Annotated in this window: 79 protein-coding genes; 31 read left to right on the forward strand and 48 right to left on the reverse strand. The window is 71.2% G+C overall.

The annotated features are described in order from the left end of the window. Positions 1-95: 95 nt before the first annotated feature. The gene (locus tag ABZU52_RS10770) at positions 96-629 is read right to left on the reverse strand and encodes a TetR/AcrR family transcriptional regulator (protein WP_354970833.1); all 534 of its coding nucleotides are present in this window, start codon (positions 627-629) and stop codon (positions 96-98) included. Positions 630-702: 73 nt separating this feature from the next. Between ABZU52_RS10770 and ABZU52_RS10775 the strand changes: the two genes are divergently transcribed. Next, positions 703-1,752 (forward strand): aldo/keto reductase, encoded by a 1,050-nt coding sequence (locus ABZU52_RS10775; RefSeq protein WP_354970834.1) that lies wholly within the window; start codon positions 703-705, stop codon positions 1,750-1,752. Between the two features lie 235 nt (positions 1,753-1,987). On the opposite strand, the gene ABZU52_RS10780 is transcribed toward ABZU52_RS10775, so the two are convergent. Continuing rightward, positions 1,988-2,902 carry an SDR family NAD(P)-dependent oxidoreductase gene (locus ABZU52_RS10780; RefSeq protein ID WP_354970835.1) on the reverse strand — a complete coding sequence of 305 codons (915 nt, stop codon included), beginning with the start codon at positions 2,900-2,902 and terminating at the stop codon, positions 1,988-1,990. A 102-nt stretch (positions 2,903-3,004) separates the two neighbouring features. On the opposite strand from ABZU52_RS10780, the gene ABZU52_RS10785 reads away from it, so the two are divergent. Together ABZU52_RS10785 and ABZU52_RS10790 are read left to right on the forward strand one after the other, a co-directional pair. Further along, positions 3,005-3,670, forward strand: coding sequence for a TetR family transcriptional regulator (locus tag ABZU52_RS10785; protein ID WP_354970836.1), 666 nt, complete (start codon positions 3,005-3,007; stop codon positions 3,668-3,670). Between the two features lie 63 nt (positions 3,671-3,733). Further along, positions 3,734-4,618 (forward strand): S41 family peptidase, encoded by an 885-nt coding sequence (locus tag ABZU52_RS10790; RefSeq protein ID WP_354970837.1) that lies wholly within the window; start codon positions 3,734-3,736, stop codon positions 4,616-4,618. Between the two features lie 80 nt (positions 4,619-4,698). On the opposite strand, the gene ABZU52_RS10795 is transcribed toward ABZU52_RS10790, so the two are convergent. Beyond that, positions 4,699-5,700: a hypothetical protein gene (locus ABZU52_RS10795; RefSeq protein ID WP_354970838.1), complete on the reverse strand. Its 1,002-nt coding sequence runs from the start codon at positions 5,698-5,700 to the stop codon at positions 4,699-4,701. Between the two features lie 679 nt (positions 5,701-6,379). On the opposite strand from ABZU52_RS10795, the gene ABZU52_RS10800 reads away from it, so the two are divergent. Beyond that, positions 6,380-7,354, forward strand: a complete 975-nt coding sequence (locus tag ABZU52_RS10800; RefSeq protein ID WP_354970908.1) for an acyl-CoA desaturase — start codon at positions 6,380-6,382, stop codon at positions 7,352-7,354. Between the two features lie 120 nt (positions 7,355-7,474). Here the strand turns inward: ABZU52_RS10800 and ABZU52_RS10805 are convergent, their stop codons facing one another. Further along, positions 7,475-7,612, reverse strand: a complete 138-nt coding sequence (locus ABZU52_RS10805; protein ID WP_354970839.1) for a hypothetical protein — start codon at positions 7,610-7,612, stop codon at positions 7,475-7,477. 175 nt (positions 7,613-7,787) lie between these two features. Here ABZU52_RS10805 and ABZU52_RS10810 point away from each other — a divergent pair, with 175 nt between their 5' ends. The 3 genes from ABZU52_RS10810 to ABZU52_RS10820 are packed head-to-tail and all read left to right on the forward strand — an operon-like array spanning position 7,788 to position 10,682. After that, the gene (locus ABZU52_RS10810) at positions 7,788-8,009 is read left to right on the forward strand and encodes a hypothetical protein (RefSeq protein WP_354970840.1); all 222 of its coding nucleotides are present in this window, start codon (positions 7,788-7,790) and stop codon (positions 8,007-8,009) included. A gap of 7 nt (positions 8,010-8,016) precedes the next feature. Continuing rightward, positions 8,017-8,574 carry a DUF6879 family protein gene (locus tag ABZU52_RS10815; protein ID WP_354970841.1) on the forward strand — a complete coding sequence of 186 codons (558 nt, stop codon included), beginning with the start codon at positions 8,017-8,019 and terminating at the stop codon, positions 8,572-8,574. Then, complete coding sequence (locus tag ABZU52_RS10820) at positions 8,571-10,682, forward strand: tetratricopeptide repeat protein (RefSeq protein WP_354970842.1); 2,112 nt, start codon at positions 8,571-8,573, stop codon at positions 10,680-10,682. Before ABZU52_RS10815 ends, ABZU52_RS10820 begins: the two co-directional genes overlap by 4 nt. Positions 10,683-10,685: 3 nt before the next feature. On the opposite strand, the gene ABZU52_RS10825 is transcribed toward ABZU52_RS10820, so the two are convergent. The 7 genes from ABZU52_RS10825 to glgX form a co-directional block, all read right to left on the reverse strand. Continuing rightward, complete coding sequence (locus tag ABZU52_RS10825; protein ID WP_354970843.1) at positions 10,686-11,930, reverse strand: helix-turn-helix domain-containing protein; 1,245 nt, start codon at positions 11,928-11,930, stop codon at positions 10,686-10,688. Further along, positions 11,917-12,078 (reverse strand): hypothetical protein, encoded by a 162-nt coding sequence (locus ABZU52_RS10830; protein ID WP_354970844.1) that lies wholly within the window; start codon positions 12,076-12,078, stop codon positions 11,917-11,919. Before ABZU52_RS10830 ends, ABZU52_RS10825 begins: the two co-directional genes overlap by 14 nt. Positions 12,079-12,202: 124 nt before the next feature. After that, complete coding sequence (locus tag ABZU52_RS10835) at positions 12,203-13,393, reverse strand: helix-turn-helix transcriptional regulator (RefSeq protein WP_354970845.1); 1,191 nt, start codon at positions 13,391-13,393, stop codon at positions 12,203-12,205. A 453-nt stretch (positions 13,394-13,846) separates the two neighbouring features. Further along, the gene (locus tag ABZU52_RS10840; protein WP_354970846.1) at positions 13,847-16,270 is read right to left on the reverse strand and encodes a hypothetical protein; all 2,424 of its coding nucleotides are present in this window, start codon (positions 16,268-16,270) and stop codon (positions 13,847-13,849) included. A 370-nt stretch (positions 16,271-16,640) separates the two neighbouring features. Continuing rightward, positions 16,641-18,365 (reverse strand): malto-oligosyltrehalose trehalohydrolase, encoded by a 1,725-nt coding sequence (treZ, locus tag ABZU52_RS10845; protein WP_354970847.1) that lies wholly within the window; start codon positions 18,363-18,365, stop codon positions 16,641-16,643. Continuing rightward, positions 18,362-20,668, reverse strand: a complete 2,307-nt coding sequence (gene treY / locus ABZU52_RS10850; protein ID WP_354970848.1) for a malto-oligosyltrehalose synthase — start codon at positions 20,666-20,668, stop codon at positions 18,362-18,364. Before treY ends, treZ begins: the two co-directional genes overlap by 4 nt. 1 nt (position 20,669) lies before the next feature. Then, positions 20,670-22,787: a glycogen debranching protein GlgX gene (glgX, locus tag ABZU52_RS10855; protein ID WP_354970849.1), complete on the reverse strand. Its 2,118-nt coding sequence runs from the start codon at positions 22,785-22,787 to the stop codon at positions 20,670-20,672. A gap of 290 nt (positions 22,788-23,077) precedes the next feature. Between glgX and ABZU52_RS10860 the strand changes: the two genes are divergently transcribed. After that, complete coding sequence (locus ABZU52_RS10860; protein WP_354970850.1) at positions 23,078-24,523, forward strand: glycosyltransferase family 4 protein; 1,446 nt, start codon at positions 23,078-23,080, stop codon at positions 24,521-24,523. A 208-nt stretch (positions 24,524-24,731) separates the two neighbouring features. Next, a complete protein-coding gene (locus ABZU52_RS10865; protein WP_354970851.1) occupies positions 24,732-25,376 on the forward strand; it encodes a maleylpyruvate isomerase N-terminal domain-containing protein in 645 nt (214 codons plus the stop codon). A 225-nt stretch (positions 25,377-25,601) separates the two neighbouring features. Here the strand turns inward: ABZU52_RS10865 and ABZU52_RS10870 are convergent, their stop codons facing one another. The 9 genes from ABZU52_RS10870 to ABZU52_RS10910 form a co-directional block, all read right to left on the reverse strand. Continuing rightward, positions 25,602-26,885: a citrate synthase gene (locus ABZU52_RS10870; RefSeq protein ID WP_354970852.1), complete on the reverse strand. Its 1,284-nt coding sequence runs from the start codon at positions 26,883-26,885 to the stop codon at positions 25,602-25,604. A gap of 211 nt (positions 26,886-27,096) precedes the next feature. After that, on the reverse strand, positions 27,097-29,109 hold the full coding sequence (locus tag ABZU52_RS10875; protein ID WP_354970909.1) for a sulfatase-like hydrolase/transferase: 2,013 nt from the start codon (positions 29,107-29,109) through the stop codon (positions 27,097-27,099). A 31-nt stretch (positions 29,110-29,140) separates the two neighbouring features. Then, positions 29,141-30,571 (reverse strand): methyltransferase domain-containing protein, encoded by a 1,431-nt coding sequence (locus ABZU52_RS10880; RefSeq protein WP_354970853.1) that lies wholly within the window; start codon positions 30,569-30,571, stop codon positions 29,141-29,143. A 17-nt stretch (positions 30,572-30,588) separates the two neighbouring features. Continuing rightward, positions 30,589-30,738, reverse strand: coding sequence for a hypothetical protein (locus ABZU52_RS10885; protein ID WP_354970854.1), 150 nt, complete (start codon positions 30,736-30,738; stop codon positions 30,589-30,591). Between the two features lie 248 nt (positions 30,739-30,986). After that, positions 30,987-32,258, reverse strand: coding sequence for a glycosyltransferase (locus tag ABZU52_RS10890; RefSeq protein WP_354970855.1), 1,272 nt, complete (start codon positions 32,256-32,258; stop codon positions 30,987-30,989). Then, positions 32,255-34,621, reverse strand: a complete 2,367-nt coding sequence (locus tag ABZU52_RS10895; RefSeq protein ID WP_354970856.1) for a glycosyltransferase family 39 protein — start codon at positions 34,619-34,621, stop codon at positions 32,255-32,257. The genes ABZU52_RS10890 and ABZU52_RS10895 overlap by 4 nt, the downstream gene beginning before the upstream one ends. Positions 34,622-34,665: 44 nt before the next feature. Beyond that, complete coding sequence (locus ABZU52_RS10900; RefSeq protein WP_354970857.1) at positions 34,666-36,171, reverse strand: HAMP domain-containing sensor histidine kinase; 1,506 nt, start codon at positions 36,169-36,171, stop codon at positions 34,666-34,668. Then, positions 36,149-36,895, reverse strand: a complete 747-nt coding sequence (locus tag ABZU52_RS10905) for a response regulator transcription factor (protein ID WP_354970858.1) — start codon at positions 36,893-36,895, stop codon at positions 36,149-36,151. The genes ABZU52_RS10900 and ABZU52_RS10905 overlap by 23 nt, the downstream gene beginning before the upstream one ends. Positions 36,896-37,007: 112 nt before the next feature. After that, entirely contained in the window at positions 37,008-37,238 is a 231-nt protein-coding gene (locus ABZU52_RS10910) for a hypothetical protein (RefSeq protein WP_091408172.1), read from the reverse strand. 190 nt (positions 37,239-37,428) lie between these two features. Between ABZU52_RS10910 and ABZU52_RS10915 the strand changes: the two genes are divergently transcribed. The 3 genes from ABZU52_RS10915 to ABZU52_RS10925 all read left to right on the forward strand — a co-directional run bounded on the left by ABZU52_RS10915 (position 37,429) and on the right by ABZU52_RS10925 (position 40,426). Then, positions 37,429-38,376 (forward strand): serine/threonine-protein kinase, encoded by a 948-nt coding sequence (locus ABZU52_RS10915; protein ID WP_354970859.1) that lies wholly within the window; start codon positions 37,429-37,431, stop codon positions 38,374-38,376. A 231-nt stretch (positions 38,377-38,607) separates the two neighbouring features. Beyond that, positions 38,608-39,033 carry an OsmC family protein gene (locus ABZU52_RS10920; protein WP_354970860.1) on the forward strand — a complete coding sequence of 142 codons (426 nt, stop codon included), beginning with the start codon at positions 38,608-38,610 and terminating at the stop codon, positions 39,031-39,033. A 544-nt stretch (positions 39,034-39,577) separates the two neighbouring features. Continuing rightward, complete coding sequence (locus ABZU52_RS10925) at positions 39,578-40,426, forward strand: hypothetical protein (protein WP_354970861.1); 849 nt, start codon at positions 39,578-39,580, stop codon at positions 40,424-40,426. 24 nt (positions 40,427-40,450) lie between these two features. Here the strand turns inward: ABZU52_RS10925 and ABZU52_RS10930 are convergent, their stop codons facing one another. From ABZU52_RS10930 to ABZU52_RS10950, 5 genes are all read right to left on the reverse strand, one after another. Continuing rightward, positions 40,451-40,972: an ATPase gene (locus ABZU52_RS10930; protein ID WP_354970862.1), complete on the reverse strand. Its 522-nt coding sequence runs from the start codon at positions 40,970-40,972 to the stop codon at positions 40,451-40,453. Positions 40,973-41,085: 113 nt separating this feature from the next. Continuing rightward, positions 41,086-41,532 carry a response regulator gene (locus tag ABZU52_RS10935; RefSeq protein ID WP_354970863.1) on the reverse strand — a complete coding sequence of 149 codons (447 nt, stop codon included), beginning with the start codon at positions 41,530-41,532 and terminating at the stop codon, positions 41,086-41,088. Between the two features lie 85 nt (positions 41,533-41,617). Next, entirely contained in the window at positions 41,618-41,965 is a 348-nt protein-coding gene (locus tag ABZU52_RS10940) for an STAS domain-containing protein (RefSeq protein ID WP_354970864.1), read from the reverse strand. A gap of 117 nt (positions 41,966-42,082) precedes the next feature. Next, positions 42,083-43,120 (reverse strand): cobalamin-dependent protein, encoded by a 1,038-nt coding sequence (locus ABZU52_RS10945; protein WP_354970865.1) that lies wholly within the window; start codon positions 43,118-43,120, stop codon positions 42,083-42,085. Continuing rightward, positions 43,117-44,874, reverse strand: a complete 1,758-nt coding sequence (locus ABZU52_RS10950) for a PP2C family protein-serine/threonine phosphatase (protein ID WP_354970866.1) — start codon at positions 44,872-44,874, stop codon at positions 43,117-43,119. The genes ABZU52_RS10945 and ABZU52_RS10950 overlap by 4 nt, the downstream gene beginning before the upstream one ends. A gap of 237 nt (positions 44,875-45,111) precedes the next feature. On the opposite strand from ABZU52_RS10950, the gene ABZU52_RS10955 reads away from it, so the two are divergent. Then, a complete protein-coding gene (locus ABZU52_RS10955) occupies positions 45,112-45,447 on the forward strand; it encodes an STAS domain-containing protein (RefSeq protein ID WP_354970867.1) in 336 nt (111 codons plus the stop codon). A 71-nt stretch (positions 45,448-45,518) separates the two neighbouring features. On the opposite strand, the gene ABZU52_RS10960 is transcribed toward ABZU52_RS10955, so the two are convergent. Continuing rightward, positions 45,519-45,833, reverse strand: a complete 315-nt coding sequence (locus ABZU52_RS10960; protein ID WP_354970868.1) for a hypothetical protein — start codon at positions 45,831-45,833, stop codon at positions 45,519-45,521. Between the two features lie 200 nt (positions 45,834-46,033). Between ABZU52_RS10960 and ABZU52_RS10965 the strand changes: the two genes are divergently transcribed. The 3 genes from ABZU52_RS10965 to ABZU52_RS10975 all read left to right on the forward strand — a co-directional run bounded on the left by ABZU52_RS10965 (position 46,034) and on the right by ABZU52_RS10975 (position 49,093). Then, positions 46,034-47,011 carry a DUF2267 domain-containing protein gene (locus ABZU52_RS10965; protein ID WP_354970869.1) on the forward strand — a complete coding sequence of 326 codons (978 nt, stop codon included), beginning with the start codon at positions 46,034-46,036 and terminating at the stop codon, positions 47,009-47,011. A gap of 143 nt (positions 47,012-47,154) precedes the next feature. After that, positions 47,155-47,949: a fused MFS/spermidine synthase gene (locus tag ABZU52_RS10970; RefSeq protein WP_354970870.1), complete on the forward strand. Its 795-nt coding sequence runs from the start codon at positions 47,155-47,157 to the stop codon at positions 47,947-47,949. 58 nt (positions 47,950-48,007) lie between these two features. Continuing rightward, positions 48,008-49,093 carry an AI-2E family transporter gene (locus ABZU52_RS10975; RefSeq protein ID WP_354970871.1) on the forward strand — a complete coding sequence of 362 codons (1,086 nt, stop codon included), beginning with the start codon at positions 48,008-48,010 and terminating at the stop codon, positions 49,091-49,093. 17 nt (positions 49,094-49,110) lie between these two features. On the opposite strand, the gene ABZU52_RS10980 is transcribed toward ABZU52_RS10975, so the two are convergent. The 3 genes from ABZU52_RS10980 to ABZU52_RS10990 all read right to left on the reverse strand — a co-directional run bounded on the left by ABZU52_RS10980 (position 49,111) and on the right by ABZU52_RS10990 (position 53,271). Then, a complete protein-coding gene (locus tag ABZU52_RS10980; protein ID WP_354970872.1) occupies positions 49,111-50,412 on the reverse strand; it encodes an NAD(P)/FAD-dependent oxidoreductase in 1,302 nt (433 codons plus the stop codon). Next, positions 50,409-52,619 carry a glycogen debranching N-terminal domain-containing protein gene (locus ABZU52_RS10985; protein ID WP_354970873.1) on the reverse strand — a complete coding sequence of 737 codons (2,211 nt, stop codon included), beginning with the start codon at positions 52,617-52,619 and terminating at the stop codon, positions 50,409-50,411. The genes ABZU52_RS10980 and ABZU52_RS10985 overlap by 4 nt, the downstream gene beginning before the upstream one ends. Before the next feature lie 124 nt (positions 52,620-52,743). Continuing rightward, positions 52,744-53,271 (reverse strand): GNAT family protein, encoded by a 528-nt coding sequence (locus ABZU52_RS10990; RefSeq protein ID WP_354970874.1) that lies wholly within the window; start codon positions 53,269-53,271, stop codon positions 52,744-52,746. A 137-nt stretch (positions 53,272-53,408) separates the two neighbouring features. On the opposite strand from ABZU52_RS10990, the gene ABZU52_RS10995 reads away from it, so the two are divergent. After that, on the forward strand, positions 53,409-53,816 hold the full coding sequence (locus tag ABZU52_RS10995) for a pyridoxamine 5'-phosphate oxidase family protein (RefSeq protein ID WP_354970875.1): 408 nt from the start codon (positions 53,409-53,411) through the stop codon (positions 53,814-53,816). 116 nt (positions 53,817-53,932) lie between these two features. Here the strand turns inward: ABZU52_RS10995 and ABZU52_RS11000 are convergent, their stop codons facing one another. The 6 genes from ABZU52_RS11000 to ABZU52_RS11025 form a co-directional block, all read right to left on the reverse strand. Beyond that, complete coding sequence (locus ABZU52_RS11000; protein WP_354970876.1) at positions 53,933-54,379, reverse strand: hypothetical protein; 447 nt, start codon at positions 54,377-54,379, stop codon at positions 53,933-53,935. 34 nt (positions 54,380-54,413) lie between these two features. Continuing rightward, positions 54,414-54,707 (reverse strand): DUF6510 family protein, encoded by a 294-nt coding sequence (locus ABZU52_RS11005; RefSeq protein ID WP_354970877.1) that lies wholly within the window; start codon positions 54,705-54,707, stop codon positions 54,414-54,416. 25 nt (positions 54,708-54,732) lie between these two features. Then, positions 54,733-55,497 (reverse strand): ferredoxin reductase, encoded by a 765-nt coding sequence (locus tag ABZU52_RS11010; protein WP_354970910.1) that lies wholly within the window; start codon positions 55,495-55,497, stop codon positions 54,733-54,735. Between the two features lie 7 nt (positions 55,498-55,504). Beyond that, on the reverse strand, positions 55,505-56,104 hold the full coding sequence (locus ABZU52_RS11015) for a sulfite oxidase-like oxidoreductase (RefSeq protein ID WP_354970878.1): 600 nt from the start codon (positions 56,102-56,104) through the stop codon (positions 55,505-55,507). Positions 56,105-56,179: 75 nt separating this feature from the next. Further along, positions 56,180-57,202: a TerC/Alx family metal homeostasis membrane protein gene (locus tag ABZU52_RS11020; RefSeq protein ID WP_354970879.1), complete on the reverse strand. Its 1,023-nt coding sequence runs from the start codon at positions 57,200-57,202 to the stop codon at positions 56,180-56,182. 217 nt (positions 57,203-57,419) lie between these two features. Beyond that, on the reverse strand, positions 57,420-57,830 hold the full coding sequence (locus ABZU52_RS11025) for a DUF2267 domain-containing protein (protein WP_354970880.1): 411 nt from the start codon (positions 57,828-57,830) through the stop codon (positions 57,420-57,422). 155 nt (positions 57,831-57,985) lie between these two features. On the opposite strand from ABZU52_RS11025, the gene ABZU52_RS11030 reads away from it, so the two are divergent. Both ABZU52_RS11030 and ABZU52_RS11035 read left to right on the forward strand, forming a co-directional pair. Then, positions 57,986-58,258, forward strand: coding sequence for a DUF2795 domain-containing protein (locus tag ABZU52_RS11030; protein ID WP_354970881.1), 273 nt, complete (start codon positions 57,986-57,988; stop codon positions 58,256-58,258). A gap of 42 nt (positions 58,259-58,300) precedes the next feature. After that, on the forward strand, positions 58,301-58,969 hold the full coding sequence (locus ABZU52_RS11035) for a DUF1345 domain-containing protein (RefSeq protein WP_354970882.1): 669 nt from the start codon (positions 58,301-58,303) through the stop codon (positions 58,967-58,969). Positions 58,970-59,235: 266 nt separating this feature from the next. On the opposite strand, the gene ABZU52_RS11040 is transcribed toward ABZU52_RS11035, so the two are convergent. From ABZU52_RS11040 to ABZU52_RS11060, 5 genes are all read right to left on the reverse strand, one after another. Next, positions 59,236-59,904, reverse strand: coding sequence for a hypothetical protein (locus tag ABZU52_RS11040; protein ID WP_354970883.1), 669 nt, complete (start codon positions 59,902-59,904; stop codon positions 59,236-59,238). 42 nt (positions 59,905-59,946) lie between these two features. After that, positions 59,947-60,921, reverse strand: coding sequence for a pirin family protein (locus ABZU52_RS11045; protein WP_354970884.1), 975 nt, complete (start codon positions 60,919-60,921; stop codon positions 59,947-59,949). A 75-nt stretch (positions 60,922-60,996) separates the two neighbouring features. After that, the gene (locus ABZU52_RS11050) at positions 60,997-62,067 is read right to left on the reverse strand and encodes a hypothetical protein (RefSeq protein ID WP_354970885.1); all 1,071 of its coding nucleotides are present in this window, start codon (positions 62,065-62,067) and stop codon (positions 60,997-60,999) included. Positions 62,068-62,702: 635 nt separating this feature from the next. Continuing rightward, positions 62,703-63,287, reverse strand: a complete 585-nt coding sequence (locus ABZU52_RS11055; protein ID WP_354970886.1) for a hypothetical protein — start codon at positions 63,285-63,287, stop codon at positions 62,703-62,705. Positions 63,288-64,068: 781 nt separating this feature from the next. Next, a complete protein-coding gene (locus ABZU52_RS11060; protein ID WP_354970887.1) occupies positions 64,069-64,392 on the reverse strand; it encodes a MazG-like family protein in 324 nt (107 codons plus the stop codon). 329 nt (positions 64,393-64,721) lie between these two features. Here ABZU52_RS11060 and ABZU52_RS11065 point away from each other — a divergent pair, with 329 nt between their 5' ends. Next, positions 64,722-66,089, forward strand: a complete 1,368-nt coding sequence (locus ABZU52_RS11065; protein ID WP_354970888.1) for a hypothetical protein — start codon at positions 64,722-64,724, stop codon at positions 66,087-66,089. A 67-nt stretch (positions 66,090-66,156) separates the two neighbouring features. On the opposite strand, the gene ABZU52_RS11070 is transcribed toward ABZU52_RS11065, so the two are convergent. The 4 genes from ABZU52_RS11070 to ABZU52_RS11085 form a co-directional block, all read right to left on the reverse strand. Further along, entirely contained in the window at positions 66,157-66,873 is a 717-nt protein-coding gene (locus tag ABZU52_RS11070) for a hypothetical protein (RefSeq protein ID WP_354970889.1), read from the reverse strand. Positions 66,874-67,301: 428 nt separating this feature from the next. Continuing rightward, positions 67,302-67,877 (reverse strand): DUF3626 domain-containing protein, encoded by a 576-nt coding sequence (locus tag ABZU52_RS11075; RefSeq protein ID WP_354970890.1) that lies wholly within the window; start codon positions 67,875-67,877, stop codon positions 67,302-67,304. Beyond that, positions 67,859-68,164, reverse strand: coding sequence for a DUF3626 domain-containing protein (locus tag ABZU52_RS11080; RefSeq protein WP_354970891.1), 306 nt, complete (start codon positions 68,162-68,164; stop codon positions 67,859-67,861). Before ABZU52_RS11080 ends, ABZU52_RS11075 begins: the two co-directional genes overlap by 19 nt. 66 nt (positions 68,165-68,230) lie before the next feature. Next, a complete protein-coding gene (locus ABZU52_RS11085) occupies positions 68,231-68,701 on the reverse strand; it encodes a VOC family protein (RefSeq protein ID WP_354970892.1) in 471 nt (156 codons plus the stop codon). Positions 68,702-68,757: 56 nt separating this feature from the next. Between ABZU52_RS11085 and tsaA the strand changes: the two genes are divergently transcribed. Next, on the forward strand, positions 68,758-69,180 hold the full coding sequence (gene tsaA / locus ABZU52_RS11090) for a tRNA (N6-threonylcarbamoyladenosine(37)-N6)-methyltransferase TrmO (protein WP_354970893.1): 423 nt from the start codon (positions 68,758-68,760) through the stop codon (positions 69,178-69,180). Between the two features lie 62 nt (positions 69,181-69,242). Here the strand turns inward: tsaA and ABZU52_RS11095 are convergent, their stop codons facing one another. Then, positions 69,243-69,872 (reverse strand): MBL fold metallo-hydrolase, encoded by a 630-nt coding sequence (locus ABZU52_RS11095; RefSeq protein WP_354970894.1) that lies wholly within the window; start codon positions 69,870-69,872, stop codon positions 69,243-69,245. Then, the gene (locus ABZU52_RS11100; protein ID WP_354970895.1) at positions 69,869-70,957 is read right to left on the reverse strand and encodes an S-(hydroxymethyl)mycothiol dehydrogenase; all 1,089 of its coding nucleotides are present in this window, start codon (positions 70,955-70,957) and stop codon (positions 69,869-69,871) included. The genes ABZU52_RS11095 and ABZU52_RS11100 overlap by 4 nt, the downstream gene beginning before the upstream one ends. A 183-nt stretch (positions 70,958-71,140) precedes the next feature. On the opposite strand from ABZU52_RS11100, the gene ABZU52_RS11105 reads away from it, so the two are divergent. The 3 genes from ABZU52_RS11105 (at position 71,141) to ABZU52_RS11115 (ending at position 74,309) form a co-directional block, all read left to right on the forward strand. Then, entirely contained in the window at positions 71,141-71,560 is a 420-nt protein-coding gene (locus tag ABZU52_RS11105; protein WP_354970896.1) for a hypothetical protein, read from the forward strand. A gap of 44 nt (positions 71,561-71,604) precedes the next feature. Then, complete coding sequence (locus ABZU52_RS11110) at positions 71,605-72,768, forward strand: low temperature requirement protein A (RefSeq protein ID WP_354970897.1); 1,164 nt, start codon at positions 71,605-71,607, stop codon at positions 72,766-72,768. 83 nt (positions 72,769-72,851) lie between these two features. Beyond that, entirely contained in the window at positions 72,852-74,309 is a 1,458-nt protein-coding gene (locus ABZU52_RS11115; RefSeq protein ID WP_354970898.1) for a cryptochrome/photolyase family protein, read from the forward strand. Positions 74,310-74,340: 31 nt separating this feature from the next. On the opposite strand, the gene ABZU52_RS11120 is transcribed toward ABZU52_RS11115, so the two are convergent. Together ABZU52_RS11120 and ABZU52_RS11125 are read right to left on the reverse strand one after the other, a co-directional pair. Beyond that, positions 74,341-74,802: a hypothetical protein gene (locus tag ABZU52_RS11120; protein WP_354970899.1), complete on the reverse strand. Its 462-nt coding sequence runs from the start codon at positions 74,800-74,802 to the stop codon at positions 74,341-74,343. Continuing rightward, positions 74,802-75,281, reverse strand: a complete 480-nt coding sequence (locus tag ABZU52_RS11125; protein WP_354970900.1) for a hypothetical protein — start codon at positions 75,279-75,281, stop codon at positions 74,802-74,804. The genes ABZU52_RS11120 and ABZU52_RS11125 overlap by 1 nt, the downstream gene beginning before the upstream one ends. Before the next feature lie 44 nt (positions 75,282-75,325). Between ABZU52_RS11125 and ABZU52_RS11130 the strand changes: the two genes are divergently transcribed. The 7 genes from ABZU52_RS11130 to ABZU52_RS11160 all read left to right on the forward strand — a co-directional run. After that, positions 75,326-76,303, forward strand: a complete 978-nt coding sequence (locus tag ABZU52_RS11130; protein WP_354970901.1) for a WYL domain-containing protein — start codon at positions 75,326-75,328, stop codon at positions 76,301-76,303. 91 nt (positions 76,304-76,394) lie between these two features. Then, positions 76,395-77,027, forward strand: coding sequence for an ATP-binding cassette domain-containing protein (locus tag ABZU52_RS11135; protein ID WP_354970902.1), 633 nt, complete (start codon positions 76,395-76,397; stop codon positions 77,025-77,027). Continuing rightward, a complete protein-coding gene (locus tag ABZU52_RS11140; protein WP_354970903.1) occupies positions 77,024-78,301 on the forward strand; it encodes an extracellular solute-binding protein in 1,278 nt (425 codons plus the stop codon). Before ABZU52_RS11135 ends, ABZU52_RS11140 begins: the two co-directional genes overlap by 4 nt. Then, a complete protein-coding gene (locus tag ABZU52_RS11145) occupies positions 78,298-80,064 on the forward strand; it encodes a hypothetical protein (RefSeq protein ID WP_354970904.1) in 1,767 nt (588 codons plus the stop codon). Before ABZU52_RS11140 ends, ABZU52_RS11145 begins: the two co-directional genes overlap by 4 nt. Next, positions 80,061-82,445, forward strand: a complete 2,385-nt coding sequence (locus ABZU52_RS11150) for a tetratricopeptide repeat protein (RefSeq protein WP_354970905.1) — start codon at positions 80,061-80,063, stop codon at positions 82,443-82,445. Before ABZU52_RS11145 ends, ABZU52_RS11150 begins: the two co-directional genes overlap by 4 nt. Positions 82,446-82,491: 46 nt before the next feature. After that, the gene (locus tag ABZU52_RS11155; protein WP_354970906.1) at positions 82,492-83,109 is read left to right on the forward strand and encodes an ABC transporter ATP-binding protein; all 618 of its coding nucleotides are present in this window, start codon (positions 82,492-82,494) and stop codon (positions 83,107-83,109) included. Then, on the forward strand, positions 83,106-83,521 hold a 416-nt coding region (locus ABZU52_RS11160), incomplete at its 3' end, for a DUF6297 family protein (RefSeq protein WP_354970907.1). The genes ABZU52_RS11155 and ABZU52_RS11160, both read left to right, overlap by 4 nt.

Consider the following 83,521-nt stretch of genomic DNA (forward strand, 5'->3'; position numbering starts at 1 on the left):
GTTGTGGTGGGCCGCAAAAGCCGCGGTCCACCGCCAAACCGGCACCACAACTCCATGATCGACAACGGTATCCCCCGACGGCCCAGCTCCAGAGATCAGCGGCGCGGGTGCGCGCTGAGGCCGTCGAGGATCAGCCCGAGCATGCGTTCTTCCGCTCCCGTCGTGGCCCCCCACAGCGCACCGGTGAGCTGAAGAAAGTCGGCGGGTTCGGCGTCCGCACGGATGGTGCCGTCCCGCTTGCCGGCGTCGAACAGTTGCGCGATGGCGACGATGACCGGGCCGTAACTCTGCTCGGCGACCGACTGGTGCGCGCCAGGGCTGAGGGCGGCACCGAGACCGTGCTTCTTGCGCATGGCACTCACCAACGCGGTGGTCCAGCTCCGCAGCGCCTCCAACGGTGGCAGCGTGGCCAGCAGGCCCGGCACCGACTCGACCAGTTCCTCGACCGCGTCCTGGTAGACGGCGAGGACCAGCGCCTCGCGGGACGGGTAGTTGCGGTAGAGGGTGCCGGGACCGACGCCGGCGAGCTGGGCGATCTGGTTCATGGACGTGTCACCGTCCTCGGCGAGGGCCCGGCGGGCGGCCGCCAGAATGCGGGCTCGATTCTCCCGAGCGTCTGCGCGAACCATGCCACCTCCTTGCTATCCGGAGAACTCTCCACTACGTTAAATGGAGACCTCTCCACAACGATAGAGGAGCATCGTGCGTTACATCAAACTCGGCTCCACCGGTCTCGACGTGTCCCCCATCGCCATCGGCGCGATGACCTACGGCGACCCTGGCCGCGGTCACCCGATCTGGTCGCTCGACGAAGAAGACAGCCGCCCGCTCATCCAGCACGCCCTCCAGGCCGGCATCAACTTCTTCGACACCGCCAACATGTATTCCTACGGCTCCAGCGAGGAGATCCTGGGCCGCGCGCTCAAGGACTTCGCGGACCGCGACGATGTCGTCATCGCCACCAAGCTGCGCCACCCGATGCGACCAGGCCCCAACGGCCGAGGGCTCTCCCGCAAGGCGATCATGACCGAGGTCGACCACAGCCTGCGCCGACTGGGCACCGACTACATCGACCTCTACCAGATCCACCGCAACGACCACTCCACCCCGCTGGAGGAGACCCTCGAAGCACTTCACGACCTCGTCAAGGCCGGCAAGGTGCGCTACCTCGGCGCCTCCTCCATGCCGGCGTGGGAGTTCGCCAAGGCCCTGCACCTGCAGAAAACCCACGGGTGGGCGCGGTTCGTGTCGATGCAGGACCACTACAACCTGCTGGCCCGCGAGGAGGAACGGGAAATGGTCCCGCTCTGCCTCGACGAAGGAGTCGGCACGATCGTCTGGAGCCCACTCGCCCGCGGTCGACTGGCCCGCGCCTGGGACGACGCCAAGTCGACCGCACGCGCCGAGACCGACGGCGCCTTCGCCGACCTGCTCTACGCGCCCACGCAGGAGACCTCCAACCACGCGATCATCGACGCCGTCGGCAAGACCGCCGCCGAGCTGGGTGTCAGCCGAGCGCAGGTCGCCCTGGCCTGGCTGCGCAGCAAGCCCGTCGTCACGGCACCACTTGTCGGCGCGAACACCACCGCCCAGATCGACGAGGCAATCGCCTCGCTGGACATCGACCTCACCGACGCACACCTGGCCACCCTCGAACGGCCGTACACGCCGCGATACGACTTCCAGGGCATCTCCGACGAGGCCGAGCTGCAGAAAATCAGGGACCGAATTCCGGGGTACGCCACCGCCTGAGGCGCGGCGCTGGCCAGCTCCTCCTGTTTCAGCGCTCGGTCAGCCCGACCTACCCGTCGGCGACGCCGTTTGAGCAGCTCGCGGATGACGACTCGTACCCTGATGGCTCATCGGCGCGGAAGGTCCGGGCGAAGTGCAACCAGTCGGCCCACCGTCGAACAGTCCCCCGGTGGAGAACGTCACCCCCGGCGTGGGCTGATTCCCGCTACCGCCAGCCTGCCTGTCCTTGGCAGGGTCAGGCCACGGCGGCTGCCCGACCCAGCGGGAACCGCACGCCGGTGAGGTCTTCCGAGACGGCCCAGAGGCGTTGCTGCACGGTCAGGTTGTAGGACTCGGGGCTGGAGGTGACCAGCTTCGGGTAGCCGCGCACCTCACCCAGGCCGTCGGGGCCGTAGTACTGCCCACCGAGGACGGACGGGTCGGTGGCGGCCCGCAGGGTGGGCAGCGCGCCGGCCGTCGCGGGCTGGGTGATCACCGGGGCGAGCCAGGTGATCGGTCGGCGGACGGCCGCCGGGGAGTTGCGGAGCAGTTCGGTGTTGGAGACGCCGGGGTGTGCGGCCACCGCGGCGGTGGTGCCGTGCGCGGCGAGCCGGCGCTGCAACTCGTAGGTGAACATCAGGTTGGCGAGCTTGGACTGGCCGTAGGCGGCGACCCGGCCGTACGACCGTTCCCAGTGCAGGTCGTCGAAGTGGATGGCGGCGCGGATGCGGTGGCCGACGCTGCTGACCGTGACCACCCGGGAGCCGGGCACGGGCAGCAGCAGGTCGAGCAGCAGGCCGGTGAGCGCGAAGTGGCCCAGGTGGTTGGTGCCGAACTGCATCTCGAAGCCGTCGCGGGTGGTCTGCTTCGGCGTGTACATCACGCCGGCGTTGTTGATCAGCAGGTCGATCCGCGGGTGGGTGGCGCGCAGGCCGGCGGCGGCGGCGCGCACCGACTCCAGCGAGGTCAGATCCAGTTCCTGTACGGAGACGTCGCCGTTGATCCGGGCGGCGGCCAGTTTGCCCTTCGCCGTGTCGCGTACGGCCAGCACGACCGATGCCCCGCGCTCGGCGAGCAGCCGGGCGGTCTCGAAGCCCAGCCCGGTGTTGGCCCCGGTGACCACGGCCACCCGGCCGTCCTGGCGCGGAATCTGCTGCTCGGTCCACTTCATCTCAGACTCCCCAATGTACCGCTGGTAACTTATGCCTGAAACGGTAAGGGACCGCCGGTACCCTGTCAAGGGACCGCCGGTACCTAAGCTAGGGTTGGCGGCATGACGTTCCAGCGAGCGCGCAGCGAGGAGCAGCGTGCGGTCCGGCGTCGGGCGATCCTGGAGACGACCTCGGCCATGCTCGACGAGATGCCGGTGGCCGCAGTGACCCTGAACGAGTTGAGCCGGCGGGTCGGCCTGGCCAAGACGGCGGTGCTGCGCTATTTCGAGTCCCGCGAGGCGATCCTGCTCGACCTGCTGGACGACCGGACGACGACCTGGCTGGCCGAGCTGGAGCAGGAGCTGGGCCAGGGCGTCGACCCGAGCCGGTCCGCGCTGGAACGGGCCGAGCAGACGGCCGACGTGCTCAGCCGGTCGCTCGCCGCCCAGACGGTGCTCTGTGATCTCTTCGGCGCGCAGGGCGGGGTGCTCGAGCACAACGTCTCGGTCGAGGTGGTCCGCCGGCACAAGCGCGCCTCACTGGCCAACCTCGCCGTGATGGCCGGTCTCATCCGGCGGCACCTGCCCGAGGTCGGCGACCGGGCCGAGCTGTTCTGCCTCAGCGCCCTGATCATGGCTGGCGCGCTGTCCGCCTACACCTCGCCGCCGCCGAGCCTGCTCGCCGTGTACGAATCCGAGCCGGCGCTCGCGGTCCACCACGTCGACCTGCGGTCGGCCCTGCGGGTCGCGATCATCACGTCGCTCGTGGGCATACTGCCGCGCCCCTAGGGTCTGGGTCAGCGCGCGAAATTCGATGGCCATGAGGCCGTTCGCGGTCTACCGTGGCCCGCCGTGCTCCCAAACGAACAGATAATCGGACAGGCCCTGGATCGGATCGCGGCCGGGTACGTCTTCCCGGCGAAGGTCGCGGACATCGACGCCGCCATCCGGCGCCGTCTCGCGGCCGGTGAGTACGACGACCTGGACGGACCGGCGCTCTGCGAGACGGTGACCGCGCACCTTCAGCAGGTATGCCCCGACAGGCATCTGCGGCTGCTCTGGACGGACCAGCCGCAGTCGCTGGACCCCGCGGACGAGGACGGAGGGCGGGCCGCGTTCCTCGCGCTGCTCAGGACGGAGAACCAGGGGATCCGCCGGGTCGAGCACCTGGACGGGAACGTCGGGCTGATCGACGTGCGGCGCATCGCGTACGCCGACGAAGGTGCCGCTGCGATCGGCGCGGCCATGCAACTGGTCGCCCTCAGCTCCGCGCTCATCCTGGACCTGCGCGCGTGCTCCGGCGGAGCACCGGAGGGAGCCGCGATGTGGTGCAGCTACTTCTTCCGCGACGATCAGGTGCACCTCAACGACTTCTACGAGCGGTCCACCGGCGCCACTCGCCAGTTCTGGACTGCCGCGCACCTTCCCGCGCCGCGCTATGTCGACCGCCCGGTCTCTGTGCTCACCAGCGCGATGACGTTCTCCGGGGGCGAGGACGTGGCGTACACCCTGCAGGCGCACGGTCGGGCCGTCGTCGTCGGTGAGACGACCCGCGGCGGCGCGCATCCGACGGCCCGCCACCCGGTGACCGCACACATCCTGGTGACAGTGCCCACCGCCCGGACCATCAACAGCGTCACCGGCACCAACTGGGAAGGCGTCGGAGTGGTCCCCGACGTCCCCGTCCCGGCGGACCAGGCGCTCGACACGGCACTCAAGGCCATCTCCGGCGGATAGGCGCGGCCCGGGTGGCGCGTCGTGAGCCGTACCCGAGGCTCTGGTTCCCGGCCGGTCGAGCGCCGACCGGGAACACCCGGTCAGGCCGTTGTCAGTCCTCGGGTCGCCAGCTCACTGAGGGACGCGCCGCCGTCACCGCCGAGCGCCGCCCGAGCCACCGCCGGTTTGCGCAGCTCGAACACCTCGACGAGGATCGTCGGCGCTTCGGACCGGCGGCGGATCCCGTCGACCTCCTGCCGGTCAGGGTTGAACGGCAACGTCTGCCACTGGTTCGCGGTCTCCTGCCAGTCGGACGAGATGGCCGCGGCCAGGCCGTCGAGCAGGTTCGCGTAGTTCTCCCGGCTGATCGCGCGACCCAGCCCGTACCGCTCGCGCAGGGCGAGAATCTTGGGCGGAGCCTCTCCGGAGTAGCTGTTGTTGATTCCGAGCCACCAGTGGGCGAAGTACGTGCCCTGGTAACCCTGGGCCAGGTAGCGCGACCCGTCGTGGTGCACCTCGATGATGAAGTTGTGCACCTGCGGGAACTGGCAGTCGAGCAGCAGGACGGTCTGGGCGTTGGCGGGCCGGACAAGCAGCGCCTGCTTGAGCGCGTCGCCCTCCCCCTTTCCGTAGGTCTGGCCGGACAGGCGGACGGGCTCGCCGCCCTTGCCGCGCAACTGCTCGCGAATCTGGAACGCGGCCATTCCGCAGTTCGCCCACCTGCGGCTCTCGTCGCGCAACGTGATCTGCCGGTCGTCGGTCCGCCCCGTACTCGCCACCGCCGCGTTGAGCTTCGCCAGGTCGTCGCCGCCGACAGCCTCGTCACGCTGCCGTTGGCTGTCGTCGGTGGCACGGGCCATGTCGTTGCGCGCGTAGCTGGTCGCGGCGGTGATGGCTTCGGCCCAGGTCCCGAAGCTTCGGTGCGGCAGCAGCGCGCTCGCCGACCAGTTCACCAACGCCCCGACCACCTCGCCCTTGAGGTCGTTGGGCAGGAGCAGTTTGATCCGGGTCAGGATGTCGTCGAACGCCTTCTCGTCGGTCTCCAGGTTGGGGATTTGACCGTTCGGTGGGTAGGTGTCCCGCTCCTCCACGATGATCAGCATCCGAACCTCCACTGTCCGCTGTGTACGACCGCCCCCACGGCGAGCCGTGTTCCAGATTGGACCGTCCGTGAGCGGACGAACACCGAACGTCGGACTTCCGTCCCGGATCGCGACTTCGCGCTCAGTCCGCGACAGCCGTCCCCGTGGATCTGAAGGTTCGGGTGAGGGCGGTGCGAGCAGCGGGTGTGGCCGATGAGCGTCGCCAGTCGCGCCACACCGGCCGGCGCCGGCTGCGCGCGGGCGACAACGGCGATCACGGTACGCGCCAGAGGCCGGCACCGAACCTCGGCCGGCGCGACAATTGTCCGCCTCGACGAGGGCCCGAGCCGCCCCACGCACGGCACCGAAGCTGGTGCGGTGCTGATTGTCGGACTCGACGGACGAAGCCCGCAGCCAATCGGCAGACTTACCCGAGGGCGGGTATTGCTCGCGTATCAGTCATCGTGAGCTGCCGATTTCCTCGTGCGAAGACGCTGCTGTGCGGAAGACTGGGGCCGTCAGCGGCGGTTTGCTTGTTCAATCCCGTCGGACCACCGATGAAGTTGCGCGAACGCCTGGTCATGGCTGACAGCGAAGCCGGCGAGCTGATCGGCGTGGCTGACAAGGAGTGGCGACGTTGAGTGACACGGATCTTGGCACCCGCAGCGACCGGGGTAGTGAGTACGCCGACCTCTCCCGCATGGTCCGAAACGCGGGTCTCCTCGACCGACGAGCCCGCCGCTACGCGGCGCGCGTGACGGTGGTGCTGGGTTGTCTCGTACTGATGGGCGTGCTGTTCGTGCGGCTCGGGTCGTCGTGGTGGCAGACGGCTACCGCTGCCGGTGTCGCGGTGCTCCTCGCGCAGCTGGCGTTTCTCGGTCACGACGCCGGGCATCGGCAGATCTTCCGCTCCCGCCGGGCGAACGACGTGGTCGGCCTGGTGTGCGCCAACCTGGTGACCGGGATCAGTTACGGGTGGTGGGTCGACAAGCACAACCGCCACCATGCGAACCCGAACACCGAGGGCCGCGACCCCGACCTCATGGTGGCTCCGCTGTCCTTCACCCCGGGTCAGGCTGCGGCGCAGCGGGGCCTGCGGGCGCTGTTCGTCCGGCACCAGGCGGCGCTGTTCTTTCCTCTGCTGCTGGCGGAGGGTCTGCATCTGCACGCCGCCAGCGTCCGGGCGGTCGTCCGCCGCGGCGGGCTCAGGCGCCGGCGCACGGAGGCCGGCCTGCTCGTCCTGCATTTCGCCGGCTACCTCGGGGCCGTGTTCCTGGTCCTGAGCGTTCCGCAGGCGATCGTGTTCATCCTGGTCAACCAGGCCCTCTTCGGGCTCTACCTGGGCAGTTCCTTCGCCCCGAACCACAAGGGCATGCCCATCCTGACCGAGGCCGACAACCTCGACTACCTACGCCGACAGGTCCTCACCTCCCGCAACGTGCGCGGCGGCCCGTTCCTCGACGCACTTCTCGGTGGGCTCAACTACCAGATCGAACACCACCTCTTCCCCAGCATGCCCCGACCCAACCTCCGCCACGCCCAGCCGCTGATCCGTCAGTTCTGCGCGGAACACGAGATCGCCTACCACGAAACCACCCTCATTCAGTCCTGGGCACAAGGGCTGGCACACCTACGGGCAATGGGCGCCCGACCGACCCGACCGGGCAACCGCTGAGACTGGTTGGTCACCGGTCGCCGTCTTTGATCTTGCCGGGCTGGGCCGGGGTCGCGGTCACCTGGCCGCTCGGCTGCTGCGGCCAGCCAGGGGAACCGGTCAGGCGGTGCGCTCAGGGGGTCAGCGGGTGAGACCCACGAGCGTCGCCAGTCGCGCCACGCCGGCCGGCGCCGGGTTCGCACGGGCGATCTCGGCGATCACGGTACGCGCCAACGGCCGGCACCGAACCTCGGCCGGCGCGGCACTATCCGCGTCCACCAGGGCGCGCGCTGCCCCGCTCAGGTCACTTATGTGAAGGTACGCCCGCGCGACGGCGGGTGCCCGAGTCGCCAAGATCAGACGCAGGGTATCGGCTTGTTGGACCGCTACGCTAAGCACTAATCTCCTGACCGACAGCGTTTGCCAACCCCCTGTTTCTCTGGTGGAGGTCGCGATGAAGCTGACCAAGCTCTATAAGGATCCTGGCTCGGGTGGCAACGGGTGCCCCACGGTCTACCTTGGCGAGAGCGGGGAGCTTGTCGTTCAGGGAGACCTCATTGACGAGGACACCGTCGGCGAGCTAGAGAACGTTCTTCCTGGTGAGGGTGCGGTGCGGATTCCCGCCGAGGTGTTGCTCGGTGCCATTGCGCGCTACCGCGAGTCCGAGCAGCGGTGATCGAGCGTTGACCCGGTCGTTCACGTCTCTCGATGACGACGAGTTCAACCAACTGTTTCGCGACTTCCGTTACACGGCTTACCGGCTGGAGACGCTCCAGCGGTACGACGTGTCGTACGAGCAGGACGAGTTCGCGCGGTTCCTGGCGGGTCAGACCCGCGGCGAGTTCCCCGGGATCGCGGCTTGGTGTGACACCGTGCGGGCGGCGGTGTCGGCGGGCAAGCGTATGCACCGGGTCCACGTCGTCGCCGAGCCGCTGTCGGATTACGTCCGGTTTGAGTGCGGCTGGGCCTACGAGCACACGGTCGAGGCGGGCGAGGACGTCCGCCTCATCGTGGTTCCCGGCGATGACTGGCCGGCCGCATTGCCGCACTACGACTACTGGTTGTTCGACTCGGCACGGCTGGTGGCCATGTACTACGACGAGGATGGGCGGTTCGTCTCCGGAGAGTTGATCGGCGAGCCGGAGCGAATCGTGCAAGCCAACCTGTGGCGTGATGCGGCCGTCTCGGCGTCGGTCCCCTATCGGAAGATCGCAGACCAGCTCCAGATCAACGCCCCATGACCCGCCGCTCGCCGCCAGGGCGGCAGCGTGAAGGACTACAGCCGCCGCGTCAACTCCCCCTCGACGCCACCCGCTTCGTCAACCGCGAGCAAACCCTCACCCAGCTGGACGCGGCGCTGCCGACCGGCGACGAACCTACGGCTGCGGGCCTCCGGCCGATGACCGTGGCTGCCATCGCGGGAGCCCCCGGTGTGGGCAAGACAGCGCTGGCCGTCCACTGGGCTCACCGAGCACGCGCGTGGTTCACCGATGGCGATCTTTACGTCGACATGCGCGGCTACGGCCCTGGGCCGGCCCTCGACGTCGGCCAGGCACTGGATACCTTCCTCCGCGCCCTGCACGTGCCGGCAGAGCAGATCCCGACGGACACTGAGGGACGTGCCGCCCTGTTCAGGTCCGTCCTGACTGGCAAGCGCGTCCTGATCGTGGTGGACAATGTGTCCACCGTCGGTCAGGTGCGGCCACTGCTGCCAGCTACACCAACCTGCATGGCGATCGTCACCAGCCGCAGCCGACTTTCCGGCCTTGTGGCACGGGAAGGAGCGTCGCGGATGACCTTGGACGTTCTGTCTCCTGACGAAGCAATCGCGCTGCTCAGCGATAGCATCGGCGGGAGTCGCGTCAGCGCAGAGCCACAGGCCGCCGCTGAACTTGCCCGCCGCTGCGCCTACCTCCCCCTTGCCCTGCGGATCATCGGGGAGCGCATCGCCAACTCTCCCCATGCCACACTCGCAGAGTTCGTGGCAGACCTCGCTCTGGTTGAGCATAAGCTCGACGCCCTCACGGTCGACGATGACGAGCTGTCCGACGTACGGGCGGTGTTCTCCTGGTCCTACCAGGCGCTGCCCGCCGACGCGGCGCGGCTCTTCCGGCTCCTCGGGTTGCACGCCGGCTCCAACATCTCGGCGGCGGCAGCGGCAGCCCTCGCTGGCGTCGGTCTGGTCCGAGCCCGCAGTCTGCTTGACCAGCTCACTGCTGCGCACCTGGTGCAGAACCCTGCCCGCGACCGATACCTGTTTCACGACCTTCTCCGCGCCTACGCGCTCGAACGGGCCCAGGCTGAGGAGACACCGGAGCAGCAGCGCCAATCGCGACGCCGCGTCTACTCCTGGTACCTGTTGATGGCCGAAGAAGGTCGCAAGGTCATCCTTCCGTACTCGCATGCCGTGGCTCTGCCCGCTGGCGAGCCCGGCGTCGCCCTCGCTCCTCCGCGCACGGTGGCCGAGGCGATGGCATGGTTCGAGCGCGAGCGGCTGAACCTTCTGGACATCGTTCGGCAGGCCGACGATCTGGGAGAACTCGACATCGCCTGGCAGCTGCCGGTGGTCAGCGACGGCTTCTTCGAACTCAAGTCCTACTGGGCCGACTGGCGCGACATCCACATGACCGGCCTCCGTGCGGCGCGCTCCGCCGGGTCGCGCCTCGGCGAGGCTGCCAACCTCCGCTGCCTCGGCGACGCCTACTGGCGCATGGGAGAGCGCGAGACCGCGCTCGACTGCTATCACCAAGGCGTCGCCGCAAGCCGTGAGGTCGGCGACCACTGGGTGGAGGGATTCTGCCTCCGTGGCCTGGGCCTCATCCACGAGGAGCTTGGGCAGACGAACGAGGCCATGGACTTCTACGGTCAGGCGCGGGAGGTCTTTCGCCGCCATGGCATCACCCGAGGCGAGGGCATGTCGTTGCTCAGCCTCGGCAACGGGCACCGCGCACGCGGACATCTAGACGTGGCCATCGCGCACTACCACGAAGCCGTTGCCATCCTCGGCAGCATCGACGATCACTGGAGCGTCGCCTGGGCCTCCTACCCCCTCGGCCTGGCCTATCAGCAGATCGGCCAGCTCGGCGAGGCCCTGGAACGGCACACACATGCCCTGGAACTGTTCCGCAGATTCGACGACCGACGCTGCGAGGGGCTCACCTTGGCCGCCCTCGGTGACACCCACCACGCCGCCGGCCGGCACGAAGACGCGCAACGCTGCTGGCAGCAGGCGCTGCAAATCCTCGATCCCCTCGGAGATCCCCACGCCGGTGCCGTTCGTAGCCGTCTCGGACAGATCGGCCGCGGCGAAACACATGATCACGCGTTAGGGGCGCCCCCAGTTGACTGAGTCTCACCGGGTGAGGCCGACCAACGTCGCCAGTCGCGCCACACCGGCCGGCGCCGGCTGCGCGCGGGCGATGTCGGCGATCACGGTACGCGCCAACGGCCGGAACCGAACCTCAGCCGGCGCGACACTGTCCGCGTCCACCAGGGCGCGGGCAGCCCCGCGCACGTCACCTAGTTGCAGGTACACCCGCGCGACGTCGACCAGGTAGGCACCGCGGTACTCGGCCGGCAACCGCAGCCACCCCTCCCGCCGCACGATCACCGCATGCCGCCGTACCGCCTCCGCCGCATCACCCCGCGAGGCAGCCACCAGCACCCGCGCCACCTCGACGGCCACCGGCCCGAAGCTGGTTCGGTGCGTGTCGTCGTACCCCCGAAGGTTGGTGGCGACGCCCGCGGCCCGGTCGGTCAGCTCGTCGGCGCGGCGGTGCTCGCCGCAACCGGCGGCAGCGAGCGCGGCCTGGACCAGTAACGTCCCACCCACCGCCCTCCCCCGGTGCTCGCCCTGCCCCGCCCCCTCGCCCTGACCGTCGTGATCAAGAGGTTTGCGGCAGTTTTGATCTCCAAAGGGCCCGCAAACCTCTTGATCACCGGCATAGACCAGCGGTAGGAGGACGCGGTTGGCGGCGGGGAGCAGCACGGCCAGAGCCAGGTGGTCGCGGTCCTGTGCGCAAAGCGCCTGGCCCACCGAGATGGTCGCTGCCGCCGCGAGCAGCCGGTCGTCGCCGGCGGCGGTCATCGCTCGGTCGGCGGCCAGCCATCCCAGGTCGGCCTCGCCGAGCTTGACCAGCAGAGACGAGGTGATTCGGTACGCCTGCACCAGCAGCTCCGCCGACCTCGCTCCTTGAGCGGCGTCGAGCAGACTCGGCAATACCCGCACCAACTGCCCGTAGTGCGCGTGCTGGTAGGTCAACCAGGCATGCCCGACCTGCCTCCTCAACTCGTCCGTCTGCGGTGGAGCCTTTGGGGTGGCGTAGCGGGCGAGGGCGGCCCGGATGTCGTCCACCCCGTCCGGCGTGCCGGCGGGGGTGCCCCGCGGCTGGCCGAGCAGCGCCTCCGGCTCGACGCGCAGGACGTGGGCCAGTTCCTGGATCACCGAGTACCGGTCCAGGGGGCGCACGCCCCGCTCGATCTTGTCGACCCAGCTCTTCGACCTACGCAGCCGGTCGGCGAGCATCTGCTGGGTCATCGACCGCCGCACCCGCCAGCTCGCCACGCGGCGGCCGATAGGGATGTCATCGCTGGTCACGCCGCCACCGCCGGTCCGGGACCGCGCGGGTCGTGTCCTCCACGGGTACGCGCTCCGCCTCGGCCTGGGCCAGGAGGCGCTGCTTGGCAGCCTCCCGCTCGGCCGCCTCACTGTTGTTCTCCGGAGCGTTGTCGTCCTGACCGCTCATCCCCGCCTCCTCCAGTGGAGGCCCAGCAGCTCAGGATCGACCGTTGCCACACCGGGCCATCAGGACGTGCTCACGTCCCAAACCGGACAGTAGGGCGAATTGGCGATGCGTTGATTACTGGCAGTTATGCGGCCAGGTTGATGCCGATGCGGCCGGCGAGCAGACGCAGCTCGTCGGGGATGGCTCGGCGCTGGGCCCGCTGGGCAAGGGTCACCACGGCATCGCGGGCAAGCGGGTTGATGGCGAACGGAATCGGCGCTGCACTCTCGGCCTGGACGAATGCGGCGAGAGCTTCGGTATCCCGACGACCGCCGTCCGCCAGGGCACGCCCGAGGTCGAGCCAGTAGGACTGTTGTCGGATGGATGCTGCGAGTACCTGCGGTCGGACCATCCTAGACAGCTCAATGACCCGGCCGGACTCGCCCTGCTCGGCGGCGATGGACATCTCCCAGAGCCCGACGTTGGTCGGCCCGAACCCACAGCCGTTGAAGCCGGCTCCGTCGACGGGATCCCCGAGGGTTGCCGCCTCACGGGCCGCCTCTGCGAGGTGGTCGCGGGTGACGTCCAAGCGACCGCTCACCGCCGAGGTCAGCGCGGCGGAAAGGTGGAGCTGCCCGAGCATCTGTCGCACTCGCTCATCGGCGGCATCGGCTTGAAGCTCGGCCAGAGAACGGTCAGCAGAGCGGGCCGCAACGGTGGCGGACTCGATCGGCAAGCTCTGCGCGTACGCGAAGCGGGATGCTGCGATCCACGCCGGATCCTCAGCCTGATCGGCGACCATCCCGGAGAGCCGGGCAGCGTTGAGGGCCAGGTGTCGGTATCCGAGGTTCCGCAGGCAGGTGGCGGCCTGATAGGCCACCTGGACGAGCACGGTGCCGCCCACGGCGGCGGCTTCGAGCAGCAGACCGGGGAGCAAACGAGCCATAGCTGGGTAGTTGCAGGACGTGCGGAGCTGTTCAGCGCGAGCAATCTCGGCGGTCAGCCGCTCCGCTGTGTAGGTCGACGGGCGGCGCTCGCCGTCCTCGATCTCGATCAGGGCGGACCAGATGGCCGGCACGCACTCGGCGGCGCTCTCACGGGCCGGGTCGCCAGACTCGGTGCCCTGGCCGAGGAGGTCGGCCACCGTGACCTGGAGTGCGGCGGCAAGGGCGACCAAAGTGGAGCGACGGTCGATGGTCTTCCGCCCCGACTCGACCTGCGACACGTACGACTGCGTAACGCCAGCGAGCCCAGCGAGGACGGCCTGGGTCATGCCGCCACGACGCATCCGCCAGTACCGGATTCTGGCACCGATGGTGTCCGGCTTCTTCACCATGCCTACGTCCACCCCCAGACAGAGGACTGGATCACGACGCTGAACCGCTACCCGCGCACGGTACACCCGTAGAGCATCGCAATAGTGACGCTAAGCGCGCAGGTGTGCGTCTGCCCTTAGTACGTCCCACCGTCCGCTCCCCAACCTTCGACTCGCGTCGCTGCCGTGACCGGGACCGCATCCAGCCACCTGGCGCCAACCTTGCCGCTGCAGCTGCCTTCATCACCGTCCGGAAAGCACCACCACAAAAGTCTTCTGCGCCCCTCGGGGGCGGCCGCTTCCAGCTGTCTCTCCGCGGGTTGAAGCCGTCGAAACGAGCGGGGTCCCGGACGCTGATCCAGCGCGCGGTCTCGGCCCAGCAGGCGGTGTCATGATGACGCCCCAGATGCCCGCGAGGGCACATTAGCCAGTGTGGTCAGGCTGATCATCTCGCCAACCTCGGCGGAGGATCTTTTACCATGAACTCCGACGCAATGCCGCCCGATCGGCCTTTTCGCGAGCCAATTCGAGATCAGTTTTTAGTTGGCTAGAAGAACTAGGCCAATCAAATGGAGAGTCAGAATCTATGGCACCCAGCTTGAGCCATTGCTGGTCTAGGTATATCCGGAACCTATCAGCGCGTTCGATTCTATCGCGAATTGGAAAGACGTCCGAGATCTGCCGACGGAAGGACATGTCTGTGATCGGGGTATCAACGATCATGGCATCGACATAGGAAAAGCGCTTCACCATAGACTTGTGCATATAGCTTCCGACGGTGGTAATGCGGAATGGTCCATTCATGTTTCGCCCCTCGGGAGCGTGGATCAAGTTGCGCTCCTTAGCTCGCATCAGATGGGATCCCGCCTGCTCCTGGGTGAAGCCAATACCTTGCATGAATCGATAAACACTTGCAACATCAACGTACCCACTTCGACCGGCGGCTACCCCTGCTCGCTCAATGTGCGCTAACATTAAGCACATCAGAAAGTGTTCGCGACCATCATCGGTCGAGACATCGAACACGTTGCATATCTTACTCGCTGACGGATAAAAATAGTCGTAGTCCCCAAAAATGATGGCCCTGATGAATTCATGCGTGGGGACTGTATACACGGAACCCCGGCCAGCAACCTCAAGAACCCGGCTGGTCGATACGTAACCACTACCTATAAAGGTAGTAAGGAATTCGAGAGCCGTCCTTACGTTCCCCCCGCTGAGATTGTCAATAATCTCGTTAAGCTCGCGATCTTCGCTGAACGCCTTGATCAGCACGTCCAGGTAGGCGCGCATAGCGCTCGCATTGATCGTGAATCGGGTGGAGAAGGCGCCGGATTCCTCAGACTCGTTCAGCTGCTCATATGCCCACTCGACTCGCTTAAGAATCACCTTGTCAACTCTGGCAGGCGAAATCGTGAACACCCTCAACTGATAGGCGGCTAGAGACCCTTTAGTCTTGGACTCGTAGAGAGTGCTTGGCCTGAGCGCAACAAAGATCGTTCCAGGCCACCCGTCAGCTAAAGACTGAGCAATCAAGAAGACTTCGTCTTGAAAATCGGACGGGCGCTGATCGATGTTGTCAAGGACTATCACCGGCGACCGCCGCTTCTTTGACTTCAGATAATCAAAAGAAGCTTTCAGGTGCTCATCAGCACGAGCGGCGAGCTGCTGGAGGCGTTCAATCTCCCGCATCTGGTACTCTTCCGGCCTTGTCAAGGCTAGGGGACCATATACACCCTTGGCGAAACGAACTAGCTCTCTCTTGTAAACTTCTCGAATGAACCCTCCCTCCTCGATATCGATAGAATGAACTTCTCTCAACTGTTCGATCAGTCGCTCCAGAACGTACGATTTTAAATCGTTGGAAAGAGCGGGTTCCCTACCGAAGTCTAGGTAGAAAACATAGGCATTCCCCAAGAGTTCGCGGGCTTCGACCTCGATCAAATTGCGCAAGAACATCGTCTTGCCCACGCCGACGTCGCCAACGATCACCAGCGGCCGACGACTTAACGCCTCTGTCATGATTGTGGCCGTGAGCTTTTGATTAATTCCTTTGCGCGTCGTAGCAGGCTCTGACTCAACCTCAGCTGAATCCCGCAAGGCGGCGTAGCGTGACCGTAAAATCTCTTTAGTAACAGTGGCGTACTGAGAGAGGGCGTCATTGGGGGTGTAGCACTTTTCGACGAACTCTTTCGACATCGGCCCTGCGGACGATCCAAGATCTTGCAGGAAGAGGTCACCCAGGGTCTTCAGATCGGTTTCCAGAGAAGTACGGGCCCTAAAACCCGGGTAGCTCGTGATACCGTCGGAAAGCTTTCCGGGCGCCATCGCTCTAATTGATTTCCCGAAAAGTGCACGTTGAAGATTTCGAGTAGCGACGCCCTCACGCGACAGGTTTGCCCAAAGCGACCCAAAATCGTCGTACATCTCCTGCAGGGAGGAATAAATTAAGGCTCGACCTTCGAGGGGTGGCACACCGTCCTGTCGGGACGCGTAAAAAGCAACGAGCTGACGACCGTTGGTCGCAACAGCAATAGGAACGCCGCGCTCCTGGCAGTACTTCAATACTTGCCGAATCGCTTGGTTCGCATTCGCATCCTCTAGCAGCGTTGCGATGTCGATCTGACGCCGACCTTCGAGTCCTACTGGGATCGAAAAGTAGCATCCTTCCTTTTTGGCCTCAACGATCATCTCCGTTGCCGGATTGCCCAATTCGTAATCGGCATAATCGCCAGCATGGTAGGGCTCATTCGTGATGTCGCCGTGTCTCCACCCAAGACACTCGATCAACAGTCGGTCGATGATTCTAATCCGGGTCGTCGCCTCGTTCAATGGCGAGTTCGCTAACTCGGCAGCAAGCTCCTTGATCTTTTGCTTGGCGCTCGCGAACTCGTCCATGATCTCCCCAGCTCACGTGTAGATGGCCCCCGAGGGGCACAGGCTACATCCGAGGGCCCCCGTCGGGGAGCATGTGTCGGAAGAACATCAGAAGAGCCTCGGTCCTAACCTAGCTCTAGGACAGGCGAGGTCTGGGCCAGCGGAGAGGAAACCGCCGACCGGATCCTCACGTAAGCTGCCATAGGGGTTAGTTGACTGCAGGGTGTCTTAGCAGGTCACCGGGCTGTTCTGACTCATCGGCAGATCGACGTTCCGACGAGTTCGGTGGCCGGGGCAACGCCGCATATCACCTGTAAAGTGTCAGCACTTTAAGAGCCGCCTTACGATCACTGGTGGTGCCGACATAAAGCGGGACATCACCTTCCGCAACTCACAAAGCCACGATCGCCGCAGTCTCCGCGGGCAGCTCGATCCGGTCCCGCATCACGGTGACCCCCTCCCCCGTGGCCAACAGCACCCGCCGCGCCACCTCAGGCAGCGACACCCCCTGCCCCCGCCCAGCCAGGTTCGCCACCACAAGGGTGTCCCCCCGCCGCATCACCAGGAACTGATCCCCGTGCTGCACAGACACAGCGTTCAACCGAGGATCCGAGAGATCAGGAAGCGACCGCCGCAGCGCTATCAACCGCTGGTAAAACGACAACATCGAAGCATGCTCAGGCTTGTCCAGCTCGGCCCAGTCCAACCGCGACCGTACGAACGTCTCCGGGTCCTGCGGATCCGGCACGTCCCCCTCCGGCCACCCGTGCGACGCGAACTCCCGCCGCCGCCCGGTCCGCACCGCAGAGGCCAACTCCGGCTCCGGATGCGAGGTGAAGAACTGCCACGGCGTGGAAGCAGCCCACTCCTCCCCCATGAACAGCATCGGAGTGAACGGCGCCGTCAACAGCAACGTAGCCCCAACCCGCAGCAGCGAAGGCGACAACGAAGCCGAGATCCGATCGCCGGTAGCCCGGTTCCCGATCTGATCATGGTTCTGTAGGTAAGCAACAAACCGGTGCCCAGGCACCCGAGGATCAACCGGCCGCCCATGGTGCCGATTCCGGAAGCTAGACCAGGTGCCAGCGTGGAAGAACCCGCCGGTCAGCACATCCGACAGCGTCTCCAGGGAGCCGAAGTCGCCGTAATACCCCTGCCGCTCCCCCGTCAGCAACGTGTGCAGCGCGTGGTGGGCGTCGTCGTTCCACTGGGCGTGCAGCCCGTACCCGCCCGCCTCCCGAGGCGTGATGAGCCGCGGGTCGTTGAGGTCCGACTCCGCGATGAGCGACAGCGGCCGCCCCAGGTGCGTCGACAGCGACTCGACCTCGATGGCCAACTCTTCGAGCAGCGGCACCGCCCGGGTGTCCGGCAGGGCGTGTACGGCGTCCAGACGCAGCCCGTCGACGTGGTAGTCGCGCAGCCACATGAGCACGCTGTCGATGATGTAGCGGCGTACCTCGTCGGAGTGCGGGCCGTCCAGGTTGATCGAGCGGCCCCAACTGTTGCTCTGCTCGGCGAGGTAGGGCCCGAACTGCGGCGCGTAGGCCCCGGAGGGCCCGAAATGGTTGTAGACAACGTCGAGGATCACCCCCAACCCGCGAGCGTGGGCGGCGTCGACGAACCGTTTCAGGCCGTCGGGGCCGCCGTAGGGCTCGTGCGGGGCGTACCAGCAGACGCCGTCGTACCCCCAGTTGTGTTCGCCGTTGAAGGCGTTGACCGGGAGCAGTTCGATCAGGTCGACACCGAGGTTCACCAGGTGGTCGAGGCGGTCGATGGCGGCCTCGAAGGTGCCTTCCGGGGTGAAGGTGCCGATGTGCAGCTCGTAGAGGATGCTGCCGGGCAGTTGGCGGCCCGTCCACGCGCTGTCGGACCACTCGAAGGCGGAGTGGTCGTAGCGGCGGCTCGGCCCGTGCACTCCCGCAGGCTGCCACGGCGAGCGGGGGTCGGGCAGCGGTGTCTGGTCGTCGTTCAGCAGAAAGGAGTAGTCAAGGCCGGCGTCGGGGACCTCGACCCGCCACCAGCCGTCGGCGGCGGCGCGCATCTCGTGGTCGGTGTCGCCGGCCAGGCGCAGCCGCACCCGGCTGGCGTCCGGCGCCCAGACGGAGAATTCGGTCATGAAACGGCCTCCTCGGCAGCGGTGGGAGGAGCCAGCAGAGCGACGGGGTAGTCGGCCAGGAGATTTTCCAGCGGCGTCTCTCCGCCACTGTAGACCCGGCCGGTGAACAGGTCCTTCATCTCGTGAACGGGAAGTGACAGGGCTGTGTCGCACCACCCGCCGGCGTGGGCCAGCCCGAGCGGCAGGCGGGTCGCCACGGCGATCACGCCGCCCCGGTCGAAGGCCACCGCGTGCCGGCCCACCGGCCCGTGCGCGGGCACCGGCCGGTAGGTGGTGAACAGCTCCGGGTGCGCCCGCCGCAGCCGCAGGGTCCGCGACACGACGAGCAGCTTCACCGCTCCGTCGGTGTCGATCGGGGGACGCCAGCCGCCGTCGATGCGTGCCAGCAGCTCTCGGCGTACGTCGAAGTCGACCGGGCGGCGGTTGTCCGGGTCGACGAGGGAGTTGTCCCACAGCTCGGTGCCCTGGTAGATGTCCGGCACGCCGGGCATGGTGAGCTGGATCAGCTTCTGCCCGAGGGAGTTGCACCAGCCGGCCGGGGTGATGGCGGCGGCGAGTTCGGTCAGCTCGTCGTGCAGGCTCGGGTCGTCGTACATCCGGTCGACCACTGCGTGCACTGCCTGCTCGAACGCCGGGTCGGGGTCCGCCCAACTGGTCGAGGCCCCGGCCTCCCGGGCGGCCTTCTCGACGTACGCGTGCAGCCGTTCCCGTTCGATCGGCCATGCGCCGACGGCGGTCTGCCAGAGCAGGTGGGCGAACGCCGGGTCGGGCAGCGGGGCGTACTCCATCCAGGTCTGGACCTGCTCTGCCCAGCGGCCCGGCAGCTCGCTGAGCACGGCGAGCCGGGCCCGGACGTCCTCGCTGCGTTTGGTGTCGTGGGTGGAGAGGCTGGTCATGCTGGCCGGCCAGCGGACCTGGTGGGCGGCGGCGAAGCGTTGAAACTCCGCCGGTGGCACCCCGAAGTGGGCGGGGCTGCCGCCGACCTCGTTGAGCGCCACGAACCGGGTCCAGCGGTAGAACGCGGTGTCCTCCACGCCCTTGGCCATCACCGCGCCGGTGAGCTGCGGGAAACGCATCGCCAGCTCGTCGTCGGGGTCGCGCAGTCGGCGGGTGACCGCGTCCAGGGCGAGGGCCAGGTCGGGGCGGCGGCGGCCGGCCTCGGAGCGGGCGGCGGCGAGGTACCGGGCGCCGTGCGGCGGGTAGCCCCGGTAGACCGGGAACGCGGCGGCCAGCTCGGCGAGCGCCGCGCGGGCCTGCTCGGTGGGCACCTCGGGGGCGAGGGCGGCCAGCCGGGTCAGCTCGGCGGCGAGCAGTTGGGTGGCGGCGGCCAGTTTGGTGGCGTGGGTCAGGTCCTCCCAGGAGGTGTGGTGCCCGGTGAGGCGGTTGTCCAGCGCGGTGAAGTCACCCTCGGCGTCGGTGTCGACGAAGAGCCCGTTGACCGCGGCCAGGGCGTCGTAGCCGGTGGTGCCGTCCACCGGCCAGTCCGGCAGCTCCTCGCCGTACTCCAGGATCTTCTCCACCACCAGCCACGCGTTGGGCGCGGCCTCGCGCAGCCGGGCCAGATAGCCGGCGGGGTCGCGCAGGCCGTCCGGGTGGTCGACGCGGATGCCGTCGACCTCCCCGGCGGCGGCCCAGCGCAGGATCAGCTCGTGCACGGCGGCGAACACCGCCGGGTCCTCCACCCGCAGACCGGCCAGGCCCGCGATGGCGAAGAACCGGCGGTACGTCAGCTCGGCGTCGCCGCGCCGCCAGGAGACCAGCTGGTAGTGCTGCCGGTCGTGCACCTCGGCGGCGCTGCCGTCGCCGGTGCCGTCGGCGATCGGGAAGCGGTGCTCGTGGTAGCGCAGCTCCCCGTCGACCACCTTCAGGTCGTCCAGGGCGGCCTCGTCGTCGGCCAGCACCGGCAGCAGCAGCCGGCCCCGGTCCCAGTCGATGTCGAACCAGTCGGCGTACGACGAGTCGCGCCCCCGGCGCAGGACGTCCCACCAGGGCGGGTTGGCGGCCGGGACGGCGACCCCGGCGTGGTTGGGCACGATGTCGACGACCAGCCCGAGCTGCTTGTCGCGCAGCGCGCGCAGCAGCCGCTGCCGGGCGGCCTCCCCGCCCAGCTCCGGGTTGACGGCCCGGTGGTCGACCACGTCGTAGCCGTGCTGGGAGCCGGGGGTGGCGGTCAGCAGCGGGGCGCTGTAGAGGTGGCTGACGCCGAGGTCGTCCAGGTAGTCGACGATCGCGGCGGTGGCGTCCAGGTCGAACCCGGGGCGGACCTGCACCCGGTAGGTGGCAGTGGGAGGGGTGGCCGGCATGTCAGATCATCCTCTCCAACACGACGAGGGACCGGTCCGACACCCGGATGGTGCCGCCCGCGCTGATCACCGTGGCGTCGCCCGGCTCGGGTTGGGCCGTGCTGATCACCCGTTCCCACTTCTGGCCGTACTCGCTGCCGGGCATGGTGAAGTCCAGCGGCGCGTCGTGGGCGTTGAAGCAGAGCAGGAACGAGGCGTCGTGGTGGCGCTGGCCGTACTGGCCGCGCTCGCGGATGCCCTCGCCGTTGACGAAGAGCGCCACCGAGCGGCCGAAGTCGTTGCCCCAGTCCTCGCCGGTCATCTCCCGCCCGTCCGGGGTGTGCCAGGCCAGGTCGGGCAGCGGCTCGTCGATGCCGCGCCCGCCCACCGGCAGGCCGGTGAAGAACCGGCGACGGCGGAACACCTGGTGTCGTTTCCGGAACGCGGTGAGCGTGCGGACGAAGTCGAGCAGTTGCTCGTCGGCGTTGTCCCAGTCGACCCAGGCCAGCTCGTTGTCCTGGCAGTAGACGTTGTTGTTGCCGCGCTGGGTGCGGCCCAGCTCGTCGCCGTGGCCGATCATCGGCACGCCCTGCGACAGCATCAGGGTGGCCAGGAAGTTGCGCCGCTGCTTGGCGCGCAGGGCGAGCACCGCCTCGTCGTCGGTGTCGCCCTCGACCCCGCAGTTCCAGGACCGGTTGTGGCTCTCGCCGTCCCGGTTCTCCTCGCCGTTGGCCTCGTTGTGCTTGTCGTTGTACGACACCAGGTCGTTGAGGGTGAACCCGTCGTGCACGGTGACGAAGTTGATGCTGTGGAACGGGCGGCGGCCGTCGTCCTGGTAGAGGTCGGCGGAGCCGGAGATCCGGGACGCGAACTCGGCCAGGGTGGCCGGCTCGCCGCGCCAGAAGTCCCGCACGGTGTCGCGGTACTTGCCGTTCCACTCCGTCCACAGCGGCGGGAAGTTGCCCACCTGGTAGCCGCCGGGGCCGACGTCCCACGGTTCGGCGATCAGCTTCACCCGGCTGACCACCGGGTCCTGCTGCACCACCTCGAAGAAGGTGGAGAGCCGGTCCACCTCGTAGAACTCCCGGGCCAGGGTGGCCGCCAGGTCGAACCGGAAGCCGTCGACGTGCATCTCGGTCACCCAGTAACGCAGCGAATCCATGATCAGTTGCAGGGAGTGCGGGCTGCGCACGTTGAGGCTGTTGCCGGTGCCGGTGTAGTCGACGAAGTAGCGCCGGTCCTCCTCGCTGAGCCGGTAGTAGCTCGGCGCGTCCACACCCTTGAAGCTCAGCGTCGGGCCGAGGTGGTTGCCTTCGGCGGTGTGGTTGTAGACCACGTCGAGGATGACCTCGATGCCGGCCGCGTGCAGCGCCTTCACCATGCCCCGGAACTCCTGCACCTGCTGGCCGAGCCGGCCCAGCGCGGAGTAGCCGTGGTGCGGGGCGAAGAAGCCGATCGTGTTGTAGCCCCAGTAGTTGCGCAGCCCCAGGTCGACCAGGCGGTTGTCGTGGATGAACTGGTGCACCGGCATCAGCTCGATCGCTGTCACCCCGAGCCGGGTCAGATAGTCGATCATCGGCGGGGAGGCGATGCCCGCGTACGTGCCGCGCAGCTCCTCCGGGATGTCGGGGTGGCGCATGGTCAGCCCGCGTACGTGCGCCTCGTAGATCACCGAGTGGTGGTAAGGGGTGCGCGGCGGCTTGTCGTTGCCCCAGTCGAAGTACGGGTTGACCACCACCGACTTCGGCATGAACGGCGCGGAGTCGGTCTCGCTCATCCGCTCCGGCTCGTCCATGTCGTAGTCGTAGACCGCCGGGTCCCACTGGACGTCACCGTCGATGGCCTTGGCGTACGGGTCGATCAGCAGCTTGTGCGGGTTGCAGCGCAGCCCGTTCGCCGGGTCGTACGGGCCGTACACCCGGTAGCCGTAGCGCTGGCCCGGCTCGATGCCCGGCAGGTACGCGTGCCACACGTAGGCGTCCACCTCGCGCAGCTCGACGCGGCGCTCCGCGCCGGTGTCCCACTCGTCGAAGAGGCACAGCTCGATCCGCTCGGCCACCTCGGAGAAGATGGCGAAGTTGGTGCCCATCCCGTCGTAGGTGGCGCCAAGGGGGTACCGCTCGCCCGGCCAGACCTGCATGTCGCTCCTTCAGACCGTGGTCATGTGCGCGGGTATTGCCCTGCCCCCGGGCACGCCAATCCATCCTTGCAGGCGGGTGACCGGAAACGGCCTGTCTGATGCGTGCTACACCACTCAGGTGTCCTCCGTCACGAAGGCCCTTTTCGAGATGCGTTCTTGGCCCGGATGCACTTTCCTTGTTGGGGGCATGCGTCCGCGCGCGTCCCGCCAGGCCCTCAGCCACCCCTTACACCTCTCGCTCCGCCGCCACTGATGCCGGCGCGCACCACCATGCATGGACGGAGATTGATGTGACGACCCTGCGGGTCGACGAGCAGCTCGCTGCCACCCTGGACCGGGCCCACCGGCCCACCCTGACCTCCCGGCCCCAGCTTTCGACCCAGCCCGGTGTTTCCGCGCAGCCCGGTACGCCCGTGCCGGCGCAGACCGGCCCCGGGGTGCCCCCGCAGACCCGCCGCATCCTCATGCTGTCCTGGGAGTACCCGCCGGTGCTCGTCGGCGGTCTCGGCCGGCACGTGCACGCCCTGTCAGTGGCGCTGGCCGCCGCCGGCCACGAGGTCACCGTCGTCACCCGGCACAGCGACGGCGCACCCCTGGAGGAGTACGCCGAGGGCGTGCGCATCCTGCGCGCCCCCGAAGACCCGGTCACCTTCCCCCTCGCCACCGACTCGCTGCTGGCCTGGACGATGGCCTTCAACCACACCCTCACCCGCACCGCGCTGCGCGCCACCCAGGCCGGCTCGTACGACGTCATCCACGCCCACGACTGGCTGGTGGCGCACACCGCGATGACGTTGCGCGACCACCTGGACATCCCGCTGGTCAGCACGATCCACGCCACCGAGGCCGGGCGGCACCAGGGCTGGCTGCCGGAGGAGATGAACCGCACCATCCACGGCGTCGAACAGTGGCTCAGCAGCGAGTCCAACCGGGTGATCGTCTGCTCCGGGTACATGCGCGACGAGGTGAACGCGCTGTTCGGCGTACCGGCCGGGCGGGTCGACGTGGTCGCCAACGGGGTGGAGCCGCACCGCTGGCGGGTGCCCGCGAGCGCGGTGGCCGCCGCCCGCGCCCGGTTCGCCGGGACCGGTCCGCTGGTCACCTTCGCCGGCCGCCTGGTGTACGAGAAGGGCGTGCAGCACCTGATCGCCGCGCTGCCCCAGCTGCGCGAGCGGCACCCCGGGCTGCGTGCCGTGATCGCCGGTGACGGCCCGTACCGCGCCGAGTTGGAGGCCGAGGTGCACCGCCGCGGCCTGGGCGGCATGGTCACCATGCCGGGCTTCCTGGGCGGCACCGACCTGCCGGCGCTGATGGCCGCGTCCGACTGCTTCGCCGTGCCCAGCATCTACGAGCCGTTCGGCATGGTCGCCCTGGAGGGCGCCGCGGCCGGCGCTCCCCTCGCCGTCGCCGCCACCGGTGGCCTCGGCGAGATCGTCGAGCCGGGCGTCACCGGGATGACCTTCCGCCCGCACGACCCGGACGGCCTGACCGACGCCGTGGACGCGCTGCTGTCGGATCCCGAGCACGCCCGCGTGATGGCCCGCCGCGCCCGCCGGATGGTCCACGACCAGTACGGCTGGGCCGCGATCGCGCAACGCACCGCCGCCAGCTACGCCGCCGCCATTCAGCACGACGCGGCGTTCACCGCCGAGCGCGCCGAGCAGCGGATGTCCCAGGGTCGTGCCCTCCCGGCGCTTCCCGAGGGCAACCTGCTCGCCGCCGCCGGCCTGCGCTGACCCTCGCCGGCCGGGCGGTTTGCGGTTGATCGACTCGGTTTTCGTGAAGTCGGGGTGTCCCAGCGCTGGGGACGCCCCGACTTCCTGAAGGCCGAGTCGATCACGCTGGGCTCGCGGTCCGGCTCCCGCCGGCCAGGCCGTGGCCCGGCGGCGTTCGGGCGGGTCGCGTCGCTCGGCGGCGTTCGGGCGGGCCTGTCAGGATGTGCGGATGTCTCGCGCTGTCGACGCCCTTGATGCCACCTTTCCGACCGCCGCCTCGATCGCGCTGGAGCTGATCCGACGCCCCGAGGTGACCGACCAGTGGCCGAGGCCGAGCGCGCTGCCGCACCTGTCCGTGGGTGGCCTGGCCTGCCACCTGGGCCGTCAGGCGGTACGCGCGGCGGAGCTGCTGCCGATGCCGACCGACCTGCCCACCTTGGATTCGGCCGACAACCACTACGAGCAGGCGCCCTGGGTCAGCGAGGGCACGCCGGACGAGGAGTCGGTCGCCGAGGGCCCCGACGAGGCGGACGCGGCACGCGGACCAGCCGACCTGCACGCGCGTTCCGCCCACGCGCTGGACGTGGTCGGCGACCTGCTCTCCGGAGGTGCCGCACGTGACATCGTGCCGATCCCATGGCAGGGCTGGTCGCTACGGCGCGGGGACTTCCTGCTCACCCGTCAGCTGGAGATCGTCGTGCACTCCGACGACCTCGCGGTGAGCGTCGGCCTACCCACTCCGGAGTTCCCGGCGGACGTCTTCGACCCCGTACGCGACCTGCTGGTCCGACTGGCCGTGCGCCGCCGTGGTCAGTCCGCGCTGATCAGCGCCCTGAGCCGCAGCGAGCGAGCCCGGAACATCTCCGCCTTCTGACTGCCGGCCCGTCGCCGACCACCATCGCCGGGGGCGTCCCAACGTGCCGGGCGTGATCGACTCGGCCTCCTGAAAGTCGTGCTGTTCCGGCACGAGGAACACCGCGCCTTCAAGAAACCCGAGTCGATCATGCCGGGACGGGCAGCTCTGACGCACCGAACGCGGCAGGCCGCCGGCCCGGAGGGGCCGACGGCCTGCTGATGAAGCGGTGAAGCGAGGAGCGGGTCAGCGCTCGTTGAAGGGGACGTAGTCCCGCTCGGCGGAGCCGACGTAGACCTGCCGCGGACGGCCGATCTTGGTCTCCGGGTCGTTGATCATCTCGCGCCACTGGGCGATCCAGCCCGGAAGCCGGCCGAGCGCGAAGAGGACCGTGAACATCTTGGTCGGGAAGCCCATGGCCTTGTAGATCAGGCCGGTGTAGAAGTCCACGTTCGGGTAGAGCCGGCGGGAGACGAAGAAGTCGTCGGCGAGGGCGATCTCCTCCAGCTCCATGGCGATGTCCAGCAGCGGGTCGGGCTTGGCCATCCGGCCCAGCACGTCCTGCGCGGCCTTCTTGACGATCGCCGCCCGCGGGTCGTAGTTCTTGTAGACCCGGTGGCCGAAGCCCATCAGCTTGACGCCGTCCTGCTTGTCCTTGACCTTGCGGACGAAGGAGCGGACGTCGCCGTCGCCGGCGTGGATCTGCTGGAGCATCTCCAGCACCGCCTGGTTCGCACCGCCGTGCAGCGGCCCGAACAGCGCGTTCACGCCGGCCGAGACCGAGGCGAACAGGTTGGCGTTGCTGGAGCCGACCAGCCGGACGGTCGACGTGGAGCAGTTCTGCTCGTGGTCGGCGTGCAGGACGAAGAGCATGTCCAGCACCTTCGACATCACCGGGTCGACCACGTACGGCTCCGCCGGCACGCCGAACGTCATCCGCAGCAGGTTGTCCACGTACCCCAGCGAGTTGTCCGGGTATAGCAGCGGCTGACCGATGGACTTCTTGTAGGCGTACGAGGCGATGGTGGGGACCTTCGCCATCAGCCGGACCGTGGAGATCTCCACGTGCTCGGAGTCGAACGGGTCCAGGCTGTCCTGGTAAAAGGTGGACAGAGCGCTCACCGCGGACGAGAGCACCGCCATCGGGTGGGCGTCCCGGGGGAAGCCGTCGAAGAAGCGGCGCATCTCCTCGTGCAGCAGCGAGTGCCGCCGAATCCACTCGGTGAACTCGGTCAGCTGCTGCTCGGTCGGCAGCTCACCGTAGATGAGCAGGTAGGAGACCTCCAGGAAGGAGGACTTCTCGGCCAACTGCTCGATCGGGTACCCCCGGTAACGCAGGATCCCCGCGTCGCCGTCGATGTAGGTGATCGCGGATGAGGCAGCGGCGGTGTTGACGAAACCGGGGTCGTACGTGGTCATCCCGGTTTCTTTCAGCAGCTTGCTCACCCCGATACCGGCGGGGCCCTCGACCGCAGGATGCACCGGCATCGACAGCTGCCCACCGGGGTGATCGAGCTTGACTTCCGTCATGTGGTTCCTCGCTTCGCCGGCAGATCTACGTTGAATTGCCTTCGCTTCTACCGTAATTGCGGCTCGGGGGACAACGCCCGCCGTGGTTCGGCGGTGAGGTATGCGTCACCCGATTCCCGGCCGGGCGGCCGGGAAACCCGGCATTCCGCCAGCCGGGAGCAGACCGGACCGACTCCGGGGAGCCAGGCCCGGCAGGCGCCGGAAGCCACAGTCAGGACAGGGTGAGGCGTCGCAGCGTACCGTCCGTCGCGATTTGAAAGACGTCGAGCTTGTTGGTGCCGGCGTGGAACAGCTTGTCGTCGGCGAGCAGCGCGGCGAACCGGCGTCCGCCGGGGTCGGCGGGCACCACCGGGACGACGGCCCCGATGCGGCCGTTGACGGCGACGGCAAGGAGGGTGCCGTCCGGGATCCGGTCCGGGACGTCGCCCCAGACGAGCGCCGGGAGGGTGCCGGTGTCCGGGTCCATGGCGGTGAACGCGGCCAGGTCGGCGACTCGGGCGCTGCCGGCGGCCGGGCCGGCGCGTACCTCGGTACCGACCAGGGGGTGCGGTGTCGGCACCGGCGGCGGGGCGGGCACCCCACCGGGGAAGGTGACCGGTTCGCCGGGGCGGTCGTAGAAGTGCTTCGTACCGTCGGTGCGGGGGGCCTGCCGGGCGGAGCGCCCGTCGACCCGCCAGGGCAACCGGACGCCGGCCTCGTCGGCCATGGTCGGCAGCAGGTCGACATGTTCCCAGTTGCGGTCGTCCACCCGGCCGGTCTGCTGCCGGGGTTCCTTGACGAACGTCGGCACCCAGGCGACCTCGCCCGCCGCGGCCTTGATGGCGTCCATGCCCCGGCCCTGGGCGCCAGGGTGGAAGCTGACCCCGTGGTCGGCGGTCACCACGACGAGGGCCTGGTCGTAGAGGCCGTTGGCACGCAGCGTCCGCAGCGTCTCGCCGATCAGCCGGTCGGTGTAGCCGAGCTGGGCGAGGTGCCGCTGCCGGGCCAGGTCGACCCAGCCGACGCCGTCGTTGGGCAGGTCCTCGGGGGCGTCGTAGCGCGCACCGGACGGCAGGTACGCCCACGGTGAGTGCGGCATCAGCAGGTGCAGGAAGTGCAGGGTGGGCCGGGTGGTCGGCTTCAGCCCGGCCAGGAAGCTGGTGAACCGGGCCGGTTGGTTGTCGTCCAGGCTGTCCCAGCGGAACTTCGGGTCGGCCGGCACCGGTTCGGCGGCGTCCAGGCCGGCCTCGGCCCGGGTCTGCTCCCGGTAGGAGTCCTCCGGGTCGACAGTGCTGTCCGTCGGCCCGGCAACCCGGCCGAGCAGCTTGCCGGTTTCCCGGACCAGCACACCGATCCCCTGCTCCGGGGCGACCGGCTGCTCGCAGCGACTCGGTGGGCAGAGCCGGGTGATGCTCTCCTCGGCGCGGATGTCGTACAGGCCGCCGAAGGCGGTGAAGAGGTTGTCCGGGTACTGCGAGTAGTGCGGGGCGACCGACCGCGCCGGGTAGCGACCGGTGAGCATCGCCGGCAGCGCGTTGGGCGTCCACCCGCTGACGCCGGTGGAGTTGCGGTACCAGGTCGAGCCGCCGGCCAGCTCGGCGAAGTGCGGGTACCGCCCGGCGTCGATCTTCCCGTCCGCGCCCAGCAGGCTGACCAGGGGCAGCTCGTCGAGGATCAGCATGACCACCGGTGGGTGCACGGCCGAGCCCTGCGCGGTGCCGGCCGCACCGCCGTCGCCGCGCGGCAGCACCACCGCCGAGGCGGGTGAGAGGAGCAGGAAGAGCGCCACGAACGCCACCGGGCCGGCGGCGGCCAGTCGCAGCACCCGGCCCGGCGCCCGCCACCGCCGGTGCGCGGCAGCGCCGGCGGCGCCGGTCAACACGGCCACCAACAGCAGCGGTACGCCCCGAAGCGGCGTCACGTGCCGGCCCACCTGTACGGCGAGGGCGGCGACCAGCAGCCCGACCAGGCCGGTGTGGGTGATGGCGCGGGCGGTCCGGCCGGCCAGTCGGCTGATCGCGCCGAGCAGCGCCACCGCGAGGGTGGGGAGCACCGTCACCAGGGCGACCAGCAGCAGGATCTGGGCCGGGTCGGCACGATGGAAGAGGAAGAAGTCGGGGCTGCGGCCGAGCACGTCCAGCAGCGGTTGGGTGACCACCAGCCCGACCAGCGCGACCACCTCCAGCAGCCGACCCAGCTCGCCCCTCCAGCCCCGGTCCCAGCTCTCGGAGACTGGGCGCGGCAGGTCGTGCGGGGCCGGCGGGTCGGCGGCGGCTTCAGCCACCTATCACCGTCCGGTAGAGCGTGCGGGTCCCCGAGGGCAGTTCCAGCCGGTCGGTGATCCGGCCCCGGGCGGCGAGCAACGTCTCGAAGGTGTCGCGTCGGTAGTCCGGGAAGAGACCGGCGGGCTTGTTGGCGAGTAGCCGGGTCGCCATCGGGTCCTCCGGGTGGATGAACTCCACCACGACCGCGCCGCCCGGGGCGGTCAGCCCGGCCAGCCAGTCGATGACCTCCGGCAGCGGCACGTTGCGCCCGATCGCCAGGTGGTGCACCACGGCCAGGGCGAGCACCACGTCGGCGGACGCCCGCTCGGCGAAGCCGGCCCGCTCGACGCCCCGCCATCCGCCACCCGGCGAGGGGTCGGCCAGGTCCAGCACCAGCGGCAGGATGCGGCGCTGCCCCTCGGACCGCAGTTTGCGGTACAGCTCGTCGACGACTGTGGCGTCCTGTTCGACGGCGACCACGTAGTCGGCGTGCCCGGCCGCCAGCCGGGAGTACCGGCCGTCGTTGGCGCCGAGGTCGAGCACCAGCCGGGGGCGGTTGCCGGCGGCCACCGCGGTGGCCACGAACTGTTCCTTCGCCACCCGGTCCCGGACCGAGTAGCCGCAGGTGCGTTGGTAGTCCGACCAGTGGGTCTCGGGCGGGCGACGGTCCAGCTTGCGGACCAGCTTCTCGATGCCGCGTATGGTGGCGAGCAGCAACTCCCGGGAGAAGCCGGCGGCCCGCAGCTGGTCGCGGACCTCGCTGGTGCTGGCGGCGGCGTTGCGTTGCTGCATCGCCCCGTGCAGGTGCAGGTGGGTCAGCACCCCGGGGCGCAGCCGGCGGGCCCCGGTGAAGAGCGGCCGCAGCTCGTCGGCCTCGATGCCGTCGACCCGGGCGCGCAGCCACGGTTGAAAGTCGACGCCCAGGTGGGCGGTGAGCATCAGCGGGTAGAGCACGGTCTGGCAGAACTGCCGGTAGCCGGCCCACGGTTCGCCGTCGCGGACCGGCTCGAAGGAGCCGATGTCGATGAAGACCGGTTCGGCGCCGCGCCACTGGAGGTTGTACGCCGAGCCGTCCTTGGTGGTGAAACCCTCGCCGAGCGCGGCGTTGAGAATCTCCAGGTGCAGCAGGGCGGCGTCGCGCAGCATGCTGAACGACCACTCGTACGGGTGGGAGACGAACGGGATGCGCTCGTGGCGCAGCACGGCTGCCCACGGCGTCCCGGCCGCGGCGGGCACCAGGGTGGGCGGGGCGTCCTCGGTGGCGCAGACCTTGCGCGCGGCGACGAGCGCCGGGAAGAACGCGCTGCCGGTCAGGGCCCGCCAGCGCTCGGCGGCCTGGGTGTCCAGCCCGCGCAGCACCTCGTCGCCGACGTGGAAGACCCGGTTGGCCGGGTCGCGGAAGGAGGCCGGCTCGGGCCGTACCTCGGTGGGTGAGATCGCCATCGTGGGGGCTGGCCTGCTCAGCGCTGGTTGGTGGGTTGCCGGCGGAACCGGTCGACCAGCCGTCGCCAGTAGAGCTTCGCGGCGACCGCGGCGCCCGCCACCCCGCCGACGACGGCCTGCACGATCAGGCTGCCGGACCCCGCGTCCAGGTAGGCCAGATGTTCCACCGATCGCTCCTTGCCCTCGCCGCCTCGACACCGGCGTCCCGGGCGTACACCAATGAGGCTTTTAACCCATAAAGCCGGACTTGTCCATCACCGTACGCCGGTCGCTGTCGCCGTCGCGGCCACATCGGCGTACTCCCAGCCTCACCACAGAATGCGGCCGGGACCGCCAGGGCGCGGCGAGGACCCCGACGGGCGGCACACCCGCCGCGTCGTCGAGGTCCTCACCGAGATACTGGCCGGCTGACGCCTCAGCCGCGCCGATGGTGCATCCCGAGGCGCAGCAGCATGAACCGCAGCACGGTGGCGGCCAGGTTCGCGGCCACCAGCACGGCCAGCTCCACCGGCCGGGCCGGTACGGCGGAGACGGCGTGCAGCACCGCCAACGCGCCACTGGTCAACGCCAGACCGAGGGCGAAGGCCAGCAACCCCTGCGCGTGATGCCGGGCGGCGTGCCGGCGTCCGCTGATGCCGAACGTCAGCCGCCGGTTCGCGGCCGTGTTCGCCACCGCCGTCACCAGCAGCGCCAGCAGGTTCGCCGGTTGCGCGCCGAGCACGCCCCGGGTGGCCACGAACAGCAGCAGGTACGCGAGCGTGCTCGCCACCCCCACCGCCGCGAACCGGACCAGCTGCCGGGGCAACCCGACCGGCAGCTGCCCGAGTGGGGTTCCCGGCACGGTCGGCGGCGTCTCGCCCGACTGCGCACGCGGCGCGGTCAGCGGTGCCCGGCCAAGTTGGGCGCGCAGGTCGGCCAGGGGCAGCGCGCCGGTCAGCAGTGCCCGGCCCAGCCGACCCACGCCGCGCAGGTCGGCCAGGGCGGTGGCGACGATGTCGACCCGGCTGTCCGGGTCGTCGACCCAGTCCACCGGCACCTCGTGGATGCGCAGCCCGGCCCGCTGGGCGAGCACCAGCAGCTCGGTGTCGAAGAACCAGCCGGTGTCGCGTACCAACGGCAGCAGCTCCGTGGCCACGTCGGCGCGGATCGCCTTGAACCCGCACTGCGCGTCGGAGAACCGCGCCGCCAGCGCACCGCGCAGCAGCAGGTTGTAGGCCCGGGAGATCACCTCCCGCTTGGCGCCGCGCACCACCCGGGAGGTACGTGCCAGCCGGGTGCCGATCGCCAGGTCGGAGTGGCCGGAGATGAGCGGCGCGACAAGCGGCAACAGCGCCGCCAGGTCGGTGGATAGGTCCACGTCCATGTACGCCAGCACCGGCGCGGGCGACGCCGACCAGGCGGCGGAGAGCGCCCTCCCCCGCCCCTTGGCGTCCAGGTGCAGCACCTCGACGCCGGGCAGTTCAGCGGCGAGGCCGTCGGCCACCTTCAGGGTGTCGTCGACGCTGGCGTTGTCGGCGATGGTGATCTGGAACGGGTACGGGAAGTGCGCGCTCAGGTGGGCGTGCAGCCGCCGTACGCACGGCCCGAGGTCTGCCTCTTCGTTGTGGACCGGGATCACCACGTCCAGCACAGCGGCGGTGGGTCGGGCCTGGACGGCGGCCCGTGCGCCACCCAGCGGCCCGGTCACGACGCCTCCGTACCGGCGCTGAGGTCGTAGACGGTGACCCCGTCGACGGTCTGCGCCGTGAACCTCTCCGCGACCCAGGCGGCGATCTCCTGGGAGGCCGAGCTGCCGCCGTTGGCCCGGAAGCCACCACCACCGACAAAGTAGTGGATCTTTCCGTCGGCCACGTACCGCTGGAACTGCGCCAGGGTCGGTGACGGGTCACTGCCGTTGAACCCGCCGATCGGCATCACCGGATCGCCGGTGGCAAGCTGGTAGCCGGACGCGTTGTTCGAGCCGATGGTCGCCGCCACCCAGGTGTAGTCGTCGCTGTCGTGCTCCAGCAGCTCGCGCAGCGCGGCGCTGGGCTCACGGGCGTCGAGCAGCCCGCCCATCCCCCCGCCGGCCGAGCGTCCCTGACCGCCGGGTGCCTGGCCGCCGCCGGGGAAGCCGGGCATGCCGTTTCGACCACCGCCCGGGAAGCCGGGCCCCGCACCGCCGTTCTGACCCCGACCGTTCTGGGCCCCGCCGTTCTGGCCGCCACCGTTCTGGCCCCCGCCGTTCTGGCCGCCACCGTTCGGGCCGCCACCGTTCGGGCCGCCGCCGGGAAGCTGCTGGCCGCCGGGAAAAGCCCCCGGGAACTGGCCGCCGGCCGGCAGTTCCATGCTCCCGGGCGGTCGCCCGCCGGGGAAGCCGCCCCGGCCGAACCCGCCCGCCACGAACGGGCCGGCGCTCGGGATCGACCCGGTGTGCGGGGTCGCGGCGGTCTGCACCGCGTACGCCGCCGGACCGGCGAGGGCCGCCGCCGCGCCGAGACCCAGCACCACCGGCACCAACCGGCGGGGCAGTCGGGTGACCAGCAGGAGCAGCACCGCACCGACCAGGCCGGCGACGAGCACCGTGGTCCGCAACCACGGGTACCAGTCGGGGCTGCGCCCGAGCAGCACCCACGCCCACCAGACGGTGACCGCGAGGATGGCGGCGAGCGTCGCCGTGGCGGCCAGTGGACGCCACCGCCGCCCGCGCGTGTCGGCAGCGGAACCGTCGGCGGGCACGGACGCGGACGCGGGCAGCGACCCGCTGGCCGGTGTTGCGGCGACCGGTGTCTCAGCGGCCGGAGCGGCAGCCAGAGCGGCGGCCGGAGCGGCGGCCACGTCGACCGCCTCGGCCGGTCGCCGTTCGCGCCAGAGCAGCGTCACCCCGATGCCGACCAACGCGCCGATCGCCGGTGCGAGCGCCACCGTGTAGTAGGCGTGGAAGATCCCGGACATGAAGCTGAAGATCAGGCCGGTGACCAGCAGCCAGCCGCCCCAGAGCAGCAGCCCGGCCCTGGCCCGGTCGGTGCGCGCCGCCCGCCCGGCCAGCAGCAGGCCGACGACCACCAGGATCAGCGCGGCCGGCAGCAGCCAGGAGACCTGACCGCCGATCTCACCGCCGAACATCCGCAGCACACCGGTCTGCCCGGAGAACGGGCCGCCTCCACCCGGCCGCGCACCACCGCCGCCGACGCTGCCCACCTCCTCGCCGGTGATCCGGCCGAGGCCGTTGTAGCCGAGGGTCAGCTCCAGAATGCTGTTGCCCTGCGAACCGCCGATGTACGGGCGGGCGCTGGCCGGAACCAGCTCGACCAGCGCCACCCACCAGCCGGCGGAGACCAGCACCGCCAGCCCGGCCAGCAGCAGCTGCCGGACCCGCCGCCACAGCCCGGTCGGCGCGGCCAGCAGGTAGACGCCGGCGAAGACCGGCACCACCAGGAACGCCTGCAACATCTTGGTGAGGAAGCCGAAGCCGACCAGCACACCGACCAGCACGATCCACCGGGTGCTGGCCGTCTCCAGGGCGCGCACGGTGGCGTACGCCCCGGCGACCAGCAACAGGACCAGCAGCGCGTCGGGGTTGTTGAACCGGAACATCAGCGTCGCCACCGGGGTGACCGCGAGGACCGCGCCGGCGATCAGCCCGGCGGCCGGCCCGTACCAGCGCTTCACCGTCGCGTGGAGCACACCGACCGAGGCGACCCCGCAGAGCGCCTGCGGCACGAGCATCGCCCAGCTGTTGAGCCCGAAGACGCGGACGGAGAGAGCCATCAGCCACAGCGACGCGGGTGTCTTGTCGACGGTGATCGAGTTGCCGGCGTCCGAGGAGCCGTAGAGGAACGCCTTCCCGCTCACCGAGCCGGCCTGCACGGCCGCCGCGTAGAACGAGTTCGCCCAGCCGGACGCACCCAGGCCCCACAGGTAGAGCAGGCCGGTGGCGAGCAGCAGGACCACCAGCGCGGGCCGGGCCCAGGCCGGCGAGCGGCGCGTCGGCGGCGAGTGCTCGTCGGGGCGGGTGGCCGTCGGCGGCTCGGCGGCGGGTGCCGTCAGCAGGGTCTCTGTTCTGTCCATGCGGCCAGCCTCGACGGCTGGGCTGGCGCGACCCCGTGCGCCGACTATGCGTCAGCTGTGGGATTCGGCAGCCGGACAGTGAACACTGTCCGGCCTGGACGGCTGTCCACCGCGACCGTGCCGTGGTGGGCCTCCACCACCGCCGCGACGATCGCGAGGCCGAGGCCGGTGCTGCCGTGCGCGCGGGACCGGGAGCTGTCGCCCCGGGCGAACCGCTCGAACACCTCCGGTTGCAACTCCACCGGCACCCCGGGCCCGTCGTCGGCGACGGTGAGCACGGCGCTGTCGGCGTCGACAGCGAGGGTGATGGTGACCGTGCTGCCGGGTGGGGTGTGCACCCGGGCGTTGGTGAGCAGGTTCGCCACCACCTGGTGCAGTCGGGCGGCGTCGCCGGACACCCGGATCGCCACCTCGGGCAGTTCGAGCTGCCAGCGGTGGTCGGGGCCGGCGACGTGCGCGTCGCTGACCGCGTCCACCAACAGGGCGGTCAGGTCCACCGATTCGACCGCGAGCGGCCGGCCGGTGTCGAGGCGGGCCAGCAGCAGCAGGTCGTCGACGAGGCTGGTCATCCGGGTGCTCTCCGACTCCACCCGGCGCAGCGCGTGCGCCACGTCGGCGGGAACCTCGTCGCGGCCGCGCCGGGCCACCTCGGCGTAGCCGCGGATCGCCGCGAGGGGCGTCCGCAGTTCGTGGCTGGCGTCGGCGACGAACTGGCGTACCCGAGTCTCGCTGGCCTGCCGGGCGGAGAGCGCGTCGGCGACGTGGCCCAGCATCCGGTTCAACGCCGCGCCGACCTGACCGACCTCGGTGCGCGGGTCGGTGTCCGCGGCCGGGACCCGGACGGCGAGTGCCACCTCCCCACGGTCCAGGGGCAGCTCGGTGACGCGGGTGGCGGTGGCGGCCACCCGGTTGAGTGGTCGCAGGGTCGCCCGCACGATCAGCGCTCCGGCGGCGCCGGCGATGACCAGCCCGACGGCGGCCACCCCTACCTGCGCGGCGACCAGCGCCCAGACGGTCTCCTGGACGCCGGAGAGCGGAATCGCGACGACGCGTACCCGGCCGTCCCAGTACTGGCGGGCCACGGCCCGGTAGGCACCACGGTCGCCGAGGTCGACGGTGCGTGGTTTGGCGTCCACCGGCAGGTCCGCCAGCGCGGCGACCTCCCCGACCGGGACGGACTGCTCGTCGGGGAACGGATCGGCGCTGGACGGGCTCTTGGTCAGGGTCCGGGCGCTGGCCACCCGGCCGTCGGTGATCTCGGCGACCACCGCGCCGGCCGGCAACCCGAGCGGGACGCCCGGTCCGTTGCCCGGGAACGCCGGTCGCCCCGGACGGTCGCCCCGCATGGCCGGCGCGGGGGCCAGCTGGGCGTCGAGCCGGTCGATCAGGAAGTGCCGCAGCGCCACCGTGGTGATGCCGCCGATCGCGACGCTGACCAGGGCGAGCAGCGCGACAAGGGCAAACACCAGTCGGGTACGCAGGGAGCGGCCGGCCAGCCACCCCCGGGCGGCGCGCAGCGGGCGGCGCCTACTCGGCGGGTTTGAGGACATAGCCGGCACCGCGCAACGTGTGGATCATCGGCGTCCGACCGGCGTCGATCTTCTTGCGCAGGTACGAGATGTACAGCTCCACCACGTTGGCCTGGCCGCCGAAGTCGTAGTTCCACACCCGGTCGAGGATCTGCGCCTTGCTGAGCACCCGACGGGGGTTGCGCATCAGGTAGCGCAGCAGCTCGAACTCGGTAGCGGTGAGGGTGACGAGCTGGCCGTCCCGGCGGACCTCGTGGCTGTCCTCGTCGAGGCTGAGGTCACCGACGGTCAGCACCGCCTCCTCCTGGGCGGCGATCGCCAGCCCGGAGCGGCGCAGCAGCGCGCGCAACCGGGCGATCACCTCCTCCAGGCTGAACGGTTTGGTGACGTAGTCGTCGCCGCCGACGGTCAACCCGGCGATGCGTTCCTCGACCGCGTCACGGGCGGTCAGGAAGAGCACCGGCACGGTGGGGGCGTGCTCGCGCAGCCGGCGCAGCACCTGGAAGCCGTCCAGGTCGGGCAGCATCACGTCGAGCACCACGGCGTCCGGCTGGAACTGTCGGGCGGTGCTCAACGCCGCCATGCCGTTGCCGGCGGTGCGGACCTGCCAGCCCTCGTAGCGCAGCGCCATCGACAGCAGGTCGGTGAGCGTGGGTTCGTCGTCGACCACCAGCACCCGGACGGGTTCGCCGTCGGGGCGACGCAGCTCGATCCGGCCCGGTGCGACCTGCCCGTTCATGACCATGCGCCCATCGTGGCCGGCGTGCCTGTGCCGTGCCCCTGCGGAAGCTGTGCGTCGGCTGGGCGGCCGGGCCGACGCGACGCCGGCGTCGCCACCGGTCAGCCCCGCCTCGTGGTCACTCGGACACCCCGTACGCGTCGGTGCGCACGAAGCGCATGCTCCAGCCGCCCGCCTCGTCGGGCCGATCACGTTCGTAGAGGTGGTCGGGGCCGGGCTGCACCGGGCCGGTGCCGTCCGGGTGCCGCATGATCCAACGCTGGGGTGGGGCGCCGTCCGACCCGGCCGGCAGCAGCCGGACCAGACCGTCCGCGGGCCCACCGACGAAGCGTACGGTGACCTCGCTCATCACGGCGTCCCCTCGGGTGACCGTGCCGGCACAATCGGTGACACCGGCTCTGGCTCGCAAGCTACCGCACCCGCCGCCCTGGCGTAGCGAGGTGCGCAGGGGCGAACCGGCCTCGGTTTGCCCAGCTCCGGGTGCGGGTACCGCGCTCTGAGCACCCGGCCGTCGGCGGGGCGAGGACGAGGAGTGGTCGATGCGCACGCTGGACGGGCGGTACCGGCTCGAACAGCGCATCGGTGTGGGTGGGATGTCCGAGGTGTGGCGCGCGTACGACCAGGTGCTGGACCGGCCGGTCGCGGTGAAGCTCATCTCGCCCGGTCGCGACGACCGGGACGGCCCGGTGGACCGGATCCGCGCGGAGGCCCGGTCGGCGGCCCGCCTCGAGCACCCCAACGTGGCGAGCGTGCACGACTTCGGCACCTCCTCGACGTGGCCCGGCCGGCCGACGCCCTACATCGTCATGGAGCTGGCCGAGGGTGAGACGCTCGCCGTGCACCTGCGCGCCGGGCCGCTGGACTGGCGGATCGCGGTGCGGGTCTGCGCGGAGGTCGCCGCGGCGCTGGCCGCCGCTCACGCCGAGGGCATCGTGCACCGCGACGTCAAACCCGCCAACGTCATCCTCACCCCGGCCGGGGTGAAGGTGCTCGACTTCGGCATCGCCATCGCCGCCGGAGCCCTCGACCCGATGCCGACCGGGATGGTGCTCGGCACCCCGGCCTACCTGGCACCCGAGCAGCTGGACGAGGCGCCAGCCACCCCCGCCGCCGACATGTACGCCCTCGGCGTGCTGCTCTACTACAGCCTCACCGCCCGCCTGCCGTACCGCGCGGCAACCTCCAGCGAACTGCTCCTGGTCCGCCGCCGGCAACCACCGGAGCGGCTGCCCGACATCGCCGGGCTTCCGCCGGAGGTCGCCGACCTGTGTCACTCCTGCCTCGCCGACGACCCCGAGCAGCGACCGACCAGCCTGGTCGCCGCGCTGCTGCTGGCGGAGGCCGTGGACGCCCGGGTGTACGTGCCGATGACGATCCCGACAGCCCGACGGTCGGCCCCGACGTCACCGTGGACCGAACGGGCCGCCGCCGAGGCCACCGAGGCCGTGGCGCTGACGGACGAGCAGAACCTGCCCTCCGGCCGCTGACAGCGCGGCGGCAGAGTTCGCGGGGCTGGCGGAGCGTTTTGCCGGGTGGCCCGACGTCTCGCCTGGCGACGGCGAAGTTTCGCGGGGTGGCCCGACGTCTCGCCTGGTGGTGGCGGAGTTTCACGGGGTGGCCCGACCTCTCGCCTGGTGGTGGCGGAGTTTCGCGGGGTGGCGGCCGTTTCGTCGGGCGGGGGTGGGGTAGCCGAGCCGGTGAGCGACGGGAGAAACGCGATGCCGGATCAGAGTTCCTGGCTGCGTGAGGCCACAGCGACCGCCCAGGGCGGTCACGTACGCACCGACGATGGCGGGCTCTCCACCGCGCTGGCCTCACCGCTGGCGCCGCACTGCACCGGGCTGACGCCGGAGCAGTTGCTGGCAGCGGCCTTCGCCTCCTGCCTCCATCACGCGGCGGTGGAGGTGGCCGGGGAGATCACCGACGAGGCGCACACCGTGCAGGTCCGGGCGGAGGCGAAGCTGGGCCGGGACAACGACGGCCGGTACCGGGCCGACGTGCACGCGGAAATCTCCTCGGCCGGCCTGAGCCGAGATCAACTGGCCGACCTGGTCGAGTACGCCGACCGGCTCTGGCCCTTTTCCAGCGGCGACGCCAGCCGACACCGACTGACCGTCACCCCAGCTGAGAACGCCCGACACTGACCCGCCGAGGACAACATGCGGCCCAGCGACACGGCGGCCCGGCGGCACAGCGGCCCGGCGGCACAGCGGCCCGGCGACACAGCGGCCCGGCGGCACAGCGGCCCGGCGACACAGCGACCCGGCGGCACAGCGGCCCGGCGACACAGCGACCCGGCGGCCCGGCGGCCCGGCGGCCCGATACGTGCCGATCGCGGCACTCCAGGACGCCGCCGACGTAGATCTTGGACAGTTTCCGTTCTCAGTGAACGGAAACTGTCCAAGATCTACGAAAAACGCGACCCGGGCCGGGGAGTCGTCGCACTTTTGGTGGACCTGGCATCGACTGTTCGGTGGACCCGGGTGGGCGGTCGTGCGCCGGATGGAGAGCCGCCCACCACGAGCGGATTCGCCCGGCAAGTCGGAAATAACCGTCTGGAGGCATCCGCGAGGTTGATCAGCTTCGCTAAGCTTCTGCCCGCTAAAGTCAGCACGATCAGGGCAAATTGTGGCGCATGCCACCGTACGGGCTGGTGGCATCGGGCATTTGGCTCTTTAGCCTCGGCAGGTGCATGCCGACGACCCCTCCGCCCAGAAGCTGACCGACGCGCGCCCGACCACCCTTTCGGACGACGCCGCCTCAACCGACCGGACGATCGGCCGTCACCGCGTCCCCGAACCGGCTCGGCGGGCCCTGCTGCGCTCGACCCCGGTGCGGGTGGCGCTGGCCACCGGTGTCACCTGCTGTCTCAGCCTCGTGGCGGTCGCGACCGCACGGGGCAACGACGACGATCCGCGCACGGTCGAGCCGCTCGCCGAGGCGGTGGCCGACCGCGCCGCCATCGCCGATGAGCGCGCCTCCCGGTCGCTGGACCGCGACGTCGCCCCCGCCCGGATCCTGCCCAGCCCGACGGCCAAGCCCACGCCCACGCCGACCGCCGTCCGCAAGGCGCCCAAGAAGCCGGTGAAGCCCCGCCGCCCCCAGCCGGTCGCCGGCCTCGACCAGGCACAGATGGACAACGCGAAGATCATCGTGGACGTCGGCCTGGAGATGAAGATGCCGCGCCGCGCCCTGGTGGTGGCACTGGCCACCGCCATGCAGGAGAGCAACCTCTACAACCTGGCCAGCGACGTCCTGCCGGAGTCGGCGGAGTACCCGAACCAGGGCAGCGGCTCCGACCACGACTCGGTCGGGCTGTTCCAGCAGCGGCCCAGCAGCGGCTGGGGCACGGTGGCGCAGCTGATGCAGCCGTCGTACGCCGCGCGGGCCTTCTACACGGCGCTCAACGAGATCCCCGGCTGGCAGGACATGAGCGTCACCGCAGCTGCCCAGTCCGTACAGATCTCCGCCTACCCCGACGCGTACGCCCAGCACGAGGATCGGGCTACCACCGTCGCGGCGGCGCTCACCGCCTGAGCCGGGCACCCCGTACCGGCCGTCTCAGCGACGGCCGGGCGGCGGCTCCGCGCCCGCGTCCAGGCCGCCGGCTCCAACCCGACTTCCCGGTACGCCGGCAGCCGCAGTCGGGGTGTCGGCGGGCACCTGGTCGACCGTCACCTGGCTGAGGATCTCGTCCACCCGCGCCGCACGCCGTCGACGGGCATCCAGCGCCGCCTCGAAGTCACGTCGGGCCTGCACGGCCTCCGCGTACGCCAGCTCCCGTACCCGCCGGGCCTCCTCGCGGGCCTCGTCGAGTTCGGCGCGGGCCTGGGTCAGGATCTCGGCGGCCTCGCGTCGCACCGGGTCACCGGCCTGCCGGGTGGCGGCGGCGTCGCCCAGGTCCAGCCGTTGCAGGAGCCCGCTGAGCCAGGCCGCCTCCTGCCGGATCTCGTCCCATTCCCGGGCCGCCCCGGCCGCGCCCTCAGCCCGCGCCGCGAGCCGGGCCAACCGGATCCCCAACTCGTCGAGGCAGTAATCCACCTGCCGCTGGTCGTAACCGGTCTCAACCACGGAGAACCTCATCCTGTCGCCCCCAGGCAGCTGCTGTTACTTCCCCACCTGGATCCTCGGCCGCGACCGCTCGCGCCGAGGGGGTTCGGGAAAAATGTTCAGCATGCGCGCAGGTGGCGCGGGCGTCAGGTGCGCTTGGGCAGCACGACGACGCGGCCGAAGAACTCGTCGATGCGGCGCACCACGTCGTTGAAGTCGTCCAGGTCGATCGGCTTGGTGACGTACGCGTTGGCCTGCAACGTGTAGCTGCCGACGATGTCGGTGTCGGCGTTGGAGGTGGTCAGTACGACGATCGGGATGGTCCGCAGATCCTCGTCCTGCTTGACCGCGCCGAGCACCTGCCGACCGTCCATCCGCGGCATGTTCAGGTCCAGCAGGATCATGTCGGGTCGGCGGGCCTGCTCGTGCCGGCCCTCGGCGCGGAGAAACTCCATCGCCTCCTCGCCGTCACTGACCACGTCGATGATCTTCTCGACGTCGGAGTCCGCCAGCGCCTCCTCGATCATCAGCACGTCGCCCGGGTCGTCGTCGACCACCAGGATGCGTACCGGCTGCGGGCTGTCTACGCCCATCACTACCTGCCTCGGATTCGGCGGGGAACGGGACCCTGACGGTCACCGCGCTGGCAAGGAAATGCTGGCGGGGAAATCTAGCCCATCAGGACGCGGTGCGGGACACGGGGTCGACCGACTCCGGTTCGTAGCGCAACACGTCGGCGAGGCCGGTCACCCGCAGCACCCGCTCGACCCGCCCGTTGGCGCCGGTGATCCGGAGCCACCCGCCGTCGGCCGCCACCTGGTTGTCGCCCCGGACGAACACGGCCAACCCGGTGGAGTCGCAGAACGTGAGGTCGGTGAGGTCGAGCAGCACCCGGGTCTCGCCCGCCGCGGTGAGCCGGTCGATCGCGGCGGTCAGCTCGGGGGCGGTGCTCAGGTCCAGCTCGCCCGCGAGCCGCAGGTAGGCGCCACCACCGTCGCGCTCGACGTAGTTGACGCTGAACGTCACCGTTCTCCCCCTCGCTCCACCCTCGGGGTGGGACGTTTGCAGTCCGGCAAGTATACGCAGAGCGGACTGGAACGCCGCTGAGCGCGGGTATCGACCCGGGTGCCACCAGCAAGTCGGTCAGCGGGCTGCCGCGGGCAGCGCGGCGCATCCCAGCGCCAGCGCCCGCGCCGCCCGGGGAAAGTCCCGCAGCGCGGCGGCGTAGTGCTCCAGCGGCAGCACGACCGCCCCGGTGGGCACCCCACGACTGCGCAGGATCCCCGACAGCCACTCCACGAACTCGGCGAACAACGAGGCGTCGTCGACGTAGACCGCCGCGGCCAGGAAGTCCACGATGTGGCCCAGGTCGCTCACTGTCGCGTCGAGCTGAGCGGCGGTGTACTCCCGTGCCGCCGGCACCCGGTCCCGCAACTCCGCCACCGCGCTGTCGATCAGCTCACCGCGACGGCGCACCAGGCTGGCGTACTCGTCGTCGGCCAGGTGGGCGAGTCGGGCCGGCGACGCGCCACGCAGCGCCCGCTCGTCGGTGATCAGCTCGGCCGCCGCGGGCGCGTCCGGCGCCCAGGGCACCCCGAGTCGGCGCGCCCACCGGCCGTCCGTGCCGAACCCGCGCCCGCCGACCACCACCGGCACGTCCGAGCGGCGGCAGGCCTCGATCATCCGATGGGCGTACGGCAGGCGCATCGGCAGCGCGCAGGCCAGCGCGACCGCGTGCGCGTCGTAGCGGTGCAGGTACGACACGAGGTGCGCCGCGGGCACGCTGGCGCCCAGAAAGGTCACCTGCCACCCGCGTAACCGCAGCACCTCGGACACCAGCCGAGGCGGCAGCGCATGCCACTCCCCGTCCATGCAGGCGACCACGACCCGTCCGCCGGTCGGCCTCGGTCTGGCGTACGCGGACACCGCCGCCACCACCTGCTCGCTGATGTGGGTGGCCGCGTGCTCCTGGGCGACGCTCCACTCGTTACGCGCCCACCGCTCGCCCACCTCGGCCTGGGCGGGCGCGACCAGGTCGAGCAGCACCCGCTCCGCTGGGACGCCCGCGCCGAGCAGGCCGATCGCCATCTCGGTCGCGGCGTACTCGTCGGCGTCGGCGAGGCAGTCCAGGTAACCGGAGTACGCGTTGCCGAGGTCGGTGGTGGCCGCGGCGGTGGTCACGCGTCAGCTCCCTCGGTGTGGTCGGTGCCGGTGGGCACCGAGTGCAGGTGCCGCGACCCGCGCCCACTGAGGCCGGCCGCCCGCAGCGCCAGCACGGCGATGTCATCGTGGTCGCCGCGCCCGAGCCAGTCGCAGGTGATCTGCTCGACCCGTTCGGCCAGGGCCGGCGCGGGCATCCGCTGGCAGCCGGTCAGTGCGGTGACCAGCCGCTCCGGGCCGAACTGTTCGTCGCCGCGCCGACCGCCCCGGGCCTCGGTCACCCCGTCGCTGTAGAGCAGGCAGGTCTCGTCCAGCGCCAGCCGTACGGTCACCTCCCCGACCCGGGGGTCGGGCACCACCCCGAGCAGCATGCCGCGCAACGGCACCGTCTCCACCTCGCCGGAGGCTCGCAACACCAGTGGTGGCAGGTGCCCGCCGCCGGCCAGGGTGAGGGTGAGGCCACCGTCACGCTCCGGGCGGGCCACGCCGAGCACGATCGTGGCGAAGCGGCCCTGGCCGTGCGCCTGGGTGGTCTCCAGCAGCGCGTCATTGAGCAGCCGCAGCAATCGCGCGGGGCGCGACTCCAGCCGGTGCAGCGCCTGGAGGCACTGGCGCAGCTGGCCGGTGAAGACGGCTGCTTCGACGCCCTTACCCGACACGTCGCCGAGGAAGAACACCGAGCCGCCGTCGGGGAGACGGTGCGAGCCGTAGAAGTCGCCGCCGATGCGCAGCCCCGCCTGCGCGGGCCGGTACGCGGTGCCCCACTGCACGCCGACGGCCTCGACCGGTTCGACCGGCAGCAGGCTGGCCTGCAGGGTGTCGGCCACCTCCGCCTGTTCGCGGTAGAGCAGCGCGGTGGTCAACGCCGCGCCGGCGCGGGCCGCGAAGGCGCGGACCAGCTCCACGTCGTCCTCGTCGTACCAGCGGGTGGCGGGACGGGCCACCAGCAGCACACCGACCGGCGCGTCGCGGCCCGGCAGCGGGACGACCCGGGCGGCACTCTCGGTGCCGGCGAGCAAGGGCAGCCAGCCGGCGTCGACCGCCTGCTCGACCAGCCAGTCCACCGCGTGCGGCTCGGCCCCGGTCAGCCCGTCGGCGATGGCGGCCGGCAGCTCACCATCGGCCAGCACGCCACTGTCCACCGTCGGCGCCTCGTCGTCGGTACGCGAGGCCCGCCACCAGTGGGCGCGACCGGCCCGGGGGGCCAGCACCAGCACCGCCACCTCGGCCAGGGTCGGCACGGCGAGTCGGACGACCGCGGCGGCGGCCCGATCGGGGTGCAGCGGGTTGCCCAGCTTGTCGCCGACCACGGCCAGGAACGCCGAGCGCGCCCGTTCGGCGAGCAGCGCGTCGGCCCGGCTGACGCTGTCGGTGACGTCCTCGACGTACCAGCAGCAGCGGCCTCCGGAGAGCGGCACCTGGCGCGCGGTGAGCCGGCGCCCGCGATGGGTGAAGCCGCCGGGGGCACCCGCGCCGAGCCCGGGCACACCGGCCGCGCTGAGCAGCTCGCCGCAGGTCACCTCGGGCAGTAACCGCTCGGCCATCTGGCTCATGTGGCGTACGACGCCGTCGGCGTCGCAGACCACCAGGCCTTCACGGAAGTGCTCGACGACCTCGGACCAGTCGGGCGTGGCCGGACTCCGGTCGGGGGTCAGTGGGGGCAGGGGCGGGGTGGGGCGGCGAACGTCGGCGGACCACGCGGAGGGTCGTGTCGTGCTCGGCGTGGAGAGCCGTCCGTCGCCTGGGTCCCAGTCCCTGACGTCGGAAGCAGTCACCAGCTGAGCCTCACTCCTTCTCGTTCACCGAACCCGTGCCGGAACCGGCGTCTACGGTCAAAACTCTCCAGTCACCCTACGCCGGAACCCGGGAAGCGGCATCTCACGGCGGGGGCGCGGGCACCGCCACGGCGGGGGCGCGGGCACCGCCACGGCGGGGGCGCGGACGAGCGTCACGCGGGGTGCGCGTCACCGCCCCCGCTTTGCGTTCTGTCGCTCGACAAGGAAAATGGTGGGATGCCCGACCAGCTGTTGACCATCGAGACAACCCGGCTCACCGCCGGGCAGGTCCGACTCCGGCTGACCGGCGAGCTCGACTACGACACCGCGCCCGAGCTGATCGCCGCGGCGGCCGACCTGCCCGGCGACGGCAGCGCCCCGGTGCTGGTCGACCTCACCGGGGTGACCCTCTGCGATTCCTCCGGGCTCAGCGCGTTGCTGGTGGTGCACCGCGCCGCCGGGGCGGTCCGGCTGACCGGGGTCAGCCCGCAGCTGCAGCGGATGCTGGACCGCACCGGCCTGAGCGAGTTGCTGGCCATGGCGTACTCCGACGACGTGCGCGCCATCGGCTGATCTCCGGGCCACCCCCGGAAACGGGGATGGCCCCCGACCCTGGGACCTGGGGTCGGGGGCCGGAGGAATGTCTAGGGTGCCGTCATCGGCTGGAGCCGGGGTCCGCTCTCGCGCAGCTCGCCGGTCGAGGTCGAGTCGATGTCCGCGGGCTTCCCCGAATCGGGCGTCTGGTACAGGTAGCGGACGAACTGCCCACCCGCCTCGTTGTCGTCTGCACCGGGCCACTGACCGATGCAGTCCATGCCGATCACCTCGCGGCCCGTTCCGTCGGCCTCCTCCAGCAGCGCCCACAGGCTCACCGGGTAACACCTGGTGAGGTCGGGTGTGAGCTGCCAGCGCGCGTACCAACCGGGTCGGGCGGGGACGATCTCGACAACTTCCTTCATGACGACCTTCCTTCCGCGTACCTCGGAAGAACTCCGGTCCTGAACCGATCGTGCGGGCGGTGCGGGTGAGCACCCCTCACCCGCGCCGGATGAAGCGTGGCGGAGGCCGGGCCGACCCGGCCGGCGGCCGCTGTTTCGTTCTCCGGGACGGCGGGAAGGCGACCGGCGCAGGCACGATCCCCAGCGGAAGGGGTGCCACCATGCGCAAGCAGATGGAGGGCGACAACCAGCGGCGCCGGGCGCTGGCCCGGCAGGCCCGCGAGCAGAATCGCCAGCCCAGCGAATTCGGCGCCAGCCTGAGCGCCTCCAAGCAGCTCACCAGCCTTGAGCAGGGCAAGCGGGCCGGCCCACCGCCGGCCGGACTACACAAACCGGACACCACCCGCGGCGGGCCGGCACCGCCGCCGGTCGGCAACGCCGACAATCCGCGGCCCCAGCCGTCCCCGCCGAGCGGTGCGGCCGGGGTGAGCAGCATGGGTTACCACGACCTGGTCGACGAGGTCCGGCGTCGCGCCGGGGTCGACTTCAAGACGGCGAAGGTGGGCACCGAGGCGACAGTGCTCGTCCTCGCGTTCGCCCTGGAGGCCGCCGAACGGCGGCGGCTGCTCGCCGCGGTGCCGTCGTCGCTGCACGACGTGCTGCCGGTCGACGGCATCAGGCGGCATCGGGACCTGCCCGGCTTCCTGGCCGAGGTGGGCCGGATCAGCGGCAACACCCCGGAGCAGGCCCGGTACCAGGCGGAGGCGACGATCGCCGCGCTCGCCGAGCAGGACAGCGACCTGGTCGAGTCGTTGCACGTACCCGACGGGTTGCGCGAGCTGCTGAACCCACCGGAGGTCGGCGGCGGCCTGGTGGGCGCGTCCACCACCACACCCACCCTGGACGCTGACGAGATCAGCGCGGCGTTGGACGACCTGCCCTACTGGGCCGGCGACGCCCAGGGCCTCTACCGGGTGGTAGCGCTGCCGCCGGACAGCCTGGACCGGGTGCTCGCCCGGCTCGACCGGCTGCGCCAGGACAACGGCCGCGGCCCGAGCATCGGGCGTCCGGGCGACACGGCCGCCGTGTTGACAGTGCGGACCACCCAGGCCGACGGGGTGACCGCGCTCGACGTGGACCTCGCACACCGGATCGACGCCGCGATCGATGAGGTGGGCGCCGGGATGGCCAGCGGCTGACCGGCCACCGCGACATCGGCGGGCCGACGGGCCGGGGCGCGACCCCGGTCCGCCGGCCGGATGGGCCGTGCCGGTCCGCCGGCCGGATGGGCAGTGCCGGTCCGCCGGCCGGATGGGCCGTGGACTCGGCTAGCGTGCCGGACATGAACCGCGCCGCCGACCGGCTGGAACTGGTCGCCGACCCGGTCCGCCGGACCGGGCGGACACTGCTGTCCGCCGGGGTCGAGCAGTCGTACGTGGATGTCGAGGATCCGCGCCACCTGCATTTCGAGTACGTCCGGCGGATCGCCTCGGCGGTGGACGTGGCGGCCCCGGCCGGCGCGCCGCTGAGCGTCCTGCACCTGGGCGGCGGCGCGCTGACGCTGCCCCGCTGGTTGGCTGCCACCCGGCCCGGCTCCCCGCAACGGGTCGTCGAGCGGGACCCGGCGGTGGTCGAGCTGGTGGCACGGGAGTTGCCGCCACTGCCGTCGATGGTTCGGGTGGAGGTCGCCGACGCCCGGGACGCCCTGACCGGCACCCCGGACGACCGGTACGACCTGGTGATCGCCGACATCTACCGGGCGGCCCGGATGCCCCGGCACGTGCGCACCGTCGAGTTCGTCGCCGAGGTGGCCCGCGCCCTGCGCCCCGACGGGTTGTACCTGGTCAACGTCACCGACCTGCCGCCACTGGTCGGCACCCGGGTGCAGGTGGCCACGTTGCGGGCGGTCTTCGCCGACGTGTGCGTGGTCGGTGACCGGCGGATGTTGCGCGGCCGGCGGTACGGCAACCTGGTGCTGGCCGCGACCTCCCGTCCCGGCGGGCTGCCGGTGGCCCGGCTGGCGGTGGCCGCCCTGCGCGACCCGGTGCCCGGCGGCCTCCTGCACGCCGCCGCGCTGGACACGTTCGTCGCCGGCGCCCACCCGGTCACCGACGCGGACGACGAGTCCCGCCACTGATCGTCGTTGCGCCCGCATTGCCGGGTTTCCGACGGCGCGCGCGGGGAAGGCCCGCCGGATGAGCAACGCCGACGATCGGGACACCGGCCGCCGCACCCTGATCGTGATCGGTCTGGTGCTGGCGACCGCGCTCGCGCTGGGCTTCGTGTACGCGACCCGGCGGGTGCTGGCCTGGGCGGTGGTCGCCGCGTTCTTCGCCGTCGCGCTCAAACCCCTCGTCGACCGGGTGCAACGCCGCTTCGTCCGACGTCGGGCGTTGGCCACGCTGCTGGTCTTCCTCTCCGCGTTCGTGCTGCTGGCGGCCCTGGCCGCGCTCATCCTGGTGCCGTTGTTCGGGGAGTTGAGTCGGTTCGCCGACCGGGCGCCCGAGCTGCTGCGGGACGCCCGCGACGGGCAGGGCCCGGTGGGGCAGGTGCTGGAACGCACCGGGGCGCGACGCTACGTCAGCGAGCACTCCGACCAGCTGCGCGACTTCGGCAATCGGCTGCGCCAACCCGCAGTCGGCGTGCTGCGCGGAGTCGTCGAGACGGTTGCCGGGCTGCTCACGGTCATCGTGCTCGCGTACCTCATGGTGTTGGAGGCGCCGCGGATCACCCGCGGCGTGCTCGCGGCGGCCGGGGACGGTCAGGGCGAGCGGCTGCGTCGGGTGGGCCGGGAGGTGTCGCGGACCGTCACCGGTTATCTCACCGGAAACCTGCTGATCAGCGTGATCTGCGGGTTGTTGACCTACGCGGTGCTGCTCCTCACCGGAGTGCCCTTCGCGGCCGTGATCGCCCTTCTGGTGGCGGTCGCCGACCTGCTACCGCTGGTCGGGGCGACCCTCGGCGCGGTGATCGCGGCCGGGGCGGGTTTCCTGCACTCCCCCACCGCCGGCGTGGTGGTGCTTGTCTTCTTCGTGGTCTACCAGCAGTTGGAGAACCACCTGCTCCAGCCGCTCATCCTGTCCCGGGTGGTCCGGCTGAACCCGTTGACGGTGCTGGTCAGCGTGCTGCTCGCGGCGGAGCTGGCCGGCCTGCTCGGCGCGCTGCTGGCCATCCCCGCCGCCGGCATCATCCAGACCCTGCTGCGCGAGTACGGCCCGCGCCGGCTCCGGCCCGCCCCGCCGGCCGACCCGGCCGCGCGGGCGGGCGGGTCCGCCGACTGACCGGCGCGGTGCCCCTCTCAGCGGGATCGGCTCGCGACCTCGGGCGTGGTGCTCTCCAACGGCACCGCGTTGGCCGGCACCAACCCCAACTGGACCGCAGACCGGGTCAACGCGGCGTCCAACGCCCAGTCGGCGCTGACCCGCGTACGGTTCCCCGGCATCGCCATCAGGTGGTACGCCCGGGTGACCGCCTTGGCCGGCAACCCGGCCAGGTTGACCTGCAACGGGTTCGCCGCCGCGTCCTTGCCACCCAGGTCGACGACCCAGCCCAGGTCGTGGTGCTTGTACGGCTTCCGCCGGCCGAAACCGTACGACGCGGCGATGTTGTGCGCCGCGCGCTTGCCCTGCCGCTGCGCGTGCTGGGCCGTCATTCCGCAGACCTTGCCCGGGTTGACCAGGTCGGGCACGGCGGCGGCGTCGCCGCACGCGTACACCTCCGGGTAGCCGGGGACGTTGAGGAACTCGTCGGTGACCAGCCGGCCCCGGTCGGTGCGCAGGCCCAACTCGTTGACGAACGGGTCGGGGCGCACCCCCACACACCACACCAGGGTGCAGGTCGGCACGTACTCCCCGTCGGAGAGCTTCACCCCGTCGCACGTCGCCTCGGCCACCGAGGTTCCCATCCGCACGTCCACCCCACGCCGGTTGAGCACCTTGTGCGAGGTGTCCGACATCCGCTTGTCCAACTCGGGCAGCACCCGGGGCGCCACGTCGAGCAGCATCCAGCGGGGCCGGACGGTGAGCCGGGGCCGCTGGGCGTGCAGCGCGTCGGTGAACAGCTGCCCGTGTGCCGCGACCTCGGTGCCGGTGTAGCCCGCCCCGACCACCACGAACGTGGCCCGGGCCTGTTGCTCGGCCGGGTCCTCGGCCTGCTCGGCCAGCTCGATCTGCCGGACGATGTGATCGTGCAGGTAGACGGCCTCGGGCAGGCCGCGGAAGCCGTGCGCGTACTCGGTCACCCCCGGAATGGGCAGCAACTTGTTGACGCTACCCACGGCGAGCACCAACCGGTCGTACGCCAGCCGGTTCTTCTCCCCCTCGGCCTGGGTGAAACCGACCCAGCGGTTCTGCAGGTCGACGTGGTCCGCCTCGCCGATCACCACCCGTACGCCCTTGAGCGTCCCGGTCAGCGGCACGGCGATCCGTCCGGGCTCGATCACCCCGGCCGCCACCTCGGGCAGCAGCGGGAGATACAGGAAGTAGTCGGTGGAGTTCAGCACCACGATCTCGGCCCGGTCCCGGGCGATCCGGCTCAACGTCTTCGCCGCGTGGTAACCGGCGAACCCGGCCCCCACGATCACCACACGAGGTTTCGTCATTGCGGGCCGTTTCCCGTCGGAGCCCGCGACAAACGTCCGACGCGCGACCCGCCCTCACCTTGGCTAAGCCGGACGTGGCCGCTGCGCCCGGTCGCTTCCAACTCCCACTGTTGGCCGAACGCCCGCACCCGCTCGGCGGTGATCCGGCCCAGCTCCTGCGGGACGTCCGGATCGAGGACCAACCGGCCGTCGACCGGGTTGACGCCGAGCATGGCGCGGATCAGGGCCAGCGGCGTGCCGGCCGCCCACGCCTGCGGGCTGCACGCGGTCGGGAACGGCACGGCGAAGAGCAGCCGTTCCCGGTCGAAACCGCTGAGCGCCTCCGGCAACCGGTAACCGAACTGGTCGGCCGCCTCGATCATCGCCAGACTGATCTGGTTGGACTCGGCCCGGTAGCCGTACCGGGCCAGGCCCAACGCGGCGATCGAGTTGTCGTGCGGCCAGACCGTGCCGAGGTGGTAGCCGAGCGCGTTGTAGAGCCGCTCCTCCCGGGACAGCGTGCGGATGCCCCAACCGGAGAACATGTCCGGCGACATGAGTTGTCGCACCACCGCGTCGGCCCGCTCCGGCGGGACGATTCCGCTCCACAGCAGGTGACCCATGTTCGAGGTCTTGGAATCGACGCGGTTCTTGTCGCCGTCGAGGGCGACCGCGTAGTAGCCGCCCCGTTCCTCGATCCAGAAGTCGTGGTTGAACCGCTCGTACAGGGTGTTGGCCTCGTCGCGCAGCCGGCGCGCCAACGTGCGGTTGTCCAACGGCCCGTCGAACAACTCGGCCAGCCGCAGCTTGGCGTCGTAGGTGTAGCCCTGCAGGTCGCAGGTGGCCAGCGGGAGCACGGGCATCCTGCCGTCGGCGAAGCAGACGCCGTCCGGGGAGTCCCGCCAGCACTGGTTGCCCAGCCCTTCGGGCGAGCGGGTCGCGTACTCGACGTAGCCGTCGCCGTCCCGGTCGCCGTACTCGTCGATCCAGCGCAACGCGGCCATCGCGTTGTCCCGCAGGTGCCGGACGGTTTCGTCGTCGCCGGTCCAGCGCCAGTACTCGGAGAGCAGGATCAGCCAGAGTTGGGTGGCGTCGGCGCTGCCGTAGTACGGCCCGAACGGTTTCTCGCCACTGCGGGTCAACTCGCCGCTGCGCACCTCGTGCAGGATCTTACCGGGCTCTTCGTCGGTGAAGTCGTCGCACGTGTCGCCCTGAAGCCGGGCCAGGGCGAGCAAGGCCCCCTTCGCCAGCGCGGGCCCGGCGACCAGCGTCTGATACGCGGTGATCAGGGTGTCCCGGCCGAAGACGGCGAGGAACCAGGGCAGTCCGGCACCGGGCAGCATGATCCGCTGGCCCTTGACCTCCAGGTCGAGCCGCAGTGCCGCCAGGTCGTTGCGGGACTGCCGCGCGGTGCGCTCCAACGCCGCGTTGTCACTGCGCAGCACCGCCCGGTCCTCAACCCACCGGCGCAGCGGGTCGTCGGCCCGGCCGTGGATGACGTCGGCGATGTCGCCCCGGACCGGCTCGACCACCCCCATCCCGGACGGCAGTGGCACGTCCAGGTCGACGTGCCACTCCTCGCGAGGGCCCAGCTCCAGCTCCCAGACCAGGTCGTCACCCTCGATGCGGTCGGCCGGCTTCGCGCAGCACACCCGGGTCTGCGCGGAAAAGTCACCGCGCTGGTAGGAGAAGCACAGCTCGGACCCGTCGGCGGCGTGGTCCCGGCTGATCTCGGCGGAGCGGTCCCGGACCCTCGACTTGACCTCGAACAGGTCGGCGAAGTCGGCGGCGACGGCCAGCCGCAGCTCCACCCGGATCGGCTCCAGTCGGTAGGAGACCAGTTCCACGCGTTCGTGAAACCCGTCGCCGACGTAGCGCAGGCGCCGCAGGCCCAGGGTGTTCGGCGGCAGCCCGGGCAGTTCCGGGTTGGTGAGCACGTACTGCGCCGAATAGTGCTCGATGGTCTTGGCGCGCAGCACCAGCAGCGCACTACCGTTGATGGTCAGGCTCCAGCCGCTGATCAGGCGGGTGTCCAGGTGGACGAGCCCACCGATACTGCCCGTCGGCACATCCCCGCACGCGTTCGAGTACATGAACGTGGGCCCGCTGAGCACCGCGAGGGAGTTGGGGCCCAACTCGGGCGGGATGGCCCGCTGGTCGGCGCTCTGCGTATCCGCGGCGGACAGGCCGGGGATGGGGTGGGCAGGGGTCGCGCGAACGGTAGTCATGACACCCACCGTAGGAAGCAGGGTACGGAGCGTCATCACCCGCTCCGGGTGAAAGGTGGCTGCTCGCGTCGCCGAAGACCGACCCGCTCCGGCAGTGACGCTCGGGCGTCGGCCGGGCTGACGGTCAGGCGCGGGTTGGCGCGGTGACCGCCCACCGTTCGTGGTCGCGCCAGGCGCCGTCGATGAACAGGTAGTCCGGGGAGAAGCCCTCCAACCGGAAACCGAGCTTGCGGGCCACCCGCCGGGACGGCTCGTTGCCCGGCTGGATGTTGGCCTCCAGCCGATGCAAGCCGACCGAGGTGAACGCGTGGTCGATCACCAGGGCGACGCCCGCCGATGCGTGCCCGGTGCCGCTGTACGGCAGGAACGCCGCGTACCCGAGGTAGCCACCACGCAGCGCACCGAGCACGATCCCGCTGATGTTCACGTAGCCGGCGATCTCGCCGCTGGCCCGGTCGCAGATCAGGTAGCCGGCGCTGTCGCGCCGACGGATCCGGCGCAGATAGAGCTCGTACTCCTCCGGGTTGGCCGGCGCGGCCAACCACGGGTGGTGCAGGTCCCGACTGCGCCGCGCGGCGGCGACGAACTCGTCGGAGTCGGTGGACCGGGGCCGCCGGATCGCGGCGGGGCCACCGGTACGCAGGTATCTCACGGCGGATCACTCTGACCGACCGGTGCCGCCGTTGTCCAACCAGGCGGCGCCTGAGCGTGTGCCTCCATCTTCGACGATCTCGCGCGTCAGGTGAAAGACGGTCGTCGGAACGTGCGGCGTTGTGATCCACTGGCCCGGTGAGCCGAACCCCCTCGATCCCCCCGGCCGACGTCGAGAAGCGACTGTCGCGGGAGCTGAACGTCTGGCTGTGCACAGTGCGCCGCGACGGGTCCCCGCACCTGACGCCGGTCTGGTTCGTCTACCTCTCGGCGACGTTCTGGGTCGGTTGCGGGAGCCGCAGCGTCAAGGCCCGCAACGTCATGGCCGACCCACGGGTGTCCCTGGCCCTGGAGAGCGGCAATGCGCCAGTGGTGGCGGAGGGCGCTGCCCACGTGCACCGAAACGCTTTCCCCGGCCCGGTCGTCGAGGCGTTCGTCCGCAAGTACGACGGCTGGGACGTCGGCCGGCGGATCGGCCCGGACGGCGAGCGGACGCTGCTGGAGATCCCCGTTCGACGGTGGCTGCTCGCGGGCACCGCCCAGTGAGCCGTCGATGCGAAAATCGGCGGCGACTGGTTACACCGAGCCGCGACCCGCGACCGTCTGCGCCGCGCGTGGGAACGTGACTACGGTTCGCCCTGGGCCGACGGCCTCGCCCAGGCCTACGATCTCCTCGGTGTCTGAGCGGTCGTGCCGCTTCGACCGCCCGAGCCGATGAACCACGGCGCCAACCACGGGGTGAACGCCACGAACCCGACAGCGAGGGCGGTGATGACGGCCTGCCCGATCCGGCCCGGGGTGACACCGGACGCCGGGTCCAACACGTAGGTGGCGTATCCGTTCGCCGCCGCGTCCGTCGCCAGCACCACGCAGCCCAGCACGAGTCCTTCCACCCGGCGAGCGGCCAGCAGCACCGCCGCCAACGGATCCCACAGCGTCAGGGACGCGAAGTAGACCGTCAACCACCCCGGCAGGGCGAGCTGCGGCCCGAACTGGGGCAGGAGCAGCTGAACCACGTGCACGCCGGTGCCGTAGGCGAAGACCAGCACAGCGACAGCCACCACGCACCGGACCGCGAGCGGCACAGCACGCCATCGACCGGTGCTCATCCGGCCATCGTGCCTCAGCCGGGCGACCGGTCCGTCAGAGCGGGCCGGGGAACGTCTGCGCCATCGGCATCGGCACCTGGAGGAAGGTGGTGCCGCGCATGTCCAGCCAGGCCCGATCCGGCCCGCGCACCAGGCGCAGCATCACCTCCTCGCAGGACGGGCAGCGGGCGACCAGGCCCGGGGCGTACGAGTAGACGTGCAGGCTGGCCATCGAGCCGGTCGTCCCGCAGTTCTCGCAGCGGCCCATCGCGCTGCTCAGGTCGACGGTGAACAGCTCACGCATCGGGCCGTCGAGCATGTTGCCGTCCAGGTACGACATCTCGGTCATGTGATCCTCCTCGACGAGGCGTGCGTCAGCCGGTGGGGCCGAAGCGTTCGGTCTTGACCCGACGTGACGGGTGCCCCAGGCCCACCAGCAGGTCGGCCACGGTCTCCACGAACGCGGTCGGGCCACAGACGTAGGTGAGCGGTTCCAGGTCCGGTGGCCACCCGTGCGTGTTGACGTCGGCCAGCCCGATCCGGTGCGGCTCACCGCGCCAGCCCTCGGGCGCTTCACGGGTGTAGACGTACGCGACGTCCAGCCCGAAGTCGTCGCGGACCCGGCGGCGCAGCTCGTCGGCGTAGATCACATCACCCGGGGTGCGCACCGAGTAGATCAACCGGAACGGGGCCTTGCTTCCCACCGCACGCCGGGCTCGGATCATCGCCATCAGCGGCACGACGCCGGAGCCACCGGCGACGAGCTGCACCGGCGCGGTCTCCTCGGGCCGCCAGATGAACCAACCACCGAGCGGTCCGCGGACCTCCACCGGGTCGCCGGGGGCGAAAACATCGATGAGGTACGGCGACACCTCGCCGTCGGGAACCCGCTGGACGGTCACCTCGATCCGCGGGCCACCGGGGCCGTCCACGGCCGGCCCGGCGATCGAGTACGACCGGGCGGCCTGGTAGCCGTCCGGGGCGGTCAACCGCACGTCGACGTGCTGACCGGGCAGGTGCCCCGGCCAGTCGGGCACCTCCAGGACCAGCGTCTCCGCCGTCGCCGTCTCCACCCGGCGCTCCACCAGCCGGGCAATCTGCCACTTGATGGGCGCGCGGGCCGGGGTGCCCGTCGCCACGGCCCGCTCAGTCACCCTGGTACCGCTGCTCGCGCCACGGGTCGCCGTAGTCGTGGTAACCGGCGGTCTCCCAGAAACCCGGCTCGTCCATCGTCTTGAGCCGGATGCCGCGCACCCACTTGGCGGACTTCCAGAAGTACAGGTGCGGCACCAGCAGCCGCGCCGGGCCGCCGTGCTCGGCCGGCAGCGGGGCGCCGTCGAAGGTGTGCGCCACCCAGGCCCGGCCGCCGCGCAGGTCGTCCAGCGGCAGGTTGGTGGTGTACCCGCCGTACGAGTGGGCGAGCGCGAAGTGCGCGCCGGTGTCCACGCCGTCGAGCAGGGTGTCCAGGGAGACGCCCTGCCAGGTGGTGCCGAGCTTGGACCAGCGGGTGACGCAGTGGATGTCCACCATCGGCGTCTCCTGTGGCAGGGCCATCAGCTCCTGCCACGACCACCGGTACTCGGTGCCGTTCTCGGCGGAGATGACGAACTCCCAGGTGTCCAGGGACACCCGGGGCGTCGGTCCGGCCGAGAGCACCGGAAAGTCCTCGGTCAGATACTGACCGGGTGGCAGGGCCGGCTCCTGCGTCCGGGGCCGACCCTGAAAGCCCGGTGACACGATTCCCATTGCACAGTCGTACCACCCGCGCCGGCCGGGGCGGGAGCTTTCCGCGTACCCCCTCGTCGACCCGGCGCGGCGCGGTCAGTGCCGCTCGGTGACGACCTCGCGCTGCTCGGGCGTGCCGCCCCGGGTGGCGCGCAGGCTGGTCAGGGTTACCACCACCAGCACACCGATGATCACGCCGAGCGAGGCCAGGGTCGGGATCTGCGGCACGCTGTCCCAGATGCCGTGCGCCCAGTGCAGACCCAGCTTGAGGCCGATGAACGCCAGGATGATGGCCAGGCCGTAGCTGAGGTGCACCAGCCGGCTCAGCGCCGCGTGCAGGACGAAGTAGAGCGCCCGCAGCCCGAGCAGGGCGAACGCGTTGGTGGCGAAGACCAGGTACGGGTCCTCGGTGATGCCGTAGACCGCGGGCACCGAGTCGACCGCGAAGACGACGTCGGTGGCCAGCACCGCGACCACCACCAGGGCGAACGGAGTGAGCGCCCGCTTCGCGCCCTGCCGGACGGTCATCTTGGTGCCGTGGTAGTCGTCCACCACCGGCATGACCTTGCGCAGCAGCTTCACCGACCGCATCTTGTTGATGTCGACTTCCTGCTGATGCCCGGACATGGCATCGCGCAGCAGCTTCACCGCGGTGGCGATGAGGATGATCGCGAAGAGCAGGAAGGCGAAGTCGAGGGTCTGCAACGCCGCCGCGCCGAGGGCGATGAAGACCGCCCGCAGCACCAACGCGCCGGCGATGCCGTAGAGCAGCACCCGCTGGGCGAGCACCGCCGGCACCGCGAACGCGGCCAACAGCAGCATGAAGACGAAGAGGTTGTCGACCGAGAGCGACTTCTCCACCAGGTAACCGGTCAGGTACTCGACGCCCTGCTGGGAGCCGAAGCGGGACCAGATCCAGGCGCCGAACGCCAGCGGCAGCGCGATGTAGAACGCCGACCAGCCGATCGCCTCCCGCATGGACACCTCGTGCGGGCGACGGGTGACCAGGAAATCCAGTACCAGCAGCAGGACGACCCCGATGATGGTGACCGCCCACAGCGTGGGAGTGCCCACCGACGACAGGTCACTGGCAGCGGACAGATACGACACTTGGCTCATGTGGGGTCTCCTCGAACACCGTCATGTTCGAGGTCTCCTTCACCCACCACCTGATGGGCAACCACCCGAGGCGCGCCGGGCGCGCCGTACTGACCGGAATGGTTCGTGGGAAGTACTCCCCTCGCACGACAAGGTTAGGCCAGGCTGAATCGTCACGCCAAGCGGGACACCGATGGTTGCCCCGGTAAACCGCTGTGTGTGCCCGGAACGAGCCCTGTCAGCCGCGGCGCAGCGTCGCTCCCGGGGCCATCGCCTGCTCGATCAGGCCCCGATAGTCACGCGGCAGTTGAGTCGCCACGTCATCGAACTCCCCACCGGTGATCGCCTCGCGCAGGGTGGTGAAGACCGCCCGACTGGCGTCCCGGGCGGCGGCCTCCCGCACACCGGCGCGCAACGCGACCCGGGCGACGAACTCCGCCGCGCCGAACCGGTCCGCCTGCTCGGTGCTCGGGCTCGGTTTCAGCACCAGTTGCAGCGGTTGGGGCAACTGGGCGGCCAGGTCCAGAACCTCGCCGCCGGTCAACCGCTCCGCGAACGTCTCCAACACGGCCCGGGTCAACTCGACCGCCCGCTCGGACGACGTGGTGGTGCGCTGGGAAACCTGGTCGATGAAGGTGTCGTAGGTCATCGCGTACTCCCTTGGCTCGCCTCGGCGTCTGCGGGTACCCGCCGCGGAGCGGGAGAAACAGCGCCGGGTTTCCTTCCCCGCACGGGCGTGACCGGCCGGCGGGCGGGTAACCGCCGCCGGTCGTCACCACAACGATGCCCGAGGGAGCCCACGCCATGGCGAGCTACGCCGACGTCCTGCACTACCTGTCGAGCCTGGACTACCCGGCCGAGAAGAACGACGTGGTCCGCGAGGCCGAACGGGAGGGTGCCCCGCCGGACGTGCTCAAGGCGCTGCGCGCCCTGCCGCCGGTCGACTACGCCAACGGGACCGAGGTGGCCCGCTCCGCCGGGATCGAGGCGGCACCCGAGGTGGGACCCGCCCAGCGGGCCGAGCAGGCCCGGGACAAGAAGCACAACCGCGTCTCGCAGCACCTGCGCGGCATCTGACCCAGCGGTGACGCCCACAGCCCGGCGACAGGATCGCCGCCGATGACCTATACCGGCGGCCCGTCCCGGCCAGCGGATGTGCGCTTCCCGGCCGCGGTGCAGATCGCCGTGGTGGCGGTGGTCGGCGTCATCGCCGGCTGCGTCTTCGCGCTGCTGCTGCCACTGCCGCTCGCCGCGCTGACCGGTTGGGACGTGGGGGCGCTGAGCTGGCTGGTGCTGGTCTGGCACAAACTCTGGCCGATGGACGCCGAGCGGACCGCCCAACTGGCCGTGCACGAGGACCCGAACCGGGCGATCCGGGACGCCCTGCTGCTCGTCGCCTGCCTGGCCAGCCTGCTGGCCGTGAGTCTGGTCGTGGCCAGCGCGCAGAGCGCTCCCCCCGGGAGGGCCCGGGACCTGCACGGCGCCCTGGGCGTGCTGAGCGTGGTGCTCTCCTGGTTCGTGGTGCACACCGTGTTCACTGCCCGGTACGCCCGGATCTACTACACCGGCCCGGACGGCGGGGTGCACTTCAACCAGCCCGAACCGCCGCGCTACTCCGACTTCGCGTACGTCGCGTTCACCATCGGGACGACGTTCCAGGTCTCCGACACCAACCTGACGAGCAACGAGATGCGTCGTACGGTGCTGCGGCACTCGCTGGTGTCGTATCTGTTCGGCGCGTTCATCATCGCCGTGACGGTGAACCTGCTGGCCGGTCTGGCCAAGTGAGGCCTGGCGGGCCCGGCACACCGCCCCCGGAGCGCTGCACGGGGTGGGGCCGATCGAAGGGCCGGGACAGGCGGGCGCCCCTGGTCACGAACCGTGACCCAGGGCGCCACGCAAGCCTGCCCAGGCGGTGAACCGCATCCGAACCGGTCGCGGTCACCAGGCGGTGGAGGCCTGCCCGAACCGAGCGGCCAGCACTGCCGGGTCCAACCATACGGCAGAACATCCTCCGTTTGGTCAGAATTTGGGGAAGTGTGGGCCAGGGCACGTCACGGTCGACCGGTCACCTCCGCGTACCGATGCTCCAGGTCGACCCGGGCCAACGCCCCCACCAGCCAGGCCAGCTGCTCCGACTCGCCGGTGGCGAGGCCGGCAAGGTCGTCCGCCGACCTGCCCAGCCCGAGCCGACGCGCGGCAGCCAACGCCCGCCGGTCGGCGACCGGGGCCACCTCCCGCCACAACGCCTGCGCCTCGCGGAGAAACAGGTCGACGACCTGATCGTCCACGCCCGGAAGCTCGGCGAGGAGCGCCCGCTCCCGGACCGGGTCGTGGTGCGCCAGCGCCCGCAACCGGCGCAGATCACCCCGGTACCGCTCGAGCACCGCCCGGGCCAGGTCACCCAGCACGGTGGCGAGCGCGTCCACGTCACCACGCCGGCCGCTGGCGCGCAGGACCCGTACCCGGTCCTCGTGCAGCGAACGAGCCAACCGGGCCGCGCTGTCCCACCCCTCGTCGCGCAACGCCCGCGCCCCGTCCAACGCCCGCCGGTAGTCGCCACGACGGGCCAGCAGCACTGACAGGCAGAGCACCTGGAACAGGCTCGCCGGGTTGTTGGTCACCCGGAACCCGAACTGCTCGGCGAAGCCCCGCCCGCTACCGGCGAGCCGGCGCGCCAGACGTTTACGGTCCTCCACCGAAGTGATCAAACTGGTCGCCATGCCGGCGACTACCCGAGCGCCCGGCGGGCACACGCGCGCCGCTCAGTCGTGCAGGCCGCCGATGCGGTCGCGGGCCTTGAGGCGGGTCGTGGGCAGCGCGGGCGCGGGCAACGGCGGCGCCGGATCGTCGGTGACCACACCGAAGCGTCCGTCGCCGGCCATCCAGTCCTCCCGGGCGGCGGCGATCTCCTCGTGCGACCGGCCGACGAAGTTCCACCACATCACCAACGGCTCCTCGAACGGCGTACCGCCCAGCAGCAGCAGCTTCGCCCCAGCCCCGCCACGCACGGTCAGCTCCCGGCGGCCCGAGCCCAGATACAGCAGCGCCCCCGGCTCGAACCCGACCCCGGCCGCCTCCGCCGACCCGGACATCGCCAGCACGGCGTACTCGAAATCGGGCCGCAACGACATCGTCGCCGGCGCCGTGCCGCCCAGCTCCAGCTGCACCCCCACCAGCGGGGTGTGCGCCACCGCCGGTGACCGCTCCCCGCCGAACTCGCCGACCAGCAGGGTCACGTCCAGGTCGCCGTCGCGCCAGCGCGGCAGGTCGGCGTGGTGCGCGAAATCGGCCGCTCCGGCCCGCGCCGGGTCCGGCAGCGCCACCCAGAGCTGAACGCCGTGCATCACCGGCGGGTGGGTGGCCGGCGACCGCTCCGAGTGGGCGATGCCGTTCCCGGAGGTCATCACGTTCAACTGGCCAGGCACGATCGGCTGCACGTTGCCGAGGCTGTCCCGGTGCAGAATCTCCCCGTCGAGCAGCCAGGTCACCGTCTGCAACCCGGTGTGCGGGTGCGGCGGCACCTCCATACCGGGCCGCTGCGCCACATCATCCGGGCCGAAATGATCCACGAAACACCACGCGCCAACCATCCGGCGGGCGCGCTGCGGAAGCAGCCGCCGCACCGTGGTATACCGACCCAACGGCACGTCGTGGCCGGGCAACAACACACTGCCGGGATCAACGTCGACCACGCCGGGCGGTCGGGTCTGCGCCAGCATCGATTCGGTACGCTCCACCGCCCGACTGTACGCTCGCGCCCATTCGCGACCGCGCCGCTTCCCGCCTGGGCGGGCGGGGTTGTCAGCGCGGCATCATCGATTGCTGGACGACACCAGCACGCTGTTGGCACCCGCGACCAGGTCCAGGTACAGGCGCTCCGCCGACCGGTCCCAGCCCGGCGTACCCAGCACCGAACCCGCGGCCACCCCATCCCAGCGGGCGTCGCGTACCACCACCGAACCAGCGCCGGCTCCCACCCGAACCCGTACCGGAGTCTCCCCGGGGACCCGGACGTCGAGCTGACTGGTCCCACCGGTGAGTCGTACGGTCAGCGGGCTGGCCGGGTTGTCCGAGCGCGGGCCGGTGGGGTCGCCGGGGCCGGTGATCGGTGGCAGGAGAACCTCGGTACGGCTAGAGCCGCCGGCGAGTTCCACGCCCAGCAGCCGAGCCCGGGTCAGGTCCAGCACCTGACTGCTCACCCCGCCAACGAGGTGAAGACGCCAGGCGACCCGCTCGTTGAGCAACACCCGCGCATCCCGTGGCCCGCGCGTCCCGGACTCCACGAGGTCAAGCCGCACGGTCTCCCCCTGCACCGCCGGTCGGCTGGACACCCCCGAGCCGGCCGGGGTGCTGATCCGGTACAGGTCATCGCCCAGCTCTGCCACCCTCAGCTCGAACGAGGACAACCCGTCCGCGAGCACGAAGGTGCCCTGCCGCAGACCCGCCAGCGGCGCGGTCAACAGTTGCTCCGCGGCAGCGCCCGCACCACCGCGGCGACCCCCAGCCGCGTCCGGGTCAGCGACGCCCCCCGGACGACCGCCGTCACCGGGCCGGGTGCCGTCGGGGCGAGTGCCGTCGTGCCCAGTGCCGTCGGGCTCGTTGCCGTCCGGCCCGGTGCCGTCTTGCCCGGTGCCGTCTTGCCCGGTGCCGTCTTGCCCGGTGCCGTCGGGCCCGGTGCCGTCGGGTTGGCTGGAGTAGGTCATGCCGAGGCGGCCGGGGTCGGCAACGATCACGGCCACCGCTGCCGCACCCAGGAGCAGCACGACGGCAGCGGCAGCCACCAGCAGGCGAGCGCCGGTGGACCACCGTCGTGGTGCGACCGCACCGGAGGGTTCCGGCGCTGAATCCGGTTCGCGGTCGGTCCCGTACCCCACTGCGGCCATGCCTCTGTCCCTCCGCCGGTCCCCGTCCAGGGGTACGTACCCGCCAGCCGATCGGATCACTCGGCGCCGATCACGTCACTCCGCTACGTTGCCGACTTAGATCTTGGACAGTTTCCGTTCCGTGTGAACGGAAACTGTCCAAGATCTACGGACAACCGCCGACCCGACGACACCATCCGCCTTCCCCGCGACCCTTGGAGCGGGAGATCCCGCCCCCCGCAACCAGCAGGCAGCGGACCGCCGGCGGCGTACGGCAGGCGACGAGCAGCGGACGGCGGCCGACGGACGGCGAACAGCGGACGGCGAACAGCGGACGGCGGACGGCGAACAGCAGACGGCGGACGGCAGACGGCGGACGGCGGACGGCAGACGGCGAACAGCAGACGGCGAACAGCAGACGGCGAACAGCAGACGGCGAACAGCAGACGGCGGACGGCAGACGGCGGACGACGGCGAGCAGCGAGCAGCGACGGGTGAACGGCGTTACCGGCCATCGGCGGTGGGTGGATGCGACGGGTGAACGGCGACCGGCGACAGCAGGAATGCCGCTGGCCGGCACCCCGTGTTGCGGGTGCCGGCCAGCGGTCGGTGTCATGCCGTCGTGCGGTAGTCGTGCCGTTCGGTCGTGCGGTGGGTCAGCTGTTCCAGTACTGGCCGACCAGATCAGCGGCCTGCTGCTCCCACTGGGCGTACGCGTCCGGGTAAGCCGACACCTGTACGGTCTGCGCGGCGTCGGTCAGCGGCATGTCCTGCCACCCATCGACCTGCTTGAGGCCCTTGAGGAACGCCGTCGTCGAGTACTCGGGGTCAGTGATCTGCTCCGGGGTACCCCAACCACTGGACGGGCGCTGCTGGAACAGGCCCAGCGAGTCATGGTCGTTCATGTCGCCGAGGTGGCCCAGGTTTTCCAGCTTCGACTCCTGCAGGCTCGTCGCGATCGAGATCACCGCGGCCCGCTCCGGGAGACCGGCCTTCTTCGTCGCGGCGATGATCGCCTTGACGTTGGCCGTCTGCTCATCGTTGAGAGTGATGTGCGACTGCTCGCCCTGGGTACCGTGCGGGATCAGCTTGCTGACGTCGGGCTTGTCGGCCTGCACCGCTACCGCGACGGGCCTGGCGTCGACCGGGTTCGCCACGTGAGCGATCGGGCCGGCGAAGACACCACCGGCGAACGCGAGACCAGCAACGGACAACACACTCTTACGCATGATCGTGTTCATGGGGGTAGCTCCTTCGGGGGTAGAACACCCGACCGCCAAGGGGAACAGCGGTCACGGGTGTGAGCACCTCGTCCGGCGCTGCACAAAACAAGGAAAAGTCTTCGGGGGGTGACGCCCACCAGGGCGTCGATCGGCGACCTAACGGGCGGAAGGCTCGTGGCGCCGGGTCCATCTGTAACGACCGGCGGGCCGGCGTCATTCCGGGGCGGCCCATCCACCGGGCACCCTCATCAAGGCGGCGCCGGGGCGGTCGGTCGTGGGGACTGCAACGACCGGGGGGCCGACAGCATTCCGGGTGGCCCATGCGCCGGCACCCTCATCAAGTCAGTGCCGAGGCGGTCGGTCGTGGGGACTGCAACGACCGGGCGGAGGCTGGCATTCCAACCTGCGATCCAAGCCTGTGAGGGCCGGGGCGGTGGGTCGGTGGTGCTGCGATCGTCAGGGTATGTAACGACCCCGGCCCGGCCATGATTCCGGCCCACGGGTGGGGCCGGCCACATCGCGCACCGCCACAAACCGGTCAAATCGTCCGAACGACCGGACGCCTACGGCAGCCAGACCTCCCCGCGCGGTGTGATCCACTCGAGTTCCCTGATATCGGGGCATCCGGAGCGACTCGACACCGCGACATCAAGGAAACCGAGTCGATCACGGATACACCGGGCGGCGCATGACGCCCAATTCACCCAACATGGGCGGCCGACCCGGCGGGGCCGGCCCACCGTCGCGGCGATGCGCGCGGCATGCATGGCGTGGGCACGGTGGGCGGCGTAACTGGACGCTAGGGACGGTTTTGGTCTGTCAGGCGGGAGCGCACCTTTGCGGCGCAGGCGTCCAGGACCGTTTGCGCGTCCAGCCCCAGGCTTTCGATGGCCACCAACGCGGTGAAGGCGACGTCGGCCAACTCCGCCGCGACGTCCTCGCGGGTGTGGGTGACACCCTTGCGTGGATTCTGCCCGAGCAGACCGATCCAGGCGGCCGAGGCCTCCCCCGCCTCTTCGGTCAGCTTGAGGATGCGGCAGGTCAGCTCGGTCTGCCCGGTGCCGTTCGCCCCGTCCAGCCAGCTGCGCGACGCACGGGCTGCCTCCCAGATCGACTCGTCCACGGCGACCAGTCAACCCGACCGACCCGCCGGGCGACACGGCCGGGGTACGGCACGGCCGGGGTACGGCACGGCCGGGGTACGGCACGGCCGGGGTACGGCACGGCCGGGGTACGGCACGGCCGCGACGGATACGTCGCCGACGGGCAAGCCGACGGCCAGGACCACCCGCGTACGGGCGGTGTGATCGGCTGGGCAGTCGTGCTTGACCCGTCGGTCAGCGTACCCATTGACACCGGTCTACGACGGTTCTAGGTTCAGGGCGCTACCGGCCGGTAGGCAACCGTCCCGCTGGTCGCCCCCGGGCGACGTCCGTCCGATGGGGAGCATCGATGCTGTCCACACCCGTTCGCACCCTCCGCCGGCTGCTCGCCGCCACCGCGACGCTGACCCTCGCGGTCGGGTTGGCCGGTGCCGCACCGGCCAGCGCCACCGGTCGCGACGCGAGGGGCGGCGAACCGCTGCCCGGCTACACCATCGAGAATCCACCGTTGGCCCCACTGGTCGTGAGCGGCAAGCCGACGACGGTACGCCAGGGCGTGCACCGCCACGCCGGGTACATCATCGAGGTCCCGGCCCGGTGGAACGGCGACCTGGTGTTGTGGGCGCACGGTTACCGCGGCCAGGGCATGGTGCTCTCGCCGGAACCGCCGGCTTTCGGGCTGCGCCAGCGTCTCCTGGAGCAGGGGTACGCCTGGGCGTCGTCCTCGTACGACCGTAACGGCTTCGACATCCGCTCCGGGGTGCTGGGGACGAAGGACCTCGCCGACCACTTCGGGCGGACGGTCCGTCGGCCGAAGCACACGTATGTCGCCGGGGTGTCGATGGGCGGGTACGTCATCGGTCGTTCACTGGAGCAGTACCCCGGCTACTACGACGGCGCGTTGCCGATGTGCGGGGTACTCGGCGATCAGACGCTGCTGGACTTCTACCTGGACTACAACCTGGTCGCGCAGGCCCTCGCCGGGGTGCCGGCCTATCCCACGCCGGCTGATTATCTGACCAACGCGGTACCCCGCATCCAGGTGGCGCTCGGCCTGGGCGGGCTGACCCCCACCGGGCCGGACACCACCACGGACCGGGGCAAGCAGTTGCGGGCGATCACGGTGAACCGTTCCGGTGGGCCACGTCCGGGGGCGGACGCGGCGTTCGCGCTCTGGAAGGACTTCCTCTTCTCCATCACCGTGACCAGTGGTGGCGACTCCCCCGCGCAACGGCCCGGCCAGCTGTCCACCAATCTGCTCACCCGCTACGCCCCGAACAGCCCGGTCAACGTCAACGCGACGGTGCAGCGGGTCGCCCCGGAGAACCTGCGGCAGCGGCTGCTGCCGACACTGACCGAGGTGCCGCGGATCGCCGGCCGCCCGACCGCGCCGGTGCTCAGCCTGCACGGTCTCGGCGACCTGTTCGTACCGTTCAGCATGGAGCAGGCGTACGCCACCGACGTGGCGCGGCACGGTCGCAGCAAGCTGGTGGTTCAGCGGGCGATCCGGGCCACGCAGCACTGCGAGTTCACCCCGGGGGAGGCCGGCGCCGCCTGGGACGACCTGGTGTCCTGGGTACGCACCGGAAGGCGCCCGGCCGGCGACACCGTGACCGACCCGGCGGTGGTGGCCCGACCCGACTACGGCTGCCGGTTCAGTGACCGGGACGCGTACGCGGCGGGGTTCGGCACCCGCCGTCTCTACCCGGCCTGCTGAGGTACGCGCAACAAGAAGAACCGGCCGGCCCCCGTCGAAGGGAGCCGGCCGGCCTTGCGTGCGGGTGTCACCAGAGCTGCTGGACGATGTCCGCCGCCTGCTCCTCCCACTGCGCGTACGCGTACGGGAAGGCGGAGACCTGAACGGTCTGCGCGGCGGCGGTCAGCGGCAGGTCCTGCCAGCCGCCGACGTTCTTGAGTGCGGTGAAGAACGCCGTGGCGGCGTACTCCGGGTCGGTGATCTGGTCGGGCGTGCCCCAACCGGACGACGGACGCTGCTGGAACAGGCCCTGCGAGTCGTGGTCGTTGTACGCGCCGAGGTGGCCGAGGTTGTACAGCTTCGACTCCTGCAGCGAGGTGGCGACGCCGATCACCGCGCCCCGGTCACCGACGCCGGTCTTCTTGGCGGCGTCGACGATGGCCCGGGCGTTGGCCAGCTGGGCGTCGTCGAGGGGTACCCGCGACTGTGCGCCCTCGATGCCGTGTGGGATCAGCTGTGCCCGGCTGGGCTTGCCGGCCGGCGGCTTGCCGGTGGCGGAGCCGGTGGTCAAGCCCGACTCGACGGGCTGCTCGTCATTCTGCTGTGCCGAGGTGGCGGCCTTGCCGGTGGCGAGGTCGATGGCGGCGACGGCGCCCTGGTGCGGTCCGGAGGTGACCGGGGCGGCGGCTGCGGTCGGCGCGAGCGCCAGACCGCCGAGGGCGGCCACACCGGCCACGCTCAGTGCGGTCTTGCGGTACGAGTCCTTGGCGATGGCGGGGAGCCATCGAGTGAAGTCGACCTTCACGATGGTTGCCCTTTCGATCGTGCGAAGCGCTCCGGGGTGAACACTCCTCGGGGAATGACCGCGGGAATGGGTTTGGGCTCCGGCGGTACGGGGGACACAACCAGGTTCACGTGTCGGGCATTCCGGAAATGCCGGAGCCCGGCCGGCTGCGATCCCGGTCACGGCGCCGAGTCGGACATGGCGGGGCTGCCCACCTCAGGTCGGACGGCCGTGACGGAGGGTGTTTTCGGAAGCCGGGGGCAATGTCCGAACGCCAGCCTTTGCTCTGCTTACTTATACGCACCGGTGACGGCCCGTGATTGCGGTGAGGAACGTCCGTGGCTGGCGGAAACGGCCCATTCGCAGCTCGCGGGACGTGGTGCAGATAGGTAAGCAGAGCAAAGGGGTCATGCGACGTGATGGGAGGCGGGCGGCTAGCGCGGTTGTCGCTACCGGGAGTGGGCGTCTAGGCCAGCACGGTGGGGGTGGTTGCCGTGCGGTTCGCCGTACCGGACGAGTACGTGCCAGAGCTGTTTGAGGTGCTGGAGGGTCTCGACCACCGGGCCCCGGTCCGCCCACCGCTCCGGCTCGGTGACCACCGACACCGCACCGCGACCGATCAGCGCCGCGTCCACCGGCGCGCCCGACCGGGCGAACTCCCGGTGCAGTCGCGCGGCCAGCCCCGGGATCGCCGGGCCCCGGAACTCGGCGTCGACCCGGTCGACGGCCAGCGCGAAGCCGGGGTCCCACCGCAGCGGGAAACCGTGCCGCCGGGCGATCGATTCCAACGTCGCGCCGGTCGGGGTGCCGGCGAAGGACGGGTCCACCACCAGTTCCTCGACGTCACGCCCGAGGTCCAGGGTGCCGTGGATCTGGGCCTCCACGTAGTCGTCGAGCGCGCGGCCGACCCTGAACGGCGCAGTTGTCCCGTTCCGTACCGTCCGAGCGAGGATGCCGACGTCCGTTCCGGCACGTCCCAGGCACGCACCGGTGGCGGCCATGCCGGTCAGGAGCCCGGCGAGCACCGGCTCGAAGGCGTCTCGAACATCCGTTGTTCCCAGCGGTCCCGGTCCCCACCGGGATACGCCGTGAGCCCACCGTTGGAGATCCCGGTGACGAACTGACTGCGGTACACACCGTCCTCGAACAGGGCGGCGGCGACGGTACGCCCGTCGACGCACAACCGGTCGGGGTGGAAATTGACGGTGAGCTGACCACCGCGGACCACGGCGGCGAGCAGATCATGCACGCCGGCGACGCCGAGTTCCCGAGTGATCGTGGCGGTGGCGGTGCGACGCTCGGCTACGGCCAAAGACCGCACATGGGCCAGGGCCGTTCTTGCGCCGGGGTGAGAGTGGCGGCCCGGAAGCTGCCCGGCTCAGCTGTCGCTGTCACCGTCGGGCTCCGCGTTCCGGGTCCCGTCACCCTCGTCCGTTTTGAGGAGTTCCTGGAAGATGGTGATCTGGAGGTCGGCCGGGGCGTCGAGGCGGGAGTTGAGCGACTGCCACGGCGTACGCGTCGGCGGCGCGATCTCGCTCGCCCCGGCGGCCACCAGACGAGCGGTCGTCGCCTCCGTGTCGTCCACCTCGAAAGCCACCCGGATGCGCGGCGCGACCTGCCGACCCACCTCGACCTCGTCGATCAGGCGTTTCTGCGCGGGGTTGGCGATCTCCAGGGTGGCGCGTCCGGCGTCCAGGATCACCACCCGGGCATCCCCCTCGCCGCTGAACGCCGCCTCCTCCGGCAGGCCCAGCGCGTCCCGGAAGAACGCGACGGCGGCCTCGTGATCGGCGGCCTCCACCACGAGGCGCAGCTGACGGACGACGGGGGCGGGAGGGTCGGCGGCCATGAGCGGAAGCATAGGCGTGGCGGGTTAGGTTGGGACCGTCCAGGAGGGGGGCGACGATGGTCGAGGCTGTGAGCGAGGACGGGTACCTGCTGCGCCCGGTCGGCCGGGTCGCCTCGTCGCTGACCGACGCGGCGAGCGCGCCACGGCAGGGCGACGAGGGCGCGCCGACGGCGTGGCTGGTCTTCGATTCGCAGGTCGAGCGGGCCCTGCGTGATCTGCGGGTCGGCGCGGAGCTACTGCTGTTGACCTGGTTGGACCGCGCCCGACGCGACGTGCTGGCGGTGCACCCACGCGGCGACGAGACCCGGCCGGAGACCGGGGTCTTCAGCACCCGCTCCCCGCACCGGCCCAACCCGATCGGGCTGCACCGGGTGCTGGCGATGGACGGGCTGCGCGTCGAGGTGGCCGACCTGGAGGCCCTCGACGGCACCCCGATCCTGGACGTCAAACCGGTGCTGGGCGCGGCCGACGAACGCTGAGCCCGTCGACCGCGCACCAGGCCACAAGCCGCCAGGCCCGCAGGGGTCAGTGCCCGCAGGAGTCAGTGCCCGCGGGCCAACCACTCCTGCAGGTGCGGCGCCTCCGCGCCGATCGTCGTGTCGTCCCCGTGGCCGGTGTGCACGACCGTCTCCGCCGGGAGGGTCAGCAGCCGGGTGCGGATCGACCGGATGATGGTGTCGAAGTCGCTGTACGAGCGGCCGGTCGCGCCCGGACCACCGGCGAAGAGCGTGTCGCCGGTGAACACGGCGCCCAGCTCGGGCACGTGGAAGCTGCACGCACCGGGGCTGTGCCCGGGGGTGTGCAGCACCCGCAGCGTGGTGCCGGCCAGCTCGATGATCTGCCCGTCGTGCAACTCGCCGTTGGGCGGCAGGTGCGGGTGGACCATGTCCCAGAGGACCCGGTCGGCGGTGTGCAGCAGCACCGGCGCGCCGGTGGCCTCGGCCAGTGCGGGCGCCACCCGGACGTGGTCGTCGTGGGCGTGGGTGGCCAGGATCGCCCGGACCTGCCGGTCCCCCACCAGGGCGAGGATCGCCGCCACGTCGTGCGGCGCGTCCACGATGACGCACTCGCGGTCGTCACCGATCACCCAGACGTTGTTGTCCACGTCGAACGTCTGCCCGTCCAGGGAGAACGTGCCCGAGGTGACCGCGCGGTCGACGCGGGCGGTCACGGGAACACCACCACCGAGCGGAGCACGTCGCCGTGGTGCATCCGCTCGAACGCGGTCTCGACCTGGTCGAGTGCGATCTCCTCGGTGACGAACGCGTCGAGGTCGAGCCGGCCCTGCAGGTACAGCTCGGTGAGCATCGGGAAGTCCCGGCTGGGCAGGCAGTCGCCGTACCAACTGGACTTGAGGGCGCCGCCGCGCCCGAAGACGTCCAGCAGCGGCAGCTCGATCTGCATCTGCGGGGTCGGTACGCCGACCAGCACCACCGTGCCGGCCAGGTCCCGGGCGTAGAACGCCTGCTTCCAGGTCTCCGGTCGGCCCACCGCGTCGATCACCACGTCGGCGCCGAAGCCACCGGTGACGGCACGGATCGCCTCGACCGGGTCGGCCTCGGATGCGTTCACGGTGTGCGTGGCGCCGAACTTGCGCGCCCAGTCGAGCTTGCGGCTGTCGGTGTCCACCGCGACGATCGTGGTCGCGCCGGCGAGGGCCGCACCGGCGACCGCCGCGTCCCCGACGCCGCCGCAGCCGATCACCGCGACCGAGTCGCCCCGGGTGACGTTTCCGGTGTTCATCGCCGCACCCAGCCCGGCCATCACCCCGCATCCGAGCAGACCCACGGCGGCGGGTCGGGCCGCCGGGTCCACCTTGGTGCACTGCCCGGCGTGCACCAGGGTCTTCTCGGCGAACGCCCCGATGCCCAGTGCCGGGGCGAGTTCGGTGCCGTCGGTGAGGGTCATCCGCTGGGTGGCATTGTGGGTGTTGAAGCAGTACCAGGGACGACCCCGACGGCAGGCGCGGCAGACCCCGCAGACCGCCCGCCAGTTGAGTACCACGAAGTCGCCCGGGGCGACGTCGGTGACGCCCTCGCCGACCTGCTCCACGATGCCGGCCGCCTCGTGACCGAGCAGGAACGGGTAGTCGTCGTTGATGCCGCCCTCGCGGTAGTGCAGGTCGGTGTGGCAGACACCGCACGACTGAATCCGGACGATCGCCTCACCGGGCCCGGGATCGGGCACCACGATGGTGGTGACCTCGACCGGCGCGCCCTTGCTGCGGGAGATGACTCCCCGGACTTCCTGGCTCACTTCGCCTCCTGCTGGTGGTCTACGGCAGGGCCGAACGCCGGGTGCGCGGGTGTGCCACGGGCTCGGCGATGGGCCCCTGGCGAACCTACCGCGACCACCACGGCCAGCCCAGTCGGTCCGGCGGTTATCGGGGGCGGTCCGGGGTACGCGGGCCGCATTCGACCACGGCCAACGGGAGTGACAATGAAATTCGCGCACCTGCCGCTGCGGGTCAGCATCGGCGCGTACATCCTCAACTCGGGTCTGGGCAAGCGGAACCTGGAGGGCGCTGCCGCGGAGGGCATGCACGGGATGGCGGTCGCCGCCATGCCCCAGCTCGGTCAACTGGAGCCGGCGCGCTTCGCCAAGCTGCTGTCGTACTCGGAGATCGCCCTGGGGGCCGCGCTGATCGCGCCGTTCGTCCCGGCGCCCCTGGTCGGGCTCGGCCTGACCGCGTTCGGCGCCGGCTTGATCCAGCTGTACCTGAAGACGCCGGGGATGCGCGAGCCCGGGAGCATCCGCCCCACCCAGCAGGGCGTGGGGCTGGCCAAGGACGTCTGGTTGGTCGGCGCGGGCCTGACCCTGGTGTTGGAGGGGCTGACCCACGGGCGTCGGCGCGGCTGACCCGGAGGGCGGGCGGAAAAGCTGCGGTGACCCAACCTCGTTCGGTGCGGCCGTTCTACCGGCCGATGCTTCCACGCCGTCGCGACGAGCCACACCGTGCGGCCACCCCGCTGGAGCTGTTCTTCGACCTCTGCTTCGTGGTGGCCGTGGCGCAGGCCGCCGCCAGCCTGCACCATTACCTAACCGAGGGTCGCCTCGCCCACGCGGTCACCGGTTACGTGATGGTGTTCTTCGCGATCTGGTGGTCGTGGATGAACTTCACCTGGTTCGCCTCGGCCTACGACACCGACGACGACGTCTACCGGATCACCACACTGGTGCAGATCGCCGGGGCGTTGATCCTGGCGGCCGGGGTGCCGCGCGCCTTCTTGGACGGCGACTTCGCCGTCATCACCTACGGGTACGTGGTGATGCGGCTGGCCGCCGTCGTGCACTGGAGCCGGGCGGCCGTCGGCGACCCCGCGCACCGTACGGTGGCGCGCCGCTACGCGGTCGGCGTGACGGTGGTGCAGCTCGGGTGGCTGCTGCGACTGTTGCTGCCCGCCGAGTGGGGCATCGCGTCGTTCGTGCTGCTGGGGCTGGCCGACCTGCTGGTGCCGGCGGTGGCCGAACGCACCGGGATGACCCCGTGGCACCCCGCGCACATCACCGAGCGGTACGGGCTGTTCACCCTGATCGTGCTCGGTGAGGCGGTCGGGGCCGTCTCGTTGGCGATCCAGGACGGGCTCGACGCCGGGGAACACGACCTCTGGTCGCTCGCGGCGGCCGGCGCGGTCATCGTGTTCGCGCTCTGGTGGCTCTACTTCGACCGGCGCAACGAGGCGCCCGACCGGTTGCCGTACTCCCTGGTCTGGGGTTATGGCCACTACCTCATCTTCGCGGCGATCGCCGCGGTCGGCGCCGGTCTGAGCGTGTCGGTGGATTACGAACGGCACCTCGCGCACGTCTCGGAGCGGACCGCCGGGTACGGGGTGGCCGTCCCGATCGCCGTCTTCCTGCTCACGGTCTGGGTGCTGCACGTACGCCGGCAGCAGCACGGCGCGGTGGTCGTCGCCTTCCCGGTCGTCGCGCTGCTGGCCCTGCTCGCGCCGCTCGGCCCGGAACCGGTGTACGTGCTCGCGGCGCTGCTGGTCGCTCTCGTGGCGCTGACCATCCTGTTGCGCCGCCGCGACCTCCGCCCGAACCCGACGGTGACCGGCTCAGGCTGACCACGCCGTGTCGCCGGATCCGGTGTGGAACTTCCCGGCCCGGCTTCCGAGCGCGACAGCCCGCGAGTGGGCAGAATCGTGTCATGTATCGCCGCCGATGGTTGCTGGCCGACCAACTCGGGCCGCACTTCCTCGACGACCCCGACCAGCCGGTGCTGCTGGTGGAGATCCGGGAACTCTTCCGCCGACAGCCGATGCACCGGCAGAAGGCGCACCTGATCCTCTCCGCGCTGCGGCACCGGGCGGCCGAGTTGGGCGACCGGGCGTTGCTGCTGCGCACCGACACGTTCCGGGAGGCGTTGACGCAGGTCGCCGAGCCGGTGGAGGTGTGTCACCCGCACTCCCGGGCGGCGTTGCGCTTCGCCCGGTCGGTGCCGGGGCTGACCGTGCTGCCACCCCGGGGTTTCATCACCAGTCAGGCCGACTTCGCCGGCTGGGCGGACCGGGCCCGGCGTGGCACGCTGCGGATGGCCGACTTCTACCGGCACGCCCGCCGCCGCCACGGCGTCCTGACCGCGCCAGCCGGGAGCGCAGGGCGGCGACCCCGCGCCGAGAACCGGGTCGCGGCGGCGCCGCCACCACCGCCGCCGCCACCGATCGTCGAGGACGACATCGACGCGCAGGTTCGCCGTGAGCTGGACCGGTGGGCCGCGGACGGGGTGCGGTTCGTCGGCCGGGACGGCCCCCGGCAGCACCCCGCCACCCACGCCGAGGCGCAAGCCCGGCTGACGCACTTCCTGACCCACCGGCTGCCCGGGTACGGCCGCTACGCCGACGTGATGAGCGTCGACGACCCGCTGTTCGCGCACTCGGCGCTGTCGTCCTCGTTCAACCTCGGGTTGCTCGACCCGGAGCCGGCGGTGCGCGCCGCCGAACAGGCGTGGCGCGTCGGCGCGGCTCCCCGGACGGCGGTGGAGCCGTTCATCCGGGGTCTGCTCGGCTGGCGGGAGTTCCTCTGGCAGCTGTACTGGTATTTCGAGCCACCGTTTCGGGGGGCGAACTGGCTGGCCGCGACCGAGCCGCTGCCGGATTGGTTCGCCGGACTGGACGCCGACGCGGTGGAGGCCCGCTGCCTGGCCGACGTCCTCGGCGCCGTCCGGGACCGGGCCTGGACACACCACACGCCCCGGTTGCTGGTTTTGGGCAACTACGCGTTGCAACGCGGGTGGCGCCCGACCGAACTGGCGGACTGGTTCCGGCGTTGCTTCGTCGACGGCACCGACTGGGTGATGAACGCGACGGTGATCGGTATGAGTCAGTACGCCGACCTGGCCCGGGTGGACACCCGCCCGTACGCGGTGGACGGCACCGAAATCGACGAGATCAGCGACTACTGCTCGGGCTGCCGCTACCTGCCCGAGCGGGCGCTCGGTGACCTGGCCTGCCCGTACACCGGAGGTTTCGAGAGTTTCCTGCACCGCAACCGGGGCCGGCTGGTGGCCGATGCACGCCTCGCCGCCGAGCTGGCCCGCCGCGACGAGACGGAGCACCGCGAGGCGGTGCTGGCGCAGGAGGAGAAGCGGGGCAGCTCGGCACCGTGACCGGGGCTGCCATCTCCGCATGGCCTGGCGGTTAGTCCTCCGGTGCTCGGCTGGACGTCATGATCCAGTTGGTCTCCCAGGTCTGCTCGCCGTCGACGGAGAACGCCTGCTCCCAGCGGGCGGTGGTCGCGCTGATGTCGGACCAGATGAACCGGCACCGCACCGGGCGCCCCTCGTGCTGGTCGTCGGCGTAGAAGCGGCCGACGCCGTCGACGAAGCGACCCACCATCGGCGGTTGTTCCAGCACCCCGATACCGCTGTTCATCCAGTAGATCGACCACTCCTTCCGGGCGGGGTCGAAGATCCTGATCGTGGCGCCCGTGAAACCCTTCGTCGGGAAGGTGATCTCGTCGAAGTTGCCGCCGCCACCGAAGAAGCTGTGCGCGACGGACACCCCCGGAAACTCGTCCCACTCGTCGGAGCCGACGAGCCGCTCCCGCAGCCGCCGGTTCACCACGTTCCAGGTGCCCACGTAGAAGTCGAAGTCGCCCATCAGCGGCCCACCGGCCCTTCCGCTCGAATGTCGCCCAGGTAGCCGGTCAGATCGGGGCTCTCCGGCACCAGCATGTGGCGGACCCAGGCGGCCCGCTCGTGTTCCAGCACCGCCAGCTCCCACACGCAGCCGACCTCGCGCCGATCCAGCTCGACGAAGTGGGTCGGGTCGTCGTCCGGGCAGTCCAGCGCCGGCTGCCCGGCCACCGCGATGTGCACCTGCAGCGCGTTGTCCCACACCCAGGTGTACGCCAGCAGGTAGGCGCCGCTGTCCGCGCCCCGGTGCAGCACCACCCACCCGGCGGCCGGGGTGCCGTCGGTCACCGCGCGGGCCAGCAGCGCCGGCAGTACGTCGTACGCGGCCTTCTCCACCTCCGGTTCGATAGGCCGTTCCGGCTGGTCGATGTGGTAACGCTTGAGCTGCCAACCGTCCACCGTGACCGGTCCGGGCGTTCGTAGGTCCTTGTCGCGAAATGCCATGCCGGGACGGTAGAACCCCTCCCCTGACAGCTAGTGTCAGTGAAGTGCGAGCGAGTCGACTTCTTTCCGTCCTGCTGCTGCTCCAGTCGCACGGGCGGTTGACCGCCGCGCAGCTCGCCGAGCGGTTGGCGGTCTCCCCCCGCACCATCTACCGGGACGTCGAGTCGCTGCACGCCGCCGGCATCCCGCTCTACGGGGAGGCCGGGCACGCCGGCGGCTACCAGCTGGTCGACGGCTGGCGGACCCGCCTCACCGGGCTGACCGCCGAGGAGGCCGACCGGCTGTTCCTCGCCGGGCTGCCCGGCCCCGCCGACGAGCTGGGCTACGGCGATGTGGTGGCCGCGCTGCAACTCAAGCTGCACGCCGCGCTCCCCGCGCCGCTGCGCGACCGGGCCACCCAACTCCAGCAGCGCTTCCACCTGGACACCCCCGGCTGGTACGCGGACGGCGACGCCTCCCCGGAGCTGGCCCGTACGGCGGAGGCGGTCTGGCGACAGCACCGCGTCGAGGTGCGCTACCGCGGCTGGAACGGCGAGGTGACCCGAATCCTGGAGCCGTACGGCCTGGTGCTCAAGGGGGGCCGCTGGTATGTGGTGGCCGACCAGCCCGGCCGGGGCGCGCCGGCGACGTACCGCGTCAGCCAGATCCTCACCCTCACTCCGCTGGCCCAGGAGTTCGACCGACCCGCCGACTTCGACCTGCCGGCCTGGTGGCGGGCGCACGTGGTGCAGTTCCGGGCCCGACTGCACCGCGACGATGCCACCGTCCGACTCTCCCCGGCGGGGCGGGAGCGGCTGCGCGAGATCGGCAGCGACCCGGTGGTGACCGCGATGAACGCCAGCGCCGGGCCACCGGACGCGCGGGGTTGGGTGACCGCGGTGCTGCCGATCGAGTCGCTCACCCACGCCCACGGTGAGCTGCTGCGCCTCGGCGCCGAGGTCGAGGTGCTGGCCCCGGAGGCGCTGCGCGAACGGCTGGCCGCCACCGCGGCCGGGCTCGCCGCGCTCTACTCCCCCGCCTGAGCGGCGTCCGCCCCTCCACAGTGGAAGCGCCGGGGGCATCGATTGTCGGCACGGTGTGCCACCCTGGGACGGTCATCAATGGTCACCGGAGGTGAGGGTCACGCTACGGCTACGCGCACTGGTCGCCGTCCCCGGCACCGGGCCGGTGACCCTCGACGTTCCCGCCGGCACGCTCGCCGCCCTGGTGGCGCCGCCCCGGTTCGGCACGGCGGTCGCCCGGGTGCTGGCCGGGCTCGCCCCGCCGGTTACCGGTCGCATCCTCGTCGACGACCGCGACGTCACGGGCCTGCCGCCGCCGCGCCGGCAGATCGGCTACGTGCCCGCCGGCGGCGCGCTGCTGCCGCAGCTCACCGTGCGGCGCAACATCGAGTACGGGCAGCGCAAACGCGAACGGGTGCACGAGGTGGCCGACGACTGGACGGCCACCGTGGTCGACCGGCTCGAGTTGGCGCTCTCCCTCGCCCTGCTGCCGCACCAGATCTCCGCCGCCCAGCGGTTCCGGGTGGCGCTCGCCCGAGCGGCGGCCTGCCTACCAGAGGTGCTGGTGGTCGACCTGCCGGCCGGTTCGGCGGGCGACAGCCGCCTCGGTGACCTGATGCCCCGCCTCTCCCCACCGGACGCCCCCGGCGTGGCGGTGCTGGTCTGCACCGCCGACCCGGCCACCCTGGCGGAGATCCCGGTGCGGCACGAGCTGGTCACCGAGCCGAGCGAGGCAGCCCGATGAGGCCGACGGGCCGGGCGAGTCGTCGTACGCTGCTGCGCGCCGCCGCCACGGGCGCCGCCGCCCTGGCCGCCGGTTGCTCCGGCGGGACCCGGTCGGTGCAGGTCGCGGTGGTCTGGAGCACCAGCGAGCTGGACCGGTTCCGCGAGGTCGTCGCCGGCTACCCCGCCCCCGTGCAGGTGGTCAGCGCCGGAAACGACATCGACGCGTTCCTGCGCGCCCGACACCTCGCCGGCACCAGCCCGGACGTGGCGATCCTGCCGCGCCCCGGCCTGGTCACCGAATATGCCCAGCGCGGGTGGCTGAGCCCGGTGCGCCCGTCCGCCGACTACGCGGTGCCCGCCGGGCTGGGCGAGTTGCTGATGACCGGGAGTCAGCGCTATGGCGTCTGGGTCAAGTCGGCGCACAAGTCGCTGGTCTGGCACCTGCCCTCCATGCTGCCCGTGCGGCCGGTCACCTGGGACGCGCTGGTCCAACTGACCAGGGAGCTGGGGGCGCGCGCACGACGCGACGGCGGCCCGGCACCCCTGGCCATCGGTGCCGCGGACGGCTGGGTGCTCACCGACTGGTTCGAGAATGTCCTCGCCGACGTGGCGCCGGAGAGTTACAACGCGCTCGCCCGGCCCGGCGCCAACTGGCAGGACGAGCCGGTGCGGGAGGCGCTGGACCGGCTGGCCGAGCTGTGGAGCATCGACGGCGCGTTCGTCGGCGGCGGCCGTCGCGCCCTGCTCACCCAGTACGAGGAATCGGTGATCCAGGTGGTGCACACCCGACGGGCGGTGATGCTGCTCGGGGCCGATTTCACCGCCGACGTCGTCGGCCCGTTCCAACGCGGGCCGGAAGCACCTGTCACGTTCCGGTTCCCGGGCACCCGGTCCGGCGGCGGCCCGCTGATCGTCGGCGGGGACGCGGCCGTGGCGTTCGCCGACGCCCGGGGCGGAGTCGAGCTGGTCGAGTGGCTCACCAGGGCCGACTCGTTCCAGCCCTGGCTGCGCGAGGGCGGTTACCTCTCGCCCAACACCAACGTCTCGATCAGCAGCTACACCGACGGCGTCGGCCAGCGACTCGCCATGGAGATGCGGGCCCCCGGCACCCTGCGGTTCGACCTCTCCGACCAGTTGCCCGGCGCGTTCACCGGCTCCGACGGGGTCGGCATCTGGCGGATCATGCAGGGCTTCTTCGCCGACGTCACCGACGGGGTCCGGGCCGGCGAGGCGATCCGCCGGGCCACCGGCCTGCTCGCCGCGGCGGCCGACAGCGCGGGGGGCGGCCGATGAGCCAGGTCCGGGTCCTCGGCGAGCTGGCCGTCCTCGACGACGTGGGGCCAGCCCGACGGGGTCGGGCGTACCCGGCGGCGGGGGCGACCTCGGCCCTGCTGTTGCCGGCCGCGGTGCTGCTCGGCGGGCTGCTGCTCTGGCCGGTGCTGCGGACCATGCACGCCAGCGTCACCACCGACGGTCGGTGGGTCGGTGCGGCGCACTTCCGGACCGCGCTCGCCGCCCCGGGCACCGGCGCGGTGGTCGGCCGGACGGTCCTCTGGGCTCTGCTGGTGCCGGCGGTGGTGACCGCACTGGGCTACCTGCTCGCTGCCGCGTCCCGCCGCTCCCAGGAGGGCGGCCTGGTCCGGTTGATCCTCCTGGTGCCGGTGGCGTTGCCGCTGGTCGTCACCGGGGTCACCTTCCGGCTGATGTACGACCCGGACCCGAGCCGGGGGCTGGCCACCCTGGTCGCGACCCGGCTCGCCGGCCGTTCGGTCGAGGACGCGCCGCAGCTGCTCGGGCCGGGAATGGTCACCGTCGCGTTGATGTCGGCGTTCGTCTGGGCCTGGGTCGGGTTGGCGGTGCTGGTCTTCCGGTCCGCGCTGGACGCGGTGCCGCCGAGCCTCGCCGACGCGGTCCGCGCCTATGGCGGCAAGCGTCGCCACGTGCTGTGGGACGCGCAGTGGCGCCCGCTGCTGCTGCGGACGACGGCGGTGGTCTTCGCGCTGGTGGCGGTCGGCACCAGCCGCACCTTCGACCTCATCCTGGTGATGACCCCCGGTTCGGTCCGCGACGAGGCCTCGGTGCTCGCCCTGCGGATCTGGCAGACGTCCGGAGGCACCACCACCGGCGACGGCGCGGCGCTCGGCGTGGTGTGGCTGGTGGCGGTCATCGGCGGGATCATGGTGGCCGCGCTCTTCGTCCGACAGGCCTGGCCTCCGCCGCGCGTCGAGGCGGCACCGGAGCCCGCACCGGTCGCCCCGCCCCGGCGGGTGTTCCGGCTGCTCGCGGCGGGCGCCGCCATCGCCTGGCTGGTGCCGCTGGCGGTGCTGGTCGCCACGTCGGCGCACGGCAGGGTGGACGCCGCCGCCCGCGGCTGGTGGTCCGCCCCGCCGAATGGTGAGTCCTACCGCAACCTGGTCACCGGCACGGAGCTGTGGCGCACGCTGGGCTTCACCCTGCTGCTGGCCACCGCGGTGACCGCCACGGTGCTGGTGGTCGCGCTGCTGGCCGCGTACCCGTTGGCCTGGTTGACCGGGCCGGCCGCGCAGGCCACCGGGCTGCTGCTGCTGGCCGGCAGCGTGGTGCCGATCCAGGTCATCGCCGGGCCGGTCAACGAGGTGCTGGGCCTGGTGCTCTCCTCCGGCACGGCGCAGGGTCTGGCCCTGGTGCACATCGCGCTGGGCGTACCGTTCGCGGTGCTGGTGCTGCGCAACGCGTTCGCCGACCTGCCGGTCGAGCAGGTCCGCGACGCCCGGCTGGGCGGGCGCCGGTGGTGGCACACCCTGCGCCGGTTGGCCCGGCACAACCTGTCGGCGGTGGTGGCGGTCTCCGTGCTGGAGTTCGTCCAGGTCTGGAACGACCTGGTGGTGGGTCGGCTGTTCAGTGGGCCGGGGTCGTCGCCGCTCGGGCCGTTCCTGGCCGAGCAGACCCGCAGCTTCGTGAGCAACAGTGGCGCGCTGGCCGCCAGTTCGGTGCTCGCCTCGGTGCTGCCGGTGGTGCTCGTGGTCCTGTCGCGTCGGCACCTGGTCGCCGGGCTCGTCTCCGGGGGCGTCCGGTGACCGGGCCGGGCGGTGCGCGCGGTGGCTCGCGCTGGCCGGCGCTGATCGCGATCGGCGGTGTGGTCGGCAGCATCCTCGCCAACGTGGCCAGCAACCTCGTCGGCAATCTCCTCTCCGAGCTGGTGGCCAGCGTGCTCGGGCCGGTGACCATCGTGCTGGCCGCCGGCGGCGTGGTGGGCTACGTGGTGTACGAGGTGCGCCGCCGTCGGGCCGTCCGGGAGGTCGGCCCCGAGCCGACGGACGTGCTGACCACGCCGAACACCGGGGCGTCCACCCTGCCCTACACGGCCGAGTTCACCGGTCGTGGCGAGCATGTCGACGCGGTGGTCGGTCTCCTGGTGCGGGAGCACGCGGTGGCGGTGCTGGGGAGGCGCGCGGTGGGCACCTCGGCGGTCGCGGTGCAGGCCGCGAACCGGTGCCGGGAGGACTTCCCCGACGGGCAGTACTACCTCGACCTGCGGCGGCGGGGCCGACCCCGCTCGGCCCGGCAGGTGCTCACCGCGTTGGCCCGGATCCTGGGCACCACCCCGCCGACCTCCGGCCGGCCGGACGCGCTCGCCGCCGCCGCCGACGCGCTGCGTGGCCAGCTCGACGGTCGCAGGATCCTGCTGGTGCTGGACAACGTCGACCGTCCCGACCAGGTTCGGCCCCTGCTGCCGCCCACCGCGCGCACCTGCCGGTTGCTGCTCGCCGGCGGTCCGGCGCTGGTCGGTCTGGAGGGTGTGGTCGCGCACTGGATCGCCGAGCCGGGCACGGCCGAGGCGGTGGAGCTGTTCGCGACGGCGGGCGGGGCCGCGCCCGGCGCCCGGGTCCGTCGCGCCGACCCGCGCACCGACCCGGCGGTACGCGACATCGTCGACCTGTGCGGGCGACAGCCGCGCACGGTCCGCGCGCTCGGTTACCGCACCGCTCAACACGGCTGGCGGCACTCCGACGTGCTGGACGCTCTGCGCCGCGCGGTGCAGACGCCACCGCACCAACGGCTCGCCGTCTCACCGGTGGCCCGCCTGGTCACCGAACGGGACATCGCGTACCGGGCGTTGCCCCGCCAGGCCCGACGGTTGTACCGGCTGATGTCGCTGGTCCCCGCCCCGGTGGACCGGCCCACCATCGCCGCGCTGGCCGGGCGGCACCCCGAGCTGGTGACCGCGCTGCTCGACCAGTTGGCCGCCGCGGCGTTCGTGGTCGGCGCGCCCGGCGACCGGTACGAGATCCGCCCCCTGCTGGCCGGCAGCGCCCGACTGCACCTGCGGGACGCGGATCCGGCCCGGGCCCGGGTCGCCGCACAGGCCCGGCTGACCCGGCACCTGGCCCGCCGGGCCGACCGGCACGCGGCCAACCTGGCGGTGCTCGGCTCCCCACCGGACCGGGAGTGGTCGCTGCCGCTGGACGACGACCCGTACGGCTGGTTCGACCTTCACCAGGAACTGCTGCTGGCGGTGGTGCGGGTGCCGGCCGGCGCGAAGGAGACCCTCCCCCGCCGGGTCCGCCGGTGGTGGTTCCGGCTGGCCGTGGCGCTGTGCGGGTGGTTGGCGTACGCCGAGCGGCTCGACGAGTGGGAGCAGGTCTGCCGCACCGTGCTGGCCACCCCGACCGCCGACGACCGCCCGGAGATCGCCGGGTGGGCGCACAACGAGCTGGGGGTGCTGCGCCGACGCCGGCACGACCCGCAGGGGGCGGCTGCCGCGCTCACCCTCGCGGTCAACGAGCGTGGGCGGCGGGGCAACGCCCAGGCGCGGATGAACCTCGGCCTGGCCCTGCTCGACCTGGGGCAGCTCGACGACGCGGTGGAGCACCTGGAGATGTCCCGCCGGCACCGCTCCGGCGCGGACCGGGCCGGGCACGCCCTCACCGACCTGGGCCTGGGCGCGGCCCAACTGGCCCGGGGCGAACCGGACACCGCGCACCACCACCTGGTGCGGGCCGCCAACACGTTCCGGTCGGTGGGTGACGCGCGCGGGTACGCGGCGGCGCTGACCAACCTGGTGCTGGTGCACGCGGCGCTCGGCGAGCACCTGGACGCCGCCCAGGCGTGGCGGGCCGCGCTGCGCGAGTACGAGTCGGTCAACGACCCGACCAGCCGGGCGACGGCACTGCTCAACGCCGGGGCGACGCTGCTGAGCAGCACCCCGGGGCAGGCACGGACGGCGTACGAGCTGCTGGCCGAGAGCCGCCGGCTGCGCGAGGAGACCCGGCCGACCGCCGGGCTGGCGCGCACCCTGCTCTACCTGGGCGACGCCTGCGCCGCGCTGGGCGACCACGCCGACGCGCGGCGGCACTGGGCGGACGCGGCGGCGGTGGCGGAGGAGGTCGCCGACGCCCAGGGGTTGGCCGCCGCCGACGCCCGACTCGAGGACGACGCCGACAGCCGCGTGACATAGGTCGCTCGGCTTGGTCGGTGGCACCGCTCTGCGAGACTCTGTGATCGTGGACGCGCTCTCGGTACGGGGACTCAGCCGCAACTTCGGCAACCTGGTCGTGCTCGACGATGTGAGCTTCACGCTCCCGGCGGGCCGGATCGCGGTGGTGCTGGGCCCCAACGGCAGCGGCAAGACCACTCTGCTGCGCTGTGTCGTCGGCGCCGACCGGCCGGACGCGGGTGAGGTACTGGTACAGGGGCGCCGCGCCGACGAGACCGATCCTCAGGTGCGGGCACTGGTGGCGGCCGCCCTGGACGACATCGACTTCTTCCCCGACCTGTCGGTGGTCGAGCACCTGGAGTTGGTCGCGTACGCCCACGGGGGTGACGCCGAGCCGGTCGAGGAGGTCCTCGCCGAGCTGGGTCTGGAGCCGGCCCGCGACCAGCTGCCGGTGACGCTCTCCAGCGGGCAGCGCCGCCGGCTGGCGCTGGCGTCCTGTTTCGTCCGGCCCCGCCGGGTGCTGATCCTGGACGAGCCCGAGCAGCGGTTGGACGTACGCGGGCGGCAGTGGCTCGCCGACCGACTGCTGCGGGAACGGGCGGCGGGCACGGCCGTGTTGCTGGCCTCGCACGACCCGGAGCTGATCGACGCGGTGGTCGACGAGCGCATCGAGATCGGCAAGTGACCGCCGCGCCAGCCACCATCGCCGACACACCGGCCGGAGTGCCCACCGCGCGGCAGGTGCGCACGCACCTGCGCCGGGCCCGCAGCCGGCACCACGACCATTCGCTCGGTGACGTGCTGGGCGACGCGTACGTCATGGTCCTGTTCGTGGGCATGTACGGCTGGTTCGCGATCAGCGCCAGCCGCGACCTGCTGGGCTCGCCCACGGTGGGGCAGGCCGAGCCGGGCGTGCGGTGGTGGCTGGCGGTCGCCGCGCTGCTGGCCGGCGCGGGGCTCGCCTGGCGTGGCCTGCGCGCGCTCGGCCCGCTGCTGGTCACCCCGGCCACGCAGAGCTGGGCGACCAGCGCCCCCATTGACCGACGGGCCTGGCTGGCGCCGCGCTTCGTGCTGCTGCTGGTGGGCGCGGCGGCCGG

Source organism: Micromonospora sp. NPDC005220, assembly GCF_040607895.1.
Lineage (GTDB): Bacteria > Actinomycetota > Actinomycetes > Mycobacteriales > Micromonosporaceae > Micromonospora.

Coding starts and splice junctions, on each gene's coding strand:
- ABZU52_RS10770 (WP_354970833.1), bottom strand. CDS start 629: ATGGTTCGCGCAGACGCTCGGGAGAATCGAGCCCGCATTCTGGCGGCC.
- ABZU52_RS10780 (WP_354970835.1), bottom strand. CDS start 2,902: ATGAAGTGGACCGAGCAGCAGATTCCGCGCCAGGACGGCCGGGTGGCC.
- ABZU52_RS10785 (WP_354970836.1), top strand. CDS start 3,005: ATGACGTTCCAGCGAGCGCGCAGCGAGGAGCAGCGTGCGGTCCGGCGT.
- ABZU52_RS10795 (WP_354970838.1), bottom strand. CDS start 5,700: ATGCTGATCATCGTGGAGGAGCGGGACACCTACCCACCGAACGGTCAA.
- ABZU52_RS10800 (WP_354970908.1), top strand. CDS start 6,380: ATGGTCCGAAACGCGGGTCTCCTCGACCGACGAGCCCGCCGCTACGCG.
- ABZU52_RS10810 (WP_354970840.1), top strand. CDS start 7,788: ATGAAGCTGACCAAGCTCTATAAGGATCCTGGCTCGGGTGGCAACGGG.
- ABZU52_RS10820 (WP_354970842.1), top strand. CDS start 8,571: ATGACCCGCCGCTCGCCGCCAGGGCGGCAGCGTGAAGGACTACAGCCG.
- ABZU52_RS10830 (WP_354970844.1), bottom strand. CDS start 12,078: ATGAGCGGTCAGGACGACAACGCTCCGGAGAACAACAGTGAGGCGGCC.
- ABZU52_RS10835 (WP_354970845.1), bottom strand. CDS start 13,393: ATGGTGAAGAAGCCGGACACCATCGGTGCCAGAATCCGGTACTGGCGG.
- ABZU52_RS10840 (WP_354970846.1), bottom strand. CDS start 16,270: ATGGACGAGTTCGCGAGCGCCAAGCAAAAGATCAAGGAGCTTGCTGCC.
- treZ (WP_354970847.1), bottom strand. CDS start 18,365: ATGACCGAATTCTCCGTCTGGGCGCCGGACGCCAGCCGGGTGCGGCTG.
- treY (WP_354970848.1), bottom strand. CDS start 20,668: ATGCCGGCCACCCCTCCCACTGCCACCTACCGGGTGCAGGTCCGCCCC.
- glgX (WP_354970849.1), bottom strand. CDS start 22,787: ATGCAGGTCTGGCCGGGCGAGCGGTACCCCCTTGGCGCCACCTACGAC.
- ABZU52_RS10865 (WP_354970851.1), top strand. CDS start 24,732: ATGTCTCGCGCTGTCGACGCCCTTGATGCCACCTTTCCGACCGCCGCC.
- ABZU52_RS10870 (WP_354970852.1), bottom strand. CDS start 26,885: ATGACGGAAGTCAAGCTCGATCACCCCGGTGGGCAGCTGTCGATGCCG.
- ABZU52_RS10880 (WP_354970853.1), bottom strand. CDS start 30,571: ATGGCGATCTCACCCACCGAGGTACGGCCCGAGCCGGCCTCCTTCCGC.
- ABZU52_RS10895 (WP_354970856.1), bottom strand. CDS start 34,621: ATGGACAGAACAGAGACCCTGCTGACGGCACCCGCCGCCGAGCCGCCG.
- ABZU52_RS10900 (WP_354970857.1), bottom strand. CDS start 36,171: ATGTCCTCAAACCCGCCGAGTAGGCGCCGCCCGCTGCGCGCCGCCCGG.
- ABZU52_RS10905 (WP_354970858.1), bottom strand. CDS start 36,895: ATGGTCATGAACGGGCAGGTCGCACCGGGCCGGATCGAGCTGCGTCGC.
- ABZU52_RS10910 (WP_091408172.1), bottom strand. CDS start 37,238: ATGAGCGAGGTCACCGTACGCTTCGTCGGTGGGCCCGCGGACGGTCTG.
- ABZU52_RS10915 (WP_354970859.1), top strand. CDS start 37,429: ATGCGCACGCTGGACGGGCGGTACCGGCTCGAACAGCGCATCGGTGTG.
- ABZU52_RS10920 (WP_354970860.1), top strand. CDS start 38,608: ATGCCGGATCAGAGTTCCTGGCTGCGTGAGGCCACAGCGACCGCCCAG.
- ABZU52_RS10930 (WP_354970862.1), bottom strand. CDS start 40,972: ATGAGGTTCTCCGTGGTTGAGACCGGTTACGACCAGCGGCAGGTGGAT.
- ABZU52_RS10935 (WP_354970863.1), bottom strand. CDS start 41,532: ATGGGCGTAGACAGCCCGCAGCCGGTACGCATCCTGGTGGTCGACGAC.
- ABZU52_RS10955 (WP_354970867.1), top strand. CDS start 45,112: ATGCCCGACCAGCTGTTGACCATCGAGACAACCCGGCTCACCGCCGGG.
- ABZU52_RS10960 (WP_354970868.1), bottom strand. CDS start 45,833: ATGAAGGAAGTTGTCGAGATCGTCCCCGCCCGACCCGGTTGGTACGCG.
- ABZU52_RS10965 (WP_354970869.1), top strand. CDS start 46,034: ATGCGCAAGCAGATGGAGGGCGACAACCAGCGGCGCCGGGCGCTGGCC.
- ABZU52_RS10970 (WP_354970870.1), top strand. CDS start 47,155: ATGAACCGCGCCGCCGACCGGCTGGAACTGGTCGCCGACCCGGTCCGC.
- ABZU52_RS10975 (WP_354970871.1), top strand. CDS start 48,008: ATGAGCAACGCCGACGATCGGGACACCGGCCGCCGCACCCTGATCGTG.
- ABZU52_RS10980 (WP_354970872.1), bottom strand. CDS start 50,412: ATGACGAAACCTCGTGTGGTGATCGTGGGGGCCGGGTTCGCCGGTTAC.
- ABZU52_RS10985 (WP_354970873.1), bottom strand. CDS start 52,619: ATGACTACCGTTCGCGCGACCCCTGCCCACCCCATCCCCGGCCTGTCC.
- ABZU52_RS11000 (WP_354970876.1), bottom strand. CDS start 54,379: ATGAGCACCGGTCGATGGCGTGCTGTGCCGCTCGCGGTCCGGTGCGTG.
- ABZU52_RS11005 (WP_354970877.1), bottom strand. CDS start 54,707: ATGACCGAGATGTCGTACCTGGACGGCAACATGCTCGACGGCCCGATG.
- ABZU52_RS11015 (WP_354970878.1), bottom strand. CDS start 56,104: ATGGGAATCGTGTCACCGGGCTTTCAGGGTCGGCCCCGGACGCAGGAG.
- ABZU52_RS11020 (WP_354970879.1), bottom strand. CDS start 57,202: ATGAGCCAAGTGTCGTATCTGTCCGCTGCCAGTGACCTGTCGTCGGTG.
- ABZU52_RS11025 (WP_354970880.1), bottom strand. CDS start 57,830: ATGACCTACGACACCTTCATCGACCAGGTTTCCCAGCGCACCACCACG.
- ABZU52_RS11030 (WP_354970881.1), top strand. CDS start 57,986: ATGGCGAGCTACGCCGACGTCCTGCACTACCTGTCGAGCCTGGACTAC.
- ABZU52_RS11035 (WP_354970882.1), top strand. CDS start 58,301: ATGACCTATACCGGCGGCCCGTCCCGGCCAGCGGATGTGCGCTTCCCG.
- ABZU52_RS11040 (WP_354970883.1), bottom strand. CDS start 59,904: ATGGCGACCAGTTTGATCACTTCGGTGGAGGACCGTAAACGTCTGGCG.
- ABZU52_RS11050 (WP_354970885.1), bottom strand. CDS start 62,067: ATGGCCGCAGTGGGGTACGGGACCGACCGCGAACCGGATTCAGCGCCG.
- ABZU52_RS11055 (WP_354970886.1), bottom strand. CDS start 63,287: ATGAACACGATCATGCGTAAGAGTGTGTTGTCCGTTGCTGGTCTCGCG.
- ABZU52_RS11065 (WP_354970888.1), top strand. CDS start 64,722: ATGCTGTCCACACCCGTTCGCACCCTCCGCCGGCTGCTCGCCGCCACC.
- ABZU52_RS11085 (WP_354970892.1), bottom strand. CDS start 68,701: ATGGCCGCCGACCCTCCCGCCCCCGTCGTCCGTCAGCTGCGCCTCGTG.
- tsaA (WP_354970893.1), top strand. CDS start 68,758: ATGGTCGAGGCTGTGAGCGAGGACGGGTACCTGCTGCGCCCGGTCGGC.
- ABZU52_RS11105 (WP_354970896.1), top strand. CDS start 71,141: ATGAAATTCGCGCACCTGCCGCTGCGGGTCAGCATCGGCGCGTACATC.
- ABZU52_RS11115 (WP_354970898.1), top strand. CDS start 72,852: ATGTATCGCCGCCGATGGTTGCTGGCCGACCAACTCGGGCCGCACTTC.
- ABZU52_RS11120 (WP_354970899.1), bottom strand. CDS start 74,802: ATGGGCGACTTCGACTTCTACGTGGGCACCTGGAACGTGGTGAACCGG.
- ABZU52_RS11125 (WP_354970900.1), bottom strand. CDS start 75,281: ATGGCATTTCGCGACAAGGACCTACGAACGCCCGGACCGGTCACGGTG.
- ABZU52_RS11140 (WP_354970903.1), top strand. CDS start 77,024: ATGAGGCCGACGGGCCGGGCGAGTCGTCGTACGCTGCTGCGCGCCGCC.
- ABZU52_RS11145 (WP_354970904.1), top strand. CDS start 78,298: ATGAGCCAGGTCCGGGTCCTCGGCGAGCTGGCCGTCCTCGACGACGTG.